Here is a 115,343-nt window from a genome sequence, read left to right as displayed (position 1 = left end):
AATCGATTCCAAGCTCTCGTCCGAAACCAACCGGCATCTTTATATCCTGTCGCTGATGACGGCATTCCTGCTGCCGCCATCGCTGGTCACCGGCTTCTTCGGCATGAACACGGATGAGTTGCCATTTACGGTCGGCACCGGCGGCACGATGGCGGCCAGCATCTTCATCGTGATTTCGGTTATGCTTGCCTGGTTCGTGCTGAAGCGGGCGCGCATTCTGTGAAAACAAAAAGCCGCCCGTATCCGGGCGGCTCGTAATAACTATCAGGCTGGTCAATCCCTACTCCGTCTTGCCGGATGAAGGCCGGAGTGACGGAGTAGTGCTATCAGCTGTAAGGCGAATAGCAGGGCTGGCGTGGGCCATTGTAGGGCTGGAACGTGTTGCTATAGGCATCGTAGGACCGATACCGGCCATAGCACCAGTTCACATGCGCCTGGCTCATGCCGGCACGACGGACCGGACGATATTCGCGGTAGACCGGACGCGGGCGATATTCCGGAACCGGACGGTAGACTTCGCGCGGCTGCGACAGTGCGCCGCCGATGATCGCGCCCGTCGCAAAGGCTGCGAGCGGGAACCAGTAACCGTCGTGGTGACGATAACCCGGGCGGTAGTCGCGATAACCGCGATGGCCGCCGTACCAGCCGCGGCGTTCGCCGCCCCAGCCGCCACGATTGTCACGATCGCGCCAGTATTGCACATTGACGACATTCTTGCCGGCATCGTTACCCAGGGTCTCGACACTCTTCGGCGCCATCAGCAATGGCATTGCCTCAGCGGGAACAATCGCTCCTGCAACCACGATTGCAGAAAGACCGACAGCCAGGATATTCTTCACATAGCTTCTCATCTGACTTCCTCCATTCACGACGGTCGACAGGCCGTTGCACGTGAATAATAACACCTTTTTCTTTTTATCCAGCCAGTTTGTCGGTGCTGGCTGGAACATCACAGGTTGCAGGCTAGGCGCTTTCGCCTGAACCCAGCATTAACGGCGTTGTCACGCTTCGGTTACCGAAACTCGGCACTCGAAAGCAAAAGCCCGGATCGGATCCGGGCTTTCGAAAGGCGTGCTTAACGGCTGTATGGAGATACGCATACACGACGCGGACCGCTGTTCGGCTGGTAGCTGTTATCGTAGGCGCGGTAAGAGCGCCAACGGTTCTGGCACCAGGCAACATGGCTGCCGCCATAGGCCGGTCTCGGCTGCGCCATGGCGCCGCCAATGATTGCGCCAGTGGCGAAGGCCGCCAGCGGGAACCACATTCCGTTGTGATAGCGGTAGCCCGGACGGCGGTCGCGATAGCCGCGATGGCCGTTATAATATCCGTCCCGCGACGGGCGCGGACGATACATGCGGTCGCCATATCTACGGTCACCTCGGCGGTCCCATTCACGATACTGTACCGGCACTACATTCTCGGTTGAGATTGCCGGCTTCGCCATCGGAACAGGCGCCTGGAACGCCTGCGACGGCGTGAAGCTTGTCAGGAACAGGACAACCGCCGTAGCGACGCTCGTCGTGCGGAAATTCATCATGATCTTTCCTCCGTTTGCTGTGGCGCGTTGAACCGCGCTTTCTAACTACTCGGTCTTGTCGGAGGTAGGGGCAGCCCCATTGAAACACCCGAAAAGAATTCGATGACGTGCAAACGAGTTTTAAGACCTTTGGTTCCGGTTCAAAAATAGATTCCCGCATAAGACGCAGGATTTCGTGCGCTCAGGCTTCCACCTTTACGTCGGTCAACGGCCGCGAGCAGCAGGCGAGAATATAGCCTTCATCGATTTCGTCATCGAGAATGCCGCCATTGTGGTTCATCTCCACCTCGCCGGAGAGCTTCAGCACCCGGCAGGTGCCGCAAATCCCCGATTGCAGGCGGCACCGATGCGCACACCGGCGGCGCGCGCCGTCATCAGAACGGTCTGGCCGGGCTGGCACGGCACTTCCTTGCCGGAAAGCGTAAACCCCACCATCGAGAGTGCTTCGCCATCCGCCACTGTGTGAATACTCTCGCCCACAGCAACCGGGGCGGCTGGCGAAAAGCTTTCCTGGTGGTAACGGCTCATGTCGAAGCCGGAAGCATCCAGCATGGAGCGGATGGCGGCCATGAAAGGCTCCGGTCCACAACAGAACACCGTGCGATCCATGAAATCAGGCGACAGAAGCGCAATCTTGGCCTTGTCGACCATGCCCTTCAAGCCGGACCAGAGATCAGTGCGGCCGCAATTTTCCACGATGAAACCGAGCGACAGTTTCGGCATGAAGCGGGCAAGATATTCCAGCTCGTGACGGAACACGATATCGGATGGCGAGCGCGAGCAATTGATGAAGGCGATGTCACTCTGCGGCGCGCGGTCGCTCATGTCGCGCACCATCGACATCATCGGCGTCACGCCGGAGCCGGCCGAGATGAACAGGTATTTGTCGCCGGGATGCCGGACATAAGAGAAATCGCCGAGCGGGCCGAGCGCCCGGATTTTCATGCCGGGCTTCAGATTGTCGAACATCCAGCGCGTGCCGATGCTGGTGGCCTGCGCCTTGACCGTGACCGACAGCGCATAGGGCCGCGACGGGCTGGAGGACAATGTGTAGGTGCGGTAGAGCGGCTCCTTGCCTACCGGCAACTCCAGTGTCACGAACTGGCCCGGCAGGTAACGGAACCAGTTCTGATCCTCCGAACGGAACAGGAATGTCATCACGTCAGGCGTCTCGGGCGTCACCGAAATGCATTCCAGCAGGTGAAGCTTGTCGCTCCACGGCTTCATCTCGTCTATGTGCTTGTAGGTCACAGCCATATTCATCTTCACGTTACGCTACTGCCGAAAGGCGGGCCTTGTCGCCCGACAGCCGGTCAACCATGAAATCGGCATACCAGTTGACGAACTGCATCACGCCGCCCTCGTCTTCCATGGAATAGGGGCCGGGCTGGTAAGCGGGCGAGCGGATGCCGAAGGCGTTTTCCTCAACGATGCGACGGTCCTGATCGTTGGTTTCGTTCCAGACGTGCGTGAGATCCTCGAGATCGTAATCCACGCCTTCAACCGCATCCTTGTTCACCAGCCATTTGGTAGTGACCATGGTCTCATTGGCGTTGAGCGGCAGCACGCGGAAGGAAATGGTGTGGTCGCCGAGGAAGTGGTTCCAGGTCGTCGGATAATGGAACAGAAGCAGCGCGCCGATATGGCTGATGCTGACATCATCGGAAAGCGGCCGGCGCACGGCGCGTTTTCCCGACATGGTGTAGCTTTCCGCCTCGCCGATCAGCGGCATGCGGGCAACACGGAACTGGCCTTTCGGATCGATCTTGAAGCGGCTCGGCAGGCCGGCAGCCTCGCAGCGTGCCCAGTGGCCACCGATCTCGGGATCGCTTGCACCACCGTCAGTACCCGTAACGCTCGGGTTTTCAGGATAGGTGCGGCAGAGTTCCGGATGGTTGGCGGCGCAATGGTAGCACTCGCGGTTGTTTTCCCAGACGAGCTTCCAGTTACCCTTTTCGATGATCGTGCTTTCATGCGCGACCTTGGCTTCCCAGATGCGATGCGGCGCCATGTAGCTTTCGACCTCGGCGCGCATCGGCGCGAAATCGGCGGGCTGGTCTGCCAGGCAGATGAAGACGTAACCGGCAACGGTTTCGCAGTGGACCGGCTTCAGGCCGAATTCAGCCTTGTCGAAATCATCGCCCATATGGCGGGCAAACAGCAGCTTGCCGTCCAGATCGTAGGTCCACTGGTGATAGGGACAGACGAGGCGTGCGGACTGGCCCTTATGAGAAGAGCAGACGCGGGAACCGCGATGGCGACAGGAATTATGGAGGGCGCGAATCTGTCCATCGCGACCGCGAATGATGACGACGGAATAGGCGCCGACCTGAACGGTGATGTAGTTACCGGCCTTCGGCACTTCGCAATCATGGCCGACAAACAGCCAGTCGCGGTACCAGATGGTTTCCATGTCCAGATTGAAATAATCCGGGTCCGTGTAGAAAGACTGTTCCAGGCTGAAGCCTTCGCGGCGGTTCTTCAGCTGACGCAGTACGGTATCACGCAATTCCATGGCCAAATCCTCGATCAAACCGCCCTGCCCCACACCATTTATCGGACTGCGGAAGTGTGATCCCATCTAAACATCAGCGTTCATTTGCGGTAGCGCAGACAGCGACATCGGCTTCCGCATTGGCGACAAATTGCGACATGCGCCAATGGCTGTTGCACGCCATTCCGCTGCGAAATCCGGCAGCTATTCCCCGCCGGAAACCACGTCGCAATATGACGCATGATGTCGCGCGGCTCCCTCTCTACCCGTTAAAAAACGGGGGTTGTGGCGCAACGGAGTTTTAACATGCCCTAAACTATATTGCCTGATCGACAACAACGAGGGCGTTCCGGGTGGAGAAGGCGACACGCATACGTTATTTCGATGCCGGCAAACATTCGGTCACGCCGATACGTTCAAAGACCGCGCATTCGGATTTCCTGCGAACCGGGCGCATCAGCCGCTACGAAGAACGCTGGCTGCCGAGGGAACGCGTCTATTACAGCCATGACGAAGTGGCGGCGATGACCGGGCGCAAGCTCGAGGCTGCTGCCGACGCCACCCATAGCCGTCTCAATGGCTTTCACCAGTCCATCCGTTTTCCCAAGATGATTTTCCACCATCTGCTGGATGAGCGGCCGCATCTCGGCTATTGCCATGTCACGGCAGCGAAAACCAGTTTCGACGCCGAGCGTCATGTGCTCTGGTCATTCTATTTCGCGAATTTCTTCGCCGAGTTGAGCGGGGCCGAGAACTTCTTCGAAAACATCGATGCGCGCTATTCGCGGATGTATTTCGCAGTCGCCATCAACGCGCTTCCAAACAAGAACGTCGCCATCGATACCTCCTTCCATCGCGGCGGCCTGCTGTTCCAGACCCACGACCCGCGCGTAGCGCTCAAAAACGTGCTTATGCTCGGCGCCCGCTCGGACGAGATGCGCAAGATCATCAAGGCAATATAAAAGCCACGATAGCGCTTTCCATAAGGCCCTGAAATACGCTATTGACGCCCTGAAAGGCAGCATCATGGCGCGTCATATCGATATCGAAAACGAGCGGGAAACCGCCTTGCAGGCGGCCGTCGAGGAGCTTTCCCGCGGCCAGCCAATCGCCCTGCCCACGGAAACCGTCTACGGCCTTGCTGCGGACGCAACCGATCCGGCGGCCATTGCCCGCATTTACGAAACGAAAGGCAGGCCGCAGTTCAATCCGCTGATCTGCCATATGGCCGATATCGCCATGGCCGAACGTTATGCGGTTTTCGATCCCGTGTCGCGACGCCTCGCAGAAACCTTCTGGCCGGGCCCGTTGACGCTGGTTCTGCCGCTGAAACCGGCAAGCGGCATTCACTCACTCGCAACGGCCGGGCTCGATACCGTCGGCATTCGCGTTCCGCAGGGTTTCGCCGGTGATCTGATCCGCCGGTTCGACAAACCTCTTGCTGCGCCCAGTGCCAATAGTTCAGGCAAGATCAGCCCCACGAGTGCCGCCCATGTCGAGGCCGATCTCGGTAACAGGATCAACCTCATTCTTGATGGCGGTGCTGCCTCCGTCGGTGTCGAATCCACCATCGTCAAAGTGGAAGACGACGGGCGGGTGCGGCTGCTTCGTCCCGGCGGCATCGTCACCGAGGAGATCGAGCGCATCACCGGCACCCAGCTCGAACGGCCGGAAAAGGCATCAGCCGCCATCGAGGCACCCGGAATGCTCGCCTCGCATTATGCGCCCGGTGCAGCCGTTCGCCTCGACGCGACATCCGTTTCTGCCAACGAGGCACTGATCCGGTTCGGCGGCATCGCGGTTGAGGGACAAGAGACGGCCCGTACCGTTCTCGACCTCAGCCCTTCCGGCGACCTTGCCGAGGCAGCCGCCAATCTGTTCGATTATCTCAAAGCAGCCGATGCGAGCGGTGCCGCGACAATCGCGGTCACAACCATTCCCGCACACGGTCTTGGAGAGGCGATCAATGACCGCCTTTCCCGCGCCGCCGCGCCGCGAGGCTGACGGTACTTCACCATTTCGCCCACCGTTTCAAATGACAGCGAGACGCCAATGACAATCGCAGCCCCCTCCTCCGACATCCTCGACCGCTTCACTGCCATTGTCGGCGAAAAAAACGCGGTGCGCGACGCTGTGGAAATGGCGCCGCGTCTTGTGGAGAATCGCGGGCTTTACCATGGTGCGTCACCGCTGCTGCTCAAGCCCGGCACTGTCGAGGAGGTTGCAGCCATCCTGAAGCTCGCCAGCGAGACCGGCACGCCCATCGTGCCGCAGACCGGCAATACCGGCCTTGTGGGTGGCCAGACGCCGCGTGCTGACGGAACCGACATCATCCTCTCGCTCGAGCGCATGAACCGTATCCGCGACATCGATCCGGTCGCCAACACCATCGTTGCGGATGCCGGTTGCATTCTCGACGACATTCACAAGGCCGCATCGACCGTGGAGCGGATGTTCCCGCTGTCGCTCGGTTCGCAGGGCTCGTGCCGCATCGGCGGTAATCTGGCCACCAATGCCGGCGGCACGGCAGTTCTCGCTTATGGCAATATGCGCCAGCTTTGCCTGGGGCTTGAAGTGGTGCTGCCGACAGGTGAAATCTGGGACGGGCTTCGCCGGCTGAAAAAGGACAATACGGGTTACGATCTGCGCGATCTCTTCATCGGTTCGGAAGGCACGCTCGGCGTTATCACCGGTGCGGTGCTGAAGCTTTTCCCCGTGCCGCTCGGCCATCAGGTGGGTTTTGCCGGTCTTCGATCCACCGACGATGCGTTGAAGCTGTTCGAAATGGCCTCGAACCTCTGCGGCACGGCGCTGACCGGTTTTGAGCTGATGCCGCGCATCGGCGTGGAATTCACCGCCAAACATATTCCCGGCGTGCGCGATCCGCTACAAACGCCGCATGACTGGTACGCGCTCATCGATATCTCCACCTCAGATTCGGCTGAGACGGCTGAAACAATGATGCAATCGCTGCTGGAGCGCGGTTTTTCGGCCGGGCTGGTCGAGGATGCGGTGATCGCTTCATCGGAAGCGCAGCGTCAGGCGCTCTGGCATATGCGCGAAAGCATGTCGGATGCGCAAAAGCCGGAAGGCGGCTCTATCAAACACGACGTTTCCGTTCCGGTGTCGAAGATACCGGAATTCATGGCAACGGCGGAAAAGGCCGTTCTTGCCGCCATTCCCGGCGCCCGCGTCTGCGCCTTCGGCCATCTGGGCGATGGCAACATCCACTACAATATTTCCCAGCCGGTTGGTGCGGACAAAGCTGAATTCATCGGTCGCTGGCGGGATATGAACGAGATCGTGCACGGCATCGTACTGTCGCTCGGCGGCTCGATTTCGGCCGAACATGGCATCGGCCAGTTGAAGCGCGACGAACTGGCCGCGATCAGGCCTGGCATTGAAATGGACCTGATGCGACGCATCAAACACGCCTTTGACCCCGCCGGCATCATGAACCCCGGCAAGGTTATCACCGCCCGCTAGGGACAGCAGCTTCATCATCGTTGCAGGTTAGTTGGAAGTTCTCGCCGTCCAGGCGGGAACCAGTTCCGCATTCAGGCGGCGCGGCTTTTGCGCGTGCACGAGCTGTGTCAGGCCCATGCCGGATTTTGCGATCGCCACCGCATGTTTCTTCGGCATCAGGTAGCCGCATTCCAAGGGAGGACGGCGGCGCACTATCCGGCTGAAAAAGGGCCGCTTGTGATACCGGGACGGCGAGAAACGCGCGGGCTCGGCACAGACAGCCACATATTCAAGAATCTCTTCGATCCAGCCGCTCTGCGGACGCGCACCCGGTTCGACCAGCAGGATCCAATGCCCGCGCGCCGAGCGCATGACATCCTCAATATCCCACTGCGCATAAAAACGGCAGCCAGCGGCATCGGCGACGCGCGACGATCCATCGCGCGAACCGTGATCGAGGATCACAACGTCGCTTACCAGCCCTTCCACGGCCCCGGTTACAAGCGCAGACAGCGTATGCGCCAGTTCCGGTTCCTGATCCCGGCATTCCATTATGACTGTCAACATATGCATAGCTCTAACGCATCGCACAATAAATTGCCACTGCACTGGATGTCAGAAAATCCGCGACCGTTCAGGCTTAACTCTAACCCACCTTCAGGTGGGATTGACACAAACAAGACCCCGGCCGCGGGTGTGCCAGCTATCGATTTTGCATTTTTTGTTCTTGTAATGTTCTCATTTTTGCGGTAGGAATTTAATCATTCGAAGAAGCAATGAAACGCCGGTTCGAGTGGAAACGGTTTAGGGCGTTGGCTTGCCTTGAGAGGCGTGCGGCACCCTGGGAGCATCCAGATGAGAGACCATACGCTTTCGGGGCAGGCTGCTTTCCAGCCGAGCCATACGCCTGACATTGCCAATGCGCTGGCCGATGCGTCGGGCCTGCGCATCGAGATCGACCGTCGTCGCGGGCGTGGTGCCGGACTTAACCCGGGCGGGCGCTTCGAGGCCCTGCAGCGGGAGGTTTTCGACGATGGCTGGCAGACCCTCGAGGAGCTGCCGGAGTTCCGCACCGAAGTGCAGGTGGAAAAGCCGCGCAGCATCATCAGCCGCAACGAATCGCCTGACATCCCTTTCGACCGTTCCATCAATCCCTATCGCGGCTGCGAACATGGCTGCATCTACTGTTTCGCCCGTCCGACGCACAGCTATATGGGGCTTTCTGCGGGGCTGGATTTCGAGGCGAAGCTTTTCGCCAAGCCGGATGCGGCAAAGCTGCTCGAAAGGGAGCTGGCGAAGCCCGGCTACAAGCCGCGGGTCATTGCCATCGGCACCAATACCGACCCCTATCAGCCGATCGAGCGCGAATGGCGCATCATGCGGCAGATATTGGAAGTGCTGGCAAAGGCCGACCATCCCGTCGCCATCGTCACCAAATCGGCCCTGATCAAGCGGGATATCGATATTCTGGCGCCCATGGCCAAGAAGGGTCTAGTGAAGGTTGGTATTTCCGTGACGACGCTGGACCGCAAGCTGGCACGCAGCATGGAACCGCGCGCCGCCACGCCCGAAAAGCGGCTGGAAGCGGTCAAGGCGCTGACGGATGCCGGAATTCCCGTGGCGGTGATGATGGCACCTGTCATTCCCGCACTCAACGATCATGAGATCGAACGCACTCTCGAAGCCGGCAAGGCCGCTGGCGCAACGGAGGCCTCCTATGTGCTGCTGCGCCTGCCGCTGGAGGTCAGCCCCCTCTTCCGCGACTGGCTGCTGCGCAACTATCCGGACCGCTACCGGCATGTCATGTCGCTGGTGCGCTCCATGCGCGACGGCAAGGATTACGATGCGGAATTCGGAAAACGCATGAAGGGTGCTGGTCCCTATGCATGGCAGATCGGCAGGCGTTTCGAAATGGCGACGAAACGGCTTGGCCTCATCCGCCGCGGCATTCACCTGCGCGACGATATCTTCGTGCCGCCGGGAGGTGCCGGCGTGCAATTGTCGCTGCTTTGAAAATATGAGGCCCGCTTGGCCGATCGAAGGCGCATTACGATGCGCGCAACGATACCCAGCGGTGCAGACACATAAGGAGTGGTGGCCCTTTCCTGTTGAAGGAGCCATGCTCTTGACGAAATGCCCGGCGGGTTTTCCCTGGCCCGTCGGACATCACCCCCGGAACCCGCCGCCTCGCGTGCGATCGTTTTTCCTCCGCCGCCCCGTTGGAGGATCAAAGGTCATGACGACCTAAGGGGCACGGTTGGCCACGCCCCTTGACCCGGCTGGCCGCGCCCGTCATCGCCCGCTTCCGGGGGCTTGCAGGAGATCGGGTGTGTGTGCAAGTTTCTGCCGCATGAAACGCCGCACCACACCCGATTCTCCTGCCCTCTTTGATCTCGCCGATACGGGACCCGATTTCTCCTTCGAACTTGAAGCGAGGAAGAAGGGGCTTTGGCCCGTGGCCGGCACGGATGAGGCAGGCCGGGGACCTCTCGCGGGACCAGTGGTTGCGGCAGCTGTCATTCTCGATCCCGACAACATTCCTGGTGGTCTTGACGATTCCAAGAAACTGACCAAGCTGAAACGGGAAAGCCTGTTTCTGCAAATCATGGAAACATCGATCGTTTCCGTCGCCTCCTCTGGCCCCGGTCTTATCGACACCATGAATATCCTGCGCGCCAGCCTCGACGCGATGCGTCGCGCCGTACTCGGCCTCGAAATCTCCCCAGCCCTCGTGCTGGCAGATGGCCGCGACAAGCCGCCGGGCATCACCTGCGAGTCGAAGGCCGTCATCAAGGGCGATTCCCGCTCCCTCTCAATCGCCGCCGCTTCGATCATCGCCAAGGTGACCCGTGACCGGATGATGGAACGGGCCGGTGTAGTGCACAGCTCCTATGGTTTCGAAGGCCATGCGGGTTACGGCACACCAGCCCACCTGCGCGCCATAGAAAGCCATGGGCCCTGCCCGCTGCACCGGATGAGTTTCAGGCCGCTGAAGCAGGACTGATCGAAAACCACGATCCTGAAGCGGAGAATGCGGCCTCGCCCCGGATTTCAGCGCCCTGCCGTGAGGTGACGATCTCCGTCTCCACTGGTAGAATTCTATCTCAATGCGTGGACTTGACGGGCCTTGGGAGAAGAGATTTGGATTTCATGAAACTGTTGAAGTCGCTCGAGGAACTTCTCTACGAGCTGGTTTCATGGCTCCTCTTCTATCCGCTGACAATGTGGCGATCGGTCGTCGCACCGCTCAGCATGATGCGCTACGCCGATAGCGAACTCGCGGATCGGCTCGAGGACCAGTATGACGACACACTGAGTCCGCCCCTCTTCCTCCTGATCACTCTGCTATTTTCGCAGGGGCTCTCCGCCTCCCTTCCGACCATTTACGATCCCACATTGGCCGCCCGGGAGCTTGGTTCGGGTTCGAACCTGCTCATAGCGCGTGGCGTTATATTCGGGATTTATCCGCTGTGTATGGCCGTCACGCTTCTGCGGTGGAAACGGGTGAGGATCACCCGAAACTCCCTGCGTCCGCCGTTCTTCAGCCAATGTTACGTGGCTGCGCCGTTTACATTTGTCCTGGTTCTGGGCTTCGATTTTGCATCCATGCCTCTGGAACATGGCCTTACGTTCGGGCTCGCCATTATCGCGCTCGCAACGATCTGGTATGCGCAGGCTCAGATAAGATGGCTGATGCAGGATCTTGGCTTGGGTATCGCGAAAGCAGGCCTGGCTTTCAGTGGCGCATTTCTGGTTGCCACCGCGGCAGCTTTTGTACTGGCAGTGCTGATAGCGCTCGAGGCCAAGACAATCTATCCCGCGATCACTTAACAAGCCTCGACAAACCGGCAGCCACGAATTGCCGGCCAGCATCCAGTCCACAAAGCCGATGCTTTTTCTCCAAAGGTCGACAGACATCGATAGACACGCTGCAAGCCGGCACCACAGTGTGCAACCGCGAGCCTGCCAACACCGCCCCTGGTTGAGGCATAAAACAAAAAACCCCTCGCGGCGGGTGCCGGAGGGGTTTTGAATAGTCCGAGATGAACTTAGTTGAGCTTCGACTTCACTTCGCCAATGGTGTTGGCGAAAAGTTTGGCCTTTGCGGCAGCGGTGGTCTTTTTCGGCAATGAGCTTCTCGGAAGCTGCAATGGCGATGTCCACGGCGGCGGCACGAACGGCGCCGATGGCGTCTTCTTCTGCCTGCTTGATCTTCTGTTCCGACAGGGCCGTGCGGCGGACGACGAATTCTTCCGTCTTCTGCTTGGCTTCGGCGGTCAGGGCGGCCGCTTCGCGTTCGGCAGCGGCAACGATGCCGGCTGCTTCAGCTTCGGCTTCCTTGCGCTTGCGCTGGTATTCGGCCAGCAGGTGCTGTGCCTCTTCGCGCAGACGCTTGGCTTCGGCCAGCTCGTCCTGAATGTTCTGCGCGCGCTCGTCCAAAGACTTGGAGAGCATGCCCGGAACCTTGAGATAGGCGATCAGGACGAAGAAAAGGACAAGACCGACAAGAGCGAAAAATGATGCATCAAACGCCATATCAGGCTCCCTTCACAGTCGAAGCGGCTGCAATGGCGGCCTTGACGTCGGCATCCTTGACCTTGGCGCCAACCAGCTGGTCAACGATTGCGGTCGCGGTTTCCTCGGCAATGGCGCCGACATCCGCGAATGCCTGATCCCTGATACCCGCAATGCGCTTTTCTGCGGCGGCAAGCTTCTCGGCAAGTCCGGCTTCGATAGCGACGCGGTCGGCATCGGCTTTCGCCTTGGCGGCGTCACGTGCCGCGGAGCCTATCGAGCTTGCCTTGGCGCGGGCTGCCGCGAGTTCTTTTTCATAGGTTTCGACGGCTGCGTCGGCTTCGCTTTTCAGCCGTGCCGCTTCATCGAGATCCTGTGCAATGCGCCCATGACGGTTTTCAAGAATGCCGCCGACGCGAGGAACGATGACCTTCTGCATGAGCAGGTAGAAAAGGCCGAACGTGATCGCCAGCCACAGGACCTGCGATGCATAAGTAGACTGGTCGAACGGCGGGAAAACGCCGGAAGCACCGTGTTCGGCGCCGTGCGCTACACCGGTTTCCGTGTGCGTGGCTTCCGGTTGCGGCTGGCCGACAGCCGGAGTTTCCGTATGCGTTTCACCTACGGTCGGTGCTGACTGGGCATAAGCCTCGGTCACGAACATGCTCACCTCCAGGGGGACTGCAAATGCGAAGGATCACGGCACGCAATTTGCGCGAGCCGTGATCCAGACCTGATGCCGTTATTAGACAGCGAACAGGAGAAGGAGAGCTACGAGCAGCGAGAAGATGCCCAGAGCTTCCGTAACGGCGAAGCCGAATACCAGACGGCCGAACTGGCTGTCGGCAGCAGAGGGGTTGCGCAGTGCGCCGGAGAGGTAATCACCGAAGATACGGCCGAGTGCGAGGGACGTACCAGCCATGCCGAGGCATGCGAGACCTGCGCCGATGTACTTTGCTGCTTCCGCTTCCATGTGAGACTCCTTGAGATATTGGTTGTTGCGGCTATCTTTTGGCGCCCGTTGCCGGGGCCAGCGACTTTACTTCTCAGTGACCACCATGCACGGCGTCGTTCAGGTACATGCAAGTCAGTACCGCGAACACATAAGCCTGCAGGAAGGCAACGAGAAATTCGAGAGCGGTCATTGCGACCGTCATGATGAGAGGCAGGACTGCACCGCCGATACCGAGCGCGCCGAGCGCACCCATGGAGGCGACGAAGCCTGCGAAAACCTTGAGCGTGATGTGGCCAGCCAGCATGTTCGCGAAGAGACGAACGGAAAGGCTGATCGGACGCGACAGGAACGAAATCATTTCAATTGACGCGACAAGCGGCAACAGCGCCTTCGGCACGCCAGAAGGTGCGAAGATGCCGAAGAAATGCAGACCGTGCTTGTAGAAACCGTAAACGACGACCGTGCCAATGACGAGGCAGGCAAGCGCGAAGGTGACGATGATCTGGCTGGTGACCGTGAAGAAATACGGGAACATGCCGAGAAGGTTCGCAGTCAGCACGAACATGAACAGCGAGAATACGAATGGGAAGAACACCATGCCCTTTTTGCCGGCGCCTTCGCGCAGCATGGAGGCGATGAATTCATAGGACATTTCAGCAACGGACTGCATGCGGGTCGGGATCAGACCGCGGCTCGACGTTGCGAAATAAAGGAAACCGGAAGCGGCGGCCACGGTCGCGACCATGAAAAGCGACGCATTGGTGAAGGAAAAATCGACGCCGCCAATTTCGATCGGAATGATCGGCTGCACCAAGAACTGATGGGTCGGATCGTTTGCCACCGGCTGCCCTCTTTACCTGTCGCCGCTCATGGCGGCATCTCAACTGCAAGAAAAAACAGCTTAAACGCCGTCTTTTCCACCCTCGTCTCGCTTGTCGGCTCTCTCAAGCAGCGGCGGCTTTGCCACCGCGCCCGTGGAGCGCAACACATTCAATACGCCTGCGCAGAAACCGAGAAGAAGAAGAACGATCATCCCCCACGGCGTCGTGCCGACAAAATAGTCCAGAAGATAACCCAGCATAGCGCCGACCACGATGGCCGAAATGAACTCCGATGAGAGCTTCACCGCCATCGCAAAGCCTTTCCGGCTTTCCGCGGCATTGGTCTCTGCCCTCACTTCCGCCTCATCCTCCGCCTTCACCTTTGCCAACTCTTCGGCAAGGCGCTTGCGACGCTCGTCTAGACTATCGTCACGGTTGCCAGTCATCTTAAAATCCCACCCATTTTCTCCGTTCCAGCCATGCCAGAACCCTTTGGAGTTGTAAACGGTGACGGATTAAGCCTGTTCCAGCCCGCTCTGAAGTCGCGCGCAACATAGTTTTAGGGGCTTCGCTAGTCAAGGCACTGGCGAAGCTTGTTTTTTGACAAATTAAATATTTAAAAACAAAGGCTTAACGCCAAATCGCAGTTTGTCGACGATGTTTCCCCCGGGAATCGGCATTTTTGACACGCAAATTGCGACAAATTGGCGGTGGTATCAGCTCCAGCCGCCACCATAGGTTCGATAAAAGACGTGCAAGCCAATCCTGCCGACCTTCTTCATGGATTTTCCCCAGGCGGGACGAACATAGACGGCATGATAGTGAGTCGCCGAGCCCACTTCCGTCAGCCAGATTTTGCCGGCGGTGGTTGCCATGGCCACTTCGCGCGCCATTTTCCAGTGACGTTCGGAATTCACCCGGTCCTTTATATTATCGCAGGCGAAGGAGAACTGGCAGCGGTTGCGCCAGTCCTTGTTCTGATAAACCACACCGCAGATGGTTTTCGGATAAGCGGGGTTGCGCACGCGGTTAAGGATCACCTGTGCCACCGCCGCCTGTCCCTTGACCGATTCACCGCGCGCCTCGAAATAGATGCCGGATGCGAGGCATTGCTGTTCGGCTGCGGAAAACACGGCAGCGGGCAGCGGCGTTGCCGCCCATGCGTGATCGTCCGCGCCGATCAACGGCACGAAGCGGCCGGCCTCCGGCTTTTTCAGAATGGCGTCGAACGGCGATTCACGGGCGAAATCCGGTTCGGCCGGCGCGTAAGCCGTGGCGAGAATATCGGGAGTCCTGTTGGTGACGAGTTCCGCCAGCATCGGAGAGACGCTTTTGTCCGCCTTCTTTTCATCACGGCGGAAATAGAAGGAGGCAAGTTTGACGTCGCTGCCGCGTTTCGGTTTCACGAAAGCCGTGCGGTCCTTGCGCTTCAGCGGCTCTATATCCAGCATGCTGGTGCGTTCCAGCACGGAACCGGCGGTGAAGGCCTTTGGCGGCTGCATGATTTCGGTTGCGACGATGCGACCCTTCTTGGCGGCACGGTTGACGCGCTCGCTGTCGGGTGTCGTCTCGTCACCCTTCTTGTTGGTAACGAAAGCCACCTTGCGGCCATCGGGCAGGGTCATGCCGCTGCCATGCAGCGCCGCCTCCCCTTCCGCATCGTTAAAGGTGAGCGAGGCATTATGGACAGAGCCTGCCGGAGACGCGGTCAGCACCATGCGCCATTGCTCGCCGCCATTGTCCAGCCCTGCCAGCAGGGAGGCCAAATCCGCGCGTGCGGCAATGGAAGGAAAGACGAGCCAGGCAGCTAGGCCGAAGACAACGGGTGAGGTCCATGCCTGAAGGGACGCAAAGGACCGACGACGCATTACTCTTTTCGAACGCAAAACCAGCACTCCGAACACCAGGAACCATATTTGTTACAGGTGTTCGAGAATCTCTTATTAACCTTGATGCTTGGTTAACGCCGCGCGCGGGCGCGGCTTCACGTTAATGTGTAACCACCTTCTAATAATCAGACGACGACGTGAGACCCGAGTTCCACCACGCGGTTGGCCGGAAGGCGGAAGTAGTCCGAGGGATCGGCGGCCGTTTCGGCAAGCGCGATGAACAGTCGGTTCTGCCAGCCGGGCATGCCCGATTTCGGATCCGGCACCAGCTTGCGGCGACCGAGATAAAACGAGGTGGACATGATGTCGAACTTGTAACCCGTGCGCCTGAGGTAACCGAGCGCCTGGGTGACGTTCTGCGTTTCCATGAAGCCGAAATGCAGTTCGACTACGGCAAAACGATCGCTCAGCTTCGTCAGTGTGTAACGATTTTCGGGGCGGACGCGCGGCTGGTCTTCCGTGCGGATCGTCAAAATCACGTTCTTGTCGTGCAGGACGTGGTTGTGCTTGAGATTGTGCAACAATGCAGCGGGTGCGGCATCCGGATCGCCAGTCAGGAAAATCGCTGTGCCGGGCACGCGCACCGGCGCATGGGCGCTTTCCTTTTCCACCGAAGCCACGAAAGCCTTCAGCGGCACATCGCTGCGGCGGGTTTTGGCGAAAAGGATTTTCGAGCCGCGCTGCCAGGTGGTCATGATGATGGTGAAAGCGATTGCCAGCAACACCGGCACATAGCCGCCATCATGTATCTTGAGCAGGTTTGCACCGAGGAAAATCAGTTCCAGCAGCAGAAGCGGCGCCAGCACGCCAATCGCCAGCCAGATGGACCATTGCCAGCGCTTGCGAACGAATTCGAAGAACATCATGCTGGTGACGACCATCGCGCCGGTAACGGAAATGCCGTAGGCGGTGGCCAGTGCATCCGAACTTTTGAAGGTGAGCACCAGTGCGACGACGCCGAACAGCAGGATGGTGTTGACGGCGGGAAGATAGATCTGCCCGGTATTGGTTTCCGAAGTGAAGAGGATTTCCATGCGCGGCAGATAGCCGAGATGGATCGCCTGACGCACGAGCGAGAACGCGCCTGTTATAACCGCCTGGCTGGCGATGATGGTGGCGGCGGTCGCCAGAATGACGGCCGGCAGGATCGCCCATTGCGGGAACATCAGGTAAAACGGATTGGACATCGCCGCCGGGTCCTTGAGAACCAGCGCGCCCTGACCGAGATAATTCAGCGTCAGTGCCGGGAAAACCAGACAGAACCATGCCCACTGTATGGGACGGCGGCCGAAATGGCCAAGATCGGCATAAAGCGCTTCAGCACCGGTGATCGTCAGGAAAACCGCGCCCAGCACAACGATGCCATAAAAGCCTTCATTGGCGAGAAACTCGACCGCATGCCAAGGGTTGAAGGCATAGAGAATGCCGAAATCATCGGCGATGTGAATGAGGCCGGCTAAACCCATGACCAGGAACCAGACGGCGGTGATCGGTCCGAAGAATTTCGCCACCGTTCCCGTACCGTGCGATTGGATCGCGAAGAGGCCGATGAGAATGCAGACGGAGATCGGAATAATAAAGTCGTCCATCGCCGGAGTGACGAGCTTCAGACCCTCCACCGCCGAAAGCACTGATAGCGCCGGCGTGATCATGGCATCGCCCAGGAACAGGGCTGCGCCGATGAGGCCGAGCACGATGAGAACGCTGCGGTGAGTGCCCGCCGTCTTCATCAACAGCGCCAGAAGCGAGAGTGTGCCGCCCTCGCCGTCATTGTCGGCGCGCAGCAGGAGCGTGATGTATTTGAACGTTACGATGATCGTCAGAGACCAGATCATCAGGGATGTCAGGCCGATGACTTCTTCTCTCGTCACGCCATCATAGGCGATCGGCTTTAGCGCTTCGCGGAAGGCATAGAGCGGGCTGGTGCCGATATCGCCGTAGACGACGCCGATAGAACCAAGGATCGCGGCATAAAGCCCCTTGTTCTGATGCTTGTCATCCGAATCCGGCTTCTCGGTAAAGTCCTTGTCTGCGATTTGAGACATGATGATCCTGGCTCCTTAGAGCCAGCCCTTCCAACGGAAAAAGAGAAACGGGATGATTGCCGACATCAGCATGACGACGAGCGCGAGTGGATAGCCAAACGTCCAGTTCAACTCCGGCATGAGCTGAAAGTTCATTCCGTAAACCGATGCCACCAGAGTGGGCGGCAGGAACACGACCGACGCGATCGAGAAGATCTTGATGATGCCGTTCTGCTCGATGTTGATGATGCCGAGAGAAGCGTCCAGCAGGAATGTCAGATTGCCGGAAACGAAGGAGGCATGTTCGCTCAACGACTGGATATCCCGACCGATCGATTTGCTCTGTTCCCTCGCTTCCTTGTCCTGCTGGACCTGCCCACTTGTGGACAGGAAAGTCTGCAGGCGTGCAAGGGAAGCAAGGCTGTCACGAACCTTGGAGATCAGCCGGTGATAGGCGGCAATGTTCGTCAGTCGGTCTTCTAGATAACGCGGCGCCTTGCGCTTGCTGCGCGCCTGGCTGCCGAGAAGATCGGCGGCGAGATTGTCGATGCCTGCCACCGAGTTTTCGAGAATTTCCGCCGTGCGATCGACGATGGTTTCCAGCAGTTTCAGCAACAGCGCGGTGCCGCTGCGCATCTCGTGCGGGACGCGGGTGATGGCGGCGGTGAAGAGGTGGAATGATTTCGGCTCGGCATAACGGATCGTCACAAGGCGCTTGCCGGCAAGAATAAAGGCAACATCGGTCAGGCGCGGACCGTCGGAATCTGCCTTCCAAACCAGAGAGGCGGTCATGAAGACGTTGCCATCTTCCATGTAAAGGCGGCTGGAAGGTTCGATATCCTTCAAATCCTCGCGGGTCGGCAGCTCTAGCCCCAGCAGTTTTTCAACATACTGCTCTTCCGTCCTCGTCGGATTGATAAGGTCGATCCAGACGATATCGTCGGGAATCTGTTCACGGCCGTCGTCTGGCGACAGGCTGATCGCCTCGCAGTTGGCGCGATAGGCTTTTATCAATCCGTTTCTCCGGTCCGCATCGCTGGCTTCAGCCGCAATGCTGCTTAACATATCCTGTTCAAGGTCGGCAAACCTTTGGACGACACTTCAGGGAACACCGGAACGAGCGGGATTTTCACATCCCGCCGGACTGACGGACCAAGAACCAAACGGCGCAGGGCTATGCTCCCAAAGCGAGACCCAATCAAGCAATATTTTCTCGCGACAGCATTGCAGGCGATGCATCTCTGGCGTTCAAATGCATCGGCCTTTCCCGAAGCCACCAGTTAACATATTGTTTTTAAAATATATCCAGGCACGACAACCGCCCGGCCTTTTTCTTTCCTTAACCGGTACGTTATTCGAAAACGATTTTCGGGGCGGCTTTTCTTTCGCCCGCACCGATGCGGGCCCAGACTTTTTCCGCAATATCGCGGTAGATGGCGGCCTGCGGACCATCCGGCTCGGCGGCAACGACCGGCGTTCCGGCATCAGACATTTCACGGATGGAAATGGTGAGCGGCACTTCGCCGAGGAACGGCACGCCAATCCGCTCAGCCTCTGCCTTGGCACCGCCATGGCCGAAAATATCATAACGCGCGCCGGTATCCGGTGCGATGAAGTAGCTCATATTCTCGACGACGCCGAGCAGCGGCACTTCCACCTTGCGGAACATGGTGATGCCCTTGCGCGCGTCGATCAGCGCCAGATCCTGCGGCGTGGAGACGATGACGGCGCCGGCGAGCGGCACCTGCTGGGCGATGGTGAGTTGCGCGTCGCCGGTGCCAGGCGGCATGTCGAGCACCAGCACATCGAGTTCACCCCAGGCGACTTCACGCAACATCTGCATCAATGCGGACTGAACCATCGGCCCGCGCCAGATCATCGCCGCTTCCTCATCCACCAGAAATCCCATGGACATGACCTTCAGTCCGTAATTTTCCATGGGAATGATGATGCGGTCTTCCTGCTGCTGCGGGCGTCCTGAAATCTTCAGCAGTCGTGGCAGCGAGGGGCCGTAAATGTCGGCGTCGAGCATGCCAACCTTGAGGCCCAGCGCCTGTAGGCCCAGCGCCAGGTTGACGGCGGTCGTGGACTTGCCGACCCCGCCCTTGCCCGAGGCAACGGCGATGATCGCGCCGACGCCGGGAACGCCGACCTTCGACGAGCCGGGTTGCGCGGGCGGGCGGCCGGTTGCAGCCGCAGGGCGCGGCGGTGCCGGCGCCGGGCGCGCTGGTGCGGGTTGTTGTGTGCCGGGTTTGCGATCCGCCGTCAGCGCGACGACGGCACCGGCGATACCCGGAACGCCCTTGGCGGCCTGTTCAGCCGAAAGCCTCAACGGCTCCATGTCGGCTGCCCTGTCGGCCGGGACGGTAATAGAGAAATAGGCTTTCGCGTCGGCGATGAAGATTTCCGAGACCATGCCAAGCGCCACAATGCTTTTGCCGCTGCCCGGATAGATGACTGCCTCCAAAGCCTTTTCGACCTGGTGCTTGCTGACCTCTGCCATATGTTTACTCCGCTACATCATCCCGCCGGATATGGGCTGCATTCCGCGCCATCCATAGACAAACGCGGCCCGTTCGCCAATGCCAAACCGCAAACAGCGGATCACCGCGACGGTTTATTCGCAGACTTCAGATTTCGTCGTCCATATCAAGCGTTTCCGGATCGAAAACCCGACCATCGAAAAAACAGTCGGGGCCGAGGACAAGACCCGAGCGTGACGCCCCGACATGGACCGGCTCCCGCAACGTGCCTTCCAGCTTCAGGTTCGCGCCCGGCACCGGCACGAAAAGCGGCTTCATCGCCTTGCGGAAGATATCCGGCCGATAGGCATTGCGCGCGGCCTCCACCACGGCTGCATCGAACCGGCGATCGGGGGGAACCTCGCCCCAGCGCAACATCTGGCTGAAGAACCACAGCGCCTGGCTTTGCCAGGGAAATTGGCGGCCTTGGCGCTTGTTACGAAAAACTCCTGAAAACGCTGCATGTCCCTTTGCGAAGTGGAAATATAACCCGTCAGCGCTGGAAGCAGGAATTCGCCGTTCTCGTCAATATAATGGGGGGCGGCAAGAATGCCGGTAAGTTCCTCGATATTGGCGGAGTTGGCGCACCATTCGCCGGCGCGATAAAGCGAACGCAGCAAGCCTTCCAGCACAGTGGCGTTCTCTTCCGCCCAGGGCCGCTTCACGGCCAGTATCTTTTCAGGCGCATTGTGCCAGATCAGCGCTCCCGTGGTGACGATCCGCCCGCCGCCGCCCAGCACCACAGCGCTGCCCGCCGGTTCGGCGGTACAGAGCGCATCGACCTTGCCGCTTTCCAAAAGCGCCGGCATAGCCTTCGGCAGGGCTTCAACGATTTCCATGTCGCGGCCGAGCAGCACGCCGCAGCTTCCGAGCAGATAACGCAGCGCATAAAACGGCGTGGACACGATATCCTCGATCGCAAAGACCGGCGGTTTTTCACCCGCCGCCCGGCGCGCGGAACAGACACGGGCCATCGCCCGCCCGAACGCGGCCGGGTCCGGCAGCTTCATGCCCTCCCGGTAAAGCTCGTCGAAAAATCCGTGCGAAACGGTCGTTGCCGATCCGCCAAGGGAAAGAGTGAAGACGCCGACAATATCGGCCGGCAGGTCATCGAGGCCAACCGCGGAACCGACGGGAACCGCGGCGGGCAAATGGGCGATCTGAACCTCGTCCTCGCCAAGTGCTGCAAGCACGGCGCGCGCGGATTGTTTTCGGATGAGTTCCAGTTCGACGCCTTCGTCGGCAGCAAAGCCTTTTTCGGCAGCGGCTATCAGTACGGCGCAATCGACAGTCGGAGAAAACCCCGCTTTTATCCTATGCCGTTCCGGCAAACGATTTCTCCTTCCCGGTGATTCGAAAGAAGGATCGCCCAGGAACCCATTTATCACAATGATAAATTTGCGGTTTCGCTATTTAATCAGACCGACCCGGAGCGCCTTTGCGACGGCTTGGGTGCGGTTGACCGTATCGAGTTTTTTCGTCGCACGGTTCAGGTAGTGATTGATGGTATGTTCCGAGAGCATCATGATTTCAGCGATCTCGGCGCTAGTCTTGCCGGCGGCCGTCCAGTTCAGACAATCTATCTCGCGCTCGTTCAACGTCTCGGGAACCCGCAGATCAAGGCGGCGGATTTCTGATAGCCGGGCAAAGATGTGGCTGGAAATGTAAAAAAGTTCCGCCAGCTGGCTGGTGGGCAAAGTCGTTTTGTTACCGGAAAAGGACACCGCTCCCCGCATCGTGGTGATGTCGTGAACGGGAAACCACACCGAATTTATCATATCGAACCGCTCAAAAAGTCCGATGACCGGTTTCTTCGGCGCGTTTTCGTCGCCGCTGACCAGAAAATCCAGGGAGACGGAAAAGGGTGTGGTCGATTTTTTCAACTGCGCCATCACCCGGCTTCTCTGCAGCAGGCCCTCTTCATCATAACGCTGCAAAAGCTCGGCCGGCCAGCTGGTGATGATGGTGCATTGCGACAATTCGCTCGCCATTTCGGCCGAGAGGTCAAGCACCATGAAGGCCTTGAAACCCCAGGCTTCCGTCAGCCGTTTCAAAAACCGGAATATATCGAATTGCGTGTTGAGACCGGCGATCTCGCGAACGCAATCAACACCAATCGACTGAACGGCGGCCGTCTCTGTTTTCTGCATGAAGCGGTTCTTCAAAAAAGAGAAAATACCGCCGCAAAGGCCTGCCTTCGTGCGGAAATTGCGCGGATGTTACTCGCCAAAATGATTCATGCAAACAAAAGTTGAAACTTAATTCCGAATAATCGAAAATAAGATTTCACTTACACGCATCGGCGCGCGATCTGCCGTTTTTGAAGCGGAAACCAAAAGCTTCACGCATCCATTTTTCTCAACCATTCGCAACCGGAGATAATCTGCAGGCAAGTTCTGCCGAAATTTGATCGGCCGTTTCGCGCACCAGAGGACCCCATTTCTGCAGTTGCTCCACATCCACGCGATAGGCTGGGCCGGTGACGGAAATCGCCGCGAGAAAATTGCGCCCCGGCGCCCTTACCGGCGCGGCAACGCAGTGAATGCCGATCTCATGCTCCTGAAGGTCGAAACCGTAGCCATTGCTGCGAATGGCGTCCACATCCTGCGCCAGCATTTGCGGGGTTACGATCGTATTTTGCGTGAAGCGGTGGAAGTCCAGCTCTGCGGCAAGTGCAGCGAGATCGTCAGGGGAAAGTATTGACAGCGCGGCCTTGCCCACCCCTGTGCAATAGGCGGGGGATGTCTTGCCCACCTGCGAATGCATGCGCAAAGTATGCTTGCCCTCCATTTTGTCCAGATAGGTGACTTGCCCGCCATTCAGAACGGCAAGATGCACGGATTCCTGCGTCGCCTCCTGCAATGCCGCCAGATGCGGCGCGGCAACGCTGCGCAGATCATTGCTGCTCCAGGCCTTGGCAGCCAATTGCAGCAGCCTCAGACCCACGACATAGGTCTGGTCGGCGACATGATCGACCAGACCTTCGGCCACGAGATGGGCGAGCTGGCGGTGCACCGTGCCGCGCGGCTGGCCGCAAGCCTCGACAACGTCGGTGAAGCGCATCGGTCTTTCGGCAAGGGCGATAAGCTCCAGAAGCGAGACGGCCTTACCAAGCGTGCCGGTTACGCTTTCCTTTTTTCGCTCCAAGGCAGGAACCACCTCATGCTCGCTGTCATTTGGGTTTCTGTGATCGGGCATGGCAACATCCACCGTCATCTGTCTTGACATAAGTCTGCGGCCAAGAGAATAATTCCATTTAGTAAAATCTAGTTCCAAATAATGGAACAATCAAGCCCCTACTGGACGAGACGATGCCGATGATGCAAGCCCATTTCCCTGACCTCAAGGACGCGGGCGTGCTCGTCACCGGCGGCGGCTCCGGCATCGGGGCATCGCTGGTGGAGGCCTTTGCGGCGCAGGGCGCAAGGGTCGCGTTCATAGACATCGCCGAAGAGCCGAGCGTGGCGCTCGTTGCGCGGCTTGCTCATGCCGCACGCCATCCGGTCCATTTCTTCAAGACCGACCTGCGCGACGTTGCGGCGACCCGGCAGAGCGTGGAGGCGGCGGCAGCTGCAACCGGCGGCATCAAGGTGCTCGTCAACAATGCCGCATGGGACGACCGCCACGACATCGATACCGTCACAGAAGCCTATTGGGATGCCAATCAGGCCGTCAATCTCAAGCAGATGTTCTTCACGGTTCAGGCCGCCTTGCCACATCTGCGGCAGGCGCAGGACGCAGCCATCATCAATTTCTCCTCGATTTCATTTCTGCTGAACATGGGCGAGCTTCCTTCTTATGCGGCAGCCAAGGCCGGCATCATCGGCCTGACGAAAAGCCTGGCCGGACGGTTGGGGCCGGAAAATATCCGCGTCAACACGCTGCTGCCGGGCATGATCGTGACGGAACGGCAGAAAGAATTGTGGCTGACGGACGACAACGTCACCTCGACCACGGCACGGCAATGTCTCAAGCGCACGCTTGTCGCCGCCGATCTGGTGGGTCCGTGCCTGTTTCTCGCATCATCGGCATCGAGCGCGATCACCGCGCAATCCATAATCGTAGACGGAGGCCTGTTATAATGTCTGAACCCGCTTTTATCGCCGTCGACTGGGGCACGACCAGTTTCCGGCTCTGGCTGCTCAGCCGGTCCGGCGCGGTGCTGGCTGAGCGCAGAAGTGCTGAAGGCATGACGACGGCCATGCGGACCGGCTTTACAGAGGTGCTGCAATCGCATCTCGGTGCCATCGGCGCACCGGAAAAACTGCCGGTTCTTATCTGCGGCATGGCGGGTGCGCGGCAAGGCTGGGTGGAGGCCGGTTATATCGACGTGCCTGCATCGCTTTCAGCGGTTCTTGATGGTGCGGTGCGCGTGCCGGGTCAGGAGCGGGATGTCCGCATTCTGCCGGGGTTGGCGCAGCGGGACAAAAACGCACCTGATGTGATGCGCGGCGAAGAAACGCAATTGCTCGGTGCACTCAGCTCCGCCGGTGGCGGCAGGAAGCTGGTCTGCATGCCCGGCACCCATTCCAAATGGGTAACGGTGGATGGCAGCGACGTGACGGGCTTTGCCACCTTCATGACCGGTGAGCTGTTCGAGGTCATCTCGAAACAGACCATCCTTTCCCATGCGGTGGCAGAAGCCGAAGCCTTTACCGGCGAGCACCAGGTATTCAGGGCGGCGGTGCGCGATATCTACGCCAATCCGCAGCTCGCCACCAACCGTCTGTTCACCCTGCGCTCCGGACAATTGCTGCACGGCCTCACCGCGACAGACGCCAAGGCCAAGCTTTCCGGCATCATGATCGGACTGGAAATCGCCGGTGCGCATTCCTCCGTACGGCGGGACACGCCGGTGGTGCTGATCGGCTCCGGCGCGCTCGGTGCGCTTTACGAGGGTGCATTCGCAGCCCTTGAGATTCAATATACTGTCATCGACGCAGACGAGGCCGTTCGGCGCGGGTTGTTAGCCGCCGCAAATGCCATCTGGTCATAGATTATTCAGTGGAGCGGAATTCCAGGCGAAAACCGCTCACGCTTTTCGCCATCCCGCTCAAGGACGAAAGACCCACCATGCGTATCCCCTTCCCCGCCATGAAATATCCGCTGATCGCCATCCTGCGCGGCCTTAAACCCGAGGAAACCGAAGGCGTCGTCGGCGCGCTGATCGAGACCGGCTTCCGCGCCATCGAAATCCCGCTCAATTCGCCCGATCCGTTCCGCTCGATCGAGATCGCCGCGAAGATGGCGCCCGCCGATTGCCTGATCGGCGCCGGCACCGTGCTCAGCACGGAAGACGTGGATGCGCTGGACGCCGCCGGTGGCAAGCTGATGGTCAGCCCCAATGCCGATGCCGACGTCATCTCCGCCGCGCGCGTCAAGGGCATGGTGACGATGCCGGGCGTTCTGACTCCGACCGAGGCTTTGGTTGCCGCAAAAGCCGGAGCAACCGGGCTGAAGTTCTTTCCCGCCAGCATCATCGGCCCGGCCGGCATCAATGCGATCCGGACGATCCTGCCGAAGGATCTGGTCATTGCCGCCGTTGGTGGCGTCTCGGACAAGAATTTCGCCGACTATACCAACGCCGGCATCCTCGCTTTCGGGCTTGGCACCAGTCTCTACAAGCCCGGCATGACGGCTGCGGAGGTGCGCGAGCGCGCCATCGTCACGCTTTCGGCCTATGATGCAGCAATTGGAGGATAAAAGCATGGCGACCGTTTTTCCCTTTGCCGGACGTGTTCTTGACGAAACGCCGATGACGCTTGGCGAAGGCCCGACTTTCGACCCGGCGACCGGCACGGCCTGGTGGTTCAATATCATCGGGCGCGAACTGCATGAATTGCATCTCGCTTCCGGCCGCAAAACGGTGCACGCCCTGCCCTTCATGGGCAGCGCACTGGCGAAAATCAGCGACCACAAGCAATTGATCGCCTCCGATGACGGCCTTTTCCTTCGCGATACGGCAACCGGCGTGTTGACGCTGCATGCGGAGCTTGAAAAGGACATGCCCGACAACCGCTCGAATGACGGGCGTATGCATCCCTCGGGCGCGCTGTGGATCGGCACCATGGGCCGCAAGGCGCAAATCGGCGCGGGTAGCATCTACCACGTTGCCAGGGGAACCGTGACCAAGCTGTTTGCCGATGTCAGCATTCCAAATTCGATCTGCTTTTCGCCCGATGGCGCGACCGGATATTACGTCGACACCAAGGTCAACGAGCTGATGAAGGTGCCGCTCGATGCCGAGACGGGACTTCCCACCGGCAAGGCAGAGGTGTTCATTGACACCGCCGGCATCGACGGTGGCGTAGACGGATCGGTCTGCGATGCGGAAGGGCATATCTGGAACGCCCGCTGGGGGATGGGTGCGGTCGATCGTTACGATGCCGACGGCAACCACATCGAACGCTATCTGGTGCCAGCGGGACAGACGACCTGCCCGGCCTTCATCGGCCCCGATGCGTCGCGCCTTCTCGTCACATCCGCCCGCGAAAATCTTGACGACGACGCCATTGCTGCCAATCCGCAGCACGGAAAGACATTCGAGCTCGGGATTGAGGTGAAGGGCAGGTTCGAGCCGCTCTACCGGTTGTGAAGCGCGGCGCGTGCCGCCTTCTCATTCCTGTGCTCGTCACATGGATGAGGTTGGGGAGGTCCCTACAGCCTTATGTGCAAGGCCACTCCATTTCTCAGGGAATATCCGACAGGATCTCGCGATAGTTTTCGTGAAGGTAACGCTGCGTGGCGGCGGCATCGGCGGGGCGGCCGTAAAAATAGCCCTGCCCCATAGCGCAGCCGAGCGCGCGCAGTTTTTCCTCTTCCGCCTGCTCCTCGATACCCTCCGCGACGACCTCGAGATCAAGCCCTTCGCACATGGCGACGATGGCCTTGATGATATGTTCCGAAGGACGGTCGCTGCTGATGCGGGAGACAAAGGCGCGGTCGATCTTGACCTTGTCGAAGGTGAAGTCGCGCAGACGGCCAAGGCTCGACTGGCCGGTGCCGAAATCGTCAAGAGAGATACGAACACCCGCACCCTGCAATTCGCTGATGATGCGCTGCGCGGTATCGGCGGATGTCATGACAGCCGTTTCGGTGATTTCAAGCTCCAGCCGGTGCGGATCAAGGCCGACACGCGACAGGATGGACAGAATATTATCCGCTGTGCCGGGGTCCATCAATTGCGCGGAAGACAGGTTGAAGGACAGGAAAAGCTCTCGCGGCCAGAACAGCGCCGCTTCCGCCGCCTTCCTCAGCAGCGCTTCCGACAGCGCGTCGATGAAACCGCGTTCTTCGGCCAGCGGCACGAAAACGGCGGGCGACACGAAACCGAGATCGGGGTCGTTCCAGCGGGCGAGCGCCTCGAAACCGATGACCTTCGCTTCTTCCAGCCTGACGATGGGCTGGAAATGCACGTCGATCGCATCGGTGATGATGGCGTTACGCAACGCCTGTTCCAGCTGGGTGGCGCGCTTCATTTCCTGCGCAATCTCGCGCGAATAGACCGTTATCTGGCCACGGCCACGGCGCTTGGAGCGGTAAAGCGCAGTCTCGGCGCTTTTCAGCAAATCCTCGAAATCATCGCCGGCGAAGGGATAGATGGCAAAACCGAAGGAGGAGGAAAGCCGGACGTTGCGGTCGCCGAGATCGTAAGGCGCAGAAAGCACGTCCTTGATCATGTTGCCGATGCGCTCTGCGCCGGTGCGTTCGAATACCAGCGGCAGCACGAAGGCGAACTCGTCGCCATCATGGCGCGTCACGGCGGCGCCATCGGGAATGCAAGCCTTCAGCCGATGCGCGACCTGGCACAAAATCTCGTCGCCCGCCTGCACGCCGAAAAGATCGTTGATGGGTTTGAAGCCGTCAATATTCGCAATGCCGACTGTGAAGGGCGCGGGATCGCTGGAACGCTCGCTGGCGAGCATGCGGATTTTGTCCCGCAAACGGTAACGATTGCCAAGCCCCGTCAGCGGATCGCTGTAAGCCATCGCCTGCAGCTCGTTCTGGCTGACGTGCAACGCCTGCGGCTCTGCCCGTTTCATTTCTGCATCTCGTGAATCCCGTGTCGACCGCGATCACAATGCAGGGCAAGTATTAAAAAAGCCATAGAACCGCGCACCGAAAATGCGGCGGCGTCTCCGCAATGCCAGCGGCTCGAACACAAAAAGCTGAAATGGAGGAGCTTCAGGCTTGCAGCCGCAGGGCATCCTTGCCGAAAAGGCGCAGGAAAACGGCGTCGACCATATCGGGACTGACGGGTTTCAGCAGCATGTCTTCCATGCCCGCCGCCAGGCATTTGTCGAGATCGCCCTCGAAAGCGTGGGTGATGACGCCGACGATGGGAATGCGCTCGTCGCCGGCCAGTGCACGCATACGGCGGGCGACCTCAAAACCGTCGATATCGCCAAGCGTGGTGTCGAGCAGGACGACGGACGGCGCCTGTTCCTCAAAAAGACGCAACGCCTCCTCACCCGACGTGGCAAGCCGCCAGGACAGCCCCAATCCCTCAAGGATTTGTGAGAAGACGATCTGGTTGACCCTGTTGTCCTCAACGAGAAGTATCTCGCAGACGCCGCCAGTCTTGAGGATTTTGGGCAGGTCCTCGGTCATGATCTCCCAGTCCTCGTCGGAGGACTTTTCCTTCGGAGACGATTTGAGGCCGACGGCGAGATAATGCAGCAGCGAAGCGTCGATCTCCTCTTCCTCGATGGTGACGACCGGCAGGTCATGCGCAGCCGCGATATCGAGGCATGTAACGCTCATCTGGGCGTCGACAACGACGACATCGATGCCGACGCCTGCGGAAGCGGCGATATCGATGAAACTACGCTGTTCTTCCTCGCTCCTCACCACGGCATGATCCATGCCGCTCGCGGCAAGCCGGTGGCAGGCGGCTTCGGCAAAGCGCCCGTTTCCGGAAACCACCAGCACCGCCTTGCTTTTCAGCAGACCGCCTGCGGAATCGCGATCTTCATCCTTACCATAGGTGGAGGCGACGAAATCGACATGTTCGAGCGAGGGGATGACGGGCATGCCGTTTGCGTCGATGGTGGCGAGCGCGGTCACGTCCTCCATCGTCGTGACCAGAAAATGCCGGCCAGGCCGACCCACCCGCTGCTTGCGGGTAATCGTCAGCACCTCTTCACCATTCGCGCGCCTCACCCTTTCGGGAAGGATACTCGGCGTGCCGCTGTCCAGCACCATGCGATCGGCAGCGTCGATCCGGCCTGCGACCTGGCGCGAATGCAGGTCGAAAACCGTGCGGCCGAGAATGCTCTCTGCACTGGTCTCGACCATGGTGCAGGCGGCTTTATTTACGGCGACATAGGCGAGGTTCCGGTCCTTGACGAGGACCGGAAACGGCAGATTGTCGAGAATGTCTTCGATCAGCTGCACGCGTTCGAGGTCGATGCGCCACTGTTCTTCTCTTTTCTTCTGTTCGGAAATATCGGCAACGACGCTGATGCCCAGCCCGGAAGGCAGGCGGTTCATGACGAAGCGCAGGAAGCGCTCCCCCTTCAGCCGCTCGGTTTTTTCAGACCTTTCCTTCCAGTGCAGCGCCAGCCGCTCGCCGATCCATTCCTCGCGTCCCAGCTGCCGGGCATTGGCGGACAGGCTTTCCGCTTCCAGAAGATAACAATCGTAAAGCGCGCTCAGATAGTCGCGCAGCCGCGCGCCCGGCCCGATAACGGCCTCTTGCAGTGGAAAAAAACTCAAAAGCTTCCGGCTTGCGAAAACGATGTGATCGTTCCGGTCGTAAACGACGATCGCCGTGCCAAGCGCGTCGCAAAGGGCATCAAGCATCACCGTATGAACGCCCGCGCCGGAGGACGCCAAATCACTCAACTGCAAACTCCCACCTGTTTTCAGGGTCAGGCTTATGTTTCTATTGGAATCGTCCGAGGCAAATGCCGGGATGAAACGGTAAATTCCGCAAAAGAGACATCAGGGTTCGCTACTTGAAGCAGTCTTGAGGGGAAGATGACGTTCACCCATATACGACGTCACACCACCCGGCGAAGGGGGGCCTCGTTCCTGCAGTCATTTCAAGCCGCCTCACCATATGCAAGGCCGATTAAAGGCGGATTAACGCTTAACCTGACGTTGAACGGAAATGATCAAACGCCGGGCAGGCCGCAAAACATGTACAAACTTTCACGACTTGAGTTTTTTGCTTTCGAAGCCGTGACGAATCCGCGAAAATGACGATCATGGCCATCAAGCAGCTTTCAGAAACCCTCATCAACCAGATCGCCGCCGGCGAGGTCATCGAAAGACCCTCCAGCGCCACGAAGGAGCTGGTGGAAAACGCCATCGACGCGGGCGCAACGCGCATCGAGATCGCCACGGCGGGCGGCGGCAAGGGACTGGTGCGCATCACCGATAACGGCTCCGGCATGTCGCCTGCCGATCTGGAGCTTGCGGTCCGGCGCCATTGCACCTCGAAAATATCCACCACGCTTGACGATATCCGCACGCTTGGCTTTCGCGGCGAGGCCCTGCCCTCCATCGGCTCGGTTGCCAAGCTTTCCATCACCAGCCGGCAACACGGCGCAGAACAGGGTTCGGTGATCTCCGTCACCGGCGGCAAAGTCTCCGAGGTCCGGCCCGCCGCTGCCAATGCCGGCACCATCGTCGAGGTGCGCGACCTGTTTTTCGCGACGCCCGCACGGCTGAAATTCCTGAAGACGGAGCGAGCGGAGGCAGCCGCCATTACCGAAGTCGTCAAGCGGATGGCAATTGCCTTTCCGCATATCCGCTTCGTGCTGTCAGGCACCGACCGCTCCACGCTTGAAATCCCCTCCACCGGCGACGATCACCTTGCCCGCATGGCGCAGATTCTCGGTGCCGAGTTCAAGGACAACGCCATCGAAATCGATGCCGGGCGCGAGGATGTAACGCTCTCCGGTTTTGCCGGCGTGCCGACCTTCAACCGCGGCAACTCGGCGCATCAATATGTCTTCGTCAACGGTCGCCCGGTGCAGGACAAATTGCTGTTGTCCGCCATTCGCGGTGCCTATGCCGAAACCGTACCGCACGGGCGATATCCGGTCGCGGTGCTGTCCCTGACGCTCGATCCCGCCTTTGTCGACGTGAACGTGCATCCGGCGAAATCAGATGTGCGCTTCCGCGATCCCGGTCTCGTTCGCGGGCTGATCGTCGGTGCGATCCGCCAGGCGCTGACTCGTGACGGTGACAGGGCGGCGACGACTGGTGCCAGCCAGATGATGAACGCCTTTCGCCCCGGCTACAGCCCGTCCAATCTCCGACCGTCTGCCGCTGCGACATGGTCCGCCGCGGCCTCGCCTTCCCGACCGCTTGCCATTTCCGGGAACATGCAATTTGCCGAGGCCGTGCAATCGCGCTTTTCCGACATCACCATGCCGACCGCGCGGGCAGAACCCAGCGAGGTTTACGAGGCCTCGGCAAGCCCGTCGCTGGAACCGTCACAATATCCGCTCGGCGCCGCGCGGGCGCAGTTGCACCAAAATTACATCGTCGCGCAGACGGAAGACGGCCTCGTCATCGTCGACCAGCATGCGGCGCATGAACGGCTCGTGTTTGAGGAAATGCGCAATGCGCTGCATTCCAGACGCCCGCCTTCACAGGTGCTGCTCATTCCTGAGATCATCGACCTTCCCGAAGAGGATTGCGACCGGCTGATGGACCATGCGGCTGGTTTCGATGCGCTGGGACTGGTCATCGAGCGTTTCGGGCCGGGGGCGGTCGCGGTTCGCGAAACGCCGGCGATGCTTGGCGAGGTCAACGTGCAGGGGTTGGTGCGGCAGCTTGCCGACGAGATCGCTGAATGGGACGCTGCCTCCACGCTTGCCAACAAGCTGGAATATGTCGCCGCCACCATGGCTTGCCACGGCTCGGTGCGTTCAGGGCGGCGCATGCGGCCGGAGGAGATGAACGCGCTTTTAAGGCAGATGGAAAACACGCCGGGTTCAGGACAGTGCAATCACGGTCGTCCGACCTATATTGAGCTAAAACTTTCCGATATAGAACGTCTCTTCGGCCGAAGCTGAGCCTTAACCCCGGGGGCAAGCAGGCAGGGCTGGCCTTGGGCGTAGCTCAGCGATATAAATTCAAGGGACTGGAGCATCCGGATTGTTCAGGAGAACGCTACGCCGTTTCGGGCTGGATGCACTGACAGGACATAGCAGGAGACGAAAACGGATGAACAGATTTGAGGGAGGCGGAAACCGCATCGCCGTCATCGAATATCTCGACGGTGACTTCCGGATCGTGCAGACTGGCTCGCATGTCATATGCGCCATCACCGGCAAGACCATTCCGGTCGACGAGCTGCGCTACTGGAGCGTCGCCCGGCAGGAAGCCTATGTGGATGCCAGCGCCTCACTGGAGGCAGAGCGCAAGGCTGGTAATTTGCCCGCCTGATCAGGCGCGGAAGCACGCCCGAAATGGCCGCGTGTGCGAATTCTTCTTTTCGCGCTGAGGGCTGCTCAATTCCTGTGACAAGCACAGGAATGAGGGGGTGAGTGCCCGGCGGCTTGCGTTCCGAGATGCTCTAAATTGACGTCCGCGCATTTTCCCGCAGCAAACGGGCGCGGCAATTCCGCACCGCCGTCTCGATAATCGTTGTGGCCGCATTGGGATCGTCGAACACCATGTCGACCTCGATCACCAGGCTGTTCCACAGCAATTCTTCCGCACGGCCATGGTGCCCGTTAAGACGCACGGCGTCCTTGGCCGTTGTCACCAGCTGCAAGTTTTCCTTATCCGCGTCCTGCAGAAGATCGGCGATCTCGTCATCGCTGAAATGGTGATGGTCAGGAAAGGAGCGCTGCAGCACGATTTCGCCACCAAGCCCCTCGACAGTTCGGAAAAACTTGGCGGGATCGGCGATACCAGCATAGGCCAGCACGCGCCTTCCCCTGAAATCCTGCGGTTCCTGCGGCTTTATCGCCGCGACGAAAACCGGTTTGGCGGCCTTTGCCGCGGTTCTGACCAGCGGATCGGCCGCATGGCCGTTACCGACCTTCAAGAGTCCGGTCATATGCCGCATCTGTTCGGCAAGCGGCGCCCGGACCGGGCCGCCCGGCACAAGATGGCCGTTGCCGATGCCACGCACCGTATCGATAACGACCAACGCATAATCCAGCGTCAGGCGTGCGCTCTGGAAGCCATCATCCATGATGATGAGATCCACGCCCTCCTTCACCAGCCGATGTGCACCTTCCACCCGCTTGCGGGAGATGACCGTCACCGCCTCGCGGGCAAGCAGCAGGGGTTCATCGCCGACATCAGCGGAGCGGTGCTGCGCGGGATCGACGAGGGTGGTGACATCAAGTGTGCCGCCATAACCACGGCTCAGGAAGCCGGGTTTCAGGCCCTTTGCGGTGGCGGCTCGGGCGATTGCCATTGCGGTCGGCGTCTTTCCTGCACCACCCACGGTGAAGTTGCCGATGCAGATGACCGGAACGGGAACGCTCGCCCGTTTTGCCGTGCGCATCCGCCGGCCGGCAACATTGCCGTAGAGAAGGGAAAACGGTGATAACAGCCAGGCTTGCCAGCCTGCTTTCTGCCACCAGAAAGGCGGCGCTTCAGAAACCATATATGCCTGCTCCCGGCCGCATCACCCACGGCATTGCGCTTAAATTCGATAAGTCACATGGGTATTTGCCAGAAAAAACCCTGAATTGCAAAACCCGGCTATACATGCGCAGCTTGTCTCTTCCCATCTTGTGCGACAAGTGGCGCGCACTGCGGGGACATGACCTAAACAACGCGTTCCGGAAGCAGGGTTTCCAGCGCGGTAATATCATCGAAACAATAATGGGCGTCGGCGCCAAGGCTTTCGCGCGAGCCGGTTCCGGTGAGAACGGCAATGCGCAATCCTGCGCCGGCATTTCTCGCCATGTGCAGATCGTGATTATTGTCGCCGACCACTGCCACGCGTGCAGGCGCAAGACCAATCGCGTCGCAGAAACCGAGAACCATGCCGGGTTGCGGCTTCGTGCCGTAACCGCTGTCATAACCCGCGACGAAATCGACATCGCTTTCGAAACCGAAACGGATCGCCGTCTGGCGGATGGATTTTTCGTTGTCGCTGGAGGCGATGCCAAGCTTGTAGCCGCGTGCCTTGAGCCTTGCGAAAAATGCCTTGAGATCGGTGACCGGCACGGATTTATCCGCTGCTTCAGTGAATAGCCGGTCGAGCCGCGCAGTCAACTCCACGACATCGCAAGGCGAACCGGCGGCGACGAGACCGGCAGCTATCTCCGCCGTATTGCCGGCAGCCAAAAGACTGTCGGGCACCACATGCCCGGTAACCGGATCCATGCCGCAGGCGGCGAGAAGCTGGTCCGCAAGAACGGGATCGCCCTTGGCGCCAATCGCCGCAAGTTCACGGTTCACCGGCCCCCAGCTTGCGTCATAACCCAACAGCGTACCGTCCTTGTCGAAAAGGACTGCGGCAATCGATTGGGTCGCATCAATCTCCATATCCGCTACCATGAACCGATGGCACTCCGCGGTTGCAGCTTGGCGGTGACTGTGAGCGGGTTGATGTAGGGCTCCAGCGCCTTGACGGTGGCGGAAAGCGCGCCGCGCATGTCCTGAATGACCCGGTTGCCGGCATCGATCATCTTGTAGCGTTCATTGTCGTTGACCAAGAGGTAATGCACCGCCTTGGCCAGCATCTCGACATCGCGGACGATGCGCCCGCCGCCGGCGCGGATCAGCTTCTGATAGGCCTCGCGGAAATTCTGTACATGCGCGCCTGACAGTACGGCGCAGCCCAGCATTGCCGGCTCCAGCGGGTTCTGCCCACCCTCGGCCGTCAGCGAACGGCCGACGAAGGCAAGTTCGGTGAGCCTCAGGTAAAGCCCCATTTCGCCAATGGAATCCCCGAGGAAGATATCGGTTTCCGGCGTGATCACGTCGTTGCGACTTCTGCGCGCCACGGTCAACCCCATGCCCTTCAGCATGGCTTCCACGTCGTCGCCGCGCTCGGGGTGGCGCGGCACGATGATGGTCAATTGACCGTTGCGCGACTTGATCGCCGCATGCACGGTGGCTGCTGCCTTCTCTTCACCGTCGAAGGTGGAGATCGCCGCCCATGTCTTGCGGGTGCCGATCTGCCTGCGATAGTGCTCGAGCAGAGCTTCGTCGCAAGGCGGCGGATCCGTATCGCCCTTGAGGTTGCCGGATATAACCACCGGCCAGGAGCCGAGATCACGGAAGCGTTCAGCATCGACATCGGATTGCGCAACCACCAGCGCCAGCTTGGAGAACAGCGATTCCGCAATGTCGTGCCGGTTGTTCCAGCGGTCGAAGGAACGGTCTGAGAGCCGCGCATTCACCCGGATCTGCGGAATGTGCCGGCGCTCCAGCTCCATCATCGTCACCGGCCAGATTTCTGATTCAGCGGTGATGGCGGCATCCGGTGCCCAGTAGGCGAGGAAACGGTTGACCGCGATCTTGATGTCGAGCGGCACATATTGGTGGATCACATCATCGCCAAGCCGGGTACGGGTCAGCTCGGCCGAGGTGACGGTGCCTGTGGTCAAAAGCACGAAGATATCGCGCTTGCGTATTTCGCGGATCAGCGGAATGAGGGCGAGCGTTTCGCCGACACTTGCGGCATGGAACCAGACGAGCGGGCCACGGGGGCGCTCCGCGCTGGCGTATCCGAAACGTTCTAGACGGCGGCGCTTGTCTTCCTTGCCCTTTGCGGCCCGATAGGAAAGATAAGGCCGTGCAAACGGATAAGCGGCGATACCGGCAATCCTGTAACCGGAAAGAGCGAAACGTGCGATACGGCTGCTCATGACATTCTGCCCTTGATCATTCCGCGCAATGCCCTGCCCCTGTTCTTTGTTGTTATCGCCGCCTACTTCTTCTCAAATTGCGTCATTTTTTATCATCGGAAACAAAAGCGCGATCACGTTTTCTCGCAACCGAATTTCCTGCCTGCCATTCCGGGCAGGAATCACGGGAAAACTCGCCTTCACCCAATAGTATTACAACGCAAGGGCAAAAGGACTCAATTTTTATCGTCGGGATTGAGAAGACGGTGCATATGCACGATAAAATAACGCATATGGGCGTTATCAACAGTCATCTGCGCCTTGGATCTCCACGCGGTCAGCGCGGAAGCGTAGTCAGGATAGATGCCGACGATATCGAGCGCATTCAAATCCCGGAACTGAACATCCTGAAGATTTTCCAGTTCGCCGCCGAACACAAGGTGCAGCAGCTGTTTCTGTTTGCCAGATTCCGTCATGTCTTGTCTCTTTCTTAAGCTCTGAGAGCCCCTCATCTGCGGGATTTCCGGGCAAACGTCAACCATCGGACAGATGTGAAAACGCTTTCAAAAGCGCGGGAAGCGCATATTCTGCTGCAGCGCACAATGCGGGGTGGTTTACCTCGCGGCGATTATACATCAGGGGTTTTCCATCAAGTCCGACCAGACTGCCGCCTGCCCTTTCGAGGATAAGGTCTGCGGCGGCCAGATCCCACTCGTGCGAGTTCGCCTTGACCAGTGTTCCATCGATGCGGCCATCCGCCACCATCGCCAGCCGGTAGGCGAGCGAGGGCACATGCGGAATGCGCTTGACGGTGCTGCGCACCTCTTCCGGCAGATGCGTAATCACGTCTTCAGGTGCGGCCAGATGGAAGACGCCGGTGTTTTCACGGGCGGCTGAAATCGGCTTGCCATTCTTCAGCGCTTCGCCGCCTTCAAGTGCGGTGAATTCCTCTGCGAGTGCAGGCGCAACAAGGGCGGCAACGACGGGTCGGCCCTCATGCACCACCGCGACGCTGACGCACCAGGTATCCCGCCCACCGATGAAGGCGCGTTCCGTCGATGGGATCGATGACGAAGACGGTGGAGCGGGCCAGCCTTGTCGTATCGTCATCCGTCTCTTCCGACAGCCAGCCATATTCCGGCCGGGCGGTACGCAGGATGGTTTCGAGAATTTCGTTTGCCGCGTAATCGGCCGCGCTGACCGGTGAAAGCCCGCCATTCTTCCACCAGACCTCGGGGTCCTTGCGGAAGAAACCGAGGGCCGTCTCGCCCGCCTTGCGTGCGGCTTCGAGGACCAGCCTCAGATCGGAAGCCCAGCGGGCCTCAGCCATATCGTTCATTTTGCCGTCTTTTCCGCGCGCCTCATACGGCGCGCCTGTTTTTCCCTTCGCACTTGCACACAAAGTGCTGGCGAAAACAACCCGCAGGTCGCCTCACTTGCCCGCGATCGTCATGCCTTCGATAGCAAGTGTCGGTGCTGCGACACCATATTTGCGGTCGATATCGTTAGCCGGCGTGACACGCATGAACATGTCCTTCAGGTTCGAAGCGATGGTGACCTCGGAAACCGCGAAGGATTTTTCACCATTCTCGATCCAGAAGCCGCTCGCACCGCAGCTATATTCACCGGTGAGCATATTGGCGCCATGGCCAATCAGTTCGGTGACGTAAAAGCCGGTTCCGACGTCCCTCAGCAGATCTTCGGGCGAAATATCGCCTGGCTCCAGCGCAAGATTGGTTGAGGACGGCGATACCGAAGTGCCACCGCGCACGCCGCGACCGTTGGTTTCAAGGCCGAGTTCACGCGCTGCCGAGGTAGAGAGGAACCAATGCTTCAGCACCCCGTCCTCGATCATCGTCATCTTCTCGCCCCGGACACCCTCGCCATCGAAAGGACGCGACGAGGGGCCACGAACGATCTGCGGATCGTCCGTCAGATAAAGGCCCTTTTTCAGAACCTGCTGCCCCATCCTGTCGCGCAGGAAGCTGGTCTTGCGGGCAACGGAAGCGCCATTGATCGCGCCGGCAATGGCGCCGACGAAACCGCGCGCGATGCGGGGATCAAAAACCACGGTAATATTGCTGCCGGTATCGACCTGACGCGGGCCGACCCGCCGCACGACTTTTTCGCCGGCGCGGCGGCCGATCTCTTCGGCTGCATCCAGATCAGCGTAATAGAGGCGGCTGTCGAAATCGTAGTCGCGCTCCATCTTCGTGCCCTCGCCGGCGATGACACTGACGGAACGGCTGAAACGGCTGCCCATGTAGCTGCCGGAAAAACCGTGCGAGGTGGCGAGGACGAGGCCGCCCATGCCGCTCGATGCGCCAGCACCGGAGGAATTGCTGACGCCCTTGACGGCAAGCGCCGCCTCTTCCGAGGCGAGCGCTGCCTCACGCAATTGATCAGTAGAGACCTCGGTCGCATCGAAAAGCTCGAGATCGTCGTAGGAGGTTGCGAGCCGTTCCTTGTCTGCCAGGCAGGCGAAGGGGTCTTCCGGCGAAACCTTCGCCATGGCCACCGCCCGTTCCGCCAGGGTCTTCAGGTCGAAGCCGGGATTGGCCGAAACGCTCGCCACCCGCCGCCCGACGAAAACGCGAAGCGAAAAATCATCGCTTTCGGAGGATCCGGTACTTTCCACCTTGCCAAGCCGCACGCCGACCGATTGCGAGCGAGAGCGGACGACGACGGCATCCGCCTCATCCGCGCCTGCAGCACGGGCAAGATCGACAAGCTCGCTGGCGCGATCGAGAAGTTTGGAAGAATCTATTTCTGAGGACATGAGTTGGCCTTTCATTCCTGTTCCATTTATTGTGCCATCAACCCCGCATCAAGGGCGAAACGCCGCTTTCTCCATCGACAAGGCTTTGTCGCCACCATATTCGAAAGTCAGCCAGCATGACCGAGCACGACGCTCTCTTTTCCGAACCCTTGCTGCTTCTGGCCGGCGCTGTCATCGCGGCGTCGATTTTCCGCAAACTCGGCCTTGGCACCGTGCTCGGTTATCTGGTGGCGGGCATCGTCATCGGGCCGTTCCTGCATCTGGTGACGGACGCGAAAGATATCTTCAACGTCTCGGAACTGGGGCGTGGTTTTCCTGCTCTTCATCATCGGCCTCGAACTCAAGCCATCGCGCATATGGCAGATGCGGCGCGATATTTTAGGGCTGGGGCTGGCGCAGGTGCTGGTGACGGGCAGCGTGCTGGCATTGATTGCTTGGTGGGCCGGACTGATCGACGCGCGTGGCAGCCTCGTTGCGGGTTTCGGCCTTGCACTCTCCTCCACCGCCTTTGCGTTACAGATTCTTGAAGACGATGGCGACATGAATACGCGGCATGGCAACCGGTCCTTCTCGATCCTGCTGTTTCAGGATCTCGCCATCGTACCGCTTCTCGCCCTTGTCACCATTCTTTCCAACCGCCCGGACGTGCCGACGGATTCGATGGCCTACGATCTCGTCGCCTCCGTTGTCGCGGTGGCGGGCATGGTGTTGGCCGGGCGTTATCTGCTGACGCCGATGTTCCAGATCATCGCCCGCACGGGTGCGCGGGAGGTGATGATCGCCGCCGCCCTCTTCGTCGTCATCGGTGCTGCCGCCATCATGGAGGCGGTTGGGCTTTCGATGGGCATGGGTGCGCTGCTGGCCGGGCTGATGCTGTCGGAATCTTCTTATCGGCACGAGCTGGAAGCCGATATCGAGCCGTTTCGCGGGCTGTTTCTGGCGCTGTTCTTCATGGCTGTCGGCATGTCGCTGCACATCAACATCGTCTACGAGCACATTCTTCTCATCCTGATCGCCGTGCCGGCGATGATGGCTGTGAAGGCGGCCGTAATCTATGGGCTGTGCCGCATCGCCGGTTCGTCCCGTTATGCATCGAGCCGTATCGCGCTACTGCTGGCGCAGGGCGGCGAATTCGGTTTCGTGCTGTTTTCCACTGCCGCCGCCTCCCGCCTGTTTCCGCAGGCGACGGCTTCCATCCTTGTCGCCATCGTGACGCTTTCCATGGCGCTGACGCCGCTGCTGGCAGTGGTTTCTCGCCGGCTGACGGCGGAGGATGCCGATGAGGACACGCTGGACGAGGATTTTGACGGGGCTGGCGCCGATGTGCTGATGATCGGCTTTTCGCGCTTCGGCCAGATCGCCTCGCAAATCCTGCTTGCCGGTGGGCGCGACGTGACAGTCATCGACAGTTCGGCCGATCGTGTACGTCAGGCTTCCCGCTTCGGTTTCCGCATCTTTTTTGGCGATGGTACACGCAAGGACGTGTTGATCGCGGCTGGCATAGAGCGCGCCGATCTCGTGGCGGTCTGCACCCATAAAAGGAAGTCACCGACCGCATCATCGACATGATCCAGTCGGAATTTCCAAGCGTGCGCATTTATGCCCGCTCCTATGACCGCATTCATTCCCTCGATCTCAGGAAAAAGGGCGTGGAATACGAAATCCGCGAGACGCTGGAATCCGGCCTGCTATTTGGCCGCCGCATTCTGGAAGGGCTGGACATGGACGGCGAAAGGGCGCTTGCCATTTCCGACGACATACGCGAGCGCGACGAGGAGAGATTGCAGCTACAGGCCGTGGAAGGGCTCGCCGCCGGCAGGCAGATGCTGCACAACAAGCCGGTGCGCGAAGTGAAGCCTGAGCCACTGATGAAGCCGAAGAACAAGGTGGAAAAGCGCGAGGAAGAAGAGGACGAAGACGAGGGTGAAATAGCAGTCACCCACTAAGCGGCACGCGCTCGCCCATAGCGAATACTCAAGGAGTACCGCTCAAGCCTCCACGCCCTGCCCGCGATGGAACAGTTCCACCTGCATTTCGATCTGCCGTTTCAGATCATCCTTGATCCCGGCGGAAGCGTTCAGCACTTCTTCCGATTTGAGGAAATCCAGCACGCCGAAACGGTGCACCGGTGGGCGCAGGAAAATATGCGGCGGGCGCAATCTGAGTTTCAGGGCAATGGCCGCCTGCATCATCAGCTGACTGGCGCCGAACAGGCTGTCCAGCCGGTTCGGCATGGTGGTGCCATCACCTTCAGGGCCGCCAACCACATTGATGCCGACGATGATATCGGCCTGATCCATCAGATGCTCATAGGGCACAGGATTGAAGATGCCGCCATCGATCATGATGCGGCCGTTGACACGCACCGGCATGAATAGAGCCGGAATAGCCGCAGAAGCCGCCAGCGCCTGGATGATCTCGCCGGTTTCCACCACCACTTCGGTCTGCGCATAATAATCCGTGGTCACCACTTTCAGGGGAATGGCAAGTTCGGAAAAATCCTTCGGCAGGGCTTGCGGCATCAAGGCGTGCAGAATGAGTTCGAGATTGAACTGGCCAAGACGAAAGCCATCGACCGCATGGCGCATGGATGCGGGGCCTAGGCTCCAGAGACGGTTGGCGACCGAACCCTTCCGCCCCATGAGTTCAAGCGTATATTCGCGGATTTCCTTGCCGCTCATGCCGGCCGCCATGCCTGCTGCGATGATGGAGCCGATGGAGGAGCCGGAAAGCGCGACCGGGCGAATGCCTAGTTCGTCGAATGCCTCGATAACGTTGATGTGGCAGATGCCGCGTGCGCCACCGCCGCCGAGCGCCAGGCCGAATGTCGGCTCATGACCGCTCTCGCGGCTGGCATCGATTGCCTCTTGCCCGGCGTGAACCATTGTGACGCTGTCGTTTACACCCTGCTCCATGCCAAATACCCAAGACCCTTTCCACGGCAAAGCCTCTGCCTATTCGGCAAACAAGACAAGACCGTGACGTGACGGGAAAGTGCTGCCGTCAGAGCGTTTTCGCTTTTCTTCAAATCGCGAAAACACTCTAACTCTTTGTTTTGCGGCATTTCCGCACGGAAACCGGGGGCCCTTTTTGCTGGAAATGCTCTAGGGCTCGTAGCGGTAGAAGTGCATTTTCGAGTCGCCGAAGATGCGGCTTTCGAGCGGTTTAAACACCGGCTCGACATTGACCACAACATCGCCGCGCTCTTCCAGAATGGCGAGCGCACCGGGGGCCAGCCAGCCGCCAGCATGGGCAGCAGCAAATGCCTTCTCCCCGTGGCCCTGGCCATAGGGCGGATCGGCGAACAGGAGATCGAAGGGCTCGATATTGTTGACGCCGCCAAGCTTGGTCGCGTCACGCCGCAGGATGCGGGCACGCCCATGCAGCCCCAGCGCATCGATATTTTCCCACAACAGCCCCCTGCCCTCAACGCCGTTTTCGACGAAGAGCGCCACACGACAGCCACGCGAAAGCGCCTCCAGCCCGACCGCGCCCGTTCCGGCAAAAACGTCCAGAACGCGCGTACCGTCAAGACTTTCCGGATAGGCGTGGCTTAGAATATTGAAGAGGCTTTCCCGTGTCCTGTCGATTGTCGGACGAATGGAATTTGTTTTCGGCGCGGCCAGATTTCGGCCGCGGAACTCACCGCCTACGATCCGCATTACGTGTCATTCCCCTGCCACCAGAAGGTTTGCCACCCGGGCCTTTGCCGCCCGGTTTGCCGCCGCCGGGGCCGCTACCGCCACCGGGGCCTTTGCCCTTGCCTGAAAAACCCGAACGTTCGCCACGTTCACCCGGTTTTCCAAAAGAAGGCTTGCCCGATGCGGGCCTGCCGCCGGGTTTGCCACCCGGTTTTGCGCCTCTTGGCTTGTCACCGAAAGGCCGGTCGCCGCGTGGGCGATCACCGTCTTCGCGGGGCTTGTCGCGGAACGGACGCTCACCGAAAGGTTTCTCACCACGTGCTGTGCGATCTCCGAAGCTCTTCTCGCCGCGTGGGGCGGTCGCTGCGCGGGCGATCACCTTCCTCACGTGGCTTGTCACGGAACGGACGGTCGCCAAACGGTTTTCCACCGCGTGCGGTGCGATCTCCGAAGCTCTTCTCGCCGCGAGGACCGTCGCCACGCGGGCGATCTCCCGCTTCCCGTGGCTTGTCACGGAACGGGCGGTCACCGAAGGATTTCCCGCCGCGATCTCCAAAGCTCTTTCCACCGCGCGGGCCGTCGCCACGTCCACGACCGCCTTCCTCTTCGCGCGGGGAATCCGAACGGATCCACTCGCCCTCGGAATCGGCATGCCTGACGACGTTGCGGCGCGCTTCCGCCTGGGCGGATGGCTTCTTGAACAGGCTTTCCGCTTCCGCGCGGGCAGAAAACTTCCGCTCCTTGCCATCACGGGTGGGCTTTGCGCCGGGCGCCATCCAGACATTGGCCGTGCGGCTGGTGCCCGCGGGCGGGCGGGCGGGGCGGCGTTCTTCGCCATCCTCTTCGCCACGGGTTTTCGCGCCGAATTTCCCGGCAGGTTTGCCACCGAACTTGCCGGCTGGCTTGTCACCGCGCTTGGTGTCGAGACGGCCGAGCGCCTTTTCGCGGCGATCTTCCGGTTTGCCGGCAGCCCTGTCGAAACGCGCCTTGCCTTCCGGCGCGTCGCTCTTTGCCCATTCGGACCGGGGCGCGCGCTTGGGCGTGTTTTCTTCTTCATCGTCGGCGACAGGCGCATCGTAGATCGGCGCGTCGAAATTGGCGCCGGATTGTTCGATGAGGCGCGGACCAAGCTGGTCACGCAGCATGCGGCCACGCACTTCAAGCACCTTGCCTTCAGGCAGATCGCCAAGCTGGAACGGGCCGTAGGAGATACGGATCAGGCGGTTGACCTCAAGGCCGAGCGCGCCGAGCACGTTCTTGATCTCGCGGTTCTTGCCTTCGCGCAGACCCATGGTGATCCAGACGTTGTGACCCTGGGTGCGGTCGAGCGTCGCGTCGATAGCGCCATAAAGCACGCCGTCGACGGCAATGCCTTCCTTCAGCTTGTCGAGCGCTGCCTGATCGACCTCGCCATGGGCGCGCACGCGGTAGCGGCGCAGCCAGCCGGTCGTCGGCAGTTCCAGCACGCGCGAGAGACCGCCATCATTGGTCAACAGCAGCAGGCCTTCGGTATTGATGTCGAGGCGGCCGATAGAGAGCACACGCGGCAATTCACCCGGCAGATTGTCGAAAACGGTCGGGCGGCCTTCCGGGTCGGAATTGGTCGTCACCAGGCCAGCGGGCTTGTGGTAAAGCCACAGGCGCGTGCGCTCAGCCCCGCGGATGGGCATGCCATCCACTTCGATCTTGTCGGAAAGAGTCGCGTTCATCACCGGAGTGTCCAGCTTGACGCCGTTCAGCGACACGCGGCCTTCCATGATCATGCGCTCGATATCGCGGCGCGAGGCAACGCCGGCGCGCGCCATGATCTTGGAAATGCGCTCTGGCTTGGTGCCCATAACGGCTTCCTGCACCGGAGCCGCCTTGGCTTCTACCGGTTTCTTTTCACGCTCTGCGGCGGGCTTGCCGGGGCCTTTCGGCTTCTTGTCGCGGCTAAAAGTCTTGCCACCGTCACGCTTCGGCTTGTCTTTAAAAGTCATTTGCTGTTTGCCTGTTGTTTGGGCTGTCCTATCAGGTCCAAGCACAAGGGTTAAGAGGAAATTGAAACGCAATGGCCGAAAGGACGCATTTCATGGAACTGGCGCTGGCGGAAGCCCGTGCCGCCGGTGAGCGGCAGGAGGTTCCGATCGGCGCAGTCCTGGTTATGGACGGTCGCGTCATCGCCCGTTCCGGCAATCGCACCCGTGAATTGAACGATGTGACGGCGCATGCCGAAATCGCCGTGATCCGCATGGCCTGCGAGGCGCTGGAACAGGAACGCCTGCCCGGTGCCGATCTCTATGTAACGCTGGAACCCTGCACCATGTGCGCGGCGGCGATCTCGTTTGCCCGCATCCGTCGTCTCTATTACGGTGCGGAAGACCCGAAGGGCGGAGCGGTGCATAGTGGCGTGCGCTTCTTCAACCAGCCGACATGCCACCACGCGCCTGATGTGTATTCGGGGCTGGCGGAAAGCGAAAGTGCTGAAATTCTGCGGAAATTCTTTCGCGAGAAACGTCTCGACGAATAAGCAGCCGGCGGGAGATGCAATCTTTCCCGCAGGCCATAAGCCCTTCATTTTATCAGAAGGGGTTCCACCAGGGTTTGCCGGTGTTTGCCATCGCCGCTTCTTTCTTACGGCGCTTTTCCTTCTTCTGCTCCGGCTCACCGAGGTCAGTCAGCTGATCCTGCGGAACGCTACGATATTCCTGCGGCGGATCGGTCAGGAACTTGCGCTGGGCGTTGACGACAGAGCCACCCTGGGCATCTGCCTTGGCCTTGCGGAAGGCTTCCCATTTCTGGCTTTCGGTCATCTGGCCGGCCGTGCCGTTGCCGGCAAGCAGCGGTGAGCGGTAATGCGGATTGTTCTTATTGGCATCCGCCTCTTCACGCAGGCGTTCACGGGTCTCTTCCGGCGATCTGACCCATTGCGGGTTGTTTTCGCGGCTCGCCATGTTCTGCTGCGGCGTCGTCAATTGCTCGGCGCGGGACTGGGCGGGGACAACGAGACCGGGACGCGGGCTGTATTTCAGGTTGCGTTTTTCCTGATCGTTGCCGGTGATCGAAGTCGCGTTGCCGAGGTCGTCTACAAGCTGTTCTGCCGCCGTCTTACCCGTGCCATAGGTCGGGCTCGTGCAGGCGCTGAGCATCACGCCTATCGCCGTGATACCTGCAACCGTGCGGAACATGCTCAAACCCTGCGCGTTATCCTGCCCAAAAGCCTTCATCGTCTTCATAGAAACCCTTCCAGCCGTCCGTCCCATTGCGCCAGACATCGTCTTTCGGCAGGCTGTAGCCCGCATTGCCGTGCAAATCCGGCCATTTTCAGGCAGGTGTACCGGATGAAGAGCTAAAGCGCAATTCATCCGGCCATTTTCCTCGCGCATCGGCCCGAAACTCGAAATCGATTTTTCGACAGGAACGATGCGCAGCAGCTTTAAATCATCCCAGCGCGGCAAGCTCGCGCAGTGCCGCCGCATCACGGGCCGAAACCTCCGGATAGTCCGGATCGGAACCGACATCGGTGGTGATGCGCCAGGAGCGTGCGCATTTTGCGCCTTCCGCCAGCTTCTGCTCGACCACGACCTTTGCGACCTCCGGCAAGCGGAAGCCATCGGCAGGGCCTTCATCGCCGACCACCGAAATGGCCGAGGTGATGCAGATTTCGGCAAAATCCTGCCCGGAGAGAGCCGCCAGAAGATCGGCGTCGGCAATGTGCACGACGGGCGCTGCCTCAAGCGAGGAGCCGATACGCTTTTCACGGCGTTCCACTTCGAGCGCACCGGTGACGACCGTGCGGACCTTGCGGATTTTCTCCCACTTCGCTTCCAGCGCGTCGTTGTTCCACTCCGCCGGGATTTCCGGGAACTGGGCGAGATGCACCGATTCCGCATCCGGATAGCGCGAAAGCCATGCTTCTTCAGTGGTGAAGGGCAGCATGGGCGCAAGCCATGTGACGAGGCAATCGAACAGCTTGGCGATGACCGACAGCGATGCACGGCGCTTCAGCGACGACGGCGCGTCACAATAAAGCGTGTCCTTGCGGATGTCGAAGTAGAAAGCCGACAGCTCCACATTGGCGAAATCGATCAGGGCGCGGGCGATCTTCTTGAAGTCGAAGGCGTCGTAGCCATCGCGCACGACCTTATCCAGCTCGGAGAGGCGATGCAGTACCAGCTTTTCCAGTTCCGGCAGATCGGCATAGGCGATCTCCTCGCCCTTGTCGTGGGCAAGCGTGCCGAGCATCCAGCGCACGGTGTTGCGCAGCTTGCGATACGCGTCGATATTGGTCTGGATGATGGCCTTGCCCAGACGCTGATCTTCCCAGTAATCGGTCGTCATGACCCACAGGCGCAGGATATCCGCGCCGGACTCTTTCATAACGTCCTGTGGTGCAACAACGTTGCCGAGAGACTTGGACTGCTTGCGGCCCTGCTCGTCCATGGTGAAGCCATGGGTGACGACGGCGTTATAGGGCGCGCGGCCACGCGTCGCGCAGCTTTCCAGCAGCGACGAATGGAACCAGCCGCGATGCTGGTCCGAGCCTTCGAGATAGACATCCGCCGGCCACTTCATGTCCGGGCGGTCTTCCAGCGTGAAGGTATGGGTGCAGCCGCTATCGAACCACACATCGAGGATGTCCATGACCTGCTGCCATTTGGCATGGTCATGGTCATTGCCGAGGAAACGTTCCTTGGCGCCTTCGGCGAACCAGGCATCCGCACCTTCAGCCTCGAAGGCCTCGAGGATGCGGGCGTTGACAGCCTCGTCGACCAGAACCTCACCCTGCTCGTCGGCGAAGACCGCGATCGGCACGCCCCAGCTGCGCTGGCGCGACAGAACCCAGCCGGGCCGACCTTCGATCATGGCGCGCAGGCGGTTCTGGCCGGATGCCGGAACGAAACGGGTCTGGTCGATGGCATCAAGCGAACGCGAGCGCAGCGTCGTGCCGTCGCCCAGTTCCTTGTCCATATAGACAAACCACTGCGGCGTGTTGCGGAAGATCACCGGCTTCTTGGAGCGCCAGCTATGCGGATAGCTGTGCTTCAGACGGCCGCGCGCGAACAGGTTGTTGGCCGCGATCAGCGCCTTGATGACGCGCTCGTTGGCATCGCCCTTCTTGCCGTTATCATCCATGACGCGGGCCGCGCCGCCTTCGGCAGACGGGCCGAAACCGGGTGCGTCCTCGGTGTAGAAACCGTCATCGCCAACGGGGAACGGGATGGCCGGCGAAACGCCGCGCGCTTCCAGCTCACGCTGATGCGCGGTCCAGACGTCAAAGTCCTCGCGGCCATGGCTCGGGGCGGTGTGCACGAAGCCCGTGCCTGCATCGTCGGTGACGTGGTCGCCATCGAGAAGCGGAACCGGGAAATCGTAGCCAAGCGACGCCAAAGGATGGGCGCAGGTGATGGCGGCCAGTTCTTCAGCTTTCACATCGCGCACGAACTTGAAGGTCACCTTCGCCTTGGCAGCAGCTTCATCGGCAAGCTTTCTGGCGAAGATCAGCTTTTCACCCGGCTGCGGACCGAAATCGTTCTGCGCGCTTTCGACTTCGAACAGGCCATATTCGACCCGCGAGGAGAAGGCGATGGCGCGGTTGCCGGGGATGGTCCACGGCGTGGTTGTCCAGATGACGACAGAGACGCCGGAAAGAGCTGGCGCAGCGTCCTTCACCGGGAACTTCACCCAGATCATGTCGCTTTCAACGTCGTGATACTCGACCTCGGCTTCCGCCAGCGCCGTGCGCTCGACAACCGACCACATGATCGGTTTGGAACCGCGATAGAGCTGGCCGCTCTTGGCGATCTTCAGCAGTTCGCCGGCGATGCGGGCTTCCGCGTGGAAGTTCATGGTTGTGTAGGGGTTTTCGAAGTCACCCTCGATGCCGAGGCGCTTGAACTCTTCCGACTGAACCTTGATCCAGCCAGCCGCGAACTCGCGGCACTCCTTGCGGAATTCGTTGACCGGAACCTCGTCCTTGTTCTTGCCCTTGGCGCGGTAGGCTTCCTCGATCTTCCATTCGATCGGCAGGCCGTGGCAATCCCAGCCGGGCACGTAATTGGCATCGTAACCGCGCATCTGGAACGAGCGGGTGATGACGTCTTTCAGGATCTTGTTCAGCGCATGGCCGATGTGGATGTTGCCGTTGGCATAGGGCGGGCCATCATGCAGCACGAATTTCTCGCGACCGGCGGCGGAGGCGCGGAGCTTTTTATACAGCCCCATTTCCTGCCAGCGCTTCACCGTTTCCGGTTCTTTCTGCGGCAGGCCGGCACGCATCGGGAAATCCGTCTGCGGCAAATAGAGGGTCGAGGAATAGTCGAATTTTTCTGCGGTGTCGCTCATAATTGTACCGTTGTTGCGCGCCGTGTCGGTCGCGCCGTCTCAATTTCAAAGAGGGCAAATACGGAAAGCGCCATGTCAAATGCCATGACGAGCGCCAAAATCCCGGACCTTCCGGCTCTTCAGAGCGGGCGGAAGGCCGGGCCAATAATTCGGCCTATCTGAACTTTAAACAGCAACCGGTATTGGGACATGGCCGGTTGTTTATGCGGTTTTCCGGCAAAAAGGAAGTGAAAAGCGACGACAATCCGGGACAGGATTATCTGCCCGCTCAAAATGCTATCTTCGCATCCAATTCACTGAGCGGCCGCACGCCTGACAGCATCGCCCGCGCCTCTTCCTCATCCCGCCTGATCTGCGCGACCAGCGGGTCCAAGCCGTCAAATTTCAGCTCGTCACGCAGGTGCCCGAAGAAGGATACCGAACAGACCTCACCATAGAGATCACCGGAAAAATCGAAGACGTAGGTTTCCAGAAGGGCCGCACCGTTATCGGTGACCGTCGGGCGGTAACCGAAGCTTGCAACGCCATCGTAAATCGCCCCGTCGGGGCGGCGGAACCGCACGGCATAGATGCCGGCTTTCAGCTCCGTTTCGGGTGAAAGCGCCATGTTGGCCGTTGGGTAACCCAGCGTTCGCCCCAGCTTCTGGCCGCCGATGACTTCACTTTCCACCGTGAAACGATACCCGAGTTGTCCGGCGGCACCTGCCACATCTCCTTCGCACAGAAGCGAGCGGATACGGCTCGAGGAGACGACATCCGCGCCCTCGTCGCGAAAGGCATCCACGAGCGTCACGTCGAAGCCGTTGCGCTTGCCGGCCGCCATCAGAAATGCCGGGCCACCTTCGCGGCCCTTGCCGAAATGGAAATCAAAGCCGGTGACGACGGCGCTGGCGCCCAGCCAGTCGACCAGAATGGAATTGACGAACTCTTCCGCCGAGCGCTGCGAAAACTCGCGGTCGAAGGGGTATTCGATGACCGAGCGGAAACCGATGGCCTCGAGAATACGTGCCTTCAACGGCGCAGGCGTCAGGCGGAAGACCGGCGTTTCGGGGCGGAAGACGGAACGGGGATGCGGTTCGAAGGTCAGCACCAGTGCCGGAACGCCACGCGCCTCGGCCAGTTCCAGCGCCCGGTCCAGAACGGCGCGGTGGCCGCGATGCACACCATCGAAATTGCCGATCGCGATGACGCCGCCGCGCAAGCCTTCAGGCAGCGGCTCCTTTTTTTCATTGCGATGAAAGACGGTCATTGCAGTCGATCCATTGTTTACGCCGGCTTACGCCAGACGTTTCCTAGGCAAGGCGGGGCATCCACCAGCCGGGAGCCGCGCCCTGCCCCTTCAGATAGGCGTTCAGAAGCGCCTCGTCCGTCTGGCCATTCAGCGTATATTCGGCGGCGTGAATGCCGCCGCTGATATAAAGAAGGTTGAGGCCGCTCGCAATTGCGCCCTTCACATCCGTCGGCATGCCATCGCCGATGGCGAGCACGCGATCCTTCGGGAAATCGCCGCGCACTTCTTTCGCCGCCGCAAGGCAGGCTTCATAGATCGGCGCGTGCGGTTTGCCGGCAATACGGACTTCGCCGCCAAGCTGTTCGTAATATGCGGCCATGGCGCCGGCGCAGGGAATGATGCGCTCGCCGCGCTCTACCACCAGATCGGGGTTGGCACAGATCATCGGCGCCTTGCGGGCGATGAAGCCTTTCAGCATTTCCGTATAATCTTCCGGCGTTTCCGTCTCGTCATCGAAGAAACCGGTGCAGACGACGGATTCCGCTTCCGCCTCGCCGACCCGTTCGACATCGAGACCTTCCAGCAGCGGCATGTCCCGCTCGGGGCCGAGCAGAAAGACTTTTCTCGGGCCTTCCGCGATCAGGCCGCGGGTTACGTCGCCCGATGTGATGATGCGGTCATAGGCCTCATCCGGCACGCCGAGAACGCGAAGCTGGGCGATGACACCGGGGGCCGGACGCGGCGAATTGGTGATGAGCACCACGGTCTTGCCGGCCTTGCGCGCGTCGTGCAGCGCAACCGCCGCATCCGGGAAAGCGCTAACGCCATTATGCAGCACGCCCCAGACATCCGAAAGAACAACGTCGAACCCATCAGTGATTTCGCCGAGGGTGAGAATGCGATGGGCCATGATATGCTTTCCGGGTGCGAAAAAAGGGTGTGCGTCACATGGCAAAGCAGGACGCCGATGGCAAGGAAAAAAGCGGTGCCAGGCCCGCCTCCGGACCACCGGCCACCATCCGAACATAAAACCCCTCTACGCCGAAAACGAAGGTTGCCTGAAAAAGAGCGATTTGTCCGCGCCCGTCAGAGCGTGGAAATTTTCTGTCATGGAACGCTGGTAACCATAGGCCGTGAAATTTTTCCGGCAGTGCGTTCTTGACTCCGGGGGACGCCTCCTTATCTCGGCTTTGCTGGCACTCCAACAAGAGGAGTGCTAACACCCATCACGTGAACCTTCAAAAGGTTCCTGAAGTCATTTGATCGAGGGATTAGGCAATGACAAGCACCAATTTCCGCCCGCTTCATGATCGCGTCGTCGTTCGTCGCGTTGAGTCCGAAGCAAAGACCAAGGGCGGCATCATCATTCCCGATACCGCCAAGGAAAAGCCGCAGGAAGGCGAAATCGTCGCCGTCGGTTCCGGCGCTCGCGATGAGGCCGGCAAGGTCGTCGCTCTCGACGTCAAGGTTGGCGATCGCGTCCTGTTCGGCAAGTGGTCGGGCACCGAAGTCAAGCTCGACGGCGAAGACCTTCTGATCATGAAGGAAGCCGACATCATGGGTATCATCGGCTGATTTCGCCGCACCCATCGTTTCCTTAAATTTCAAGCCGGACCCCGTCCGGCCATTCGAAACCAGGAGTTTTGAAAATGGCAGCCAAAGAAGTCAAATTCGGCCGCACAGCGCGCGAAAAGATGCTCAAGGGCGTCGACATTCTCGCTGATGCAGTGAAGGTCACCCTCGGCCCGAAGGGTCGTAACGTCGTTATCGACAAGTCCTTCGGCGCACCGCGCATCACCAAGGACGGCGTTTCGGTCGCCAAGGAAATCGAACTCGAAGACAAGTTCGAGAACATGGGCGCACAGCTCGTTCGCGAAGTTGCCTCCAAGACCAACGACATCGCCGGTGACGGCACCACCACCGCAACGGTTCTGGCCCAGGCCATCGTTCGCGAAGGTGCAAAGGCAGTTGCTGCCGGCATGAACCCGATGGACCTCAAGCGCGGTATCGATCTGGCCGTTGCTGAAGTCGTCAAGGACCTTCAGGCCAAGGCCAAGAAGATCAACACTTCGGAAGAAGTTGCACAGGTCGGCACGATCTCTGCAAACGGCGAGCGTCAGATCGGTCTCGACATTGCTGAAGCAATGCAGCGCGTCGGCAACGAAGGCGTCATCACCGTTGAAGAAGCCAAGACCGCTGAAACCGAACTCGAAGTCGTCGAAGGCATGCAGTTCGACCGCGGCTACCTGTCGCCTTACTTCGTGACCAACCCGGAAAAGATGGTTGCGGACCTCGAAGACGCATACATCCTTCTGCACGAAAAGAAGCTTTCGAACCTCCAGGCCATGCTGCCTGTTCTCGAAGCTGTCGTTCAGACCGGCAAGCCGCTCGTCATCATCGCTGAAGACGTAGAAGGCGAAGCCCTTGCAACGCTCGTCGTCAACAAGCTGCGTGGCGGCCTCAAGATCGCTGCCGTCAAGGCTCCTGGCTTCGGCGATCGCCGCAAGGCCATGCTGGAAGACATCGCCATCCTGACCGGTGGTACCGTCATTTCCGAAGATCTCGGCATCAAGCTCGAAAGCGTTACCCTCGACATGCTCGGCAAGTCGAAGAAGGTTTCGATCTCCAAGGAAAACACCACGATCGTTGATGGTGCTGGCCAGAAGTCCGACATCGAAGGCCGTGTTGCCCAGATCAAGGCGCAGATCGAAGAAACCACTTCCGACTACGACCGCGAAAAGCTGCAGGAACGTCTTGCCAAGCTCGCTGGCGGCGTTGCCGTGATCCGCGTTGGCGGTTCGACGGAAGTTGAAGTGAAGGAAAAGAAGGACCGCATCGACGACGCTCTCAACGCGACGCGCGCTGCTGTTCAGGAAGGCATCGTACCGGGCGGCGGCGTTGCCCTGCTGCGTTCTTCCACGAAGATCACCGTCAAGGGTGAGAACGACGACCAGGAAGCCGGCATCAACATCGTCCGCAAGGCTCTGCAGTCTCTGGTTCGCCAGATTGCAGAAAACGCAGGTGACGAAGCTTCCATCGTTGTTGGCAAGATCCTCGACCGGAACGAAGACAACTACGGCTACAACGCCCAGACCGGCGAATATGGCGACCTGATCCAGCTCGGCATCGTCGACCCGGTCAAGGTTGTTCGCACGGCTCTGCAGAACGCAGCTTCGGTTGCTTCGCTGCTGATCACCACCGAAGCCATGATCGCCGAACTTCCTAAGAAGGAATCGGCAATGCCCCAGATGCCTGGCGGCGGCATGGGCGGCATGGACTTTTAATCAGTCCTGTCACTGGAATACGAAAGGGCGGTCTTCGGATCGCCCTTTTTTCGTTGCCGCCCATGCCTTTTGGTGATCTGGCGTCGCAACCGCGCCAGACGGGCGGCATTGACTTCTAATCAGTCCTGTCACTGGAATACGAAAGGGCGGTCTTCGGATCGCCCTTTTTTCGCTGCCGCCCATGCCTTTTGGTGATCTGGCGTCGCAAGCGCGCCAGACGGGCGGCATGGACTTCTAATCACTCCTGTCACTGGAATACGAAAGGGCGGTCTTCGGATCGCCCTTTTTTCGTTGCCTCCCATGCCCCTTGTGAGAGCTGGCGCGATATCTTCACTTGCCGGGATCGGGCTTAAAAAATATTGTCTCTTTTTGAAACAGCGATAACTTTAGTCGGCTTGTTTTTGGCAGCGCGTGCAATAATCGGGTGCCGATAGAGGCGAATCACAATTGCCGATGGGGCGGATTTTCGCCCTCTCCAGTTTATAAGCACGACATTTAGTTGTCTTTTTTCATATATTTCGCGATTACGATGAAGGAATACATATTATTTTTGATTTTCTCTCTGACAGGTTGTTGTGGGTAGAAGAAAATAAACTATAAGTCAGCGCCCGTGAGGGTGCCGCGGCGGGATGCAAGCATTGAAGGGGTTCGATGCTTGGCAAGCACGCTCGAATGCGGATGGCGATGAAAAATCAACTTGGCAGCGACGCTTGAGATTGCAGCGCTGGTACGATGTTCATGCGGGGGCGCGATTTGTTCGAAATATCAAGACGCAACGATGCTCTGCCTGCGGCCGCGACAACCATGCCGGATACTCAGACCCTGTCGCATTTCTTTATTTCGGAGGAATGGAGCGGCGATCTTTCGAGCGGCGTCATCAAGCTTGGCGAACATGCATCTTTCATGCATGGGCTGCCGCAGGGTGAGTGCGGCCTGCTCAGCCTGATCCGCTGTTACGATCGGGGTCACCACGACCGCGTGCTCGAAATTTTCGAACAGGCTTCCGCCGCACCCTCACGCTTCTGCTTTTCCACCGGCCTGTTCACCCTGCCGGCAATGCGGCAGCCGCTTATTTGCATGGGCGAATCCTCGGGTTTCGAGATCGGCCAGCAAGGGCGCATTTCGGGGCTCTTCCTGTTTCCGCGTTTCGAGGATATGCGCTTCGCCGCCTAGCGCGTTTCCAGTGAAACTGCGCAGCGGCTTTATGTCAGGAAATTTTTTTAAAACAAATGGATAGATCGAGTCGAATGGTCCCGTTCAAACGGGGATGCGCGCTCAATGTCATTGAACGACATTGTTGGTCGTTCACAAAATGAAGACAATTTGTCTTCTATTGTTCATCTTTATAGAAGCATGATTTTCGGTCATTGATATCTCCAGACATCACCTTGCAGTTTAACCGGCGACACGCCGATCACTTACCGGAGATACTCCATGTCCAGCAGCCAGAACGCTCTCGTTCTCATCGCCCGCATTCTGCTTTCCTTCATCTTCATCTATTCCGGCTTCGGCAAACTCACCGATCCGGCTGGCACTGCCGGCATGATCTCGGGCGCCGGCATGCCTGCCGCAACCGCGCTTGCCTATCTTGCCGGCCTGTTCGAACTCGTTGCCGGTCTTGCCATTCTCGCCGGTTTCCAGACGAAGATCGCCGCATGGGCGCTTGCAGCATTCTGCGTGTTCACCGGCCTCGTATTCCACAGCGGCACCGTTGCCGTTCCCGGTTGGCCTGAGCCTGCTCTCGGCTGGATCAACACGCTGAACGGCATCATGCTGATGAAGAACATCACCCTTGCCGGCGCCTATATCCTGCTCGCAACCTTCGGTGCAGGCGCCTACTCCGTCGACGCAAAGCGCGGCTTCGTTGCCGCCCGCGCCTGAACCCATAGGCTGACCAAGAAAAAAGCCGCCGGAGCGATCCGGCGGCTTTTTTCTTTTGTGCTTTCAGACAGCCGCTTTTATTCGCGCCGCGATCTCCTGAACCGCCGGATCACCTTCGTGCTCCGGCTTGCGGGCGCGCACGAAACAGGCTTCCGAGCGGACGATGATGCCGTCGGAGAGGATTTTCAGGTGGTTAGCTTTCAGCGTCGAGCCGGTGGAGGTGATATCGACGATGATATCCGCCTGCCCTGCCGCTGGCGCACCTTCGGTGGCGCCAAGGCTTTCGACAATGCGGTAAAGCTGAATGCCGTGCTGGCGCGAAAAGAACTGCTGCGTCAGCCGCCAGTATTTGGTTGCGATTGCCAAACGGCGACCATGACGGGCACGGAATTCCGAGGCCACATCGCCGAGATCGGCCATGCTGTCCACATCCAGCCAGATTTCCGGCACGGCGACAACGACATCGGCATGGCCGAAACCGAGGCGGGCGCAGAATTCCACCTGCGCATCGGCGTTGGTCAGCCCCTCTCGCACCAGGTCTTCACCCGTCACGCCGAAATCCACGCTGCCAGCACCAATTTCGCGGGCGATCTCGGAGGCTGAGAGATAGGCAATCTCGATATCGTCGCGCCCTTCGATGCGGCCGCGATAGGACCGGTCGTTACCGACAGCTGCGACCTTCAGCCCGGCGCGTTCCAGAACGGCGGAGGCGTCTTCCTTCATCCGGCCCTTGGAGGGCAAGGCAATGGTGATCATGGCTTATCGCTCCCGCGCACCGTTTCGATGCGATCCAGCCAGAGGGAAAAGCCCACGGCCGGTATTTTTTCCTGCGCGCCAAGCAGCGTCAGCAGCCGGTCAAAACGGCCACCACCGGCCAAAACGCTATCGCTACCTTCTTCCATCACCTCGAAAACGAGGCCAGTATAATAATCGAGCGGACGGCCGAAGGCCGCGCCGTAGCTGACTGTTTCGAGATCGACCCCGGCATTCGCAAGGGCCGCAACACGCTTATCGAAAGCGGAAAGCGCACCGTCCAGTTTCAGCTTCGCCTTCGCGGCGAAATCGGCCAGAACTTGCGAGGCCTGCGGCAAGGGCGCCTGCAGGGCCAGAAACTGCTTGAGCAGTTCGAAACTCTCATCCGGCAGACGCGTGGCGGCAAGCGCCAGCTTTTCCCGCAGACGGCGGGCGATTTCCTGCGGCGAGCGGCTGGCATTGGTGGAATAGCCGGTTTCCTGCATTACCGTGTCGAGATAATCGACCAGCACCGCCTCTTCGCCCGTTGCCAGAAGTCCAGCGACCCGCGCGTCAAGGCCGGTCATGGGCTTGGGGTGCACGAGGCTTTCCAGCAGCGCGTCGAGCTGCGCCATATCGCCGAAAGCCTGCACCAGCCGTTTCTGCCAACCGAGCGGCAGGCCGAGCGCTGCCACAACGGCTTCGAACACCTGCTGGTCGCCCAGCGTGACGGCGAGCGAGCGGCCAGGCAGCAGGCGTTTCAGGATGGCGGTTGCATCAATCACGGCGCGGGCATCGGCGGCGGCGATATCGGTATCGCCAAGATCCTCGATGCCGGCTTGATAAAACTCGTTCGCACCCTCCCGGCGCTGGCGGAAGACCTCGCCCAGATAGGAGTAACGCTTCGGCGTACCCGTCGCTGTCTCGATATGGCGCAGGCAGACGGGAATAGTGAATTCCGGGCGCAGACAAAGGCTTTCACCTGTCTCGCTCTCCGTCATGAAAATACGCCGACGCAAATCCTCGCCCGCCATATCCAGAAACGGTTCGGCAGGCTGGATGACAGGCGTGTTCACACGACTTGTGCGGCGCGCGGCGAATTCTTCCAGTAGCTCTCCGGAAAATTCCGGCATGTCGATCAGGGGCATGGAACGGTACTTTTCGTCACGGTTCGAGCGGCTGCATCATTTCGATGCGGTTTCCGAAGGGATCAAGGACATAAAACCGGTGATATCCTTCGAGCGGCTCATCCTCAACCACATGGTAGCCTGCAGTTTCAAGTGTTTTTCGCAAGATACTGAGATCGTCTACCAGAAAGGCAGGATGGGCTTTCCTGGCAGGTCTGAAATCCTGATCGATGCCGAGGTGGAGTTTTATCGGTCCAGATGAGAACCAACATCCGCCGCGCGCCGCCAGATTGGCGGGTTTTGCCTGCTCCGCAAAGCCGAGCAGGTCGCCATAAAAGGCGCGCGCCTCGTCTTCCCGGCCGACGGGCATCGCCAGTTGAAGGTGATCGAGCGCGAGGATCGCCATCGCCTCAGCGCCCTTCAGCGGCGCGGCGAACGTCCTCTGCATGATGCTCCAGAATCTCGCGAACCTTCGCCACCAGTTCGGCTTCTGGCGCGGTGATCTGTGCCACCCGCGCTTCGCGCCAGCTGGCATTGTCCTCGATTTCACCCGACAGGCGCTTGCCTTCGATCAGGTCCTTGATCTGCACCACGCCTTCGGCGCGCTCGTCACCACCCTGGATGATGGCGATGGGGGAGCCGAGACGGTCGGCATATTTCAGCTGATTGCCGAATTTCTTCCAGTTGCCCTGGTACATTTCGGCGCGGATGCCCTCGGCACGCAGCGCCTGCGTGAAGCGCTGGTAACGGCCCATGCTGTCCACATCGCCATCCATGACGGTGATGAGAACCGGGGCGAGCGGCTTGACCTGACCGAGTTTGCCGAGGTTCTTCAAGGCCGTCATCAGACGGGAAACACCGATGGAGAAGCCTGTTGCCGGAACCGGCTGACCCATGAAGCGAGAGACGAGACCATCATAACGGCCGCCACCGCCGACCGAGCCGAATACGACCTTTTCGCCCTTTTCGTTGGTGACGTCGAAGGTCAGTTCGGCCTCATAGACAGGGCCGGTGTAATATTCGAGACCGCGCACGACGGAGGGATCGATCTTGATACGCGTCGCATCGTAACCGGCACCGGAAACCAGAGAGCCGATGATGTTCAGTTCATCGACGCCTTCCGCGCCTTTGGATGTGCCCGCAACCAGTTGTGCGAGATCATCGGCGCTTTCCGCATAATCCTTGATGCCGACGAAAAACAGAACCTTTTCGATCTGCTCTTCGCCGAGACCCGCACCCTTGGTGAAATCGCCGGACTCATCCTTGCGGCCGGGACCGAGCAGCAGCTTCACGCCATCAGGGCCGAACTTGTCGAGCTTGTCGATGGCGCGCAGCACGTTCAGGCGACGACCGGCATTTTCCTCGCCACCAAGGCCGATGGCCTCCATGACGCCGTCCAGCACCTTGCGGTTGTTGACGCGGATGACATAATCACCGCGCGCAATACCAAGCGCTTCCAGCGTATCGGCCATCATCATGCACATTTCGGCATCGGCCTGCACACCGGCAGCACCGACCGTATCGGCATCGAACTGCATGAACTGGCGGAAGCGGCCGGGGCCGGGCTTTTCATTGCGAAACACATAACCGGCGCGATAGGTACGGTAGGGCAGCTGGATTTCGTTGAAATTTTCCGCGACATGGCGGGCAAGCGGTGCAGTGAGATCGTAACGCAGGCTCATCCACTGGTAGTCGTCATCCTGCAGCGAAAATACGCCCTCGTTCGGACGGTCGCTATCAGGCAGGAATTTGCCGAGCGCATCGGTATATTCAAACAGCGGTGTTTCCACCGGATCGAAGCCGTAAAGCTCGTAGACCTTGCGGATCTTGTCGATCATTTCATTGGTGGCATGGATATCGGCAGCAGAACGGTCCACGAAGCCGCGCGGCAGGCGGGCTTTCAGTTTCTGAGGCTTTTTTGCTTTTTCGCTCATGATGCCGATCCGATATTTTCCTGAAATTATGCCGGTGTATTAGATGATGAAGCCCGGTGCGGCAAGCCGCAAAGCCTCTGGTTCTACTGGCCGCACGGGGCAAACAATGCTATATGGGATGCATGTATCCCATTTTAGTCGAAAAGGGCGCAAGCAATGAGCAAACAGACTGCCATCCGCCTGCCGGACGAGACCTATGAACGGCTGAAAGCGCTTTCCGAGCGCACGGGCCGTACGTCCGCTTACTATATCCGCGAGGCGATTGAGAAACATATTGAGGATATGGAAGATCTCTATCTAGCCGAAGAGGCGACGCGACAGCGCATTGCCAATAAAGAGCGCACCTATAATCTGGAAGAAGTGATGCGCGATCTTGACCTGGAAAATTGAATTTCAGCACCGAGCCGTCAAACAGCTTGGAAAGTTGGCAAAGCAGGACGCGAACCGCATCGTTTCTTTTCTGGCGGACCGGGTCGTCCAGGACGACAATCCCCGCCAGACAGGTGCCGCCCTGCAAGGCTCAGAACTCGGCAGCTTCTGGCGTTACCGGGTAGGCGATTACCGTATCATCTGCGATATACAGGACCACAAGCTTGTCGTGCTGGTGGTGGAAATTGGCCATCGCCGCGAAATTTACCGTTAGGCATCAATGATCCTCGAAGCCCTGCAATATGCCGCCACGCGTGCGGCCACGCCGAAACCATTCCGGCCGCATATCCGCTATTCCGTCAATCTATGGGCGCGCGCCAATCGCTGCGCAACAGCATGGGCGGAGCATGAAAACAACAGCCAGCAATTTGTGCTGCAATCGGTGAGAAAACTCAAACAGAGACGGACGGCGGTGGTTCTCGGGTCGGGTCTGCTGCGCGACGTGCCATACGATGCGCTGGTGGCGATGTTCGATACCGTGGTTCTGGTCGATCTGGTGCATCTTGCCAGCGTGCAGGCGAAACTGCGCTTCAATTCCAAAAAGAATGTGCGCATCGTCAACCGCGATCTTTCCGGTTTTGACGATATCGTTGCAGGTAAAGAACCGGAACCGCTCGAGTTCCTGCGGCGGGTGCCCTATCTGGATTTCGTCGTCTCGGCCAACCTCCTGTCACAGATCGGCACCGGCGCGCGGCATCGGCTGGAGCGGGAGAAGATTGCCGGCGCGCCTGATGACCTTTTGCCGAGGCTCATGCAGACGCATCTGGATGCGCTGGCCGCCCTTCCCTGCAAGGTGTGCCTGATAACGGACACATCCTTTGACGTTATCGGCAAAGACGGCAGCCTGCACCAGCACGAGGACTTGCTGCACGGCGTTGATCTGTCCGCGCCGGCCGCCGCATGGGAATGGCCACTCGTTCCGTTGGGAGAGGAAAGCAGGGACTATCGAATCGTTCATCACGTCGTTGCGCATGAGCTGACGTGATAGGCTCTGCCCGCTCACCGCGATCCCGATAATGCCGCGCGGCCTTTCGACCTACAAACCGGCAAGACCGGCCTTGTAGTCCTCCGAGGCGGCACGGCTGAGGCGTTCCAGTTCCATGGCGGCACGGCTGGTGTGACGTTCCTTGTGGCGCAACAGAGCAAAATTGCGGGCGGGCAGATCGATGCCGGCGCGGACCAACAATCCCTGGCGTAAGAACAGGGAAGCGACGGAAGCGGAAACCGCTGTCGCCGCGCCGCCGGAGCGTGCCGCCATCACCACGGCCTCGTTGGAGGGCAGTTCCAGCATCACGGAAAGATCTGCCGGGTCGACACCCATCTGCCGCACCGCCGCCTCGAAGGCGGAGCGGGTGCCGGAACCCTGTTCGCGCAACACCCAGGACGTTCCGTATAGAATATCGAGGGCGGTGAGATAACGGCCGTCGGCGAAGGGGTGGGCGGAGCCGGTGACGACCAGAAGCTTGTCGGATACCACGGGCTGCACCATCAGCGCCGGCTCGTCGATCTTGCCCTCGATGAAGCCGACCTCAGCCAGCCCATCGAGCACGGCCTGCGTTACCGTTTTCGTATTGCCGATATCGAGTTTCAGCGTAACACCCGGATAAAGCTTCTTGAATTGCATGAGGATCGGCGGCAGCCAGTAGCTGGCAATGGTCTGGCTGGCGCAGACAGTGATTTCGCCGCGCGTCAGACCGCCCATTTCGGAGAGAATCAGTTCGGCGCTGCGCACACGCGCCAGCGTCGCCCTGGCCTCACCCAGAAACACCCGGCCGCTTTCGGTCAATTCGATATTGCGGCCGACGCGATGAAACAGCTCGACATTGTAAAATGCCTCGAGGTTCTTGATAGCGGAACTGACAGCCGAGGCGGTCAAACCGATTGCCTGCGCGGCCCTTGTCAGGTGCTCGCGTTCGGCGACGGCGATGAAAATGCGGAGTTGTTCGAAGGTCATGGCTTTTTCATTCGATTTTATCGAATAATATATGCCATATTATTTGATAGAATAAAACAGGCCATTCCGGCATTGTCTGGCCATGGCACAGCATCGCACCCTCACTCATCCCTTCCAGTCTTCTTTTCGTTCGCTGACCCCGCTTCTGCCGGGCATTCTGCTTTGCGCGGCGGTCAGTTGCGCTGCCATTCTGGCGGAACGATTTCAGGTGCGGCTTGCCGGACATGCATGGCTCGGCGATCTGGTGCTGGCTATTCTGATCGGTACGCTTTTGCGTTCGCTCGTGTCGCTGCCAGCGGTTGCTTCGGCCGGCATCAAGTTCAGTGCCAAGACCCTGCTCGAGATTGCGGTGGCGCTTCTTGGCGCATCCTTGAGCCTTGCCATTCTAAAAGGCGCCGGCGGTTTGCTGATCGGCGGCATCGCTGTCATCGTCGCCCTGTCGCTGATCTTCAGCTATGCCGCCGGGCGGATGCTGGGGCTGCCACCCAAACTCGCAACCCTTATCGCCTGCGGCAATTCCATCTGCGGCAATTCGGCCATTGCGGCGGCAGCGCCCGCCATTGGCGCCAAGCCAGAAGATGTCGCCGCATCGATTGCTTTTACAGCCGTTCTCGGTGTCGCCGCCGTTCTGCTGATGCCGTTTCTGCCGCAGCTTCTCGGTCTTGATGCCACCCAGTATGGCATCTTCGCGGGCCTGACGGTCTATGCCGTACCGCAGGTGCTAGCCGCCACCGCCCCGCTCGGCGCCGTTGCGGTGCAGACCGGGACAATCGTCAAGCTCATACGCGTCCTGATGCTGGGGCCGGTCATTGCTGCCCTCTCCGTCATCCACGGCCAGTCCGGCAAGGGCCGGCTGAAGTTGCAGCAGATGGTTCCGTGGTTCATCATCTGCTTCGTGCTGATGATCATGGCCCGTTCCTTCGGCCTCATTCCCGAGGTTCTGCTCGGCCCCCTCGCCTCGCTCTCCAACATCCTCACCATCATGTCGATGGCGGCACTTGGTCTGTCGGTCGACATTCGCAGCCTTCGCCATGCCGGGGGCAAGGTCATCGTCGCCGCCAGCCTCTCGCTCGTGGTGCTTGGAATCTTGAGCTTCGGCCTGATCGCGCTGACGCAAACGGCCTGAAGGTGCGGCGGGCCGTTATTTCTGAGTGCTGACCGTCAGGATATAATGCGCGCCGAGCCCGCGACGCGGTGATCCCAGGATAAGCGTCGGGCGGATCAGCCATTCGGTATCCGCCTTCGGCGTCAACGTGGCGATTTTACCTTCGGAGTCGCTGAAAAAGATCGCGTCCTGATCCGGCGTCGAAAAATCAAAGATCGCCATCAGGACGAATTCGCTGGAAGAGGTAAGCTCGACCTTCATCGTCTGCCCGGCTTTGACCTTCAGGCGGTAGACATCTCCACGGCCGCGCCGTGTCCAGCCATCTAGTTTCAGCGGCCCGGTGGGCGGCAGGGCAACTTCCTTGAGCCTTTCGCCGTCGTCCAGCCAGATGCCGTCGACGTTGCGGCTTTCCGCAGAGGATGGATGCGGCACGGCCGCCACGGCCATGGCAAAAGCCAGAAGAAGGGACTTTGCTTTCATGGACGTACAAACTCCCGCCGCATGGCCTCGATCGGCTCACGGCAATGACAGCCTTCGATATGATCGTTGACCATACCCATGGCCTGCATGAATGCATAGACGGTCGTCGGGCCGACGAAGGTCCAGCCGCGCTTTTTCAAATCCCTGGAAAGACGAATGGACGCGTCGCTGGTGGGGTTGGCCCTTAACGTCGCATAGTCCAGCCTTTGCGGCCTTTCTGCGGCGGAAGGCTCGAACCCCCAGAAATAATGGGCAAGCGAACCGAATTCGTCCCGGAGCGCTATGGCGCGACGGGCATTGTTGATGGTCGACACGATCTTGCCTCGATGGCGGATGATGCCCTTGTCCGCAACACAGCGCTCAATGTCGGCTTCACCGAACTGCGCCACTTTTTCGAATTCGAAATTGGCAAAGGCAAGACGGAAAGCCTCGCGCTTGCGCAACACCGTCAGCCAAGAGAGCCCGGACTGGAAGCCCTCGAGACATATCTTCTCGAACAGGCGGCGATCGTCGGTGACGGGATAACCCCATTCTCCGTCATGGTAGCGGCTGTAATCCTCAAGTCCCTGCTGCCAGAAACACCGCACGCGGCCATCCGCGCCCGTTTCAAGTCCCGCCTCGTTCATACCGCAACCACCCTTTTTCGCTCCCGCCCGTGACCGGCGTGATGCGCGCACTTACCACTCATTCACCACGTTTCAAAACGGGTCGCTAACCTTAAATCCAGCTTTTTCTAATCAAGCGCTTTTTAATGAACAGCCATTTACGATTCGCTGGCGTCAAGGTGCGAACGTAGCCGGCAAGGCGGGCGAATGATCCCGCAATTGCTATTGTTGCGACATACCGCAGAGAGAGTCCACCCGATGACGATGAAGTCCGTTTTTCTGGCGCTGAGCCTCGTTTCCACCTTCGCCGCCCCGGCCGCCGCAGCTGGTGAGCGTTACCGGGAGCGCCCGCCTGTCGTCGTCAGTCCAGACCTTTCCGCCCCCTGGGTAACTCAGCTTGGTGGCGGCAATGTGCGCCCCGTGGTTTACCCGCGCGCGCCAGCAGCCCGCCAGCCTTTCTTCCAGCAGCGCCAGGCCGCCATGCCACAGCGCCCAAGCTCCGGCGTCACCTCGCAGCGCCCGGCCCGGGTACAGAACGCCGCCGTTCGCCCGAATGCGCCGGTGCGCACGCAGATCGCCCCGCAATTCCTGCCCCAGATCGTGAGCTACCAGACCACTCAGAAGCCCGGCACCATCGTCATCGATACGCCGAACCGCTTCCTCTATCTCGTCATGGCGGATGGCAAGGCCCGTCGTTACGGGGTCGGTGTCGGCAAGCCCGGTTTCGAATGGGCCGGAACACACAAGGTGACCCGCAAGGCGGAATGGCCGAGCTGGACGCCCCCGAAAGAAATGATCAGCCGCGAAGCGACGAAGGGACACTACCTTCCGGCCTTCATGGAAGGCGGCCCTGCCAATCCGATGGGCGCGCGCGCCATGTATCTCGGATCAACGCTTTACCGCATCCACGGTACCAACCAGCCCTGGACGATCGGCAGCAACAATTCCTCAGGCTGCATCCGCATGCGCAACGAGGATGTCACCGATCTTTACGAGCGTGTGAACGTCGGAACAACCGTCATTGTGATATGACGGCAACGGTGCCGCTAATACGCGGACTTGCAGCCCACACCGCGGCAGATCGCGCTTGAATTGATGTCCCGCAGCGGTACAATCGCTACTAGATTGATTGAAGGAGACTTGGCGGGGGACGCCAGGCGCCGGACCTCTCTCAGGGGGATGATGGAACGGCCTTGAAACGGGTGGTCAACTGACCGCCCGTTTTTCGTTTCTGTCATTTAAATGTTACTAAAAAGCGGTTTGGTGTGTCCTCAACACCAAACTGGATTCTCCCCATGCTGCGCCACGTTTCCATTCTTTGCACCCTGCTGCTCAGCGGCGTTTCCTTCTCTTCCGCAATCGCGGGGGAATTTGAATTTTCCGGTTACGGCGGCTGGCAAAGCGCCCCGCACAGCGATGTCACGGTTTCGGACGGAACGGACTTCCGGGCGGGGTGGGAAGGCAAGTCATTTTCGAGCCCTGCCTATTGGGGGGTGCGCGGCACCTACTGGTTCGAGGAAGGCCAGCTCAACAATCTCGGCATCTCGCTCGATTACACCCATGACAAAGTCTATGCCGACGACCAGACGCTGGCGCGTTCCGGCTGGTCGCATTTCGAGTTCACCGACGGCCTGAACCTTTTGACGCTGAACGCGCTCTATCGTTTCCCGCTGGAGACCTGGCGCCTGACGCCTTACGTGGGCGCGGGCGTTGGCATCAACGTGCCGCATGTGGAGGTTACCCGGGCTTCCGGCAAAACCTTCGAATACCAGTTCGGTGGCGCAACCCTGCAGGCGCAGGCCGGCCTTAGCTACCGCATAACCGACAACTGGTCGACCTTCGTGGAATATAAGGGCACCTACTCCTTTATCGACGTGGATATCGACAATGGCGGCAAGCTGAAAACCGATATCATGACCAATGCGGTGAACTTCGGCGTGGCCTACAAGTTCTAAAGCTGGGATGGAAATAGAGGGCGCTTTCCGACAGGGTGCCAAGCTACCCTCAAACCTCAATCCTGTGCTTGTCACAGGATGATCAGAGCGAACGACGCACCGGCCCGAACCTTGTGTCGGGTCCCATGGCCCTTACAAGCGAACGGCGCTCTAAGCCAAAAGCCTCGCGGGTTTCGGTCCGCCATAAGCCCAGTCCAGCAGCTCGACCGTGTGTAGGATCGGCATTTCCGTGCCAGTCGCGATCTGCGTGATGCAGCCGATATTGCCGGTGGCAATGACATCCGCGCGTGTGGCCTCGATGTTCCTCACCTTGCGCGCCTTCAGCTTTCCTGAGATCTCCGGCTGCATGATGTTGTAGGTTCCGGCCGACCCGCAGCAGAGGTGCCCTTCCGCCGGATCGCGGACGGTAAAACCAGCCGCTTTCAGCAATTGCTTCGGTGCCATGGTGATCTTCTGGCCATGCTGCATGGAGCAGGCCGAATGATAGGCAACCGTCAGGCCCTGGCTTTCCTTCTGTGGCAGGTCGAGCGTGGCAAGATATTCGGTGATGTCCTTCGCGAGTGCCGATACCCGTGCGGCTTTGTCCGCATAGGCCGGATCAAGCCGCAGCATATGGCCGTAGTCCTTGATGGTCGTGCCGCAGCCGGATGCGGTGATGATGACGGCATCGAGGCCGCCATTTTCCATTTCACGCATCCATACATCGACATTGCGGCGGGCGGCGGCGAGCGCCTCAGCCTCGCGCCCCATATGATGCACCAGCGATCCGCAGCAGCCTTCTCCCTTCGGCACGACAACCTCCACGCCAAGCCGCGCCAGAAGACGCAGCGTCGCCTCGTTGATACCAGGGTCAAGCACCGGCTGGGCGCAGCCGGTAAGAATGGCGACACGTCCACGCTTTTCGCCTTCGGCTGACCGTTCACCCGGACGGGCAGAAGCTGAAACGGCGGGCACGGAAGCCGGGGCGAGAGCGAGCATGGATTGCAGCGGTTTCAGCGCGGGAAACTTCGCGAGCACACCGGCGAAGGGTCGCGTGATCCGTGCCAGATGCAAGGCCAGCCGGAAGCGACCGGGATAAGGCAGAACCGCAGCCAGAAGATTGCGGGTCAGGCGGTCCATGAAGGGACGTTTATAGGTTTGTTCGATATGGGCGCGGGCGTGATCGACCAGATGCATGTAATCGACGCCGGACGGACAGGTGGTGGTGCAGGCAAGGCAGGACAGGCAGCGGTCGATATGGGTGACGACTTCGCGGTCTGCCGGGCGGCTATTTTCCAGCATGTCCTTGATGAGGTAGATGCGGCCGCGCGGACTGTCCAGCTCATTGCCAAGCGTGACATAGGTGGGACAGGTGGCGGTGCAGAAGCCGCAATGCACACATTTGCGCAGGATTTTTTCGGATTCCGCCACATGCGGATCAGCCAGCTGCTCGGGCGTGAAGGATGTTTGCATGGTTCAGACGGCCCTTCCCATCTTGCCAGGATTGAAGATGCCCGCCGGATCGAGCTTTTCCCTGATGCGCGCAGACAATATGGCCTCCGCCGCCGGGCGCGGTTCGAATGCCGGCACGGTGGCGCGCACCGCGTCGGTCGCCCGCATCAAGGTGGAGTGCCCGCCGCCGAGCGCGCGGATGGCACCGCGCAGCAATTCCGCTTCCGGGTCCGCCTCCATCTGCATCCAGATGAGACCACCCTGCCAGTCGTAAAAGGCATCGATGCCCGCTTCCATGCGCAAGGCAGCAACCAGCCTGTGGCCTTCGCTCGGCGCGACCGAGACTTTCCAGAGCGGTTTGGCATCTTGCCCGGCATAGGGCGCGACATTCCGCACCTGCCGCCATAAAACAGCACTCTCCTCGCCTTCCAGCAGCGCCCATGGGCCAACCCGATCCATGACGGAAAGGAGTTTCGCCGCGCGCGCCTCGACGGAAGCCCCGAGCCCTTCCAGCCGCAGGATTGTCGCCGGACCTTCCGGCAGCGCACCTGCAATGAAATGGGAGCGAACGCTTTCCGGCAGATGAGCCGCACCGGAAACCTCGACGCTCATCGCCATCGCTGCCGCCATGATCCGCGTCGCGGCCTCGTCGTCCAGACCGGAGACAACCACGGTTTTTTCCGCGGGCGGTTTCGGCAACACGCGGAAGGTTACTTCCGTGAGAAAACCGAGCGTGCCGTGTGAACCCGCCAGAAGCTTCGAAAGATCTAGCCCGGTGACATTCTTCATCACCCGGCCACCCGCCTTGATGACTTCCGCCTTTCCATTGACGAAACGGATGCCGAGCAGGCTGTCACGCGCCGCACCAGCCACATAACGGCGCGGGCCGGAAACATTGGCAGCAAAGACGCCGCCGATGGTCGGCTCGCCTGTGGTTCCCATGATCGGGCGGTGGTCCATCGGCTCGAAGGCCATCATCTGCCGGTTTTCGGCAAGGGCGGCCTCGACGGTGGCGAGCGGTGTGCCTGCTTTGACCGTCATGACCATTTCGGCAGGGTTGTAGGCGATGATGCCAGACATTGCGCGGGAGGAAAGCGTTTCATCTGCCTCGACCGCATTGCCGAAACCGGAGCGGGTGTTGCCGCCGACGATTTTCAGCGGGGTTTTTCGGGTTGTTTGGTCGCGGATGATGTCGGCGACCTGGGTTTCTGCATAGGGGGTCAGCATGGAGTGCGCTCCGAGCAAGAAATACCCTCCTCTGCCCTACCGTGCACAGAGGGGTGAGCCGCACCCACCAAGGCTACAAAGCTAAAGTACATCATCCCCTCCCCTCAAGCGGAAACACCTTGGAAGGGTTCATCAGCCAGCCCTCGTCAAAAGCAGCACGAACCGCCATCTGCTGGGCAAGATCAGCCTCGGCATATTGGTGACGCATCAGGTCGCGTTTTTCGATGCCGACACCGTGTTCGCCGGTGAGGCAACCGCCCGCATCGACGCAGAGCTTCAGGATTTCATTGCCCGCCTCTTCGGCCCTGGCGGCGTCTTCCGGATCGTTGGCGTTGAACAGGATCAGCGGATGCATGTTGCCATCGCCCGCATGAAAGACATTGGCGACGCGAAGGCCGAGGCGGTCGGTGATTTCGCTTGTTTTTTTCAGCACATAGGAAAGCTGGGAAAGCGGCACCGTGCCATCCATGCAGATATAGTCCGCGATGCGGCCCGTTGCGCCGAAAGCGGATTTCCGGCCCTTCCAGATCGCCGCGGCCTCCATGGCCGACTGGCATTCCCTGACCGTCTTCACGCTGTGTTTTTTCGCAATGGCGACAATATCGGCCAGCATGGCGTCCATTTCCGCCTCCGAGCCTTCGACCTCGACGATCAGCAGCGCGCCGACATCCAGCGGATATCCGGCCTTGGCGAAGGCCTCGCAAATCTCGATTGCCGGCTTGTCCATGAATTCGATGGCGACAGGAATGATGCCCGCGCCGATGATATCGGCCACGCAGGAGCCAGCTTCTTCGGAGGTTTCGAAACCAAACAGCACCGGGCGCGCGCCCTCCGGCTTGGCAATCAGCCGCACCGTCGCCTCGGTGACGATGCCGAGCTGGCCTTCCGAACCACAAACGAGGGCGAGAAGATCGTAACCGGCGGCGTCAAGATGCTGGCCGCCCAGCTCCATCACCGTGCCATCGACAAGCACCATTTTTACGCCGAGCAGATTATTGGTGGTGACACCGTATTTCAGGCAGTGAGCGCCGCCGGAATTCATGCCGACATTGCCGCCGATGGTGCAGGCAAGCTGGGAGCTTGGGTCCGGCGCATAAAAGAAGCCTTCCGCACCGGCCGCATCGGAAATGGAGAGATTGGTGACGCCCGCCTGTACCCTTGCCGTGCGATTGTAAAAATCGAGTTCGAGGATCGCGGACATCTTCGAAAGGCCGATCACCACCGCATCTTCCTGCGGAATGGCGCCGCCGGAAAGCGAGGTGCCCGCGCCGCGCGGCACGACAGGAATGCCGTAACGGTGACAATATTTCAGCACCGCTGCGACCTCTTCGGTGGTCTTCGGCAAGGCGACGGCCAGCGGCAGGCGGCGGTAGGAGACGAAAGCGTCGGTCTCGAAAGGCACGAGCTCACGCGGCTCGTGCACGAGACAGTCCTCGGCCAGGATATCCTTCAGATCGGATATGATGCGGTCACGGCTCGATAAAACCGCCGCACGCGGCTCCAGAAACTTGATCGGCTGCGTCACCGCCCCCTCCTCCATGCACGTCTTGCCAAGTGGTATTGTTTCTTTACCACTTTGAAGGAGCGCAATCAAATGCTAAGGATTTTTTCCGTTCTGGAAATAATCGGGAGGCAACTGTGACAAATCTGGGCGATCTGGAGGTCTTCGCAACCGTTGCCGCCTCCGGCAGCATGTCGCTTGCCGCCAAGGAGCTTGGTTATTCGCCCGCTGTTATTTCCAAGCGTATCAAGCGGCTGGAAGAAAAGCTCGGCGCACGGCTGTTCCAGCGCACGACAAGGCAGATCTCACTGACCGAAGCGGGCCAGGGCTTTTACGAACGGGTACTTGCCGTGCTGGAAGGGCTGGAGGATGCCGAGGATTTCGTGTCTGGGCGCGCCAACACCGTCAACGGCACGCTGAAAATCTCAGCTCCCACCTCCTTCGGTCGCATGCATATTGCGCCGCATCTGAAGACGTTCATGGAGCGCCACCCGGACCTGTCGGTCAATCTGGTGCTCAGCGACGAATTCATCGATATCATCGAAGGCGGTTACGATCTGGCGATCCGCATCGCCGATCTCAATTCCTCCAGCCTCGTCGCCCGCCGGCTGGCGCCGGTGCGCCGCGTGCTATGCGCCTCGGCGGAATATGTCACTGCCCACGGCATGCCGGCTACGATCGAGGACCTTAAGAAGCACCGCTGCCTGCCGGCCCACAACAACGATATCTGGCGACTGGAAGGACCGGGCGGGGCGCTCAGCATCCGCCCGGAAGGCATGCTGGTCACCAATTCCAGCGAAGTGATCCGCGAGGCGGTGATATCGGGACTGGGAATTGCGTTGCGCTCCACCTGGGATATCGGCCACGAATTGCGCGCCGGCCGGCTGGTGCAGGTTCTACCCAGCTATGAGGGATCGCGAAACGTCACGCTGTCGGCGGTCTATCCAAGCCGCCAGTTCCTGCCCGCGAAGGTGCGGCTGTTCATCGACTATCTCGCCGGACTTTACGGCCCCTCACCCTATTGGGAGCATGATTGACGCCGGTATTCAGTGCCCGCCCTCGACATGTGAGCGGCGAATGCGGCGCACCACCCACCAGACGCCGAGCACGGCAAAGGGAACGGAAAGACCGGTGACCACGGCGGGATCAACCGGCAGCACGTCGTGGCTGATCGCCTTGGTGAGATAACCGATCAATCCGACGACGTAATAGGAGATGGCGGCGACGGACAGGCCTTCCACCGTCTGCTGCAGGCGAAGCTGCATGGCGGCGCGCTTGTTCATGGTGTTCAGGAGCACCGTGTTCTGCCGTTCCAGTTCCACGTCGATCCAGCTTCTGACGAGTGCGGTGGCGCGATAGAGCTTGCGCGACAGGTTGGCCTGCCGCTCCTCGACCGACTGGCAGGTGCGCATGGCGGGCGCCAGACGCCTTTCCAGAAAGCTGCCCATGGTCTCGTGCCCCTGAACCGGCGTTTCCGCAAGCGCGCGAATACGTTCACGCACGATGCCGTCATAGGCGCGGCTGGCGCCAAAACGATAGAGGCTGAGCGCGGCATTGGCTTCCAGTTCCGCCGCAAGCCGGGTCATCTCCGCCAGCAGCGCATCGGCCTCGTCGCGCGCGCCGTTTTTCATGCGCTGGGTGATTCCCGTCAGGCCATCTTCGATGCGACGGATTTCAGGCGACAGCGTCTGCGCCATCGGCAGTCCGAGCATGGCGAGCGTGCGATAGGTCTCGATATCCAGCAGCCGCTGCACCAGCGCACCGCGGCTGTAATCGCTCAAGCCACGGTCGATCACCAATATCTGCGTCAACCCGTCGCGATCCTGACGGAAATCGGTGAGGATCGCCGCCTGCCCGTCGCGCACGTCGCTGTAACAGAGGCTCGTCGGCTCGAACATGGTCTCCGCATTGGGGGCCGTTGCGCCCTCTAGACGGATTTCCAGCCGTATGCCTGATATCAGGGAGCCGGGTGGTGAAAAACCGTCGCCGAACGGATCGCCGACAATATCGCCGCCGAATTTTTCCGGCGCGGGGCCATCCCAGAACCATGTCGAGAATTCGGTATGCCGCTCCCAGCGCAGCGTGCCCTGCCCCCAGGGCATGGCATGGTGGCGGGCATCGCGTTCCGGCGGCGCGACACCCCGGCTACGCGACATTTCCGCAATGACCGAGTGATGCACGGCAGAACCGCCATCCATCATGAAGGCAAGCTGGACGATGATGCGCGACGGCGCGAGAAGCACGGTCGGCCGCGCATGAACCTCGCCGAGAGCCAGCGATCTTTCCGGCGCGCTTGCGAAAGCAAATCTACCCTTGGCCATTGCGATATCGTCCCCGCCTGTTTCGCCGGTTTTCTAGAACATCCATCGCGATGACGACACCGCAATCGAAGCAGATGTAATTGTTTTGATGCACCTGACGGAGAAAAGCCGCCATCACCACCCTGTGCGGGTGCTTTAACAAAAGCCAGTTTAAAAAGGCAGGTGCCGTGTTGCCGCAGGCATCGCGCAGAGCTTACGGCAGAACTGGACAGAATATTTGACCAGTGCGATGCTTCGCTGATAATTTGCCCCATCGAATACGGGGCGGGACTTCGCCGGAGAATGTTGCGATGGACGAAACACTGTTCGCCCGAATAGAGCACAGCCGCACATCGCAGGAGGTGATCTTACGTTTCGAGGAGCTCATCCTCGACGGCATATTGCGGGATGGCGACCGGCTGCCCGGCGAGCGTGAACTGGCGCAGAAGCTCGATGTCTCGCGGCCAATCCTGCGGGAAGCGCTGAAGGAACTCGAAACGCGCGGCCTTCTCACCAGCCGGCACGGCGGTGGGACTTACGTGGCGGATATTGTCGGTCCGGTCTTTTCCGATCCCTTGAGCGCGCTGATCACACGCCACAGCCGCGCAACGCGGGATTTTCTGGAGTATCGCCGATATATCGAAGGTATGACCGCCGAACTTGCGGCACAGCGGGCGACTGAACCGGACAGGCGCAACCTTGCGGCTATCGTCGAAAAAATGCGGGAGGCGCATGAGGCTGGTCGCTTCGAAGAAGAACTTGCAAGCGATGTGGAATTTCACAACGCCATCGGCGAGGCGGCACATAATATCGTGCTGATGCACACATTGCGGTCCTGCTACCGGCTCCTGAGCGACGACATCTTCTATAACCGCCATCTCATATTCAGTGTCGCAGGTGCGCATGACGAGGTGCTGAGACAGCATATCGCCATCCACGAGGCCATTGCGGGCGGTAATGCGGCAGGGGCAAGGGCTGCGGCGGAAACCCATATCGATTTCATCGTGGACACCACATCAAAGGCGCATCAGGCAAGGGAATGGGACCGGATTTCACGCCTGCGACAACAGCAGCGCAACGCCTGAAAACAGCTTCAGACGAAATGCGGCATCGCTTTTCTTCAGATTTTATGGAACCTTTTGTCCTCTTTGGTCTTTTTCTGGGGTTAATTGGAAAAATTTACCAAGATGGGACCCATGACGACCACGAGCGAAACTGAACGCTATCCAAGGATAGCTCTCATATCGACGCATGGCTATGTCGCCGCGCACCCGCCACTCGGCGCAGCGGACACCGGGGGACAAGTGGTTTATGTGCTTGAGCTTGCACGCAAACTCGGCCAGCTCGGTTACACCGTTGATCTCTATACCCGCCGCTTCGAAGACCAGCCGGAATTCGACGAGGTTGACGAGCGCGTCCGTGTGGTGCGCATTCCCTGCGGCGGGCGCGATTTCATTCCCAAGGAATATCTGCACCGCCACCTGATGGAATGGTGCGAAAACGCGTTGCGCTTCATCAAGAAAAACAACCTCAACTACTCTTTCATCAACAGCCATTACTGGGATGCGGGCGTTGCCGGGCAGCGGCTTTCCGAGGCGCTGAAAGTCCCGCATTTGCACACGCCGCATTCGCTCGGCCTCTGGAAAAAACGCCAGATGGAAACCGATTACCCGGAAAAGGCCGATACATTCGAACTTGAGTTTAATTTCAAGGAACGTATCCAGCACGAACTCATCATCTATCGCAGTTGCGACATGGTGATTGCGACGACGCCGGTGCAACTCGACGTCCTGATCGAAGATTACGGTCTGAAGCGCAAGCACATCCACATGATCCCGCCGGGTTATGACGACAACCGCTTCTTCCCCGTCTCGGATGCGACGCGGCAAATGATCCGGCAGCGTTTCGGTTTCGAGGGCAAGGTGGTGCTGGCGCTTGGACGCCTTGCCACCAACAAGGGTTACGACCTTTTGATCGACGGCTTCTCGGTTCTTGCGGCGCGCGAACCGGAAGCCCGCCTTCATCTGGCCGTCGGCGGCGAGAATATGGACGAGCAGGAAACCACCATTCTCAATCAGCTGAAAGAGCGAGTCAAATCGCTCGGGCTGGAGGACAAGGTGGCGTTTTCCGGCTATGTCGAGGACGAGGATTTGCCTGATATCTACCGGGCAGCCGATCTTTTCGTTCTGTCGAGCCGTTACGAGCCATTCGGCATGACCGCAATCGAGGCGATGGCGAGCGGAACTCCAACCGTGGTAACCATCCACGGCGGGCTGTTCCGCGCCGTCAGCTACGGCCGCCACGCGCTGTTTGCCGATCCTTTCGATAAGGAAGACCTTGGCATCACCATGATGAAGCCGTTCAAGCACGAGCGGCTGTATGGGCGGCTTTCCCGCATGGGGGCGCACAAGGCGCGCAGCCTGTTCACTTGGACGGGAATCGCGCAGCAATTGCTGGCGCTGGTGGAAGGCAGGCCGCTGATGCCTGTTCTGGAAGAATCCGATTGGGCAGAGCCATGGAACGACGGCGATTGAAACCGCTTCGCCTGTTTTCCACCGATCTCGACGGAACCGTCGTCGGCGATAACGCCGCTACGCGCCGGTTCCGCGATTTCTGGCATTCGCTGCCGGACGATCTTCGCCCGGTTCTGGTCTTCAATAGCGGCAGGCTGGTCGATGACCAGCTCGCCCTTTTGGAAGACGTCCCTTTGCCGAGGCCCGACTACATTATCGGCGGGGTCGGCACCATGCTGCACGCAAGAGAGCGGGGCGAGCTTGAAAGCGCCTATACGCATTCGCTCGGTACGGGTTTCGACCGGAAAAAGATCGCCGATGTCATGGCCGGTCTGCCGGGTGTGACCATGCAGGCGGAACGCTATCAGCATGGACTCAAATCCAGCTGGTTCCTGCATGGTGCGGATGAGAAGACGCTCAGTGATATCGAAGACACGCTCGTTGCGGCGGATATCGATGCCCGGATCGTCTATTCCAGCAACCGCGACCTCGACATATTACCCAAGGCCGCGGACAAGGGTGCGGCATTGGCGTGGTTATGTGGACAACTGCACATTGGTCTCGACGAATCAGTCGTTGCGGGCGATACTGGCAATGATCGGGCGATGTTCGAGTTGAATGGTATTCGCGGTGTGATCGTTGGCAATGCCTTGCCGGAGCTTCTTTCGCTGGCGAACAATGACAGCCGTTTTTTCCTCTCGCGCGCGACCGAAGCTGACGGTGTGATCGAAGGTCTCCAGAATTGGGGATTGCACACTGGCCAACGCAGTTCCGGCAATAATTCATAGCGGTTTTGCGTTCTGAATAGCGTAAAACAGAAAAAATGCAGTATTTCCGCGATCGGTCGCTGACGGTTACGTACCGGGCAAAGTCTTCGTTCGCACCCCTGCCACATCCCCTGCTGCCTACGATCTTCAACGGAATGAAGACAATCGTGGGTTATGCGTGAGAGGGGATTGGCGGGACATAAAGGATATCTATATTAGCAGTTACGACTAACAGGCGAAGAAGGATCCACACGGATTGAAGATTTTGAATCGATTGGCGACAGATGTAGGCTTGATGTTGCGCAGACCGCCGCGACAGCAATATGCAGCGCTGTGCTATCGATCGTCCAAAAAACATCATGAGCCGGAAGTCCTGTTGCTGACAAGCAGGGATACGGGGCGCTGGGTCATTCCCAAAGGCTGGCCCATGGCCAACAAGAAGGCGCATGCAGTTGCCGAACAGGAAGCCTACGAGGAAGCTGGTGTCAAAGGCAGGGTGGATAAGGCCCCGTTCGGCTTTTATGAGTATGAGAAAAAGCTGAACAGCGGCATCAATGTGCTGTGCAAGGTTCAGGTACATCTGCTCGAAGTGGCGGAGCTGCAGGACAGCTTTCCCGAGAAGGATTCCAGACGGCTTGAATGGGTCACTCCCGAAGAGGCCGCCAAAAGGGTCAACGAGCCGGAACTGAAAGCGCTCATGCTCACTTTCGACAAGCGGATGGCGCTTTCGAAATAGCGTCCACGCCCGAATAGTGGCAATCTGCAGTTTGTTTTTCCAACATGGCTTTTACTGTCTTTCATTTTGGAAAGATGTGCGAGATGTAACAGTCTTTCTGTAAATTGCCTTCAGCCCGCGACATTGCCGGACGAATGGGAATGCTGGCGAACGAGGTCTGAATGGCAATGAAGCCGCCACCGAACATGAAGCCGACGCTCGACAAGGATCTCGAGAAGATCACCCGTGTCGAAGAGGCGACGCTGCACGTCACGCAGCAGCTTGCCGGCCTTGGTGCGGGGGTGATGTTCGTTGTTCTGGCGGCGATATTTGCGGGCGCCTTCGTCACGGGCACGGCGGGCGCCGTCATCATCATCGCAGCCGTTGCCATCGGCGCCTATATGGCAATCAACATCGGCGCGAACGATGTGACAAACAATGTCGGCCCGGCGGTCGGCGCCAAGGCGATGCCGCTTGCAGCGGCACTCATCATCGCCGCCATCTGCGAGATCGCGGGTGCCTTGATCACCGGCGGCAACGTCGTCGAGACCATTTCCAGCGGCATCATCAACATCCAGACCATTCCCGACCGCACCGTGTTTTCCTGGGCTATGTTGTCGGCCCTTCTCGCCGCCGGCCTTCTCGTCAATATCTCGACCTGGACGAAAGCGCCGATTTCCACCACCCACACGGTGGTTGGCGGCGTTGCGGGGGCTGGAATGGCGGCCTATGGCATCCGGGCAGTCGACTGGCTGTCGCTTGGCAGCATCGCCTTTGCCTGGGTTCTAGCGCCCTTTATAAGCGCGGCCATCGCCATCGCCCTCCTTGCCTTCATCAAGGAATTCATCATCTACCGGGAGGACAAGATCGACGCCGCGAAGCGTTGGGTTCCTGTTCTGATCGGCATCATGACCGGGGTCTTCACCGCTTATCTCATCTGGGTTGGGCTGAGGCAGATCGTGCATGTCTCGCTTGGCCATGCAAGCGGCATCGGGCTTTTGACCGGCCTCGTCGCCTGGCGGCTGTGCGTGCCGATCATCCGCAAACAATCGGTGGGATTGGAAAACCGCAACCAGTCGCTTCGAACGCTGTTTCAGTGGCCGCTCGTTCTTGCGGCTGGCCTCATGTCCTTCGCGCATGGGGCAAATGACGTTTCGAACGCCATCGGCCCGGTGGTGGCAATCGTGCGAGCACTGCACGACGAGGCAGTGGAGACGTCCGCCCGCGCGCCGCTCTGGGTGATGCTGGTGGGCGCATTCGGGCTTTCCTGCGGTATTCTTCTCTATGGCCCGCGCCTCATCCGCCTTGTCGGTGAACAGATCACCAAGCTTAACCCGATGCGCGCTTTCTGCGTTTCCGTGGCTACGGCTCTGACGGTTCTCGTCGCATCACGCTTCGGCCTGCCGGTCAGCACCACCCATACGGCGATCGGCGCCGTGTTCGGCGTCGGCTTCTTCCGCGAATGGTACACGCAAGCGTCTCGACGGCGGCAGGAACTCGTCCAGGCCGGCACCAGTCAAATCCGCCGGGCCGATCGATATCTGGACAATCCTTCCGAGATACGCCGCCGTTATCTCGTCCGGCGATCCCACTTCATGACCATCATCGCCGCCTGGCTGGTGACCGTTCCCGCAAGTGCTACGCTTGCAGCACTGTTATATTGGCTTATGTCCTTCCTCTTTCTCTGACGCTGAAACCGAAAAGTCCCATGCGCGCAAATTTCCGGATGCAACGCCTGTTCGTCGAAACCCCGCTTGTTGCGGGCGCGGCGCAGGAAGCGACGACCGAACAGTTCAATTATCTCGCCAATGTGCTGCGCATGACCGATGGCGCGGAAATCCTGCTGTTCAACGGCCGCGACGGCGAATGGAAGGCGAGGCTCTCCTTTCCGAGCCGCAAGAAGATTACCCTCATCCCTCTGGAACAGACACGGCCCCAGCCGCCGGCATCGGATCTGCACTACCTGTTTGCGCCGCTGAAAGTCGGACGCATGGATTATCTGGTGCAGAAGGCGGTCGAGATGGGGGCCGGTCTTTTGCAGCCGGTGATGACCCAGCATGTGCAGGGCAAGATCCACAATACCGAAAAGCTGCGCGCCAATGCCATCGAGGCCGCCGAGCAATGCGGCATCCTGTCGTTGCCTGGCGTGGCCGAGCCGGTGAAACTGAAAGACATGCTCGAGACCTGGCCCCAGGATCGACGGATCATCTATTGCGACGAGGGCGACGCGGGGCAAAATCCGCTGCCTGTCCTGCAATCCATCAAGGAACGCAAAATCGCTCTTCTGGTCGGCCCGGAAGGCGGGTTTTCCGAAGAGGAAAGAGAGTTGCTGCGCAGCCTTGCCTTCGTCACCCCCATCCCGCTTGGGCCGCGTATCCTCAGGGCCGATACGGCTGCGGTCGCAGCCCTTGCGGTCATTCAGGCATCGATCGGCGACTGGAATTGACCTATCTGGCACATGTCTTTATCGCAAAACCGCTGCACAGTTTTACGCGACATGCGCTGAACCATTGCGCTTCATGCATCTTTAAAAGAAATTCATTTGCCTCCGGATACGATCCCGCTCTATCTGCCACACATATGCCTCGCCGCAACAGAGACGTCATAACAAGGTAAGCCATGGCACGCGATACGACCGACCAGACACCCCTCTCCTCCGTCACGGAGCTTACAGATTATCTGGCCGGCGGTTGCAGAGCTGAAGCCGACTTCCGCATTGGCACCGAGCACGAGAAATTCGCCTTTTTCCGCGAGGGCAACCGGCCGGTTCCCTATTTCGGCGAGGCCAGCATTTCCGCTCTGCTGAAGGGCATGCAGGAAAAGCTCGGCTGGGAGCCGATCATGGATGGTGAAAACATCATCGGACTTGGCGAACAGCACGGCATGGGCGCCATATCGATCGAGCCGGGCGGCCAGTTCGAACTGTCAGGTGCCCCGCTCGAGAACCTGCATCAGACCTGCAAGGAATCCAACCAGCATCTGGCGACCCTGCGCGAAGTGGCGGAGCCGATGGGCATCCGTTTTCTCGGCATTGGCGGCAGCCCGCTGTGGAGCTATGACGAAACACCGCGCATGCCGAAATCGCGCTACGCGATCATGACGCGCTACATGCCGAAGGTCGGGACCAAGGGTCTCGACATGATGTACCGTACCTGCACCATTCAGGTTAACCTCGACTTCTCTTCCGAAGCGGATATGCGCCAGAAGATGCGCGTTTCCATGAAGCTCCAGTCGCTGGCAACCGCACTGTTTGCATCCTCGCCCTTTACCGAAGGCAAGCCGAACGGCCTGCTTTCCTGGCGCGGCGATATCTGGCGCGATACCGACAATCGCCGCTCCGGCGTGCTGCCCTTCACCTTCAATGACGATTTCGGCTTCAAGGATTATGTCGAATGGGCGCTGGATGTGCCGATGTATTTCATCGTGCGCGACGGCAAGTATCACGATTGCACCCATGTCACCTTCCGCCAGTTCATGAACGGGGCGTTAAAGGGTGAAATCGCCGAATGGGAACCGACCATGGGTGACTGGACGAACCATCTCTCCACGCTGTTCCCCGATGTGCGCCTGAAGCGCTTTCTGGAAATGCGCGGTGCCGATGGCGGCCCATGGAGACGCATCTGTGCCCTGCCCGCTTTCTGGGTCGGCCTTCTCTATAATCAGGAAGCGCTTGACGCAGCCGATGCGCTGACAGCCGGCTGGAGTTTCGATGAGGTCATCGCCCTTCGCAATACCGTGCCGGCCAAGGGGCTGGCGGCGGAGATCGCCGGCAAGCCGCTTCTCGGTTTCGCCCGCGAGGTGCTCGACATTTCCCGCACCGGCCTCAAGAACCGCAACCGGCTGAACGGCGAAGGCCAGGACGAAACCGTGTTCCTGTCCTCGCTGGACGAGGTTCTTGCCAAGAAGACCACGCTCGCCGAAGACCTGCTTGCGCTCTATAACGGCCGCTGGGGTGGAACGGTGCTGCCAGTATTCGATGAATATCAGTATTAAAGCATTTCGCTGAAACTGCGCAGCGGCTTTGCGTCCGGACAGTGCGCAAGACAGGCAAGGCGTTGCCATAAAAAAACCCGGTGCGGCCGAGGGGCCTGACACCGGGCAAAGGCAGGGTTATTGGCAAATCACCCTGCGGGGAAAACCTTATCGGTTCGCAAGCAATCCCGGCGTCTGGAGGTACGCCGGAATTGCACGAACACAAGCCTAGAGCGTCTTGAACCGCGTGACTGAGCGCGTGCGTGCGGCGCGGGTCAGATGGGCGGTCGGATCTTCGAGCAAGCCGGTATTGAGCGCGTTGGTCACATCCGAGCGCGCCAGCCCGATATCGGCGAGCAGGCGATCGTCAAGCTCCGTGAGACCATTTGCGACGATACGATTGTAGATGCGCTGCACAAACGTTTTCACGGTGGAAGCAACACCGAAAGCGATGCGACGCAGGGTGTCGCTCTGCTGGCCGGTTGCGAATTCCAGTTCCATTTTCCGTTCTGCCGTGCGCATAACAATGATCCTTCCGTAACGGCACGATGCGGCACCGCTCCCGACGCACCGTGCGCGGGAAGCTGCCTTGGGTTGGGGGCCTGACGATGTGCCCGCCCCGGGGTTGAGATTGATTTGCTGGGTGTCAAAATGTCGCAAGACTATTGATCAGTCCAACGAATGTTTCTAATGTGAGGCATCAATCATTCTGATGGATGAGTATCAATGTCCGCACCTCTCGACATAGACCAGCTGCACACCTTCATCGCCATTGTCGATACCGGCAGCTTTACCAAGGCCGCTGAGCGCGTTTTCAAGACGCAATCCGCCGTATCCATGCAGATGCGGCGGCTTGAGGAGCGGATCGGCAAACAGCTCTTTGCAAAGGACGGGCGCGGCAACCGCCTGACGGCCGAGGGCGAGAAACTGATGAATTATGCCCGCCGCATCATTCGCCTTAACAACGAGGCGATTGCGGCCTTCGATGACAACAGGCTCGAGGGCACGTTGCGTATCGGCACCCCGGACGACTATGCCGACCGCTACATGCCAGAGATCATCGGGCGTTTCGCCAAGACGCATCCGAATGTCGAGCTTTACATCGTCTGCGAACCTTCGGTGAGCCTTGCCGAAAAAAATGGCGCGCGGCGAGCTGGATATAGCACTCGTCACCCACAATCCCCGCGCCCGCTCCTCCGATGTCGTGCGCACCGAGCCACTCTGCTGGGTCACCTCCGCGAACCATCCGCTGAAGGATGATGCGCCAGTGCCGCTGGCTGTCGGCCGACGCGACTGTCACTGGCGCCAACTTGCCTGCTCGGCGCTCGATGCCGACGGGCGGGATTATCAGGTGCTGTTCACCAGCTGGTCTTCCACCGTGGTTGCCGCCGCCGTGCTGGCAGGCATGGCGGTTTCCGTGCTGCCGGAATCGGCGCTGCGTACCGGCATGAAGGTTTTGACCGCCTCGGACGGTTTCCCACCGCTGCCGCCGGTCCAGATCGGCCTGATGAAACGGCCCGGCCTGTCGCCCTCGCTGGTGAACGCCATTACAGACCACATCACCGCCTGCCTCGACAACATCTCTCCGATGAACGTCGCCGATGAGCTGGATAACGATGTGAAGACCTACCCGAAGATGCCGCGCCTGCGCGCCGGGCACATGCTGCCCGGCTGGTGAATGGGCGCGCAAATGCGGGCGTGTGAGACGCCTTAACCGGGTAAGCTCGGCCTTTCCATCGTCCGTCTTCGCGTTGCAACCTACCGCGCACGCAGCGATGCGACAGCCAGCAGCGTGTCGCCGCTGATGCCCACCGAGCCGCTGCCGTTGAACAGCATCATGATCGGGTTGGTGGTGTTCTGCTTGTCGTCGTACATGATGGTAAAACGGGCGATCAGCTTCTTGACCTTATCGGGGTCCTGAAAGTCCTCGATGTCGAAATATTTCTTCATCATCGCCACCTGCGTATCGACCCCGGCATTGCCGAGTTCATCGGGAATGCCAAAGGTGGTCGTGATGAAGTTCTGGATCGCGGTGTCGGCAAGAATGGAGTAATAGGACGTTGTTCCCGCCGCCATTCGCTTGAAATAGAGCGCCAGACGCACGCCCGCATTTTCTTCACCTGCCTGCGTCTCCAGCGTCTGCGTCAGATAATTGTCCAGCGTCTCGTAGAGGCCGCGACGCGTCTGGATGGAGCTTCGATCCTCGCGCAGGATATTACCGTCCGTGTCGAAATTGAACGCGGTGACGAGACGGCGAAAAGCCGGGTCCATCTCCTTGTTGAGATAGCTGTCCTTGTCATCCAGATTGGACGTGAACATTTTTTGCAGCTGGTCCTTGGTGACCTTCGTCGGGTCGATGCCAAGCGATTCCATCGCGAATTTCGTCAGGCGATCATTCCCCAGAAAATCGCTGAGCGTCTTGACCTTCTGTAGCTCCGAACGGAAAAATTCCGCCTCCTTCTTGGCGGCTTCCTTTTCCTGGTCTGTTCCGAAGGCTGATTTCTTCTTGATGTAGTCGACCGACATGCTCTGAATTTCAAGTTCGGACTGCGCAAGAACCGGAGAGCCTGGCGATCCGTCAGACTTGAAGTTGAAGAGTTCCGCGAGTTTGACGTAACGGTCGTCTTTCAGCGCATAAACGTAGCTCTTCTTGTCCAGCAGGTCGCTGGTCAAGGCTCTACGAACGTCCGCAATATTCACCTTCGTCGGATCGAGGCCGACCGCCTTGAGCGCATAGGTGTAAACCGCGCTGCTTTCCAGGAAGTCCGCAACGGATTTGACGTTGGCAATATCGCTCTTGAACAGCTTCAAAGCGTTTTCGTCAGCGGCTTCGTCCTTGTCGTTATAATGGTTCATGTACCCGTTGGTCGTGGTAACGGTCTGGGTCGTCGTCTGTGGTGCCGTGCCGTCCGGCAGCGTTCCATCCGCCTTGAAATTGAACGCTTCGCGCAATGCGATGTAACGTTTGTCGCCATTGCCGAACTTGGCGATATAGTTGTTGGGATCGCTGAGATCGCTGGTCAAAATGTTCTCGATCGTCGCATTGACTATGGTCAAGTCATTCAGGTCGAATGCGACCTTGATGTAATTCACCAGACGCGGGTCTGCCATTAACTCATCGACGGTCTTGATCGAACCGATCTTCGATCTGAAATAATCCCTGTTCAAGGTGGCAACGGTCGGGGTCACACGCGGGGCACTGCCTACATAGGCCTGGGTCAGGATCTTGACGTTGTCGGCCGTCTGCGCCTGGCCGGCCGCAACGCTACCGTCATTGGCAAATTCGAAAGCCTGGGCCATCTGCGCCATCGTATTATATTGCGAGACGGTATTGGAGAGCTGGGTCTGCTCCGCCGTGATGGAGGCAAGGGTCGCCGCCCACTGGTCCTTCGGCGGCAGCACGGCTTCAAGCTGGGTGAGCTGATCCTGCCGGGTGGTTTTCTCTGTTTCAAGGGCGGTTCGCTGTTCGGCGGTCAGCGTGGTATCAGCCAGCGCGGTATCGATGGCCGTTATCCGATCCGTCACATCCCCATGCAACTCGATATTGCCCTTGGTCGTAAGCTTTTCCACGGCAGCGGAATAGGCCGCGCCGAACTTCTGGTTCAGATAGCTGTTCGGGTCATCGATATCGCTCGTCATCAATCCCTTGATGTGGGAATAGCTGTAGGTCTTCTCATCAATGCTGAAGACCTCGAAGATGTAGGCGCGGGTTCTATCGTTCTGAAGCAGCTGGTCGACGTTCGTGACCGTTCCGATGATCGCCTTATAATAACGGGTTTCTTCGGACAGGCTGTCATCGAGGTTGGTGATCGAGGTGTCGTAAAGCCCGATCATCTTGTCGAGCTGCGCCTCCGTCTGCACCGTGGTCGTGGACTGCGTGAAGTTGAAGGATGCGGCAAATTCGCGATAACGTTCATCGGTCAGCTTGTTGGCAAAGCTGTTCTGGTCGTTCAGGTCGCTTTCCAGCACCTTCTTCATGAAGGCCTTGGCGTAGGTCATCTCGCCGAGACCGAAGGCATCCATGGCATAGGAATAGAGCTGGTAGTTATTGAGGAACTCGTCGACGCTTTTTACATTGCCGATGTTTTCCTTGTAATATTTCGTCTGCCGCTCGACGATCCCCTGCTGCGACACGCGTGAAATGCTTGCCTTCATATCGCGGTTGATGAGGTCGTAGCTCAGAAAAGTCGATACCATGCGAATGCCCCCTGGAGCACCGCGCATCACGCTGGATACGGCCGGCTCCGGTTTTGAATTCGCCCACCACACCTCCATCCGGACGCACGGCAGGCCTTGGCGCGACTGTGCATGACGCGCCTTGCCCGGAGCTTGAAAGAGCACAGTTTCGGGACCGAGAAAAATCGCATTGTCTCAATCGGCTTTACCTCAGCGAAACCATGCCACGGTGGGTTTTGCTAACCATTTGGGAATGCAAAGTTTTCTTAACCGCGATTTTTAAGCAGTCTCGAACATGCGGCGGATATTCTCCTGACATCAGAGGACGAAAAGTCCCGATGAGAAGACCGGAAACCGGCTCTCAGGTAAAACAAGGGTAGAATAAACATGACCAAGACCGTTCTGAAGCCCGACTGGGCCGTCGCCACACTCAGACTCGACCCGGCACGTTTTCCGCAACAGGTCACCTATGGCAGGGGCAATGGCGCAACCGATGTTGCCGTCACGCTCGATGAACGGGGCGCCGTTCTGCGAAAGGTCCTGTCCTCTTCCGGCCTGCCTTTGTCCTTCGCCCTGCCAGCCCGCGCTTTCAAGGGCGTTGCCGCCCGCGCCATCGACCATGGTGATGGACAGGTGACGGTGACGCTGGAGCTTCACCACGACGATCCGGAACTTTGCGTTCCACTTCTCGTCGCCCATGATCTTTGCGATATCGCCGCCGACTGGCGCAGCTGGTCGGAAGCCTACCGCATTCCGATGCTGATGGTGGAGGCCGATGGCGTCGCCCGTCCGCTGGAAGAACATCTCGGCAAGGTGCGCACCAAGAACAGCCGCCCCCGTCGCCGGCACTCCTATTTCGCGGATCGTCGCCCGCGCTTCCTCGTGCGCCGCTCCACCGGTTCTCTCGGCATGAGCATGAAGATCGAGGGCAAGGAAATCATCGCCCGCAGCTGATAATCTTCAGACAAAACAATAAAAAGCCCGGCGCGGATATCGCGGCCGGGCTTTTTTGCATCTACCTTTCAACAACCTCACGCCAACAGAAGCGGCAGAATGAGGCCGGCGAAAATCAGCACGCCGACGCGGTTGTTGGATTTAAACAGCACAAGGCATTGCGCCACGTCGTCGATATCGAGCACCCAGACCTGCCGGAAAAGCATGATGGCGGCGGCGGCAAGGCCGCTATAGGCGATCAGGTTAACGCCCGCTCCCCAGAAGGACAGGGCGATCATGACAAGGGCTGTGCCATAAAGAAAAACCAGCCAGCGATGTGTGTTGTCTCCAAACAGCAGCGCAGTTGAACCGATGCCCACTGCCGTGTCGTCTTCCTTGTCCTGATGGGCATAGATTGTATCATAACCGATCGTCCAGGCGATGGAGCCGACATAAAGCAGGACAGCAGGCCAGGCGATGGACCCGAACTGCCCGGCCCAGCCCATCAGCGCACCCCAGGAAAAGGCAAGGCCGAGAAAAAATTGCGGCCAGTTGGTGAAGCGCTTGGCGAAGGGATAGATTGCCACGAAGACCAGCGAGAATATGCCGGTGGCAATCGCAAATCCGTTGAACTGCAACAGCACCACGAGTCCGGCGAGCGCCTGCAACACGATGAAGACCTTCGCCTGCGCCCTGCTCACGCGACCAGATGGCAGCGGCCGCGAGCGCGTGCGCGCCACGGCCATGTCGATCTTGTGGTCCGCAAGATCGTTATAGGTGCAGCCTGCACCGCGCATCGCCACCGATCCGATGAAAAACAGCGCCAAATGCCAGATCAGCGTGCCCCAGGAAAAACCGCCGCTTGCTACCGCGGCATTGGCCGCGAGTGCTGCGGACCAGAAACATGGCCACATGAGCAATTGCCAGCCGATGGGGCGGTCCCATCTTGCCAGCTGCGCATAGGGCCAGAGGGGTCTCGGCAAAATCCGATAGACCCAGTTGTTGGATGGTGCGTCGGAGACGCGGTCTGACAAATCGCTGTGGTGAACCATGGGGATGGTTCTACAGCATCGGCAGGCGAATCGGAATCGATTTCAGCACTTGGCCGCAGACACAAAAAAGCCCCGCAACGCTTTCGCGGCGGGGCTTGGGGTGGGCATATTCGCCGCGCCTCAGGGCAGCGTGAAGCCGAACTTGTAGCTTGCCTGGACGCCGACGACGAACTGGTTCTTGGAGCCGCGCTCCCGCACCAGCGAGCTGTCGGCGGCATCGCCCGTCAGGCGGCGATATTCGGCGAAGGAACCAACTTCAGCGGCTTCCGTGACTTTCCAGGTGATGGCGGCGCCGACGCCGGCGGAATGCAGGCCGCCGCCGGGGCTGTAGGGCGATGGCGCGCCGGCCGCTGTCTGCGCGGCGCTCACGCCGTAATAGCGTTCATTGTATTTGCTGCTGACCCATGTGGCGCGCGGGCCGGCGGAAATCTGGATACCGGGGGCGATATCGGTGAAGACGTCGGCCGAGAGATCGGCGACCACGCCGCTATGGCTGCGGATGCCCTGACGGGCTTCGCCGCGAATACGCAGCCAGTCGGTGGGATAAGCCTCGGCGAAACCGCCAAGCTCGCCGCCGCGCTTGATGCGGGTCATGCCTTTCAGATCGGCCGAATCCTTCTGGTCACGCGGAGACACCAGCTTTCCCGCAAGACCCATGCTGATCGGGCCATTGTCCAGCAGCGAGATCGAGGCGCTGTCGTTGCGCGAGGTGAAACGCGCGCCCTGACCCTGACGGCCGAGAGAAATGATGGGCGAAAAGCCGAATTCGTTCTTGTTGTCGCCCTGATATTTCGGCGCAGAAAAACCCGAACCGCCGAGCTTCAAATACCAGTCGCCGGAAAACCAGCCATCGGCATGGGCGTTACCGACGGCAAAAAGCGATAAAACACAAGCGGCGACGGCCGCTGATGGCTTGAACATGAAAATAACCCCAGGAAACGCAATACAAACAGGTAAGCGTAGAATTAGAGGGATTCCGTTTCCATTCCATTAACCAGCGCGAGAAGGCGGCGATTAGATCTTCCGACATTCCGGCCCTGAGCCGGAATTCAGCCGTCGCGCGTCTGCGCGGCAGGAAGCCTTCTTTCAGCCCGAGGACTTGGGCTGGCTGGATGCCAGATCAGGTCCGACATGACGGTGGCGAATGGACAAGCCTTAGAACATAACCTTCTCAAGCGGCGGCCGCGTCTTTTCGAACTCCAGCAGCTTTTCCTCGTTGCGGGCAATGTAATCGCGATTATGCGGAACGGCGTCGCGATCCTTGGCGAGCTGGATCTGGAAAATATGAAAATTTTCGTGGGTAAAGGCCATTTCGGACCCCGCTAGATAAAATTCCCACATGCGGAAGAAACGCTCGTCATAAAGTGCTACGGCCTCTGCCTTGCGCGCCACGAAACGTTCGCGCCAGTGCCGCAGCGTATGCGCATAATGCATGGGCAGGATTTCGATATCCTTCACCAGCAGCCCCGACTTCTGGATGGCTGGCAGCACCTCGGCAAGCGAGGGGATGTAACCACCGGGGAAAATATATTTTTCGATGAAGGGATTGGTCGCCAGTGCCGGACTGGGCTGGCCGATGGAATGCAGCACCATCACGCCCTTGTCGTCCAGAACCTCCGCCACCTTGTCGAAATAATCGCGGTAATGGGTCGGCCCGACATGTTCGAACATGCCGACCGAGACGATACGGTCGAATTTCTTCGAGGCAGGCAGGTAACGGTAGTCCTGCAATTCGAAACGAACATTGCCGGCAAGCCCACGTTTTGCTGCACGGTCGCGGGAAACGCGCAGTTGCTCCTCGCTGAGCGTGATCCCGGTCACATCGGCACCCGCACTTTCGGCAATATACATCGCCATGCCGCCCCAGCCGGATCCGATCTCCAGTACGCTCTGGCCCGGCTCCGTCATCAGCTTGGCAGCGATGTGCCGCTTCTTGGCGACCTGCGCCTCATAAAGGCTGATGCCCGGCGGATTGAAATAGGCGCAGGAATATTGCCAGTCCTCATCAAGGAAGATGTCGAACAGCTTGGCGCTCAGATCGTAGTGATGGGCGACGTTGCTCTTGTTGTGGTTTACCGGCAGATGCATCCTGATGCGGGCGGCGATGATGCGGGCCATACCACGCCAAACCATGCCGAAGGACAGCGCCTCGCTTAGCGTGTTGCTTTTAACCAGCGCCAGAAAGTCGTAGATGTCGCCCTCGACGACCTGCATACGGCCTTCCATATAAATTTCGGCGAGTTTCAGCGCAGGATCGGCAGCGATCTCCTGCATGGCAGCTTCGTCGGTGAAATTCAGAACCACCCTTGTTCCGGTACCGTTACCAAATGTACGGCTACCACCCGGGCTATTGACGACAAGATTACCGTTCTTGATTATCTTTTCGAGAAGAACATGCAGAGACGACGCCATGGCACCCCCAATTGCTAAGTCTCACTTATCAATTTTTCTGACCGTATTCCTTTCGGCACAAGTTTCAAGATAGTCTTATTTCAAAAAAATTGAACGATTTCATCAAGCAAAAAGCCCCACCGGGGTTTCCGGCAGGGCTTTTCCATAGAAATCATTTCAACCGGAGGTCAGCGTCGCTTCATCGCTTCGGCCAGAGCCGCAGCAAGAGCACCACCGGATTGCGACCCTTCGTTGTGTCCCTGCGGTTTGGAATTCGCGTGGCGCATGGCGCCCGCATTGCCCTTTTCGCGCATTGGCTGGGGTGCCGCCTCGCCGCCGTCCTTGCGCATGGTGAGGGCAATACGCTTGCGCTTCACATCCACTTCCACGACACGGACCTTGACGACATCACCCGCTTTCACGACCTCATGCGGGTCTTTCACGAAACGGTCGGCCAGCTGCGAGACATGCACGAGCCCGTCCTGATGCACACCGATATCCACGAAAGCGCCGAAGGCGGCGACATTGGTGACGGTACCTTCCAGCAACATGCCCGGTTTCAGATCGGTGATCTCGTCCACGCCGTCAGCAAAGGTCGCCGTCTTGAAGCTTGGGCGCGGGTCTCGGCCGGGCTTTTCCAGTTCGGCGATGATGTCCTTTACGGTGGGCAGGCCGAATTGTTCGTCGATGAAGCGCTTCGGATCAAGCCCCTTCAGCGTGGCGCTGTCACCCATCAGCGTGCGCAGGTCGCGACCGCAGGCGGCAACGATCTTATTCGCAACGCCATAGGCTTCGGGGTGCACGGAGGACGAATCCAGCGGTTCCTTGCCGTTGGGAATACGCAGAAAGCCGGCGCATTGCTCGAAGGTGCGCTGGCCGAGGCGCGGCACCTTCAACAGCTCCTTGCGGCTGGCAAAGGGGCCGGTCTGGTCGCGGTGTGCGACGATGGCATCGGCAATCGAAGCACCGAGGCCGGAAACCCGCGCCAGAAGCGGCGAGGAGGCGGTATTGAGATCGACACCGACGGCATTCACCGCATCTTCCACGACCGCGTCGAGTGAACGGCTGAGACGGCCCTGATCGACATCGTGCTGATACTGCCCGACGCCGATGGATTTCGGCTCGATCTTCACCAGTTCGGCCAGCGGGTCCTGAAGGCGGCGGGCGATGGATACCGCGCCACGCAGGGACACATCGAGATTGGGGAATTCCGCCGCCGCCCGTTCCGACGCGGAATAGACTGACGCGCCCGCCTCCGAAACGATGACCTTGGTGGGCTTTGCGCCGGAAGCCAAAGCCGGCATCTGTGTCAGCAGATCGGCGACCAGCTTTTCCGTCTCACGGCTGCCCGTGCCGTTGCCGATGGCGATCAGCTCGACATTGTGCTTGCGGATGAGCATGGCGAGTTCCGCCTGCGCGCCGCGCACGTCGTTCCTCGGCTGAAAGGGATAGACCGTCGTGGTGTCGAGCAGCTTGCCGGTGCCATCCACCACGGCCACCTTGACGCCGGTGCGGATGCCCGGATCGAGCCCCATGGTGGCGCGTGAGCCCGCCGGTGCGGCCAGCAGCAAATCCTTGAGATTGCGGGCGAAAACGTTGATCGCCTCTTCCTCCGCACGTTCGCGCAATTCGCGCATGAGATCGAGCGAAAGCGACATGGAGAGCTTCACCCGCCAAGTCCAGCCTGCCACTTCCATCAACCATTGATCGGCGGGGCCGGCATTGCGGATATCGAAGGCGGCCGCGACGGTACGCTGCGCGGGTTTGACCGGAGAGGGATCATCCGCATCGACATCGATGGTCAGCGTCAGAATTTCCTCGTTCCAGCCGCGCAGCATGGCCAGCGCGCGGTGTCCCGGCACTGTCGCCCAGCGCTCGAAATGATCGAAATAATCGGAGAATTTTTCGCCTGCCGCCTGCTTGCCGTCGACCACCTTGGCGCGGAAAATGGCGTTCTGGCGCATATAGTCGCGCAGGCGTCCAAGAAGATCGGCGTTTTCCGTCATGGTTTCCGCCACGATGTCACGCGCGCCTTCAAGCGCTGCCTTCACATCCGCCACCTCGCCCTGCACATAGGCCTCGCCAAGCTTTGCCGGATCGGCTGCGCGGTTTGCCCAGATCGCTTCGGCCAGCGGACCGAGACCGCGCTCGCGGGCGATTTCGGCGCGGGTGCGGCGCTTCGGCTTGTAGGGCAGATAAAGGTCTTCCAGCTCCGCCTTGGTGCCCGCCTGCATGATCTTGACCATCAGGGCGTCCGTCATCTTGCCTTGACCGTTGATGGTATCAACAATGGAGGCGCGGCGCGCATTGAGTTCACGCAGATAGACGAGGCGTTCGGCAAGCGTTCGAAGCTGGGTATCATCCAGCCCTCCCGTCGCTTCCTTGCGGTAACGGGCGATGAAGGGCACGGTCGCTCCCTCGTCCAGCAACGCCACTGCCGCCTTCACCTGATCGGCGCGGGCGTTGATTTCGGAGGCGATGAGCGTGGCGAGGCGGGCATTATCTGCGGTCATGGGGTTCTCTGATGTCACATCTGGAGCGGCGAACATAATGTCTGATTGTGGCGTGACAACAAGAGGCGGCAACGATTCCACAGGAAAGGCTGAGTTCGAGGGAAAGACGGGCATTTGAGGCGCTTTCTCCTTGACCTTTCGCCCCCCTGCCCTTAACGCCCCTCAAACAAGGTTACAGGCGAATTTGCAGGGGTGTTGACCATGAAAGTTCTGTTGATCGGTTCCGGCGGACGCGAACATGCGCTGGCGTGGAAAATCGCCCAGTCTCCCCTGCTCGATGAACTTTATGCCGCTCCCGGCAATCCCGGCATCGCCGACCATGCGACACTCGTTTCGCTTGACGTGGAAGACCACGCCGCCGTTATCGCCTTTGCCAGGGAAAAGGCGATCGACTTCGTCGTCGTCGGACCGGAAGCGCCGCTGGTTGCCGGTCTGGCAGATGATCTGCGTGCGGCTGATATTGCCACCTTCGGGCCTTCGAAAGCAGCCGCTCAGCTTGAGGGTTCCAAGGGGTTCACGAAGGATCTATGCGCCCGTTACGATATTCCAACCGGGGCTTATCAGCGTTTCAAGACCGCCGAACCCGCAAAGCAATATGTCCGTGAACAGGGCGCACCCATCGTCATCAAGGCCGACGGGCTTGCCGCCGGCAAGGGCGTAACGGTTGCCATGAGCGAGGCGGAAGCGCTTGCCGCCATCGACGACTGTTTCGACGGCGCTTTTGGCGCTGCCGGCGCCGAGGTTGTGGTGGAAGCTTTCCTCGACGGTGAGGAAGCCAGTTTCTTCTGCCTTTCCGATGGCAAAACCGCGCTGGCGTTGGCAACAGCCCAGGACCACAAGCGCGTGGGTGATGGCGACACCGGCCCCAACACCGGCGGCATGGGCGCCTATTCCCCCGCCCCGGTGATGACACCAGCCATGGTGGAGCGCACCATGAAAGAAATCATCGAACCGACGATTTCTGGCATGGCGAAAGACGGCAATCCCTTCTCCGGCGTATTTTTCGCCGGTCTGATGATCACCGCCAAAGGCCCCGAGCTGATCGAATACAATGTGCGTTTCGGCGATCCGGAATGTCAGGTGCTGATGATGCGCCTCAAGAGCGACCTGCTGCCGATTCTCTACGCCACTGCTACCGGCACGCTGGACAAGGTAGAAGCGGAATGGCGCGACGATGCGGCGCTGACGGTTGTTCTAGCTTCCAAGGGTTACCCCGGTGCCTACGACAAGAACACGCCCATCGCCCATATTCCCGATGCCAGCGAAGAGGCAAAGGTGTTCCATGCCGGGACGGCGCTGAAGGACGGCAGACTGGTGGCGACGGGCGGACGCGTGCTGAACGTCACCGCCTTTGGCAAGAACGTGACGGAAGCGCAGGCGCGCGCCTATTCGCTGGCGGCCAAGGTGGAATGGGAAAACGGCTTCTGCCGTCGCGATATCGGCTGGCAGGCCGTGGCGCGCGAAAAAGTCTGACCATTCAAGGCATACAGCGGCCCGAGCGCAGATTTCGCTCAATTTTTACCAAGTTTGCTGACCTGATGGAAACGAAAGACCGATAATATCTGCCGAACATTGAAGGGCGCATTCTGTCTCGATCGTGAGGCTACGCCGTCATTTCGGGGGTTTTTCGATGCGTCGTCTTCTTTTGACAGCGGTTGTCGCGCTGACCGGCGGGTCTGCGATGGCGTCTTCCATCGAATATGTAAACGGCACCCACACCAGCAATGGCAGCTTCGTTCGTCTCGACTGCGCCCGCTGCCAGCCCGTGAAGGACAACCCTGCCCCCGAGGGCTTTGCCATCCCCTCCATCGAGCCGGGCACGCAGCACACGGAAATGCGTGAAATCGAGGGTAAGCGCACGCTGGTGCGCACCGAGGCCTGGCTTGGCGGCGCGCCCGTCACCTTCGTCAGCACCAATCCCGCTTGGATGCCGCAGGAAACCCCCGGCACCGCAATTGCCACCTATGATGAGGGTGAAGCTGGCACTCCCCCCCAGGAAACGGCAGCCACGCCAGCAGGCATAGACATGACCGCGACCACGGCAGCGACGAAGACAATTTCGGCGGCCAATGCCACGGCACCGTCAAGCGCATCAGCAATGGCGGCACCCGATTTCCAGGATTTCAAATTGCGCGGCAATTGACCGACAGTGTCGGCGGCGTCTTTGATGACAAAAGTCAAATAATCGCGTCATCGCTGCATTTTTCGAAGTGCACGGCAACCATCCGGTGAATAATAAATTATGCATCCATTATTCTGCCAAGCACGCTCATAAAGCTTTTGCTAATTAAATATTTATTCAAATTTTTTGCCGCTAAGTGACCTCATAGTGCGATGCAGCACGACATGAGGGCTTGGAGCGGACTTTCGCTTTCAGGCTGATCACAGCGCATCAGGCGCCTTCCCATTTTCGAAACTTCGGCAGCGCGCGGCTTTTTCCGGCTCGCGACGCAAAAGCTTGTGAGCGCCCATGAAGAATCTTTCCATTTCCCGTCAGCTGATCGTGCTCGTGGTGGCCCTTATGGCCGCCTTCGCAGCAGCAACGTTTTACCAGCTGAAATCCGCCACCGACGCGATCTATGAAGAACGCTACGGCATGCTGCGGACACAGGTGCAATCCGCCATTTCCATCCTGCAATCCTTCCACGACAAGGAAAAGGCCGGGACGCTTTCACACGAAGACGCCATGAAGCAGGCCTTCGCCACCGTCAGCGCCATGCGGTTCACCCCGGATGGCTATCTGTTCGGTTACGACTACGACGTGACGATGAAATTCCATCCCGACGCGAAGCGTGTCGGCGAGAACTACAAGGGCAAGCCGGACAGCAAGGGCTTCCAGTATCGTGACGAGCTCGTACGGCTTGGCCGCAACGGCGGCGGCCAGACGGATTTCTACGGTCCGAAGCCCGGCATGGAAGGCAATGACTACGCCAAAAGCTCCTACGCCCTTGCTTTTGAGCCCTGGCAGGTGGTGGTCGTGACCGGCGTTTACATCGATGATCTGAATGCCCAGGTTCGTGGCGAGGTGATGAGGGCGCTGTCCATCGGTGCCGCCATCTTCGTGCTGGCACTTGCCGCCGCCTTCTACGTTATCCGGGGGATCTCGAAGCCGCTCGGCGACATTCACAGGGCGCTGGGTGAAGTCGCCAATGAGAACGTCTCGCTCACCATACCCCATACCGGGCTGACCAACGAGGTGGGCATGATGGCGAAGGCCACGGCCTCGCTTCAGGACAAGGTGCGGGAGCGCCACGCCATGCAGCGCCGGGAGGAAGAACAGCAGCAGCAGCTCAACGCCGAGCGCCAGAACAACCTCGACATGCAGCGCGACGAGGCCGCATTGCAGGCGCGTGTCGTCACCACCATTGGCGAGGCGCTGGAAAAACTCGCCGGCGGTGATCTGACCGTGCGTTGCGCCGATCTCGGCCACCGTTACGCCGCGCTGCGCGACAATTTCAACGAGGCATTGACCCATCTCGACGCCGCCATGGCCAAGGTGAATTCCAAGAGCATCGATATCGGCGGCTCGAAGGAAGAAATCCGCAAGGCTTCCAACGAGCTTTCGCAGCGCACCGAACGGCAGGCGGCAAATCTAGAGGAAACCTCTGCCGCGCTCGACGAGTTGACGGTTGCGGTACGCCAGACGGCTGAAGGTGCAGCCGACGCCGCCAAACGCGTCACGACAGTCAGCTCCGAAGCGATGCGCAGCGACCGGGTGGTGGAAGAAGCGATTGCGGCGATGAGCGGCATCGAACAATCTTCCGATCAGATTTCGAACATCATCGGCGTGATTGACGACATCGCTTTCCAGACCAATCTTCTGGCACTGAATGCGGGCGTGGAAGCGGCGCGTGCCGGGGAAGCGGGCAAGGGCTTTGCCGTGGTGGCACAGGAAGTGCGCGAACTTGCGCAGAAATCTGCCGCCGCCGCCAAGGAGATCAAGGACCAGATCGCCCGCTCTTCCAACCAGGTGGAAAACGGCGTGCGTCTTGTAGGCGAAGCCGGTGACGCGCTGAAACGCATCTCTGACCAGATCAAATCCGCCAACGAGATCGTCGGCAAGATCGCCCATTCGGCGGCCGAACAGGACACGACGCTGCGCTCTATCTCCACATCGCTCAACCAGCTCGACGTCGCCACCCAGCACAATGCGGCGATGGCGGAAGAGACCACGGCTTCGGCGGAAGCGCTGGCCGTCGATACCGAAGAGCTGCTGAACCTCATCCGCGGCTTCCGCGTCTCCTCCGGCAACCAACTCCACGGCATGGCAGAGCAGATGCGCATGGCGGGGTGATAGACGCTGAGGTGATGGATAAACGAAAACGCCGGAGGAAACTCCGGCGTTTTTTGTTTCAACGTGTCAGAGTATCCAGCCGGTCGATATCGGCAGGCGAAAAGACCGCAATTCCCGCTCTTTCAAGCAGCGCCGCCGTCACGCCATTGCCCGCATGTTTGATGCCGGAGAACGAGCCGTCATAGATCGCAACCGATCCGCAGGACGGGCTGCCGTCGATCAACAGCGCGTGCGTGCAGCCATTGGCTTTAGCAAGGGCCAACGCCTTTTCCGCACCGGCAATAAATTCCGCCGTGACATCGCCGCCGGTTACTTCCAGCACCCGGGCGCGGCCTTCCATCACATCGAGACCGGAAGCTCCCTTCTCGATCTCTGCCGGCGGGCGCGGCACGGACATACCGCCCGCCATTTCCGGACAGATTATCACCAGCCTGCCTTCATCCCGCCAGCGGTCTATCGCCGGGTGGACGAGAGTTTTGCCCTTGCCGTCATATCTGACCGGATGGCCGAGAAGGCAGGCGCTGATTAGGATTTTGGTGATCATCAGGCCGCTGCGACAGCGAGATGTATACCCGAGTTCTTCTGAAGCGCTTGAATGACACTAAACAGATTATCGGCCCGGGGATTTCCCTTCGGGCCGAACATGCGCATCAGGCTTTTCGCAGGCACATCCACGTGTTTGGATAAAGTCTCGAAACCGATCGTGGCGTTGATGAAATCTCGCAATACCGACTTGCCGGTTTCGACATCTCCCTCCAGCAACAGTTCCACAGCATCCGACAAGAGAGCCGCCCGGAAGGCTGGGTCTTTTTCCGCCCTCGCCTTGACTGTCTGTTTGAATTCCCGCGTTAGCGCCATGTCAATCACCCATCCCGGCACCCTTGTGGGCGCCCTTCCTGGATTTATAATCCTGCCAAAAGGCCTTGGCCGCTTCGATATCGTTCTGCTGCCGTGCCTTGGTTCCACCAATCAGCAATATCACCAGCTCATCACCGTCACGCCCGAAATAGACACGATATCCGGGGCCATAATCGATCCGGTATTCGAGAACACCGGAGCCAACGGATTTTACGTTGGAGAGATTGCCCTGCCCCATCCGGGTCACGGCCATCGTTACCTTCGACGCTGCACGCGCGTCGATCTTCACGAACCATCGCTCAAATGGGCTCGATCCGTTAGGGTCCAGATATTCAACGACCTTCATGGAGCAATAGTAACATAAACATTACCATTGGCAACCCTGCCTCACCCCGTAATCTTCGAGAAATCCGCAACCGTTCCGGTGGCTTCACGAATGGCCTTCAACAGCGCCAGACGGTTTGCGCGGATGGCCGCGTCCTCATCGTTGACGAGAACATCCTCGAAAAACTTGTCGACGGGCGCGCGAAGCGTCGAAAGCGCCTGCATGGCGGAGCGGAAATCTTCCGTCTCGACGGCCTTTGCGGCATCGGCGGAAGCGGTCTTGATCGCCGCGTAAAGCGCCTTTTCGGCGTCGAGCTTCAGCAGTTCTTCTGAAACGCTGTTCGCAACCACGGTGCCCTTCTTTTCCTCTGCGGCCAGAAGCTGGGTGGCGCGCTTTGCACCGGCCAGCAGGTTCCGGCCATCTTCGCCGGTGATGAAGGCGGTCAGCGCCTCGACACGGCGGGCGATCATCAGCAGATCGTCAGACTCCGGTGTCAGGACTGCATCGATCAGATCGTAGCGGGCGCCAAGATCGCGCAGATAGACCTTCAGGCGGTCGTGGAAGAAGGAAAGGAGGTCAGTATCCTTCGCGACGCTCAAGAGAGGCAGGCGCACGTTCTTTTCAAGCAGAATACGAACCACGCCCAGCGCCGCACGGCGCAGTGCGAAGGGATCCTTCGAACCGGTAGGCTTTTCATCGATGGCCCAGAAGCCGACGAGCGTGTCGAGTTTGTCGGCGAGAGCAACCGTGATCGCCACCTTGTCGGCTGGCAGGCGGTCGGAGGGACCCTGCGGCTTGTAGTGATCCTCGATCGCCGCGGCGACACTTTCGTTTTCGCCCTGCAAGGTTGCGTATTTTCGGCCCATCAGGCCCTGAAGCTCGGGGAATTCGCCGACGGCTTCGGTGCGCAGGTCGGCTTTCGCCAGCACCACGGCGCGGTCCACCAGAGCAGCATCGGCACCGACGACGGGGGCCAGAGCCTTGGCCAGTTCGCGAATGCGCGCCACACGCTGCCCTTGAGTGCCGAGCTTGGCATGGAAGGTAACGTTCAGCGCATCGAGCTTGGCCATGCGCTGGTCGAGCGGCTTCTTGAGATCGAGGCCAAATTTCGCAGCCGAATCCTTGAGCGTCTCCAGATCGGGCAGATCGCCCTGGTCACGGTTCCAGAAATGGCGGGCATCCGACAGGCGGGCGCGGACGACCTTGCCGTTGCCATGGATGATTTCCTTGCCGCCGTCGCTTGCCTCGATGTTCGAGATGAGGATGAAGCGGTTGGAAAGACCCTCTTCCGCACCCTGATTGCGGGTGACGAAACACTTCTGGTTGGTCTTGATGGTCAGCCGGATGATTTCCGCCGGGATCTGCAGATAATCCTCCTCGAAAGTGCCCATCAGCACCTGCGGCCATTCGACGAGGCCGGAGACTTCTTCCAGCAGGCCTTCGTCTTCCACCAGCTCAAGGCCGTTGGCAAATGCCAGATCCTTGGCATCGTGCAGGATGATATCCTTGCGGCGGTCGGCATCGAGAATGACCTTCGCCTTTTCAAGGCTGGAGACATAATCCTCGAAACGGCGCACGGTGATCGGACCCGGCGCATGGAAACGGTGGCCATAGGTGACGTTGCCAGCGACGATGCCGTCGATGACAAAGGGAATGACCTGGGTTTCGTCATGTTCGGGGCCGAACAGGCAGACGATGGATTGCAGCGGGCGCACCCAGCGCAGGCTCTCCGAGCCCTTGCCTTCGATGCCGGCATAGCTGGAACCCTTCGGCATGGAGGCCGGGCCGGAGCGCATGGATTTCGGCCAGGGGAAGGAGCGGATGATGCCGGGCATCACCTCGGCGATGATCTCTTCCGCCGGGCGGCCGGGCTTGTTGATGATGGCGATGTAGAAATCGCCTTTCTTCGGATCGGAAACGACCTGAGCTTCGGAGACATCATTAAGGCCAGCGCCGCGCAGAAAGCCCTCAATCGCCTTTTCGTTGGCATCGGTGCGCGGACCCTTCTTTTCCTCACGCACATCGGCGGAGCGGGCATTGAGGCCGCGAATATCCAGCGTCAGGCGGCGCGGCGTCCAATATTCGCGCGCACCCTCATAGGTCAGCCCTCTCTCCACCAAGGCGTCAGTGACGAGTTTCTTCAGATCGCCCGCCGCCTTGCGCTGCATGCGTGCGGGGATTTCCTCGGAGCGAAGTTCAAGCAGAAGATCGGGCATGGGATAAGGACTTTAATCTGTTGCAAAAGAGTGTCGCGGACTTAGCAAGACCAGCGGCAAAAGTCATCAGCTATCGGTTAAATTACCGCCGGTGGACGTTACCAGCCGCCACCACCACCGCCGCCGCCGCCCGAACCGGAAGAACCACCGCCACCGCCACCTGAAAAGCTGGAGGAAGATGAGCTGACAGGCTGGGGAATGGTGGAAGCGATTGTATTCGCCATGGAAGTGGAGAACCCACCAATCCGGTCTCCGAAGCTGCCGTAATTGCTGCCCAAATACCAGCCGGGCGCATAACTTGCCGCGGCGGCACCAGCGGCGGCTGTCGCGAGCCAGGTCTCGAAGGTACGGCTCCAGGGTTTTTCCACGCCGAGCGCGACCGCATAGGGCAGCAATGTCTCAAAATGCTGCGGCGACATGGCGGGGGCATCCGCCATATTCATCCGGTCCTTTTCCGCCAGCGTCAGATAGGTTCTGAGGCCCTCGATGCCGTCCATCAGCTTGCGGCCGAGCGGCGTCGGCGCACCCATCAGGAACAGGAACAGCGCGTTGGTAAGCACGATGCCGCCGATGGCAGCCAGCGCCAGCGACTTGGTGTCATGCGTCACATCCAGCAGGATCTGTGTGGCAATGCCGCCAATGACCGAAAAAGCCACAAAACCGGCAAAGGCCAGCATGACGATGCCGCCGATGCGCTTGCTCAACGACGCACCACGCGAGAACTGTCGGCCGATGCCGATCGACAGGATGCTGAAGAAGAAGGCGAAAAAGCCGAAGACCAGCACGGCGGCAATGGCGCTTTCATCGAGATCACCGAACACCAGCGTCGCGACGATGATGGCGACGCTGAAGAAGATGCCGAAAACGATGTAACCGGCGTTGCTGCGGTAATATTTGCCGCGGTGCTCTTTCTCTATCGCCGCGCGAAACTGCTTGCCGACTTTTTCGACTTCCGTTCCATGCGCCTTGTCGATGGTGAGCGTCTCGCCCGGACCACCGATGGAGGACAACAGCGTCTTCTGCCCGCTCGGCAACTCCGCCCCAGCCTGCTTTTGCGTGCGGCGGATGACGATGGAGTTCTTCAGATCCTCCAGAACGACATAACCCTTGACCGCCAGATCAAGTGCCGAGGCGGACAGCGCTGTCCAGCCTGCGCCGGAAAAACCCCTGTTATCAACGTAATTGACCAGAGCCGGCGAAAGCCCCTCCGGTGCATCCCAGCGCGGCACGACTACACCCTTGGCCGGATCACGGCCGACCGCGAACCATGCTCGCAGATAATAGAGCAGCACTGCGAAAAGCCCGCCGCCCGAAAGCAGGATGGCAAGATTGTCACGTAGCCACCAACCGGCCTCCTGGGAGGAGGCGGGGGCGGCAATGGCGCCCTTCGGTAACTTCACGGCAACTGTCATGCCCTCGCCCACTGAAAACGGGCGGGTAGAGGCAAAAAACACCTCGTTGCCTTCGCTCAAAATGCGCGCATCCTTGCCCTTGGCACCGAGTGGACCGGTGAAAACGGCAGTACCGGTAGCCTTCACGCCCTGTGGCAAAGTGATGGTGGCTGAAATCTCACCCATCGGAAACTGCCAGCCATTGCCGGTGACATTCCAGGTGAGTTCGTCATAGTCGCTGAAATAACGGATCTGCCGGGCGGTGGTGTAGGTGATCTGGAAGATATGCTCGCCGGTCGGAAGAAAACGGTCGGCGCTGCCGGTATAAATGCGGATGCCGCCATCGATATTCTCGGTGCGCCAGTTCTCCGGCGCGCCATCGCGCTCCACGGAAACGACGTTAAAATCCACCTTGGTGCGTCGGTTATTCGCATCCAGCGCATAAAGCGGGAAATCGCGAAAGATGCCGCGCTTGATGTTCTGGCCTTCGGCACGGGCGGTGATGGTTTCCGTCACCGTCAGTTCGCCACTCTTCGCAACCTCGACGACGGAATGATAGGAGCGGATGAATTCTTCCGCAAAGGCCGGGCAGGCCGCGCCCAGGAAGACAAGCAGCGCGAGAAGTCTTGCGGCGATGGTCTTCACGGGGCGGTCTCCTCCAGCCGGTTTCAGTGCTGCGGCTCGGCAGCACTTTCCTTTTCGGTATAGTCGACGCCGAGCGAGGCGAGCGCCTTCCAGTAGCCCGGATAGGTCTTGCCAACGCAGGCAGGGTTCTGGATGGCGATGCCGCCGATCTTCAGCGCCGCCAGCGCAAAGCTCATGGCGATGCGGTGATCGGCAAAAGTATCGATGGAGGCATCGACCGTCTGACCAGCGAGCGCCGGATCGGCATGCACGATCAGGTCGTCGCCTTCCTCATGCGCCAGACCGTTGCGGATTTCGTTGAGGCCGAGCGAGACGGCACGGATACGGTCACATTCCTTCACACGCAGATTGGCAATGCCGACGAAACGTACCGGCGTTTCGTTGAACGCGGCGAGAACGGCGATGGTCGGAATGGCGTCCTGCATCTGCGAACCGTCGATTTCAGCGGGCAGGTGCGGAAACTGCGCCATGACCTCATAGGCCTTGGCATCCGGCTGGGTGAACTTGTCGGCGGGCGTGCCGATGTCGATCGCACCGCCGGTCAGAAGTTCCGCGCCCCAGAGATAGGTGGCGGCGGATGCATCCGGTTCGATGTGGAAATCGGTCGCGGTATAGCCGGTCGGATTCACGCGCCAGATGGCGTTGCTAACTCGCTCAATCTTCGCACCGAAAGCTTCCATGGCTGATGTTGTGAGATCGATATAACCCTTCGCGCCGATTTCCTCGCCCTTGAGGATGATATCAACGAACTTGTCGCCGCAGGCGGCCGCCATCAGAAGTGCCGACACATACTGGCTGGAGAGGTTGGCATCGATGGTGACGCTGCCCTTCGGGAAACCCATGCCCTTGCCCCGCACGGTAACTGGCGGGCAGCCGGTCGGCGCATCCGCTTCGACGCCGAGGGCGCGCAGCGCTTCCACCAGCGGCATGATCGGGCGTTTGCGCATGTGCTCGTCGCCATCGATGATGACGGCGCCATCCACCAGTGCTGCAGCCGCAGTCAGGAACCGAGTGGCTGTGCCGGCATTGCCGAGAAAAAGCGGCTTTTCCGGCTGCTGAAGCACGCCTGTACCCTCCACCACGAAGGTCGTGGCGTCAGGTTCTGTCACCTTAACTCCCATGGCGCGCAGGGCTTCGGCCATATAGAGCGTATCATCGCTCTTCAACGCGCCGGTTAGGCGGCTTTTTCCCTTGGCGAGGCCAGCCAGCAGAAGCGCGCGGTTGGTGATGGATTTGGAGCCGGGCGGCTCTACCTTGCCGGAAAGCGGGTGGCCGGGCGGGGTGATGGTCAGTTCGATCATGATCGTCGTCTTGTCAAAGAATGCGGCAGAGAGCCGGGATACAGGAATGTCGGCGGGAGGACTTGGCCCCTGGGAACGGTTGCCTTAGAATTTCACGGTCGGCACGGCGCGGTCTGCCGGGTTTTCGATCTCGAAGTAAGGCGCCTTGGCAAAACCGAACTGGCCGGCGATCAGATTGGATGGGAAGCTTTCCACCCTGACGTTCAGATCGCGCGCGGCGCCATTGTAATAGCGGCGCGACATCTGCAGTTCGCCCTCGATGGTTTCCAGCGAGCGCTGCAATTCCAGAAAGTTCGTATTGGCTTTCAGATCGGGATAGGCTTCAGCGAGCGCAAAGAGCTTGCCGAGCGCCTGTGACAGCATGCCTTCCGCCTGGGCGCGGCCTTCGACATCGCCAGCCGGTACGGCCTGGGCCCGGTTGCGCATGGCAATCACCTCCTCGAAGGTGCTTTTTTCATGCGCCGCGTAACCCTTCACGGTCTCGATGAGATTGGGAATGAGATCGGCGCGGCGTTTCAACTGCACATCGATGCCCGACCACGCCTCTTCCTTCATCTGCCGCGCCTTGACGAGGCCGTTATAGATGAAGACGACATAGAGCGCGATTGCCGCGATGATTGCCAGCGTGATGAACATTCCCGACCCCTCCTCAAGAGGCGCGAGCGCCGCAACGGCACCCGCACGTTAGACTGTTGCCCCGCCTTACATAAAGGTTCAGGCGGCCCTGTTCCAGTTCAACCCGCCCGCATCCGTGAGCAGGAAGGCTTCGCCGCAGGCTTTCGCCAGCGTGCGCACGCGCAGGATATAACTCTGGCGTTCCGTCACCGAGATCACGCCGCGCGCATCCAGCAGGTTAAAGACATGGCTTGCCTTGATGCACTGGTCATAGGCCGGGAACACGCATTTATGCAGGCGCTGATTGTCATCATCACCCGGCGCACCGGCGGCGAGAAGCGCCAGGCATTCCTTTTCCGCGTCGATGAAATGACGATGCAGCATGCCGGTGTCGGCAAATTCGAAATTATGGCGGGAGTATTCCTGCTCGGCCTGCAGGAAGACGTCACCATAGGAGATCTTCTCTTCACCCTCGCGGCCGTTGAAGTTGAGGTCGTAGACATTGTCGACGCCCTGAACATACATGGCCAGACGCTCCAGACCGTAGGTCAGTTCGCCAGCGACCGGCGAGCATTCGATGCCGCAGACCTGCTGGAAGTAGGTGAATTGCGACACTTCCATACCGTCGCACCAGCACTCCCAGCCGAGACCCCAGGCGCCGAGCGTCGGGCTTTCCCAGTCGTCTTCGACGAAGCGCACATCATGCAGCAGCGGATCGAGACCGATGGCCTTCAGCGAACCGAGATAGAGTTCCTGAAGGTTGGAAGGGTTGGGCTTCAGAATGACCTGATATTGGTAATAATGCTGCAAACGGTTGGGGTTTTCACCGTAGCGACCATCAGAAGGCCGGCGCGAGGGTTGCACATAGGCAGCCTTCCACGGCTTCGGTCCCAGCGCGCGCAGCGTCGTTGCCGGATGAAACGTACCCGCGCCCACTTCCATATCATAGGGCTGCAATACCGCGCAGCCCTTGTCGGCCCAGTAATTGTGCAGCGTCAGGATCAGCGCCTGAAAGGAACGCTTGGGGTTCATATGGTCTGGAATATCGGTCATTGCAGTCATCGCGGCGTTGTGAGGATAAGTAAGCACTGACTTACTTCGGATGCGGACTGGTGCCACGGCATGGCGAAGGGGTCAAGGATTTATGCGTGGAGACACCGGCTTACGTCTCATCCTCACGCTTCACGCGGTATTCGCCGGTTTCGGGATCCTTGATCAGCGTGCCGATGGCGCCGGTTTCGCGTTCCTTTTCGCGCTGCTTCGATTTTGCCGAAAGCTTTTCCGCATCGCGAACGAAGCGGCGGTAGAGGATGACGGATCCCACCACCAGAAGAACAATTGTAATAAGCTGCGCCATAAGGCCCTATTCCTGCGACATCATAGACCGAAACGCGACCACAATGCCTTTTCTTCGGCAACTTCCGCAAGTCCCGAGACGGCGCCTGCCGCAAGCCTTTCGGCATTGAGGCCGAGTGCCGCATTCACGCCCGGCACTTTTTTTCCGAACAGCGAGCGCCCGCCGGTGACGAGCTGAAGCTTGACCTTCGTCCCGTAACGGCGGCGCAGAACTTCCCTCATGTCGCCCAAGCCGTCGATCAAGCCGAGATCCAGGCCACGCATACCGGTCCAGAACAGGCCGGAGAAGACCGTCTCATCACCCTTCAGTTTTGCACCGCGGCGCATCTTGACCATATCGATGAAAACATTGTGGATTTCGACCTGAAGCGACTTCAGATATTCGATATCGCCCTCTTTTTCCGGCTGGAAGGGATCGAGGATGACCTTGTTCTCGCCGGCCGTATAGACGCGGCGCTCCACCCCGATCTTCTTCAGCATTTCCGGGAAACCAAAACCACCGGAAACGACGCCGATCGAACCGACGATAGAGGTGGGGTCGGCGATGATCTCGTCGCCGGCAAGCGCGATCATGTAGCCACCGGAGGCCGCCACATCCTCAACGAAGATCAGGACCTTCTTGTCCTTTTCCTCGGCAAGCTGGCGGATGCGATTATAGATCATTCGCGCCTGCACCGGCGAGCCACCGGGAGAATTCACGGAAATGGCGACAGCTGGCGCGTCCTTGATGGCAAAGGCCTTTTCCAGCAGCGGTGCGTAGGAGGCAAGATTGAGAGCGGGGCGGAACTGGTTGCCGCCAGCCATGATGGCGCCATGCATGCGCACAACCGGGATGACGAGTTCTTTTTTGCGAAAGCGCTTCGGCACCAGATACTTCAGAAAACCCACAATTCACTCCTCGCAGCATTTGCCTGTTCGTCACGGATGTATGTATTGCCCTGCAAAACACAATGGTTTGCGGCCGGAGGAACGGCGAATTTATAGGCCAGGCCCGATTGCCTTTACATTACGGCGATAGGCGGTGCGGCCATTATTCAGGTCATCCACGATGGGCGTGAAGGCATGGCTGCCGGTCTCGTGCATGACGAGCGGCGCCCGGAACGACAGCCGCGCCCGTGACCCCTTGATCGCGGTTACGAGCATGCGCACCGCGTCCTCGCCGGGGCGTGGGTGGATGAGTGTGATCTCGATGCCGCCGAAACGGCTGCCACAGGCGGCAATGATCTCCGCCACCGATTGCGGCCGTGCAATAAGGGAAAGCTGCCCGCCTGGAACCGTGATCGCACCTGCGGTCCTGATCCAGTCCTCGAACAGGCCCTCCGTCATGGCGTGGGCCTCAGCCTTCAGCGCATCGGGCGTGCGGCGGTCACCTGCATCATTATAGGGCGGGTTCATGATGACGTGGTGAAAATGCCCGTCCGGCAGTCCGGCCTCGACGCGCGCCTTGCCACGCAGTGTCACGTCGGCCTCACGCACGCTGATACGGGCGGAAAAAGCGGCATTTTGCGGCAATGCCAGGCTGCGGCGGGCAAATTCCACCATTTCCGGCGAACGTTCGAACAGGGTCACTTCGGCCTTTTCAAGCCGCGTGGCAACCGCGAAACCTGCCGCGCCCGCCCCCGCGCCGAGATCGGCTATGCGGCAGGCGCGCTCGTCCGCCACCATCGAGGCAAGAAGCATGGCGTCCATGCCGGCGCGGTGCCCCCTGCCCTTGGGCTGGAGAATGTGAAAACGGCCCCGGTGAAACGCATCCAAAGTTTCCGAAATCTCGCCGCCCACGTTCGTTTACGCCTCTTCGTTGCGCAATTCGTCGCCCAGACCGGCATCCACGAGAATGCGGCGGGCCTCACCGGCGCGGTCTTCCTCCACCAGGAACCGTCGGGGCAAAAGACCGAGCGAACCTTCCAGAATGCTCATTGCCTGATCGGCGACAAGGCAATGGATGCCAGCGTCCTTCATCAGGCTTTCGGCGAAGGATAACAGCACGGCATCGTTGGTACGGATCAGTTCACGCATGGATAAGCCCCAAATTCCCATTTTTTTGAATGGCTAGCGGCAATTCGCCCCTTGCCGCGACAGGCGCCAGTTTTTATTGTCGAACTCAAATTCGAACAGGAGTCCTGTCCCTTGGGCGTCGTCATACCGCTTGAAGAAAGCAAAAACAAACTCGCATCCGTCAAGCCGCTTGTCGACCTGACCCGTGCCGACATGGAACGGGTGAACCAGCTTATCCTTTCCAGAGCCGGTTCCGATGTCCAGATGATACCTGAGGTGGCCAACCATCTGATCTCGTCCGGAGGCAAACGCCTGCGGCCGATGCTGACGCTGGCCTCTGCCTCGATGTTCGGTTACGAGGGCGACCACCATATCAAGCTCGCCACCAGCGTGGAATTCATGCACACGGCGACGCTGCTGCATGACGACGTGGTGGATGAAAGCGATCTGCGCCGTGGCAAGTCCACCGCCCGCACCATCTGGGGCAATCAGGCAAGCGTTCTCGTCGGCGACTTCCTGCTCGGCCAAGCCTTCCGCATGATGGTGGACGTCGGCTCGCTGGATGCGCTCGATGTGCTGTCCACCGCCGCTTCGGTCATCGCCGAGGGCGAAGTGCTGCAGCTTTCGGTCGCCAAGAACATGGAAACGACCGAGGACGATTATCTGCAGGTGATTCGCGCCAAGACGGCCGCCCTTTTTGCAGCGGCCGCGGAAGTTGGCCCCATCGTCGCCAAAACCGACAAGGCAAGCCGCAGCGCGCTGAAATCCTACGGCATGAATCTCGGCCTCGCCTTCCAGCTCGTTGACGACGTGCTGGATTACGGTGGCAAATCCGCCGATCTCGGCAAGAATACGGGTGACGATTTCCGTGAGGGCAAGATCACCCTGCCAGTCATCCTGTCCTATCGCCGCGGCACGCAGGATGAGCGCGCCTTCTGGCGCAACGCCATCGAAAACGGCGAAAGCAGCGACGAGAACCTCGAAAAGGCGCTCGGCCTCATCACCAAATACAACGGTCTTGGCGATACGATCGGCCGCGCCACGCATTACGGCACCATTGCCCGCGATGCGCTTGCACCGCTGCCGGAAAGCCCGTGGAAAAACGCGCTTCTGGAAGTCATTGACTTCTGCATCGAGCGTCTCAACTGACGCTGGAGGCCTCAGGCAAACGGCGGATGGACAAGACCGTCCGCCGCTGTTTCGGACTGGGTGTCCGGCAAGGGGAGATTGTGGCGCGGGCCATAATTTCTTGCGGGGTTGCTTCAAAAAAGCCATTCTATCGTGACCAAACAATGGAAACTGATTTTTCCGTGCTTCTGCACAAAGGCAAAGGTTCCCTCATGCGGCGTAAACCAGCACTTCGTCTTCTCTGCAGCGCGGCTCTTGCCGCCGCTCTCGCACTTGGCGCGGGTGCAAGCCCCGGCTTTGCGGAGACGAAAACGGAAGCCAAGGCCGTTACTTTCGATCCTGCCAAGGTAAATACCTTCTCCGGCGCATTCCTTGCCGCGCGCAATGCCGATGTCGATCAGGATTACCCCACCGCGATTTCGCTCTACAAGAAGGCGCTGGAATTCGATCCGGCCAATTCGGAAATCCGCCAGCGCCTGATGATCGCCGAACTGTTGAGCGGCAATTTCGAGGCTGGCGCCAAGATTGCCGATTCGATGAAGGACGATACCTCCGTCGAACGCGTGACGACCATCGTGCGCGGCCTCGACGCCATCAAGGACAAGGAATTCGTCAAGGCCGAGAAAATCCTGAAATATACCGGCCCGAACGATCTCGACCGCATGGTCAACACGCTTCTGACGGCATGGGCGCGCGCCGGTTCAGGCAAGCCCAAGGAAGCGCTGGCCCTCGTCAACAACATGAAGGGTCCGGGCTGGATTTCGATTTTTCAGAAATACAATGCTGCGGCGATCGCCCTTGTCTCCGGCAACACAGATGCTGCCCGCAAGAGCCTCAATGAGGCCGTGACGGATCGTGAAGGCGGGGCAACCGCTTCCGACACCTATATGCGCGCGGTGATGGCGCTTGCACGGCTGGAGGCTTCAGCCGGCAACAAGCAGAAGGCGCTGGACGCAATTGCGGTCGGCGACACTTTTGCGCCGAACTATGCGCCGCTCAAAGCGCTTCGCCAATCCATCGAGAAGGGCGAGAAGCCGCCGCAGCAGATCACCAATGCCGTTGAAGGCGCGGCTTCCGTGATGTTTTCCATCGCGGGCGCGCTGAACCGCGAAGGTGCCGAAGAGATCGTCACGCTTTACCTTCAGACCTCGCGGGCGCTCGATCCGCAAAGCGCCGATACGCTGATCCTTCTCGGCGGACTTGCCGAGGCGATGAAACAGCCCGACCGCGCCATCGCCTTCTACCGCGACGTGCCGAAGGATTCGCCGATGCACCGCATCTCCGAGCTGCAGCTCGGGCTGACGCTGGCGCAGACGGGCAAGGTGGAGGAAGCGCGCAACCACCTGCAATCCCTGCTGCAATCCGATCCGAAGGATATCCGTTCTTACCTCGCCTATGGCAGCGTGCTTTCCGACGCCAAGGACTACAAGGCCATGGCCGAAAACTACGACAAGGCTGTCGAGGTGATCGGTGCCGTACCGCAGAAGTCGGACTGGACCGTGTTCTTCCAGCGCGCCATCGCCCATGAGCGCCTGAAGGAATGGGACAAGGCCGAGCCGGACTTCAAGCGTGCGCTCGAACTCAACCCGGAACAGCCGCAGGTGCTGAACTATCTCGGCTATTCCTGGGTGGACAAGGGTATCAACCTCGACGAAGCGATGAAGATGATCAGCCGCGCGGTCGAGCTTCGGCCCAATGACGGCTATATCGTCGATTCGCTTGGCTGGGCGCATTTCCGGCTGGGCGCATTTGACCAGGCCGTGACCGAACTGGAGCGGGCAATCGAGCTAAAGGCCGGCGATCAGACCATCAACGATCATCTGGGCGATGCCTACTGGCGTGTCGGTCGCAAGATCGAGGCCGTGTATCAGTGGAACCGCGCACTGATTGGCGACAATGACGATCTGGACAAGGCCAAGGTGAAGGAAAAGATTGCCAACGGCCTGCCGCCGCTGGAAAAGGACGCCGAAAACACCGCCAAGAAGGAGGCCGCGCCGCAGCCGCCGGCTCCGCCAGCACCGGCCCCTGTTGCCCCTGCCCCGGATAAGAAATCCTGACGCGACATGCGCGCGGATGACATTACCAGGGCTGTCGAAACAAACGAGGCGGCCCCGGCCAAGATCAATCTGGCACTGCATGTAACCGGTCAGCGGGCAGATGGTTATCATCTGCTCGAGACGCTGGTGACCTTCACCGAAGCAGGCGACGCGATCCATGTTCGCGATGCCGATGCCGACACTTTCTCCATCTCCGGCCCGTTTGGCGATCTGCTGCGCGCAGGCGATGGCGGCAACAATCTCGTCGTCCGTGCCAGAGACCTTTTGCGTGATGCGCTTGTGGCGGCAGGTCAATCGGCACGCCCGGTTGCCATCCATCTCGAAAAGAACCTGCCGGTCGCCTCCGGAATCGGCGGCGGCTCAGCGGATGCGGCGGCGACACTGCGGGCGCTGTTGCGGCACTGGAATGCCGGGATTGTTCCTGAAAATCTCGCACCCATCGCGCTTGCGCTTGGCGCTGACGTGCCGATGTGCCTTGAAAGCCGCCCACTCATCGCACGAGGTATCGGCGAGGATATCGAGCCGGTCTCCGATCTGCCGGAATTCTTTCTGGTGCTGGCCAACCCTCTGAAAGCGGTCTCGACGCCGGAGATTTTTCGGCGATTGCTCGACAAGGCCAACTCGCCCCTGCCGGAGCGCAAAGAAGACGGCTGGATGGATTTTCTGGCGCAAAGCCGAAACGATCTGGAAGTCCCCGCGAAGGCACTTCTGCCGGAGATCGGCGCAATCGCCGGCATGCTGTCGCAGGAAGGTGCTTCCCTTGTGCGCATGTCCGGTTCGGGTGCCACCTGTTTTGGATTATTTCATTCCTTCGAGGCCGCCCGAAAAGCGGAAACATCGCTTCGAAACAAGCGCCCCGGCTGGTATTTTCAGGCGACGCGGACCATCTGAAGACAACACAATTCGAGGATAAGGCCATGGCAGGCGAAAGACCCTTCATTCCCCTCGGCATCGCGGTTCTGACCGTTTCGGACAGCCGCACGCTTGAGAATGACAAGTCCGGCGACACGCTAGTCGCACGCATAGAGGAAGCCGGACACAAGGTCGCCGCTCGCACCATCGTGGCAGACGACAAGGCTGCTATTTTCAACACCGTGCGCGACTGGACGCTCAACGGGAGCGTGGATGTGGTCATCACCACCGGCGGCACCGGCTTTACAGGCCGCGACGTGACACCCGAGGCGCTGGAACCCCTGTTCGAAAAGCGCATGGACGGCTTTTCCGCCATCTTCCATCGCATTTCCTATGAAAAGATCGGCACCGCCACCATCCAGTCACGGGCGACCGGCGGCGTGGCAAACGCCACCTTCATCTTCGTGCTGCCCGGCTCTCCCGGCGCCTGCAAGGATGCCTGGGACGGTATTCTCAAAGCCCAGCTCGATTACCGCCACCTGCCCTGCAATTTCGTTGAGATCATGCCCCGGCTTGATGAGCATTTGAAACGCGGGGCTGGCGGCGTCTAGAGTGGAATTTCAGGGGTTGTTCGTCACAGCGGACCAAAACCCCATCACGCCAGATATTTTTTGAAGAACTCCGTCGTCCGGCCCCAGGCGAGATCGGCCGCGGCCTTGTCGTATCGCGCCGAGGATGTATCGTTGTTGAAGGCGTGGTTGACGCCGTCGTAAACGAAGATTTCGAAGGTCTTGCCGTTTTCCTCCAGCGCCTTTTTATACGCGTCGATACCGGCATTAATGCGCTCATCCAGACCGGCATACTGTAACAGCAGGGGCGCCTTGATAGCAGGCACATCGGCCGCCGGCGGTTGCTGGCCGTAATAGGCGACACCGGCATTCAGGCCTGCCGATTTGGTGGCGAACCGGTTGACCAGCCCGCCGCCCCAGCAGAAACCGACCGCACCAACCTTGCCGTTCGCACCCTGCCTTGCAGCGAGCCACACCCGACCGGCTTCGGCATTGGCGACTGTTGCGTCCATATCGAGGCCGCTGAACATCTCCCGTGCCTTATCCTCGTCCGAAGGCGTGCCGCCCTGCGGCGACAGAAAATCAACCGCAAGCGCCCTGAACCCCGCAAGCGCCACGCGTCTTGCCACATCGCGGATATGGTCGTTCAGGCCCCGGTTTTCATGGATGACGATAACCGAGCCAATGGGGCCGGAAACCGATTTCGGCGTGACGAGATAGCCCTTCATCTCGCCACCGGGGGCGGGATGGGTCACCTCTTCCGCAACGATACCCGCATCATCAGGCGCGACGATTGCCGCACGGGCGCTGTTGGCCGAAAGAAGCGGCGCGATTGCGGCAGCAGCTGCGCCGGACCCGGCAAGCAGGCTGAGCTTTTCCATGAATTTGCGGCGATCGACGCTGAGATGGGTATATTCATCGTAAGCGTCGATCATGGCCTGCGTAATCTTCGGCTTGTCGTCCATCGCTCTCTTCTCCCTGAACGCGCAGATGCACAGGGAGGATAGCGCAGATCGTCGCCCGGTGAACAAGCGGCGGCACACTTTTGCGTGAGCGCCGCCGCTGGTCATCTGTCTCAGGCGGCAAGGTCCACGACGATACGGCCGTCGATCTTGCCCTCTTCCATGCGACGGAAGATGTCGTTGATGTTTTCGAGTTTATCCCAGGAGAAGTGGGCGGCTACCTTTCCTTCACCAGCGAAGGAAAGCGCCTCCTCCAGATCCTGCCTTGTGCCGACGATGGAGCCACGCACCGTGATGCGCTTCAGCACCGTTTCGAAAACCGGAATGGAGATGAAGCCCGGCGGCAGGCCAACAAGTGCCATCGTGCCCTTGGAGCGCAGGAAACCGTAGGCCTGCTCCATGGCTTTGGGCGAAACCGCCGTCACGAGCGCGCCGTGGACGCCGCCGGTCGCCTTCTGCACCTGTTCCACCGCATCCGGCGCCCGACCGTTGACGGTAAAATCCGCGCCCAGCTTTTTCGCAAGCTCCAGCTTGTCGTCATAAATATCGGCGGCAACGACATGCATGCCCATGGCCTTGGCATATTGCACGGCCATATGACCAAGCCCGCCAATGCCCGATATGACCACCCATTCGCCGGGCCTCACTTCGGTTTCCTTGAGACCCTTGTAGACGGTGACACCGGCGCAGAGCACGGGTGCAGCGGGGCCGAATTCCAGATTGTCGGGAAGTCGGCCAACGAATTTCGGATCGGCAAGCCCGTATTCCGCAAAGCTGCCATTGACGGAATAACCCGAGTTCTTCTGACTTGGGCAAAGAGTTTCCCAGCCGGTGCGGCACGGAATGCAGCATCCGCAGGCGGTGTAAAGCCACGGCGTGCCGGCGCGGTCGCCTTCCTTGATGCCGGTCACGCCAGCGCCGATCTTGGCGACGTAGCCGACGCCTTCATGGCCGGGGATGAATGGTGGATTGGGTTTGACCGGCCAGTCGCCCGTTGCGGCGTGCAGGTCCGTGTGGCAAATGCCGGTCGCCTTGTAATTGATGAGAATTTCACCCGGGCCGGGATCCGGTATCGCCACTTCCTCGATGGTCAGCGGTTTGCCAAATGCGCGGACAACCGCGGCCTTCATTGTTTTAGCCATGACATACTCCCTAATCTCTGCTCGCCTGAAATTCTCGACGGCGAGGCAGAGACTACCGGGGATGGGGCGTCACGGAATTGACCCATCGCAAATCGCAGCATTTTAGAGGCGCGATTGTCTCACTTATGAAGCAACCTTACGGTGCCATCTCACTCCAGCGCCAACCAGATGGCGAGCCAGCCCCAGAGGCAGACGAGAAGCGCGAAACCAATCGCGAACAATGGCGCACGATAACGCAAACGGTTGCTGGTGACGTGAACGAAGGAGTGCGCATAACGGGAAATCACGAACAGCCAGGCCAGAACGACGGTAACGATATTGTCCGCGTCGGTAATATAAAGCAGCAGGCAGACGGGGTGGAAGAGAACCGGAAGCTCGAACTGGTTGGCAATGTTTCGGTTGACCAGATAGCTTTCGCGCCCTTCCTGTCCCGTATCGCGATATCTGAGCGCGGTATCACGGTCCGTCAGCGTGTATTTTTTGCGGCGGTAAAGCAGTAGGGCGTAAAGAACGAACACGAGAAATGCATGGGCTATCATCGGCCAGAACATTGCGGTCGTTGGTGACATGCTTTCTCCTCCAATCACAATAACGCTCCCCGATCCGGCATGAATTGGGGAGCGCCAAATACTGAGACTATGTTGTTGCGGATTCGGCTCGAAAGATCAAACCGCGCCGGGGTAGTTCGGGCTTTCGCGGGTGATCGTCACGTCATGGGCGTGGCTTTCGCGCAAGCCCGCGCTGGAAATGCGCACGAAGGTGGCGCGCTCCTGGAATTCCTTGATCGTGCCGCCGCCGACATAACCCATGGCAGCCTTCAGGCCACCGGCCAGCTGGTGCAGGACGCCGGAGACCGGACCCTTATAGGGAACCTGACCTTCGATACCTTCCGGAACGAGCTTCAGCGTGTCGCGCACTTCCGCCTGGAAATAACGGTCGGCGGAGCCGCGCGCCATGGCGCCAACGGAACCCATGCCGCGATAGGCCTTGAAGGAACGGCCCTGATAGAGGAACACTTCGCCCGGGCTTTCATCCGTGCCGGCCAAAAGCGAGCCGATCATGACGGCGGAGGCGCCGGCGGCAATAGCCTTCGCCAGATCGCCCGAGAACTTGATGCCTCCATCGGCGATGACAGGAATATCTGCGGCATTGGCCACTTCGACAGAGGCCATGATCGCAGCAAGCTGCGGAACGCCAACGCCGGCGACGATACGGGTGGTGCAGATGGAACCGGGGCCGATACCGACCTTGACGCCATCGGCGCCGGCATCGATCAGTGCCTTGGTGCCGTCAGCGGTCGCAACATTGCCGGCGATGATGCGAACGGAGTTCGACATCTTCTTGACCACCGAAACCGCATCGAGCACGCGCTGTGAATGGCCATGCGCGGTATCGACGACCAGAAGGTCAACACCGGCATCGATTAGGCGTTCTGCGCGCTCGATGGCATCGGCACCGACGCTGATTGCGGCAGCGGCGCGAAGACGGCCCTGCGCATCCTTGGTGGCGTTGGGGTTGAGCTGCGACTTCTCCATATCCTTGACGGTGATGAGGCCGACGCAATTGCCTTTTCCATCCACCACCAGCAGCTTTTCAATGCGGTGCTTGTGCAACAGGCGGCGCGCTTCCTGCTGATCGACGCTGCTTTCCTTGACCGTAACAAGGTTTTCGCGGGTCATCAGTTCATAGATCTTCTGCTGCGGATCGGATGCGAAACGCACGTCGCGGTTTGTCAGAATGCCGACGAGACGGCCATTCTTGTGGCCGCCGGCACCGCCGTTTTCAACCACCGGAATGCCGGAAATGCCGTGCGCCTTCATCAAAGCCTGTGCTTCTGCCAGCGTGGCATCCGGGCCGATGGTGACCGGGTTGACGACCATGCCGCTCTCGAACTTCTTTACCTGCCGGACTTCTTCGGCCTGTTCGATGGGGGTAAGGTTGCGGTGGATGACGCCGATGCCGCCGGCCTGCGCCATGGCGATGGCAAGGCGGCCTTCCGTGACCGTGTCCATGGCGGAAGAGAGGATCGGCAGGTTGAGATCGATATCACGGGCAATGCGGGTGGCGATATTCGTCTGTCCCGGCATAACCTCGGAATGTCCGGGTTGCAGCAACACATCGTCAAATGTGAGGGCGTCCAAACCAGTGGGTGTTTGAATGATGCGTGCCATGACCAAATTCCTTCATAATGAAAATGCGTGGCCGTCCCGGAACGAAAAGTTCACCCCGGCGCCCTGCAAGGATTGCTTGGAAGTTGGCGAGGGCTGGTAACACGTTCATGACAGGAAGGAAATAGAAAAAACCCGGAATGACCTTCCGGGCTTATTCTGTTGCTGCATTGCAGCAGGCGTTAAACAGCGTCCTGTGGATCCCTGTTCCGCACGACGCGCTTTAACTGCTTGTTTTTACGCATGTCGTTATCGCAAAACCGCTTAACGCTTTTGCGCGATATGCATCAGATGTCGAACTGGTAGGACTTCGGCACGAAACGGTACCCCGTATCCAGCTTTTCCGCGTAACCGACAGCCGGGAAAGGCATGTGATAGCCGAGGAACGGCAGCCGGTCCGTGGCGATCATGTCGTAGACCTTCTTGCGGGTTGCAGCTGCCGCCGCCTTGTCCATGTCGAACTTCACTTCCCAATCCGGCTTTTGCAGCGACAGGACGAAATGGTTGGCCGTA

Annotated in this window: 101 protein-coding genes and 7 pseudogenes (2 of these 108 only partly in view); 42 read left to right on the top strand and 66 right to left on the bottom strand. The window is 59.6% G+C overall.

Annotated features, from left to right (window positions below; genetic code table 11):
- Positions 1-223: the final stretch of a transporter gene (locus tag RBH71_RS16065; RefSeq protein ID WP_003511722.1), read on the top strand. It extends 773 nt beyond the left edge of the window; 223 of the gene's 996 nt are visible here — the last part of the coding sequence; its start codon lies beyond the left edge, outside the window; its stop codon occupies positions 221-223.
- 103 nt (positions 224-326) lie between these two features.
- Here RBH71_RS16065 and RBH71_RS16060 read toward each other — a convergent pair whose 3' ends face one another.
- From RBH71_RS16060 to RBH71_RS16045, 4 genes and pseudogenes are all read right to left on the bottom strand, one after another.
- On the bottom strand, positions 327-851 hold the full coding sequence (locus RBH71_RS16060; RefSeq protein ID WP_003511720.1) for a BA14K family protein: 525 nt from the start codon (positions 849-851) through the stop codon (positions 327-329).
- Positions 852-1,075: 224 nt separating this feature from the next.
- Positions 1,076-1,540: a BA14K family protein gene (locus RBH71_RS16055; RefSeq protein ID WP_003511718.1), complete on the bottom strand. Its 465-nt coding sequence runs from the start codon at positions 1,538-1,540 to the stop codon at positions 1,076-1,078.
- A 181-nt stretch (positions 1,541-1,721) separates the two neighbouring features.
- Positions 1,722-2,803: pseudogene (locus RBH71_RS16050) on the bottom strand (2Fe-2S iron-sulfur cluster-binding protein).
- A gap of 7 nt (positions 2,804-2,810) precedes the next feature.
- Positions 2,811-4,055 (bottom strand): aromatic ring-hydroxylating oxygenase subunit alpha, encoded by a 1,245-nt coding sequence (locus RBH71_RS16045; RefSeq protein ID WP_003511714.1) that lies wholly within the window; start codon positions 4,053-4,055, stop codon positions 2,811-2,813.
- Positions 4,056-4,387: 332 nt separating this feature from the next.
- Here RBH71_RS16045 and RBH71_RS16040 point away from each other — a divergent pair, with 332 nt between their 5' ends.
- The 3 genes from RBH71_RS16040 to RBH71_RS16030 all read left to right on the top strand — a co-directional run bounded on the left by RBH71_RS16040 (position 4,388) and on the right by RBH71_RS16030 (position 7,520).
- A complete protein-coding gene (locus RBH71_RS16040; RefSeq protein ID WP_003511712.1) occupies positions 4,388-4,996 on the top strand; it encodes a DUF6656 family protein in 609 nt (202 codons plus the stop codon).
- A gap of 64 nt (positions 4,997-5,060) precedes the next feature.
- Positions 5,061-6,038, top strand: coding sequence for an L-threonylcarbamoyladenylate synthase (locus RBH71_RS16035; protein WP_003511711.1), 978 nt, complete (start codon positions 5,061-5,063; stop codon positions 6,036-6,038).
- A gap of 48 nt (positions 6,039-6,086) precedes the next feature.
- Complete coding sequence (locus tag RBH71_RS16030; RefSeq protein WP_003511708.1) at positions 6,087-7,520, top strand: FAD-binding oxidoreductase; 1,434 nt, start codon at positions 6,087-6,089, stop codon at positions 7,518-7,520.
- Positions 7,521-7,547: 27 nt separating this feature from the next.
- Here RBH71_RS16030 and RBH71_RS16025 read toward each other — a convergent pair whose 3' ends face one another.
- Positions 7,548-8,066 carry a hypothetical protein gene (locus RBH71_RS16025; RefSeq protein ID WP_003511706.1) on the bottom strand — a complete coding sequence of 173 codons (519 nt, stop codon included), beginning with the start codon at positions 8,064-8,066 and terminating at the stop codon, positions 7,548-7,550.
- 288 nt (positions 8,067-8,354) lie between these two features.
- Between RBH71_RS16025 and RBH71_RS16020 the strand changes: the two genes are divergently transcribed.
- From RBH71_RS16020 to RBH71_RS16010, 3 genes are all read left to right on the top strand, one after another.
- Positions 8,355-9,512, top strand: a complete 1,158-nt coding sequence (locus RBH71_RS16020) for a PA0069 family radical SAM protein (RefSeq protein WP_323687416.1) — start codon at positions 8,355-8,357, stop codon at positions 9,510-9,512.
- A gap of 337 nt (positions 9,513-9,849) precedes the next feature.
- Positions 9,850-10,503 (top strand): ribonuclease HII, encoded by a 654-nt coding sequence (locus RBH71_RS16015; RefSeq protein WP_019564214.1) that lies wholly within the window; start codon positions 9,850-9,852, stop codon positions 10,501-10,503.
- Positions 10,504-10,640: 137 nt separating this feature from the next.
- Positions 10,641-11,330, top strand: coding sequence for a hypothetical protein (locus tag RBH71_RS16010; RefSeq protein WP_003511701.1), 690 nt, complete (start codon positions 10,641-10,643; stop codon positions 11,328-11,330).
- Between the two features lie 218 nt (positions 11,331-11,548).
- Here RBH71_RS16010 and RBH71_RS16005 read toward each other — a convergent pair.
- The 12 genes and pseudogenes from RBH71_RS16005 to RBH71_RS15945 form a co-directional block, all read right to left on the bottom strand.
- Positions 11,549-12,035 (bottom strand): annotated as a pseudogene (locus RBH71_RS16005) (F0F1 ATP synthase subunit B).
- 1 nt (position 12,036) lies between these two features.
- Positions 12,037-12,678 carry a F0F1 ATP synthase subunit B gene (locus RBH71_RS16000; protein ID WP_003511698.1) on the bottom strand — a complete coding sequence of 214 codons (642 nt, stop codon included), beginning with the start codon at positions 12,676-12,678 and terminating at the stop codon, positions 12,037-12,039.
- Positions 12,679-12,759: 81 nt separating this feature from the next.
- Complete coding sequence (locus RBH71_RS15995; protein ID WP_003494147.1) at positions 12,760-12,987, bottom strand: F0F1 ATP synthase subunit C; 228 nt, start codon at positions 12,985-12,987, stop codon at positions 12,760-12,762.
- A 73-nt stretch (positions 12,988-13,060) separates the two neighbouring features.
- Complete coding sequence (locus RBH71_RS15990) at positions 13,061-13,810, bottom strand: F0F1 ATP synthase subunit A (protein ID WP_003511697.1); 750 nt, start codon at positions 13,808-13,810, stop codon at positions 13,061-13,063.
- Positions 13,811-13,870: 60 nt separating this feature from the next.
- On the bottom strand, positions 13,871-14,236 hold the full coding sequence (locus RBH71_RS15985; RefSeq protein WP_003511695.1) for an AtpZ/AtpI family protein: 366 nt from the start codon (positions 14,234-14,236) through the stop codon (positions 13,871-13,873).
- 270 nt (positions 14,237-14,506) lie between these two features.
- Positions 14,507-15,658, bottom strand: a complete 1,152-nt coding sequence (locus RBH71_RS15980; protein WP_003511694.1) for a cell wall hydrolase — start codon at positions 15,656-15,658, stop codon at positions 14,507-14,509.
- A gap of 146 nt (positions 15,659-15,804) precedes the next feature.
- The gene (locus RBH71_RS15975; protein WP_003511693.1) at positions 15,805-17,724 is read right to left on the bottom strand and encodes a potassium transporter Kup; all 1,920 of its coding nucleotides are present in this window, start codon (positions 17,722-17,724) and stop codon (positions 15,805-15,807) included.
- A gap of 15 nt (positions 17,725-17,739) precedes the next feature.
- Complete coding sequence (gene corA / locus RBH71_RS15970) at positions 17,740-18,717, bottom strand: magnesium/cobalt transporter CorA (protein WP_003511691.1); 978 nt, start codon at positions 18,715-18,717, stop codon at positions 17,740-17,742.
- 337 nt (positions 18,718-19,054) lie between these two features.
- The gene (locus tag RBH71_RS15965; protein WP_111801209.1) at positions 19,055-20,206 is read right to left on the bottom strand and encodes an Mrp/NBP35 family ATP-binding protein; all 1,152 of its coding nucleotides are present in this window, start codon (positions 20,204-20,206) and stop codon (positions 19,055-19,057) included.
- A 127-nt stretch (positions 20,207-20,333) separates the two neighbouring features.
- A pseudogene (locus RBH71_RS15955) lies at positions 20,334-21,556 on the bottom strand (CmpA/NrtA family ABC transporter substrate-binding protein).
- A gap of 78 nt (positions 21,557-21,634) precedes the next feature.
- Complete coding sequence (locus RBH71_RS15950) at positions 21,635-22,375, bottom strand: helix-turn-helix transcriptional regulator (RefSeq protein WP_003519040.1); 741 nt, start codon at positions 22,373-22,375, stop codon at positions 21,635-21,637.
- Between the two features lie 208 nt (positions 22,376-22,583).
- A complete protein-coding gene (locus tag RBH71_RS15945; protein WP_003519043.1) occupies positions 22,584-23,453 on the bottom strand; it encodes an IclR family transcriptional regulator in 870 nt (289 codons plus the stop codon).
- An 83-nt stretch (positions 23,454-23,536) separates the two neighbouring features.
- Here RBH71_RS15945 and RBH71_RS15940 point away from each other — a divergent pair, with 83 nt between their 5' ends.
- From RBH71_RS15940 to RBH71_RS15925, 4 genes are all read left to right on the top strand, one after another.
- A complete protein-coding gene (locus tag RBH71_RS15940; RefSeq protein WP_003519044.1) occupies positions 23,537-24,307 on the top strand; it encodes an SDR family NAD(P)-dependent oxidoreductase in 771 nt (256 codons plus the stop codon).
- Positions 24,307-25,221: a 2-dehydro-3-deoxygalactonokinase gene (locus RBH71_RS15935; protein WP_003519045.1), complete on the top strand. Its 915-nt coding sequence runs from the start codon at positions 24,307-24,309 to the stop codon at positions 25,219-25,221. The genes RBH71_RS15940 and RBH71_RS15935 overlap by 1 nt, the downstream gene beginning before the upstream one ends.
- 77 nt (positions 25,222-25,298) lie before the next feature.
- Positions 25,299-25,928, top strand: a complete 630-nt coding sequence (locus RBH71_RS15930) for a 2-dehydro-3-deoxy-6-phosphogalactonate aldolase (protein WP_035252989.1) — start codon at positions 25,299-25,301, stop codon at positions 25,926-25,928.
- 4 nt (positions 25,929-25,932) lie between these two features.
- Positions 25,933-26,820, top strand: a complete 888-nt coding sequence (locus RBH71_RS15925; protein WP_003519049.1) for an SMP-30/gluconolactonase/LRE family protein — start codon at positions 25,933-25,935, stop codon at positions 26,818-26,820.
- 94 nt (positions 26,821-26,914) lie between these two features.
- On the opposite strand, the gene RBH71_RS15920 is transcribed toward RBH71_RS15925, so the two are convergent.
- A complete protein-coding gene (locus RBH71_RS15920) occupies positions 26,915-28,267 on the bottom strand; it encodes a putative bifunctional diguanylate cyclase/phosphodiesterase (protein ID WP_003519050.1) in 1,353 nt (450 codons plus the stop codon).
- 142 nt (positions 28,268-28,409) lie between these two features.
- Positions 28,410-30,029: a response regulator gene (locus RBH71_RS15915; RefSeq protein WP_050923955.1), complete on the bottom strand. Its 1,620-nt coding sequence runs from the start codon at positions 30,027-30,029 to the stop codon at positions 28,410-28,412.
- 407 nt (positions 30,030-30,436) lie between these two features.
- Between RBH71_RS15915 and mutL the strand changes: the two genes are divergently transcribed.
- Positions 30,437-32,257, top strand: a complete 1,821-nt coding sequence (gene mutL, locus RBH71_RS15910; RefSeq protein ID WP_003519052.1) for a DNA mismatch repair endonuclease MutL — start codon at positions 30,437-30,439, stop codon at positions 32,255-32,257.
- A 151-nt stretch (positions 32,258-32,408) separates the two neighbouring features.
- The gene (locus tag RBH71_RS15905; RefSeq protein WP_003519053.1) at positions 32,409-32,630 is read left to right on the top strand and encodes a DUF2093 domain-containing protein; all 222 of its coding nucleotides are present in this window, start codon (positions 32,409-32,411) and stop codon (positions 32,628-32,630) included.
- Positions 32,631-32,760: 130 nt separating this feature from the next.
- Here the strand turns inward: RBH71_RS15905 and lpxK are convergent, their stop codons facing one another.
- The 6 genes and pseudogenes from lpxK to RBH71_RS15875 form a co-directional block, all read right to left on the bottom strand.
- Positions 32,761-33,807: a tetraacyldisaccharide 4'-kinase gene (gene lpxK, locus RBH71_RS15900; RefSeq protein ID WP_003519054.1), complete on the bottom strand. Its 1,047-nt coding sequence runs from the start codon at positions 33,805-33,807 to the stop codon at positions 32,761-32,763.
- A 164-nt stretch (positions 33,808-33,971) separates the two neighbouring features.
- Positions 33,972-34,709 (bottom strand): HAD family hydrolase, encoded by a 738-nt coding sequence (locus tag RBH71_RS15895; protein WP_004432167.1) that lies wholly within the window; start codon positions 34,707-34,709, stop codon positions 33,972-33,974.
- Complete coding sequence (gene waaA, locus RBH71_RS15890; RefSeq protein WP_004432170.1) at positions 34,703-36,025, bottom strand: lipid IV(A) 3-deoxy-D-manno-octulosonic acid transferase; 1,323 nt, start codon at positions 36,023-36,025, stop codon at positions 34,703-34,705. The genes RBH71_RS15895 and waaA overlap by 7 nt, the downstream gene beginning before the upstream one ends.
- A gap of 215 nt (positions 36,026-36,240) precedes the next feature.
- A complete protein-coding gene (locus tag RBH71_RS15885; protein WP_019564234.1) occupies positions 36,241-36,480 on the bottom strand; it encodes a DUF4170 domain-containing protein in 240 nt (79 codons plus the stop codon).
- Between the two features lie 58 nt (positions 36,481-36,538).
- Positions 36,539-37,343, bottom strand: a pseudogene (locus tag RBH71_RS15880) (3'(2'),5'-bisphosphate nucleotidase CysQ).
- A 93-nt stretch (positions 37,344-37,436) separates the two neighbouring features.
- Positions 37,437-38,783 carry a TldD/PmbA family protein gene (locus RBH71_RS15875; RefSeq protein ID WP_323687413.1) on the bottom strand — a complete coding sequence of 449 codons (1,347 nt, stop codon included), beginning with the start codon at positions 38,781-38,783 and terminating at the stop codon, positions 37,437-37,439.
- A gap of 116 nt (positions 38,784-38,899) precedes the next feature.
- Here RBH71_RS15875 and RBH71_RS15870 point away from each other — a divergent pair.
- Positions 38,900-40,729 (top strand): annotated as a pseudogene (locus tag RBH71_RS15870) (monovalent cation:proton antiporter-2 (CPA2) family protein).
- A gap of 42 nt (positions 40,730-40,771) precedes the next feature.
- Here the strand turns inward: RBH71_RS15870 and RBH71_RS15865 are convergent.
- The 3 genes and pseudogenes from RBH71_RS15865 to RBH71_RS15855 all read right to left on the bottom strand — a co-directional run bounded on the left by RBH71_RS15865 (position 40,772) and on the right by RBH71_RS15855 (position 44,403).
- Entirely contained in the window at positions 40,772-41,698 is a 927-nt protein-coding gene (locus tag RBH71_RS15865; protein ID WP_004432181.1) for a patatin-like phospholipase family protein, read from the bottom strand.
- 189 nt (positions 41,699-41,887) lie between these two features.
- Positions 41,888-42,445, bottom strand: a complete 558-nt coding sequence (gene rsmD, locus RBH71_RS15860; RefSeq protein WP_004432183.1) for a 16S rRNA (guanine(966)-N(2))-methyltransferase RsmD — start codon at positions 42,443-42,445, stop codon at positions 41,888-41,890.
- A pseudogene (locus RBH71_RS15855) lies at positions 42,426-44,403 on the bottom strand (pseudouridine synthase). The gene rsmD and the pseudogene RBH71_RS15855 overlap by 20 nt, the downstream one beginning before the upstream one ends.
- A 71-nt stretch (positions 44,404-44,474) precedes the next feature.
- Here RBH71_RS15855 and RBH71_RS15850 point away from each other — a divergent pair.
- On the top strand, positions 44,475-44,933 hold the full coding sequence (locus RBH71_RS15850; RefSeq protein ID WP_004432187.1) for a nucleoside deaminase: 459 nt from the start codon (positions 44,475-44,477) through the stop codon (positions 44,931-44,933).
- 52 nt (positions 44,934-44,985) lie between these two features.
- Here the strand turns inward: RBH71_RS15850 and RBH71_RS15845 are convergent, their stop codons facing one another.
- The 4 genes from RBH71_RS15845 to RBH71_RS15830 form a co-directional block, all read right to left on the bottom strand.
- On the bottom strand, positions 44,986-45,639 hold the full coding sequence (locus tag RBH71_RS15845) for a hypothetical protein (RefSeq protein WP_323687412.1): 654 nt from the start codon (positions 45,637-45,639) through the stop codon (positions 44,986-44,988).
- Between the two features lie 205 nt (positions 45,640-45,844).
- The gene (ileS, locus tag RBH71_RS15840) at positions 45,845-48,748 is read right to left on the bottom strand and encodes an isoleucine--tRNA ligase (RefSeq protein ID WP_323687411.1); all 2,904 of its coding nucleotides are present in this window, start codon (positions 48,746-48,748) and stop codon (positions 45,845-45,847) included.
- A 268-nt stretch (positions 48,749-49,016) separates the two neighbouring features.
- Positions 49,017-49,997 (bottom strand): bifunctional riboflavin kinase/FAD synthetase, encoded by a 981-nt coding sequence (locus tag RBH71_RS15835; protein WP_004432194.1) that lies wholly within the window; start codon positions 49,995-49,997, stop codon positions 49,017-49,019.
- Positions 49,998-50,040: 43 nt separating this feature from the next.
- On the bottom strand, positions 50,041-50,889 hold the full coding sequence (locus tag RBH71_RS15830; RefSeq protein ID WP_004432196.1) for a TIGR01459 family HAD-type hydrolase: 849 nt from the start codon (positions 50,887-50,889) through the stop codon (positions 50,041-50,043).
- Positions 50,890-51,257: 368 nt separating this feature from the next.
- Between RBH71_RS15830 and groES the strand changes: the two genes are divergently transcribed.
- From groES to RBH71_RS15810, 4 genes are all read left to right on the top strand, one after another.
- The gene (gene groES, locus RBH71_RS15825) at positions 51,258-51,554 is read left to right on the top strand and encodes a co-chaperone GroES (protein ID WP_003494080.1); all 297 of its coding nucleotides are present in this window, start codon (positions 51,258-51,260) and stop codon (positions 51,552-51,554) included.
- Positions 51,555-51,628: 74 nt separating this feature from the next.
- On the top strand, positions 51,629-53,263 hold the full coding sequence (gene groL, locus RBH71_RS15820; protein ID WP_004432205.1) for a chaperonin GroEL: 1,635 nt from the start codon (positions 51,629-51,631) through the stop codon (positions 53,261-53,263).
- 738 nt (positions 53,264-54,001) lie between these two features.
- Positions 54,002-54,436, top strand: coding sequence for a hypothetical protein (locus tag RBH71_RS15815; protein WP_025592588.1), 435 nt, complete (start codon positions 54,002-54,004; stop codon positions 54,434-54,436).
- Between the two features lie 261 nt (positions 54,437-54,697).
- Positions 54,698-55,144 carry a DoxX family protein gene (locus RBH71_RS15810; protein ID WP_004432207.1) on the top strand — a complete coding sequence of 149 codons (447 nt, stop codon included), beginning with the start codon at positions 54,698-54,700 and terminating at the stop codon, positions 55,142-55,144.
- Positions 55,145-55,207: 63 nt separating this feature from the next.
- On the opposite strand, the gene hisG is transcribed toward RBH71_RS15810, so the two are convergent.
- Genes hisG through hisS form a run of 4 tightly spaced genes read right to left on the bottom strand, consistent with a single transcriptional unit; the run spans position 55,208 to position 58,937 of the window.
- A complete protein-coding gene (gene hisG, locus RBH71_RS15805; RefSeq protein WP_004432208.1) occupies positions 55,208-55,900 on the bottom strand; it encodes an ATP phosphoribosyltransferase in 693 nt (230 codons plus the stop codon).
- On the bottom strand, positions 55,897-57,024 hold the full coding sequence (locus RBH71_RS15800; RefSeq protein WP_004432209.1) for an ATP phosphoribosyltransferase regulatory subunit: 1,128 nt from the start codon (positions 57,022-57,024) through the stop codon (positions 55,897-55,899). Before RBH71_RS15800 ends, hisG begins: the two co-directional genes overlap by 4 nt.
- A gap of 16 nt (positions 57,025-57,040) precedes the next feature.
- Positions 57,041-57,409, bottom strand: coding sequence for a VOC family protein (locus RBH71_RS15795; RefSeq protein WP_026330619.1), 369 nt, complete (start codon positions 57,407-57,409; stop codon positions 57,041-57,043).
- A 4-nt stretch (positions 57,410-57,413) separates the two neighbouring features.
- Entirely contained in the window at positions 57,414-58,937 is a 1,524-nt protein-coding gene (gene hisS / locus RBH71_RS15790; protein ID WP_004432212.1) for a histidine--tRNA ligase, read from the bottom strand.
- 156 nt (positions 58,938-59,093) lie between these two features.
- On the opposite strand from hisS, the gene RBH71_RS15785 reads away from it, so the two are divergent.
- Genes RBH71_RS15785 through RBH71_RS15775 form a run of 3 tightly spaced genes read left to right on the top strand, consistent with a single transcriptional unit; the run spans position 59,094 to position 60,351 of the window.
- Entirely contained in the window at positions 59,094-59,327 is a 234-nt protein-coding gene (locus tag RBH71_RS15785; protein WP_004432214.1) for a DUF6290 family protein, read from the top strand.
- The gene (locus RBH71_RS15780; RefSeq protein ID WP_004432216.1) at positions 59,311-59,580 is read left to right on the top strand and encodes a type II toxin-antitoxin system RelE family toxin; all 270 of its coding nucleotides are present in this window, start codon (positions 59,311-59,313) and stop codon (positions 59,578-59,580) included. The genes RBH71_RS15785 and RBH71_RS15780 overlap by 17 nt, the downstream gene beginning before the upstream one ends.
- A 6-nt stretch (positions 59,581-59,586) precedes the next feature.
- Complete coding sequence (locus RBH71_RS15775) at positions 59,587-60,351, top strand: hypothetical protein (RefSeq protein WP_004432218.1); 765 nt, start codon at positions 59,587-59,589, stop codon at positions 60,349-60,351.
- Between the two features lie 51 nt (positions 60,352-60,402).
- On the opposite strand, the gene RBH71_RS15770 is transcribed toward RBH71_RS15775, so the two are convergent.
- The gene (locus tag RBH71_RS15770; RefSeq protein WP_004432220.1) at positions 60,403-61,320 is read right to left on the bottom strand and encodes a LysR substrate-binding domain-containing protein; all 918 of its coding nucleotides are present in this window, start codon (positions 61,318-61,320) and stop codon (positions 60,403-60,405) included.
- Between the two features lie 82 nt (positions 61,321-61,402).
- Here RBH71_RS15770 and RBH71_RS15765 point away from each other — a divergent pair, with 82 nt between their 5' ends.
- The gene (locus RBH71_RS15765) at positions 61,403-62,446 is read left to right on the top strand and encodes a YeiH family protein (RefSeq protein ID WP_004432222.1); all 1,044 of its coding nucleotides are present in this window, start codon (positions 61,403-61,405) and stop codon (positions 62,444-62,446) included.
- Between the two features lie 15 nt (positions 62,447-62,461).
- Here the strand turns inward: RBH71_RS15765 and RBH71_RS15760 are convergent, their stop codons facing one another.
- The gene (locus RBH71_RS15760; protein ID WP_004432223.1) at positions 62,462-62,905 is read right to left on the bottom strand and encodes a hypothetical protein; all 444 of its coding nucleotides are present in this window, start codon (positions 62,903-62,905) and stop codon (positions 62,462-62,464) included.
- Positions 62,902-63,531 (bottom strand): DNA-3-methyladenine glycosylase I, encoded by a 630-nt coding sequence (locus tag RBH71_RS15755; RefSeq protein ID WP_004432231.1) that lies wholly within the window; start codon positions 63,529-63,531, stop codon positions 62,902-62,904. Before RBH71_RS15755 ends, RBH71_RS15760 begins: the two co-directional genes overlap by 4 nt.
- Positions 63,532-63,768: 237 nt before the next feature.
- Between RBH71_RS15755 and RBH71_RS15750 the strand changes: the two genes are divergently transcribed.
- Both RBH71_RS15750 and RBH71_RS15745 read left to right on the top strand, forming a co-directional pair.
- Positions 63,769-64,542 (top strand): L,D-transpeptidase, encoded by a 774-nt coding sequence (locus RBH71_RS15750; RefSeq protein WP_004432233.1) that lies wholly within the window; start codon positions 63,769-63,771, stop codon positions 64,540-64,542.
- Between the two features lie 263 nt (positions 64,543-64,805).
- Positions 64,806-65,465 carry an outer membrane beta-barrel protein gene (locus tag RBH71_RS15745; protein WP_004432236.1) on the top strand — a complete coding sequence of 220 codons (660 nt, stop codon included), beginning with the start codon at positions 64,806-64,808 and terminating at the stop codon, positions 65,463-65,465.
- A 150-nt stretch (positions 65,466-65,615) separates the two neighbouring features.
- Here RBH71_RS15745 and glcF read toward each other — a convergent pair whose 3' ends face one another.
- From glcF to RBH71_RS15730, 3 genes are all read right to left on the bottom strand, one after another.
- A complete protein-coding gene (gene glcF, locus RBH71_RS15740) occupies positions 65,616-66,917 on the bottom strand; it encodes a glycolate oxidase subunit GlcF (RefSeq protein ID WP_004432239.1) in 1,302 nt (433 codons plus the stop codon).
- 3 nt (positions 66,918-66,920) lie between these two features.
- Positions 66,921-68,123 (bottom strand): FAD-binding protein, encoded by a 1,203-nt coding sequence (locus RBH71_RS15735; RefSeq protein WP_004432241.1) that lies wholly within the window; start codon positions 68,121-68,123, stop codon positions 66,921-66,923.
- A 91-nt stretch (positions 68,124-68,214) separates the two neighbouring features.
- Positions 68,215-69,663, bottom strand: a complete 1,449-nt coding sequence (locus RBH71_RS15730; RefSeq protein WP_416349317.1) for an FAD-linked oxidase C-terminal domain-containing protein — start codon at positions 69,661-69,663, stop codon at positions 68,215-68,217.
- Positions 69,664-69,761: 98 nt separating this feature from the next.
- Between RBH71_RS15730 and RBH71_RS15725 the strand changes: the two genes are divergently transcribed.
- A complete protein-coding gene (locus tag RBH71_RS15725; RefSeq protein ID WP_004432244.1) occupies positions 69,762-70,661 on the top strand; it encodes a LysR family transcriptional regulator in 900 nt (299 codons plus the stop codon).
- A 9-nt stretch (positions 70,662-70,670) separates the two neighbouring features.
- On the opposite strand, the gene RBH71_RS15720 is transcribed toward RBH71_RS15725, so the two are convergent.
- Complete coding sequence (locus RBH71_RS15720; RefSeq protein ID WP_004432246.1) at positions 70,671-71,945, bottom strand: DUF3422 family protein; 1,275 nt, start codon at positions 71,943-71,945, stop codon at positions 70,671-70,673.
- Between the two features lie 290 nt (positions 71,946-72,235).
- Here RBH71_RS15720 and RBH71_RS15715 point away from each other — a divergent pair, with 290 nt between their 5' ends.
- The 7 genes from RBH71_RS15715 (at position 72,236) to RBH71_RS15685 (ending at position 79,912) form a co-directional block, all read left to right on the top strand.
- Positions 72,236-73,009 (top strand): FadR/GntR family transcriptional regulator, encoded by a 774-nt coding sequence (locus tag RBH71_RS15715; RefSeq protein WP_004432249.1) that lies wholly within the window; start codon positions 72,236-72,238, stop codon positions 73,007-73,009.
- Positions 73,010-73,111: 102 nt separating this feature from the next.
- Positions 73,112-74,458, top strand: a complete 1,347-nt coding sequence (locus RBH71_RS15710) for a glycosyltransferase family 4 protein (protein WP_004432251.1) — start codon at positions 73,112-73,114, stop codon at positions 74,456-74,458.
- The gene (locus RBH71_RS15705; protein WP_111800666.1) at positions 74,455-75,225 is read left to right on the top strand and encodes an HAD-IIB family hydrolase; all 771 of its coding nucleotides are present in this window, start codon (positions 74,455-74,457) and stop codon (positions 75,223-75,225) included. The genes RBH71_RS15710 and RBH71_RS15705 overlap by 4 nt, the downstream gene beginning before the upstream one ends.
- Before the next feature lie 274 nt (positions 75,226-75,499).
- Entirely contained in the window at positions 75,500-75,940 is a 441-nt protein-coding gene (locus RBH71_RS15700) for an NUDIX hydrolase (protein ID WP_013635535.1), read from the top strand.
- Between the two features lie 161 nt (positions 75,941-76,101).
- On the top strand, positions 76,102-77,607 hold the full coding sequence (locus tag RBH71_RS15695; RefSeq protein ID WP_035252035.1) for an inorganic phosphate transporter: 1,506 nt from the start codon (positions 76,102-76,104) through the stop codon (positions 77,605-77,607).
- A 20-nt stretch (positions 77,608-77,627) separates the two neighbouring features.
- Positions 77,628-78,365 carry a 16S rRNA (uracil(1498)-N(3))-methyltransferase gene (locus RBH71_RS15690; protein ID WP_003515207.1) on the top strand — a complete coding sequence of 246 codons (738 nt, stop codon included), beginning with the start codon at positions 77,628-77,630 and terminating at the stop codon, positions 78,363-78,365.
- A 173-nt stretch (positions 78,366-78,538) separates the two neighbouring features.
- Positions 78,539-79,912, top strand: a complete 1,374-nt coding sequence (locus tag RBH71_RS15685) for a glutamate--cysteine ligase (protein WP_003515206.1) — start codon at positions 78,539-78,541, stop codon at positions 79,910-79,912.
- 207 nt (positions 79,913-80,119) lie between these two features.
- Here the strand turns inward: RBH71_RS15685 and RBH71_RS15680 are convergent, their stop codons facing one another.
- On the bottom strand, positions 80,120-80,413 hold the full coding sequence (locus RBH71_RS15680) for a DUF1127 domain-containing protein (RefSeq protein ID WP_003515205.1): 294 nt from the start codon (positions 80,411-80,413) through the stop codon (positions 80,120-80,122).
- Between the two features lie 204 nt (positions 80,414-80,617).
- Between RBH71_RS15680 and RBH71_RS15675 the strand changes: the two are divergent.
- A pseudogene (locus RBH71_RS15675) lies at positions 80,618-81,569 on the top strand (LysR substrate-binding domain-containing protein).
- An 80-nt stretch (positions 81,570-81,649) separates the two neighbouring features.
- Here RBH71_RS15675 and RBH71_RS15670 read toward each other — a convergent pair.
- Positions 81,650-84,088 (bottom strand): DUF1217 domain-containing protein, encoded by a 2,439-nt coding sequence (locus RBH71_RS15670; RefSeq protein WP_323687410.1) that lies wholly within the window; start codon positions 84,086-84,088, stop codon positions 81,650-81,652.
- A gap of 366 nt (positions 84,089-84,454) precedes the next feature.
- Here RBH71_RS15670 and RBH71_RS15665 point away from each other — a divergent pair, with 366 nt between their 5' ends.
- On the top strand, positions 84,455-85,021 hold the full coding sequence (locus RBH71_RS15665) for a DUF6101 family protein (protein ID WP_003515202.1): 567 nt from the start codon (positions 84,455-84,457) through the stop codon (positions 85,019-85,021).
- A 77-nt stretch (positions 85,022-85,098) separates the two neighbouring features.
- Here RBH71_RS15665 and ubiA read toward each other — a convergent pair whose 3' ends face one another.
- From ubiA to RBH71_RS15645, 4 genes are all read right to left on the bottom strand, one after another.
- Complete coding sequence (gene ubiA / locus RBH71_RS15660; RefSeq protein ID WP_003515201.1) at positions 85,099-86,052, bottom strand: 4-hydroxybenzoate octaprenyltransferase; 954 nt, start codon at positions 86,050-86,052, stop codon at positions 85,099-85,101.
- Between the two features lie 120 nt (positions 86,053-86,172).
- Entirely contained in the window at positions 86,173-86,973 is an 801-nt protein-coding gene (locus tag RBH71_RS15655) for a MipA/OmpV family protein (protein WP_003515199.1), read from the bottom strand.
- A gap of 234 nt (positions 86,974-87,207) precedes the next feature.
- Positions 87,208-88,464, bottom strand: coding sequence for an SAM-dependent methyltransferase (locus tag RBH71_RS15650; RefSeq protein WP_003515197.1), 1,257 nt, complete (start codon positions 88,462-88,464; stop codon positions 87,208-87,210).
- A gap of 167 nt (positions 88,465-88,631) precedes the next feature.
- Positions 88,632-90,956, bottom strand: coding sequence for a Tex family protein (locus RBH71_RS15645; RefSeq protein WP_003515195.1), 2,325 nt, complete (start codon positions 90,954-90,956; stop codon positions 88,632-88,634).
- A 201-nt stretch (positions 90,957-91,157) separates the two neighbouring features.
- Here RBH71_RS15645 and purD point away from each other — a divergent pair, with 201 nt between their 5' ends.
- From purD to RBH71_RS15630, 3 genes are all read left to right on the top strand, one after another.
- The gene (purD, locus tag RBH71_RS15640; protein ID WP_323687409.1) at positions 91,158-92,429 is read left to right on the top strand and encodes a phosphoribosylamine--glycine ligase; all 1,272 of its coding nucleotides are present in this window, start codon (positions 91,158-91,160) and stop codon (positions 92,427-92,429) included.
- A 157-nt stretch (positions 92,430-92,586) separates the two neighbouring features.
- Complete coding sequence (locus RBH71_RS15635; RefSeq protein ID WP_013635527.1) at positions 92,587-93,099, top strand: plant virulence effector HPE1-like domain-containing protein; 513 nt, start codon at positions 92,587-92,589, stop codon at positions 93,097-93,099.
- Between the two features lie 327 nt (positions 93,100-93,426).
- Positions 93,427-95,250, top strand: coding sequence for a methyl-accepting chemotaxis protein (locus tag RBH71_RS15630; RefSeq protein WP_003515192.1), 1,824 nt, complete (start codon positions 93,427-93,429; stop codon positions 95,248-95,250).
- A gap of 58 nt (positions 95,251-95,308) precedes the next feature.
- Here the strand turns inward: RBH71_RS15630 and RBH71_RS15625 are convergent, their stop codons facing one another.
- From RBH71_RS15625 to RBH71_RS15570, 12 genes are all read right to left on the bottom strand, one after another.
- Positions 95,309-95,794, bottom strand: a complete 486-nt coding sequence (locus tag RBH71_RS15625; RefSeq protein WP_003515191.1) for a DUF523 domain-containing protein — start codon at positions 95,792-95,794, stop codon at positions 95,309-95,311.
- The gene (locus RBH71_RS15620) at positions 95,794-96,108 is read right to left on the bottom strand and encodes a DNA-binding protein (RefSeq protein WP_003515190.1); all 315 of its coding nucleotides are present in this window, start codon (positions 96,106-96,108) and stop codon (positions 95,794-95,796) included. The genes RBH71_RS15625 and RBH71_RS15620 overlap by 1 nt, the downstream gene beginning before the upstream one ends.
- Before the next feature lies 1 nt (position 96,109).
- A complete protein-coding gene (locus tag RBH71_RS15615) occupies positions 96,110-96,397 on the bottom strand; it encodes a type II toxin-antitoxin system RelE/ParE family toxin (protein ID WP_416349577.1) in 288 nt (95 codons plus the stop codon).
- 98 nt (positions 96,398-96,495) lie between these two features.
- Complete coding sequence (gene glyS, locus RBH71_RS15610) at positions 96,496-98,649, bottom strand: glycine--tRNA ligase subunit beta (protein WP_003515188.1); 2,154 nt, start codon at positions 98,647-98,649, stop codon at positions 96,496-96,498.
- A gap of 98 nt (positions 98,650-98,747) precedes the next feature.
- The gene (locus tag RBH71_RS15605) at positions 98,748-100,685 is read right to left on the bottom strand and encodes a DUF2207 domain-containing protein (RefSeq protein WP_003515187.1); all 1,938 of its coding nucleotides are present in this window, start codon (positions 100,683-100,685) and stop codon (positions 98,748-98,750) included.
- Positions 100,686-100,708: 23 nt separating this feature from the next.
- A complete protein-coding gene (gene aroA, locus RBH71_RS15600) occupies positions 100,709-101,986 on the bottom strand; it encodes a 3-phosphoshikimate 1-carboxyvinyltransferase (RefSeq protein WP_003515184.1) in 1,278 nt (425 codons plus the stop codon).
- An 84-nt stretch (positions 101,987-102,070) separates the two neighbouring features.
- The gene (locus RBH71_RS15595; RefSeq protein ID WP_003515183.1) at positions 102,071-102,622 is read right to left on the bottom strand and encodes a LemA family protein; all 552 of its coding nucleotides are present in this window, start codon (positions 102,620-102,622) and stop codon (positions 102,071-102,073) included.
- 78 nt (positions 102,623-102,700) lie between these two features.
- The gene (locus tag RBH71_RS15590; protein ID WP_013635520.1) at positions 102,701-103,663 is read right to left on the bottom strand and encodes a glycine--tRNA ligase subunit alpha; all 963 of its coding nucleotides are present in this window, start codon (positions 103,661-103,663) and stop codon (positions 102,701-102,703) included.
- Positions 103,664-103,763: 100 nt separating this feature from the next.
- A complete protein-coding gene (locus RBH71_RS15585; protein WP_003515179.1) occupies positions 103,764-103,958 on the bottom strand; it encodes an NfeD family protein in 195 nt (64 codons plus the stop codon).
- Between the two features lie 20 nt (positions 103,959-103,978).
- The gene (locus RBH71_RS15580; protein WP_025592532.1) at positions 103,979-104,848 is read right to left on the bottom strand and encodes a S49 family peptidase; all 870 of its coding nucleotides are present in this window, start codon (positions 104,846-104,848) and stop codon (positions 103,979-103,981) included.
- Between the two features lie 87 nt (positions 104,849-104,935).
- Positions 104,936-105,736, bottom strand: a complete 801-nt coding sequence (locus tag RBH71_RS15575) for a tRNA1(Val) (adenine(37)-N6)-methyltransferase (RefSeq protein ID WP_003515175.1) — start codon at positions 105,734-105,736, stop codon at positions 104,936-104,938.
- Between the two features lie 6 nt (positions 105,737-105,742).
- Entirely contained in the window at positions 105,743-105,973 is a 231-nt protein-coding gene (locus RBH71_RS15570) for a DUF2007 domain-containing protein (protein ID WP_003515173.1), read from the bottom strand.
- 111 nt (positions 105,974-106,084) lie between these two features.
- Between RBH71_RS15570 and RBH71_RS15565 the strand changes: the two genes are divergently transcribed.
- From RBH71_RS15565 to moaB, 4 genes are all read left to right on the top strand, one after another.
- Positions 106,085-107,101 carry a polyprenyl synthetase family protein gene (locus tag RBH71_RS15565; protein WP_003515172.1) on the top strand — a complete coding sequence of 339 codons (1,017 nt, stop codon included), beginning with the start codon at positions 106,085-106,087 and terminating at the stop codon, positions 107,099-107,101.
- Between the two features lie 191 nt (positions 107,102-107,292).
- A complete protein-coding gene (locus RBH71_RS15560; protein ID WP_013635516.1) occupies positions 107,293-109,137 on the top strand; it encodes a tetratricopeptide repeat protein in 1,845 nt (614 codons plus the stop codon).
- A gap of 6 nt (positions 109,138-109,143) precedes the next feature.
- Positions 109,144-110,028, top strand: a complete 885-nt coding sequence (locus RBH71_RS15555; protein WP_003515170.1) for a 4-(cytidine 5'-diphospho)-2-C-methyl-D-erythritol kinase — start codon at positions 109,144-109,146, stop codon at positions 110,026-110,028.
- Between the two features lie 26 nt (positions 110,029-110,054).
- Complete coding sequence (gene moaB / locus RBH71_RS15550; protein WP_003515169.1) at positions 110,055-110,600, top strand: molybdenum cofactor biosynthesis protein B; 546 nt, start codon at positions 110,055-110,057, stop codon at positions 110,598-110,600.
- Positions 110,601-110,644: 44 nt separating this feature from the next.
- Here moaB and RBH71_RS15545 read toward each other — a convergent pair whose 3' ends face one another.
- From RBH71_RS15545 to RBH71_RS15525, 5 genes are all read right to left on the bottom strand, one after another.
- Positions 110,645-111,523: a dienelactone hydrolase family protein gene (locus RBH71_RS15545; RefSeq protein WP_003515168.1), complete on the bottom strand. Its 879-nt coding sequence runs from the start codon at positions 111,521-111,523 to the stop codon at positions 110,645-110,647.
- Between the two features lie 110 nt (positions 111,524-111,633).
- On the bottom strand, positions 111,634-112,662 hold the full coding sequence (gene adhP / locus RBH71_RS15540) for an alcohol dehydrogenase AdhP (RefSeq protein ID WP_003515167.1): 1,029 nt from the start codon (positions 112,660-112,662) through the stop codon (positions 111,634-111,636).
- 149 nt (positions 112,663-112,811) lie between these two features.
- Positions 112,812-113,213 carry an MAPEG family protein gene (locus tag RBH71_RS15535; protein WP_003515166.1) on the bottom strand — a complete coding sequence of 134 codons (402 nt, stop codon included), beginning with the start codon at positions 113,211-113,213 and terminating at the stop codon, positions 112,812-112,814.
- A gap of 114 nt (positions 113,214-113,327) precedes the next feature.
- Entirely contained in the window at positions 113,328-114,833 is a 1,506-nt protein-coding gene (gene guaB / locus RBH71_RS15530; protein ID WP_003515165.1) for an IMP dehydrogenase, read from the bottom strand.
- 284 nt (positions 114,834-115,117) lie between these two features.
- Positions 115,118-115,343, bottom strand: partial view of an MBL fold metallo-hydrolase gene (locus tag RBH71_RS15525; RefSeq protein WP_003515164.1) — the final stretch only. The gene runs 776 nt beyond the window's last position; 226 of the gene's 1,002 nt are visible here — the last part of the coding sequence; the start codon falls outside the window, past its right edge; its stop codon occupies positions 115,118-115,120.

Source organism: Rhizobium sp. AN68 (genome assembly GCF_030758035.1).
Classification (GTDB): domain Bacteria; phylum Pseudomonadota; class Alphaproteobacteria; order Rhizobiales; family Rhizobiaceae; genus Agrobacterium; species Agrobacterium tumefaciens.
The sequence above is the reverse complement of the archived record's forward strand: the minus strand, read 5'-3'. Positions and strand labels throughout refer to the sequence as shown.

Coding starts and splice junctions, on each gene's coding strand:
- RBH71_RS16060 (WP_003511720.1), bottom strand. CDS start 851: ATGAGAAGCTATGTGAAGAATATCCTGGCTGTCGGTCTTTCTGCAATC.
- RBH71_RS16055 (WP_003511718.1), bottom strand. CDS start 1,540: ATGATGAATTTCCGCACGACGAGCGTCGCTACGGCGGTTGTCCTGTTC.
- RBH71_RS16045 (WP_003511714.1), bottom strand. CDS start 4,055: ATGGAATTGCGTGATACCGTACTGCGTCAGCTGAAGAACCGCCGCGAA.
- RBH71_RS16035 (WP_003511711.1), top strand. CDS start 5,061: ATGGCGCGTCATATCGATATCGAAAACGAGCGGGAAACCGCCTTGCAG.
- RBH71_RS16030 (WP_003511708.1), top strand. CDS start 6,087: ATGACAATCGCAGCCCCCTCCTCCGACATCCTCGACCGCTTCACTGCC.
- RBH71_RS16025 (WP_003511706.1), bottom strand. CDS start 8,066: ATGTTGACAGTCATAATGGAATGCCGGGATCAGGAACCGGAACTGGCG.
- RBH71_RS16020 (WP_323687416.1), top strand. CDS start 8,355: ATGAGAGACCATACGCTTTCGGGGCAGGCTGCTTTCCAGCCGAGCCAT.
- RBH71_RS16015 (WP_019564214.1), top strand. CDS start 9,850: ATGAAACGCCGCACCACACCCGATTCTCCTGCCCTCTTTGATCTCGCC.
- RBH71_RS16000 (WP_003511698.1), bottom strand. CDS start 12,678: ATGTTCGTGACCGAGGCTTATGCCCAGTCAGCACCGACCGTAGGTGAA.
- RBH71_RS15995 (WP_003494147.1), bottom strand. CDS start 12,987: ATGGAAGCGGAAGCAGCAAAGTACATCGGCGCAGGTCTCGCATGCCTC.
- RBH71_RS15985 (WP_003511695.1), bottom strand. CDS start 14,236: ATGACTGGCAACCGTGACGATAGTCTAGACGAGCGTCGCAAGCGCCTT.
- RBH71_RS15980 (WP_003511694.1), bottom strand. CDS start 15,658: ATGCGTCGTCGGTCCTTTGCGTCCCTTCAGGCATGGACCTCACCCGTT.
- RBH71_RS15975 (WP_003511693.1), bottom strand. CDS start 17,724: ATGTCTCAAATCGCAGACAAGGACTTTACCGAGAAGCCGGATTCGGAT.
- RBH71_RS15965 (WP_111801209.1), bottom strand. CDS start 20,206: ATGGCAGAGGTCAGCAAGCACCAGGTCGAAAAGGCTTTGGAGGCAGTC.
- RBH71_RS15950 (WP_003519040.1), bottom strand. CDS start 22,375: ATGCAGAAAACAGAGACGGCCGCCGTTCAGTCGATTGGTGTTGATTGC.
- RBH71_RS15945 (WP_003519043.1), bottom strand. CDS start 23,453: ATGTCAAGACAGATGACGGTGGATGTTGCCATGCCCGATCACAGAAAC.
- RBH71_RS15940 (WP_003519044.1), top strand. CDS start 23,537: ATGCCGATGATGCAAGCCCATTTCCCTGACCTCAAGGACGCGGGCGTG.
- RBH71_RS15935 (WP_003519045.1), top strand. CDS start 24,307: ATGTCTGAACCCGCTTTTATCGCCGTCGACTGGGGCACGACCAGTTTC.
- RBH71_RS15930 (WP_035252989.1), top strand. CDS start 25,299: ATGCGTATCCCCTTCCCCGCCATGAAATATCCGCTGATCGCCATCCTG.
- RBH71_RS15925 (WP_003519049.1), top strand. CDS start 25,933: ATGGCGACCGTTTTTCCCTTTGCCGGACGTGTTCTTGACGAAACGCCG.
- RBH71_RS15920 (WP_003519050.1), bottom strand. CDS start 28,267: ATGAAACGGGCAGAGCCGCAGGCGTTGCACGTCAGCCAGAACGAGCTG.
- RBH71_RS15915 (WP_050923955.1), bottom strand. CDS start 30,029: ATGCTTGATGCCCTTTGCGACGCGCTTGGCACGGCGATCGTCGTTTAC.
- mutL (WP_003519052.1), top strand. CDS start 30,437: ATGGCCATCAAGCAGCTTTCAGAAACCCTCATCAACCAGATCGCCGCC.
- RBH71_RS15905 (WP_003519053.1), top strand. CDS start 32,409: ATGAACAGATTTGAGGGAGGCGGAAACCGCATCGCCGTCATCGAATAT.
- lpxK (WP_003519054.1), bottom strand. CDS start 33,807: ATGGTTTCTGAAGCGCCGCCTTTCTGGTGGCAGAAAGCAGGCTGGCAA.
- RBH71_RS15895 (WP_004432167.1), bottom strand. CDS start 34,709: ATGGTAGCGGATATGGAGATTGATGCGACCCAATCGATTGCCGCAGTC.
- waaA (WP_004432170.1), bottom strand. CDS start 36,025: ATGAGCAGCCGTATCGCACGTTTCGCTCTTTCCGGTTACAGGATTGCC.
- RBH71_RS15885 (WP_019564234.1), bottom strand. CDS start 36,480: ATGACGGAATCTGGCAAACAGAAACAGCTGCTGCACCTTGTGTTCGGC.
- RBH71_RS15875 (WP_323687413.1), bottom strand. CDS start 38,783: ATGTCCTCAGAAATAGATTCTTCCAAACTTCTCGATCGCGCCAGCGAG.
- RBH71_RS15865 (WP_004432181.1), bottom strand. CDS start 41,698: ATGGAGCAGGGTGTAAACGACAGCGTCACAATGGTTCACGCCGGGCAA.
- rsmD (WP_004432183.1), bottom strand. CDS start 42,445: ATGCGGATCGTAGGCGGTGAGTTCCGCGGCCGAAATCTGGCCGCGCCG.
- RBH71_RS15850 (WP_004432187.1), top strand. CDS start 44,475: ATGGCCGAAAGGACGCATTTCATGGAACTGGCGCTGGCGGAAGCCCGT.
- RBH71_RS15845 (WP_323687412.1), bottom strand. CDS start 45,639: ATGAAGACGATGAAGGCTTTTGGGCAGGATAACGCGCAGGGTTTGAGC.
- ileS (WP_323687411.1), bottom strand. CDS start 48,748: ATGAGCGACACCGCAGAAAAATTCGACTATTCCTCGACCCTCTATTTG.
- RBH71_RS15835 (WP_004432194.1), bottom strand. CDS start 49,997: ATGACCGTCTTTCATCGCAATGAAAAAAAGGAGCCGCTGCCTGAAGGC.
- RBH71_RS15830 (WP_004432196.1), bottom strand. CDS start 50,889: ATGGCCCATCGCATTCTCACCCTCGGCGAAATCACTGATGGGTTCGAC.
- groES (WP_003494080.1), top strand. CDS start 51,258: ATGACAAGCACCAATTTCCGCCCGCTTCATGATCGCGTCGTCGTTCGT.
- groL (WP_004432205.1), top strand. CDS start 51,629: ATGGCAGCCAAAGAAGTCAAATTCGGCCGCACAGCGCGCGAAAAGATG.
- RBH71_RS15815 (WP_025592588.1), top strand. CDS start 54,002: ATGCGGGGGCGCGATTTGTTCGAAATATCAAGACGCAACGATGCTCTG.
- RBH71_RS15810 (WP_004432207.1), top strand. CDS start 54,698: ATGTCCAGCAGCCAGAACGCTCTCGTTCTCATCGCCCGCATTCTGCTT.
- hisG (WP_004432208.1), bottom strand. CDS start 55,900: ATGATCACCATTGCCTTGCCCTCCAAGGGCCGGATGAAGGAAGACGCC.
- RBH71_RS15800 (WP_004432209.1), bottom strand. CDS start 57,024: ATGCCCCTGATCGACATGCCGGAATTTTCCGGAGAGCTACTGGAAGAA.
- RBH71_RS15795 (WP_026330619.1), bottom strand. CDS start 57,409: ATGGCGATCCTCGCGCTCGATCACCTTCAACTGGCGATGCCCGTCGGC.
- hisS (WP_004432212.1), bottom strand. CDS start 58,937: ATGAGCGAAAAAGCAAAAAAGCCTCAGAAACTGAAAGCCCGCCTGCCG.
- RBH71_RS15785 (WP_004432214.1), top strand. CDS start 59,094: ATGAGCAAACAGACTGCCATCCGCCTGCCGGACGAGACCTATGAACGG.
- RBH71_RS15775 (WP_004432218.1), top strand. CDS start 59,587: ATGATCCTCGAAGCCCTGCAATATGCCGCCACGCGTGCGGCCACGCCG.
- RBH71_RS15770 (WP_004432220.1), bottom strand. CDS start 61,320: ATGACCTTCGAACAACTCCGCATTTTCATCGCCGTCGCCGAACGCGAG.
- RBH71_RS15765 (WP_004432222.1), top strand. CDS start 61,403: ATGGCACAGCATCGCACCCTCACTCATCCCTTCCAGTCTTCTTTTCGT.
- RBH71_RS15760 (WP_004432223.1), bottom strand. CDS start 62,905: ATGAAAGCAAAGTCCCTTCTTCTGGCTTTTGCCATGGCCGTGGCGGCC.
- RBH71_RS15755 (WP_004432231.1), bottom strand. CDS start 63,531: ATGAACGAGGCGGGACTTGAAACGGGCGCGGATGGCCGCGTGCGGTGT.
- RBH71_RS15750 (WP_004432233.1), top strand. CDS start 63,769: ATGACGATGAAGTCCGTTTTTCTGGCGCTGAGCCTCGTTTCCACCTTC.
- RBH71_RS15745 (WP_004432236.1), top strand. CDS start 64,806: ATGCTGCGCCACGTTTCCATTCTTTGCACCCTGCTGCTCAGCGGCGTT.
- glcF (WP_004432239.1), bottom strand. CDS start 66,917: ATGCAAACATCCTTCACGCCCGAGCAGCTGGCTGATCCGCATGTGGCG.
- RBH71_RS15735 (WP_004432241.1), bottom strand. CDS start 68,123: ATGCTGACCCCCTATGCAGAAACCCAGGTCGCCGACATCATCCGCGAC.
- RBH71_RS15730 (WP_416349317.1), bottom strand. CDS start 69,663: ATGGAGGAGGGGGCGGTGACGCAGCCGATCAAGTTTCTGGAGCCGCGT.
- RBH71_RS15720 (WP_004432246.1), bottom strand. CDS start 71,945: ATGGCCAAGGGTAGATTTGCTTTCGCAAGCGCGCCGGAAAGATCGCTG.
- RBH71_RS15715 (WP_004432249.1), top strand. CDS start 72,236: ATGGACGAAACACTGTTCGCCCGAATAGAGCACAGCCGCACATCGCAG.
- RBH71_RS15710 (WP_004432251.1), top strand. CDS start 73,112: ATGGGACCCATGACGACCACGAGCGAAACTGAACGCTATCCAAGGATA.
- RBH71_RS15700 (WP_013635535.1), top strand. CDS start 75,500: ATGTTGCGCAGACCGCCGCGACAGCAATATGCAGCGCTGTGCTATCGA.
- RBH71_RS15695 (WP_035252035.1), top strand. CDS start 76,102: ATGGCAATGAAGCCGCCACCGAACATGAAGCCGACGCTCGACAAGGAT.
- RBH71_RS15690 (WP_003515207.1), top strand. CDS start 77,628: ATGCGCGCAAATTTCCGGATGCAACGCCTGTTCGTCGAAACCCCGCTT.
- RBH71_RS15685 (WP_003515206.1), top strand. CDS start 78,539: ATGGCACGCGATACGACCGACCAGACACCCCTCTCCTCCGTCACGGAG.
- RBH71_RS15680 (WP_003515205.1), bottom strand. CDS start 80,413: ATGCGCACGGCAGAACGGAAAATGGAACTGGAATTCGCAACCGGCCAG.
- RBH71_RS15670 (WP_323687410.1), bottom strand. CDS start 84,088: ATGGTATCGACTTTTCTGAGCTACGACCTCATCAACCGCGATATGAAG.
- RBH71_RS15665 (WP_003515202.1), top strand. CDS start 84,455: ATGACCAAGACCGTTCTGAAGCCCGACTGGGCCGTCGCCACACTCAGA.
- ubiA (WP_003515201.1), bottom strand. CDS start 86,052: ATGGTTCACCACAGCGATTTGTCAGACCGCGTCTCCGACGCACCATCC.
- RBH71_RS15655 (WP_003515199.1), bottom strand. CDS start 86,973: ATGTTCAAGCCATCAGCGGCCGTCGCCGCTTGTGTTTTATCGCTTTTT.
- RBH71_RS15650 (WP_003515197.1), bottom strand. CDS start 88,464: ATGGCGTCGTCTCTGCATGTTCTTCTCGAAAAGATAATCAAGAACGGT.
- RBH71_RS15645 (WP_003515195.1), bottom strand. CDS start 90,956: ATGACCGCAGATAATGCCCGCCTCGCCACGCTCATCGCCTCCGAAATC.
- purD (WP_323687409.1), top strand. CDS start 91,158: ATGAAAGTTCTGTTGATCGGTTCCGGCGGACGCGAACATGCGCTGGCG.
- RBH71_RS15635 (WP_013635527.1), top strand. CDS start 92,587: ATGCGTCGTCTTCTTTTGACAGCGGTTGTCGCGCTGACCGGCGGGTCT.
- RBH71_RS15630 (WP_003515192.1), top strand. CDS start 93,427: ATGAAGAATCTTTCCATTTCCCGTCAGCTGATCGTGCTCGTGGTGGCC.
- RBH71_RS15625 (WP_003515191.1), bottom strand. CDS start 95,794: ATGATCACCAAAATCCTAATCAGCGCCTGCCTTCTCGGCCATCCGGTC.
- RBH71_RS15620 (WP_003515190.1), bottom strand. CDS start 96,108: ATGGCGCTAACGCGGGAATTCAAACAGACAGTCAAGGCGAGGGCGGAA.
- glyS (WP_003515188.1), bottom strand. CDS start 98,649: ATGCCCGATCTTCTGCTTGAACTTCGCTCCGAGGAAATCCCCGCACGC.
- aroA (WP_003515184.1), bottom strand. CDS start 101,986: ATGATCGAACTGACCATCACCCCGCCCGGCCACCCGCTTTCCGGCAAG.
- RBH71_RS15595 (WP_003515183.1), bottom strand. CDS start 102,622: ATGTTCATCACGCTGGCAATCATCGCGGCAATCGCGCTCTATGTCGTC.
- RBH71_RS15590 (WP_013635520.1), bottom strand. CDS start 103,663: ATGACTGCAATGACCGATATTCCAGACCATATGAACCCCAAGCGTTCC.
- RBH71_RS15585 (WP_003515179.1), bottom strand. CDS start 103,958: ATGGCGCAGCTTATTACAATTGTTCTTCTGGTGGTGGGATCCGTCATC.
- RBH71_RS15570 (WP_003515173.1), bottom strand. CDS start 105,973: ATGCGTGAACTGATCCGTACCAACGATGCCGTGCTGTTATCCTTCGCC.
- RBH71_RS15560 (WP_013635516.1), top strand. CDS start 107,293: ATGCGGCGTAAACCAGCACTTCGTCTTCTCTGCAGCGCGGCTCTTGCC.
- RBH71_RS15555 (WP_003515170.1), top strand. CDS start 109,144: ATGCGCGCGGATGACATTACCAGGGCTGTCGAAACAAACGAGGCGGCC.
- moaB (WP_003515169.1), top strand. CDS start 110,055: ATGGCAGGCGAAAGACCCTTCATTCCCCTCGGCATCGCGGTTCTGACC.
- RBH71_RS15545 (WP_003515168.1), bottom strand. CDS start 111,523: ATGGACGACAAGCCGAAGATTACGCAGGCCATGATCGACGCTTACGAT.
- adhP (WP_003515167.1), bottom strand. CDS start 112,662: ATGGCTAAAACAATGAAGGCCGCGGTTGTCCGCGCATTTGGCAAACCG.
- RBH71_RS15535 (WP_003515166.1), bottom strand. CDS start 113,213: ATGTTCTGGCCGATGATAGCCCATGCATTTCTCGTGTTCGTTCTTTAC.
- guaB (WP_003515165.1), bottom strand. CDS start 114,833: ATGGCACGCATCATTCAAACACCCACTGGTTTGGACGCCCTCACATTT.